This is a genomic window from Pseudarthrobacter defluvii (genome assembly GCF_030816725.1).
GTDB classification, from domain to species: Bacteria; Actinomycetota; Actinomycetes; order Actinomycetales; family Micrococcaceae; genus Arthrobacter; species Arthrobacter defluvii_A.
Genome location: NZ_JAUSYG010000001.1, coordinates 969776 through 1084268, shown reverse-complemented (window position 1 = coordinate 1084268; position 114493 = coordinate 969776). Strand labels below are relative to the sequence as shown.

The following is a 114493-nucleotide window of genomic DNA, read 5'->3' as shown; positions in this document are numbered from 1 at the left end:
CGCGGCGGCGTCCCCTCCGCCTTCGACCGCGTCCTGGCCACCCGGCTGGGCATGGCCGCCATCGACTCCGTGGTGGAAGGCTACTGGGGCACCATGGTGGCCCTCAAGGGAACCGACATCCGGCACGTCGCCTTCGAAGAAGCCCTGGGCCAGCTGAAGACCGTCCCCCAAAACCGGTACGACGAAGCCGCGGTCCTGTTCGGCTAAGCCTCCGGGCCGCCCTAGGCTGGGACCATGACACTCGATCCCGGCTCCGCGGCCATCATCCAGCTGGCGTGGGCACGCCGGCTGGGCCTCGACGACGACGCATTTGGCGACGCACTCGCGTCCGGGAAAAGAATTGTCCGCGCGGACGAATCCTGCCGCACCGTGGAGTTCGTGCGGTTGTTCGGGAGCTCGGCGCTGGTGGGCCCGCAGGGTGTGATCGACGCCGCCACTGACATCCCTGACGAGGAGATGGCCCACCACGTCACGCTCCTGAAATTGACCAGGGACCGCGGCGGCCACGGGCTGGGCGCAGCGGCCCTTTTCTTCGCGGACGACCTGCCAATTCAGCAGCCGTCCGAGGAACTGACGGTCTCCCACGGGAACCCGGAAGCCATCGAACTGGAGGGCCGCTGCCCACCGGACGACGTCAACGAAGTGGGCCTCTCCGACCTGGAAAACCGCTACACCATCGTGCACGAGCTGGACGGCCGGCGCGTCCCCCTGGCCTGCGGCGCCTACGGCGAATGGGAGGGCCTGCTGGCCAACATGGGTGTGCTGGTGGACCCTGAGTGGCGGCGGCGCGGCCTGGGCTCACTGGCGGGGTCCATCGCAGCCCACGAGGCACTCGCCGCCGGGCTGACCCTGCAGTGGCGTGCAGACGTCAGCAACACGGGGTGCCTGGCGCTGGCCCGCAAACTCGGACTCTCAGCCGGCGGAATCCAGACCAGCGTCCACCTTCGCTGACGCCTGGCCCTCCGCGGCACCCCAGTTCTGGACCGGCTTAGGCTTGGCGAAGAACAGGGCCACGGCGGCACCGGCCAGCACTACTGCGGCGGGCAGCAGGATGGACTGGGCCATCGCCGTCGAGAACCCCGCATGAAGGAACTCAGGCAAGGTACCGCCCATGGCCATCCCCTCACCGCCTGAACCTCCCGGGCCGCCGGAGGGAAGTTCGGCCGCAAGCCGCGACTGGATCAGGACGGCGATGGCCGCGCTGCCCAGCACCGCCCCGAACTGGCGGGTGGTGTTGTAGACGCCGGAACCAGCGCCGGCCTGGCGGGGAGGCAGGTTCCGGGTGGCGGTGGTGCTGAGCGGGGCCCAGATGCCTGCGTTGGCAAAGCCCAGGACCGCGCTGGGCAGCAGGAACAGCAGGATGGGCGTGTCGGGCTGCATCAGCAGGCCGTTCCACACCAACGCCACCGCCATCAGGACCAGCCCGGCCGCCGCCAGGTATTTCGGGTTGACCCGGTCCACGATCTTCCCCACGACAGGTGCCATCCCGCCCGAAATAAGGGCCATGGGGACCATGAGGAGTGCTGACTGGGTGGGTGTCAGGCCGCGGACCAGCTGGTAGTAGAAGATCAGCGGCAGGCCGAAGGAAGTCACGGTGAACCCCACCATGGTGATTCCAAGGTTGGCGAGCGAAAAGTTCCGGTCCCGGAACAGCCCCAGCGGCAGCAGCGGCTCACCCTTGTTAAAACGCTGCCACGCCACGAAAGCGGCCAGGACAACAATGCCGGCAATAATCAGGCCCCACACGCTGATGGGCCCGGTGATGGTGCCCCAGTTGTACGTTTCGCCTTCCTGGATGCCGAACACCAGCAGGAACAAGCCCACGGCGCTAAGGATCACACCGGGGATATCGAACCGGTGCGGATGGGTGCTGAGGGCCGGGACGTTGCGCATCGCCAGGATGAAGCCCACGACGCCGATGGGCACGTTGATGAAGAAGATCCACTCCCAGCCAAGCCCGTCCACCAGGACGCCGCCCAGGATAGGGCCTACCAGTGTCGCCATTCCGGCGGTGGCACCCCAAATAGCCATGGCGGAGCCACGGCGGTCGGGCGGGAAGATGCGGGTGATGACCGCCATGGTCTGCGGGGTCATGACGGCAGCGCCAAGGCCCTGGAGCACGCGCGCCAGAATAAGTGTCTCCACGTTCCGGGCAAGACCGCACCACAGGGACGCGAGCGTGAACACCACCAGGCCCAGGAGGTAGAGCTTTTTCGGCCCGAACCTGTCGCCCAGGCGGCCGGTGATGAGCAGCGGGACGGCGTAGGCCAGCAGGTAGGCGCTGGTCACCCAGATCACCGAGTTGATGTCTGCGTTCAGGCCTTCCATGATCCGCGGGTTTGCGACGGACACGATGGTGCTGTCGATCAGGATCATAAAGAATCCGATCACCAGGGACCACAGCGCCGGCCACGGCTTTTCTACGTTTTCCACTCGGTCATCCTTTTGAAGATTTGGCCGTGCCGCGCGGGCACCAAGTAAGGCTAGCCCAGCAGTTCCAGGATCTCCGCCCGGGCAAACATCTGCGCTGCCGCCCGTGCCGACGGGGCACCGGAATCCGGATCCGCTCCGGCGCCCAGCAGGACCCTGGCTACGTCCGTGTAGCCTTTGAACGCCGCTCCGGCCAGGGGCGTCTGCCCCCGGTCATTGGCGGCGTTGGCGTCGGCGCCGTGCTGCAGGAGCAGGGCGACCGTACCGGCATGGCCGTGGTAAGCGGCGAGCATCAGCAGGGAGTCCCCCGCCGAGTTCGTCATGGTGGCGGGAGCCCCGGCGTCGAGGTAGGCGCCCAGCAGCGCGTCGTTTCCTTCACGCGCAGCCTCGAAGAGCGTATGCGCCAAAGCCAGCGCGTCGTCGTCGTGCCCTGCCCCTGCCTCCGTCCCAGCGTCGGCGGGTGTGGTGTTCTCTGTCATCAGCGTGGCCCCCTGAGGAATCCTGTCTGGCGCCCCACAACCTGGCCTGCGTCGGGGGCGACGATGAGTTCCTGGGCGGCCGGATACGGCTCGTCGCCGTCCAGGACCGTCAGTATGTCATCCGGGGCAACGGAGCGCTTTATGACAGCCAGGGCCACGGGGCCCATCTCATAGTGCTGGGCCACGGACGTTACGGTTCCCACTTTCCGTTCCCCTGCCAGGACCGCACTGCCGGCGGCGGGCAAGGTGTGCTGCGACCCGTCCAGTTGCAGGAACACCAGCCGGCGCGGCGGGTGGCCCAGGTTGTGGACGCGGGCGATGGTTTCCTGCCCCTTGTAGCAGCCCTTGGCCAGGTGAACGGCGGTGCGCAGCAGGTCCAGTTCGTGCGGGATGGTCTTGTCATCCGTCTCGGCGCCGATGCGGGGACGCCAGGCAGCGATGCGCAGGGCTTCCGCGGCGAGCACGCCTGCCAGGGCGCGCCCGTCTACGGCATCCTCCAGTTCGGCGGCGGGGATCAGGTATTCGAACCAGGGCCGCTCGATGCCTGGATGGTTTTCCTCCGGGACGGTGGCGTAGGAGTAACCGCCGGCGCCCACGTGCGGCCACGGGTCCTGCCAGGCAAGGTGGCCCGACCATTCGGGGACCGCACGGGTGCTGCCCAGCACGGCCCAGTCCGCGGAGGCGTCGGCGATCTCCACCCGCAGCATGAACTTCATTCGGTTGAGGTACCCGGCCAGCGGCGCGGCCTCGGCGGCTTCCACGATCAGCCAGGTGGTGGCGCCGTCGTCAACCACCCGCGCATCGAAATCAATGCGGCCCTGGACGCTCAGGAGCAGCAGCTCGCTGGACTCCCCCGGTTTCAGGGCGGCCACCTGCTGGGAGGACAGGGTGTTGAGCCAGCTCAGCCGGTCGGGGCCGGTGACGGTAACCACACCGCGGTGGGAAAGGTCGACGACGGCGGTTCCGGCGGCGAGGGCGCGCTGCTCGCGCAACGGCTCGCCGTAGTGGGCAGCAACGCCGGCGTCAGCGCCGGCGGCTTCGACGGCGCCGGGGCGCGACAACAAAGGGCTGGGCGTAGTCATATGTAGTAGAAGTCCTTGGAGGTCAGCGGTATTCCGGGTTTTCGAAATCGAACCTTGTTCCGGCTGCCCATTCGCCCGGGAGGTTTCCGTACGCGGGGTAGCCCCCGGCGTCCTTCAGGATCCGGGCAAGGTGCAGGAGGTTCCAGGTCATGAAGGTGGTGTTCCGGTTGGTGAAGTCCGTGTCCGGGCCGCCCGAGCCTTCATCGAGGTAGCTTGGTCCGGGACCCACGGGCCCGATCCATCCGGCGTCGGCCTGCGGCGGAATGCTGAAGCCGATGTGTTGCAGGCTGTAGAGGACGTTCAAGGCGCAGTGCTTGATCCCGTCCTCGTTTCCCGTGATCAGGCAGCCGCCGGCTTTCGGATAGAACGCCCACTGACCCTTGCTGTTGAGCTCACCGGAGTGGGCGTACAGGCGTTCGATCAGCTTCTTGGTCTGCGAGGAGTTGTCGCCCAGCCAGATGGGCCCGGCCACCACAAGAATGTCCGCTTCCCGGACCGTGGGGTAAAGCTCCGGCCACTCGTCGGTGGCCCAGCCGTACTGGGTCATGTCGGGGTATACGCCGCTGGCGATGTCGTGGTCCACCGTGCGGATCACCGTGGTGCTGACACCCTGCTTTTCCATGATCCGGCGGCTGATGCGGATCAATCCGTCGGTGTTGGAAGTCTGGGGCGACTTTTTGAGGGTGCCATTAAAGAACACAGCCTTGAGGTCGCTGTAATCGGCCCGCCCTCCTGCTGCTCCCCCGGTACGTTCTTCCACGGTGCCGCCTCCCTCTTAGGGGTCAGTAAACCCTCACCTGGTCAGGAAACCCTGTGCAGGAACGCGGAGGCGTGGGCCTCGAGTCCCTTCCCGGCCTCGCCGCCGGAAGCCACGTCCCACCGCCACAACAGGTTGCCGTCCACCAGGCCGAAGATGCGGGTGGCGGCGCTGTAGTCCTTGGAGTGGCTGCCGCGCATCACCATGTCGGTGGTCAGCTGGATCTGCGGACCCTTGATCTGGCCGTAGTACAGCTCGGAGATTCCGCCGGGATGGGAGATGGACACGGAGATGTCGAAGCCGCCGTCCTTGTTGCGCAGCGCCTCCACCTCGTCGGCGCTCTTCAACACCGGCACGATGTCCGCCGGCACCAGGCCGGGACCGCCGTCGGCATCCAACTGCTTGCGCTCCAACGCCCAGAAGCCGGTCTCGACCGTGAGTGGCCGCAGGCGCGTCCCTTCGTCATCGGTCAGCCAGCTTTCGGCACGGTACTGGAGGTACGGCAGGCCGTTGTGGGTGAAGGAGACGTGCTGCAGGAAGTGTTCGGAATCCTCGTCGCCGCTGCCCAGCCGGCCGCGGCCCTCCCACTCACCAATGAGCCAGGAAAGGGGTACGAGTTCAGGGGTCAAGTCTGTAGGAATCTCAATGGGCATTGGTATTACCTCCAGATGCGGCTCGCTCCGGAAAAGGGGCGGCTACTGCTGGCCCTTGAAGAGGCGGTAGACCACAAACCCGGCGAACCAGGCCATGGACAGGCTCGCGATGCCGAGCAGGACAAGGAAGAAGATTTCAAAAGCAAGTACGGACATGGTGCCATCCTAACCCGTTAGTAGATGAGTAGTTTGTCAATGAAGTATGCGAGGGATCCCACAGCCGAAACCGGGGCAAGGCCCATGCTCAGGGCGGCGGGGATGTTCAGCGGGGCGCCGCGGAGCGTGGCAAGCCTGCGGAAGCTGGCCAGGACCGCACCCACCACCACGCCGAAGACGGCTGCAGGCAGGACGGCGATGTCCGACAGGACCAGCCCGGCCAGTGGCCCGGCCAGCCCGGCAAGCACTACTCCCAGCGGCGCCACGATGCTGTCCGGCCAGCGGATGAGCCCGGCAAGCAGGGCCACGGCGGCACTGATCGCTGCCACCAGGAGCATCTCGCGAACGCCGTTGAAACGGGCGCCGGCAATCCAGCCCGCGCCGAGGCAGGAGAGCAGGACGCCCGCGCAGCAGCCAAGGGTGGACTCCAGCCGCTGCGCCTGCCCGGTGCCGCGGATCAGCTGCACCACGAAGACGGCCATCATTCCCAGCGCCACAAAAGTCGGCGTCCAGTCCAGGTACCCCGGGGCCGGGGCCAGGGCGGCGGCCACTGCGGAAGCCGCACCCGGCAGGGCGATGACGGCGGCGAGGGTCTTCTTCGCGGGGATCCGCAGGAAGTGGGGCCAACCGATGCCCACGGCCGCGGCTATGACGATCCCGACGGCGACGAGCGCCTCCGGTGACGCATAAACCCCGGCGATGATGGCGACGAGGCCGGCGATCCCGATGAGGCCGACAACCCAGGAACCCAGCGAACGCACGGGTGCCTGCAGTTCCGCCGTCATGCGGCACCCGGCCTGTGCTTCGTCGGTGCAGTCACTGCGCTGGTTTCCCATCCTGGCGTCGGCCGGAAGGCTGGTCCGCCCCCTCATGGCAGGGCTGGTCCGCCCTGGTCCAATCCTGCCTTATGTGAACCGGATATGTCGCAAAACGTGCCTGTCCATGGCCGGGATCTGTGGCCTGAAAGGGGCTGCCGGGTATACTCAAAGCTCAGCTACGCTCCCTGCTGAGGTGGCTGGCCGCCGGTGTGCTGACGGTCAATAAACCTCCTGCAGGCAGCCAGTACCGGCCGGTGGGAATCCGGTTCAGTCGCCCAAAGATGCGCGGACGGCCCTTGGAGGAACAATGTCGCACATCCTGTTACTGACCAACAGCACTGGTTCTTCGGTGGACATCCTGCCTGCCCTTGAGTTGCTGAACCACAGGGTCCATATCCTCCCCGCCGAGCCCACAGCGCTGCTGGAAACAGACCCCTGCGACGTTGTCCTGCTGGACGCGCGCAAGGACCTGGTGGGCGCCCGTTCCCTCACCCAGCTCCTGAAAGCCACCGGCCTCAGCGCCCCGCTTGTGCTGATCCTGACCGAAGGCGGCATGGCCGCGGTTTCCTCGGCCTGGGCGGTTGACGACATCGTCCTTGATTCAGCCGGCCCCGCCGAGGTGGAGGCACGTATCCGGCTGTCGGTTGCCCGTGCCGTGCCGGAGCAGGAAGACGCCCCGAGCGAGATCCGCGCCGCCGGTGTGGTCATCGACGAGGCAAGCTACACCGCCCGGGTTAATGGGGCGCCGCTGAACCTGACCTTCAAGGAGTTTGAACTCCTCAAGTACCTGGCGCAGCACCCCGGCCGTGTCTTCACCCGCCAGCAGCTGCTCACCGAGGTCTGGGGCTACGACTACTACGGCGGCACCCGCACCGTGGACGTCCACGTCCGGCGCCTGCGGGCCAAGCTCGGCGCGGACCATGAGAACCTGATCAGCACGGTGCGGAACGTTGGCTACCGCCTCACCCTGGTCCGGCAGCAGGAAGACGAGCTCACCGAAGCCTGAGCCGCGGTCCGCATCGACGTATAGCCTTGGCTCATGACTCCAGCGCATCCGCAGAAGTGGCCCGTCCATGTCGTCCGTGGCGGAGTTGACCAGCAACTCCTGAAAGACTGCCGGAATCTCCTGGCCGCCGCGGAGGAATCGGACGGCAATCCGTCCATTTCCGAGCAGACCCTGGTGACCATGCGTGCCGGGGATTCCGCGGAGCACACCCTGATGACCCTGGCGCTGTACGCGCCGGACGAGGACTCCGATCCCGCAACCGCCCAGGACCTGGCAGGTTTCGCCGTGGTGGTCGAAGAGCCGGACGGCGACGGCATCCTGGAAATCGCCGTCCACCCCTCCTACCGGAACCAGGGAGTTGCGGACAGGCTGGTGGGCGCGCTCAAGGAGGTCCGGGGCTTCGACGGGCTGAAGGCGTGGTCCCACGGGAACCACGAGGCCGCCGCCGACCTCGCCGCACGCTACGGGTACGCTCCGGTGCGTGAGCTGTGGAAGATGAGGATGACGACGGCGGGTGCGGACCTGCCCGACGCCGGGCTTCCGGACGGGGTGGCCATCCGCACCTTCGTGCCGGGCAGGGATGAGGATTCCTGGCTGGCAGCCAACCGTGCGGCGTTCGCCCACCACCCGGAACAGGGCAACCTGACAAGGGCCGACCTCGAAGCCCGCATGGCGGAAGACTGGTTCGATCCTGCCGGGTTCTTCCTGGCCGAGGACCGGGACGGCCGGCTGCTGGGCTACCACTGGACCAAAGTCCACCCCCGGCACGGTGCGCACCCGGCCATCGGCGAGGTGTATGTGGTGGGGGTGACCCCGCAGGCGCAGGGCATGGGCCTGGGCAAGGCCCTGACCATCGCAGGCCTCAAACACCTCCGTGACCTGGGGCTGAACGCCGTGATGCTTTACGTCGACGCGGACAACAGCGCGGCAGTGGCCCTCTACCGGCGGCTCGGATTCACCCGGTGGGACATGGACGTCATGTACGGCCCGGCGGCAGGCTGAACCGGGCGGCCATATCAAACGCTGTCACCGGGTAGAACAAGGGCCTTGGGGTCAGTGAATGCTTGTAAGGTTGAAAGGGAACCGCGCGGGGCGGAAGCGCCGGCACCAGAGCGCCAGTAAAAGGAGCAGCCATGAACCCGGAACCCTCCGGAACAGCCACGTCCCAGGATGTTGCGGTGCCTGTCCGGGCGCGCTTCGGCTCCTCAGAGGTACCGGCGTCCAGGGCAACCCAGGACCGCATCGACATCCCGGAGTTCGCGCCGAACCTGCAGCCGGAAGGTGACATCCGGCCGGACCGGTTCCTGGACCGCGAGCTGAGCTGGCTCGCTTTCAATTCCCGCGTGCTGGAGCTCGCCGAGGACCCCACCCTGCACCTGCTGGAGCGCGTCAACTTCCTGTCCATCTTCGCCTCCAACCTGGACGAGTTCTTCATGGTCCGCGTGGCCGGCCTTAAGCGGCGCATCGCTACCGGGCTGGCCGTCCCCTCCCCCGCGGGGCTGAGCCCGGTCGAGGTGCTGGAGAGCATCAGCGAGGAAGCCCACCGGCTCCAGGAACGACACGCCCAGGTGTACGCCGACCAGATCCGGCCCGCCCTGGCGTACGAGCACATTCACCTCATGCAGTGGGAAGAACTGGACGACACCGCCCAGCAGCAGCTCAGCGCCATGTTCGCGGAAAAAGTCTTCCCCATCCTCACTCCCCTTGCCGTTGACCCGGCACACCCCTTCCCTTACATCTCGGGACTGTCGCTGAATCTCGCCGTCGTGGTCAGGAACCCGGTCAGCGACAAGGAACTCTTCGCCCGCGTCAAGGTCCCGGACCAGTTGCCGCGGCTGATCTCCATCGACGGTCCGCGCGCCGGCGCGGTGCCCGGCCGGGTTGCCCGGTTCATTGCGCTTGAGGAAGTCATTGCCGTCCACCTCGACAAGTTGTTCGCGGGCATGGAGGTCCTGGAGCACCACACCTTCCGCGTCACCCGCAACGAGGACGTGGAGGTGGAGGAGGACGACGCCGAGAACCTCCTGCAGGCCCTGGAGAAGGAACTCCTGCGCCGCCGCTTCGGCCCGCCGGTCCGGCTTGAAGTCACCCATGACATCAATCCCAATATCCGCGCGCTCCTGATCCGGGAGCTGGGGGTGGAGGAATCCGAGGTGTACTCGGTGCCGGCTCCGCTGGACCTCCGGGGCCTGGCAGTCATCGCCGGCATCGACCGGGCAGACCTGCATTACCCCAAGCACGTCCCCCACACCTCGCGGTATCTGAACGAGTCCGAAACGTCCAAGGCCGCCAACGTGTTCGCCGCTATGCGCCGCCGGGATATCCTGCTGCACCACCCGTACGACTCGTTTTCCACCTCCGTCCAGGCGTTCCTGGAACAGGCAGCGGCGGACCCCAAGGTCCAGGCCATCAAGCAGACCCTGTACCGCACGTCCGGTGACTCCCCCATTGTTGACGCCCTGATCGACGCTGCCGAGGCCGGCAAGCAGGTCCTGGCCCTGGTGGAGATCAAGGCGCGCTTCGACGAGCAGGCCAACATTTCCTGGGCCCGCAAGCTGGAGCAGGCCGGCGTGCATGTTGTGTACGGCATCGTTGGCCTCAAGACGCACTGCAAGCTTTCGCTGGTGGTCCGCCAGGAAGTGGACGGGCTGCGCCGCTACTGCCACATCGGCACAGGCAACTACCACCCCCGCACCGCGCGGTACTACGAGGACCTGGGCCTGCTGACCGCCAATGAGCAGGTGGGCGAGGACCTCTCCAAGCTGTTCAACCAGCTCTCCGGCTACGCGCCCAAGTCCACCTTCAAACGGCTCCTCGTGGCGCCCCGGTCCGTCCGGTCGGGGCTCATCGACCGGATCGAGACCGAGATCCGCAACGCCCGGGCGGGAGTCCCGGGGCACGTGCAGATCAAGGTGAACTCGATGGTGGACGAGGCCATCATCGATTCGCTGTACCGCGCTTCCCAGGCTGGGGTGCAGGTGGATGTGGTGGTCCGCGGCATCTGCTCGCTCCGCCCGGGGGTTCCCGGCCTGAGCGAGAACATCACCGTCCGTTCCATCCTGGGCAGGTTCCTGGAGCACTCCCGGGTATTCGCCTTCGCCAACGGCGGCGACCCTGTGGCATACATCGGTTCGGCGGACATGATGCACCGGAACCTGGACCGCCGCGTGGAGGCCCTGGTCCAGCTGGCCAGCCCGGACGACATCACCTATGTCCTTGACCTCATGCGCCGTTACATGGCACCCGGGACCTCCAGCTGGCACCTTGACAACGAGGGTCACTGGACACGGCACCACCTGTCCGAGGACGGGAAGCCGCTTGAAGACGTCCAGTCCTGGCTGCTGGCATCCCGGCCGCGGCAGCGCAGCCTGAGCCGGCGATAGGCAGCCGCGTTGTCGAGCGATGCTCTCGTAGCCGACCAGACTGACCACCCGGGGGAACCCGTAGCCGTAACCGCTGCGGGAGGCATCCCCTGGCGCATCAACAAGGACGGCCTGGAGGTCCTGCTGATCCACCGGCCGCGCTATGACGATTGGTCCTGGCCCAAGGGAAAGATCGACGCCGGTGAGACCGTCCCCGAGTGCGCCATCCGTGAGGTCTGGGAGGAAATCGGCCTCCGTGCGCCCCTGGGCATACCACTGCCGCCCATCCACTACCACGTGGCCTCGGGCCTCAAGGTGGTCCACTACTGGGCTGTCAAGGTGAACGGCAACAGCCTGGTGCCGGACGGCAAGGAGGTGGACAGCGTCATGTGGTGCGCCCCGGAAAAGGCCGCCCGCCTGCTGTCCAACCCGTCCGACGTCGTACCTCTTGAATACCTTCGGGACGCGCACGAACGGGGCGCGCTGGACACCTGGCCGCTGCTGGTGCTGCGCCATGCCAAGGCCAAACCGCGTTCGTCCTGGAGCAAGGCGGAGGGCGAGCGTCCGCTGGCGGCCACCGGGACCCGGCAGGCGCAGGCCGTTGGCCGGCTCCTGCAGGCGTGGAAGCCGATGCGCGTGGTGACCAGCCCGTGGCTGCGCTGTGTGGCCACCGTCGCCCCCTACGCCCGGGCCACGGGTGCCAAGGTGAAACTGGCGGAGGGCCTTACCGAGCACAAGCACCAGCGGAGCCCCAAGAAGACGGCGGGCGTCGTTGAGTCGGTCCTGGACAAGCAGCGCCCCGTGGTTGTCTGCACCCACCGGCCGGCTCTGCCAACGGTGCTCAAGCAGCTGGCGGAGCACATGCCATCACACCTTGCCAAGCTGCTGCCCGCCCACGAGCCATACCTGTCCCCGGGTGAGGTGGTGGTCTGCCACGTGGCGGCGGGCGGGAAGAAACGCATTGTGGCGGTGGAGCAGTTCAAGCCCTTTGACGACTAGCCCGTGCCCTCACCGGCTTGACCTGGGGGTTCTACCAGCTTTGACTTAGTGGACGACGCACCGCTCTGGGGGAAAACGTGCAGGCTGCCACATTCGCTGTTGTCAACGATGTACCACCGATGGCCGTTCTATGGCCGTTCCTGCTGGCAGGCGGCGTATACCTCCTTCTTCGCTCAATAATCCGCGGAGCCACGGGCCGGGACGTCATCGTTTCGGCATCCCGCCATGCTCTCTGCACTGGGCTCACTGGATGGATGGCGAGTTCACTGCTGCCGGCCGCCAATGCTGGAATCCTGCCTGTACCGGGCGCGGTGACTTCTCCTGTGAACATCATGCCTGCCCTCGCCTGGCCGGTTCTTGGTTGCCTGGCGGCGCACGTGCTGGGGCAGGTGAGCTACCCCAGGACGCGCTCAAAGCCAGGGCGGCAAGCCGCGAACCAGAGACGAATCCTGGACTTCCTCCCCCGCCGCCTCACCTGGACGGTACTGGCGGTCTTCACAGGGGCCGCAGCGCAAATCGTGTGGACGTCTACCCTGCCGGGCTTCGCCCCTGCCGCGTATGAGTCACGGCCGGATGGCGCGGCCGGCTATGTCACCTTCGGCGGGGAAGGCCGAATTCCCGGCGTCGAGCTGGCAGCGTATCTGGGTGGCTTTTTGGTGGTCCTGGGAGTGGGAACTTTGTTGGTCCTGGCGCTGATCACCCGGCGTGCGCCGCTGGACGGGCTCAGCCCTGAACTCGATCGCCGGCTGCGGACCATTGCCATGAACCGGTTGCTCCGGACGGTGGCCACCGTTGCATCCGGTTTGGCGGCCATCGCCGGAAACCACGCGGCACGCCCTGATCCGGCCTCGGGCGTCAACGGCTGGGTCAACCCAGCCGGGGCCCTGAATCTGGCTGTCCTGTTGGTGATGCTGCTGTGGGCGCCGCCCAGGCTGGCACAGCACCAGCCGCGCCGGTCGGCGGTCCCCAGCACGTCGCAGCCGGCCACCGTCCTGTCGGTGTCGATCGGCGCGGCCACGGGGCTGGCCGCCTTCGCCCCCCTGCCGGCTGCGATCTTCGTCCCTTGGGCCGTCATCGGGCACCCCTCGCTTTTCGTAACGGTGTCTGCCGCAGCGGTCCTGGCGGTTGTGTCGCTGGGAGAACTGTTGTTGCACCACAACCATGGGATGGCGCATAGACCCCGGCGCTGGCCGCGCCGGGCTGTGTCCCCCGCCCTTGCGTGCACGTTCGCCGTGGCCGCAGCCGCCCTGATCGCCGTGGTGGTGGCCGTTGCCTGGTGCCAGGCGCAGCTGGCTGTGCAGCCGTCGTGGCACATGACTGCATGGACAAGTACCGGAATTCTGCTGTTTGCCGCCGTTCCCCTGGTGCTTGCCCGCCGGCGCCGCAGTGTCGAGGGGACAGTCCTCGACGCCTCGCTCCGCGCCGTTACCGTACACCGCGTCGTCCGAACCCTCGCCGCCGCCTTCGCCGCGCAGGCCGGGGCGCTGCTGATGAGCGCAGGACCAAAGCTGTACCGGGCATCGCCGCTGACGCCGGAAGGGTGGGACGGCGCGTGGCAGGTGGCACCCGCCGTCGGGGTTCTTCTGGCCACGGCGGGAGTGGTGATTGCGGTGATCCCGGTCCAAGGCGTGCGCCCGCGCCGGGATGCCACATCCCCGGCAGCCCACGAACCCCAGCCAGTAGACTTGAGGCGTGAGCATCCCAACCCCTTATGAAGACCTCCTGCGCGATGTCCTGGCCACCGGCACCCATAAATCGGACCGCACGGGCACCGGAACCACCAGCGTTTTCGGGCGCCAGATCCGCTTTGACCTGTCCAAAAGCTTCCCGCTGATCACCACCAAGCGGGTCCATTTCAAGTCCGTAGCGGTGGAACTCCTGTGGTTCCTGCGCGGCGAGACCAACATCAAGTGGATGACGGACCAGGGTGTCACCATCTGGAACGAATGGGCGGATGAAGACGGCGACCTGGGCCCGGTCTACGGCGTGCAATGGCGCAGCTGGCCCACCCCTGACGGCGGGCATATCGACCAGATCACCGAACTCATCGAGAACCTCAAGTCGAATCCGGACTCCCGCCGGCACATCGTGTCAGCATGGAATGTCTCGGAGCTCAACGACATGGCGCTCCCGCCCTGCCACGCGTTCTTCCAGTTCTACGTGGCCAACGGCAGGCTCTCCTGCCAGCTCTACCAGCGCTCGGCGGACATGTTCCTCGGCGTTCCCTTCAACATCGCTTCCTACGCGCTGCTCACGTGCATGGTCGCACAGCAGGTGGGGCTCGAACCCGGCGAATTCGTGTGGACCGGCGGCGACGTGCACATTTACGAGAACCACATGGACCAGGTCCTCAAGCAGCTGGAACGCGAGCCGTACGAGTACCCGCAGCTGAAAATCACGCGCAAGCCGGCCTCGATTTTCGACTACACGCTGGAGGACTTCGAAGTGGTGGGCTACCAGCACCACCCCACCATCAAGGCCCCGATCGCCGTATGAGCACCGAAAACTCCACCGACCCACAGTCGTTCACCGAGGAACTGGCCGCATCGAGCACGGGAGTGGGCCTGGTCTGGGCACAGACATCCGACGGCGTGATCGGCAAGGACGGGGACATGCCCTGGCACCTGCCCGAGGACCTCAAGCACTTCACCCGCCTGACCACCGGGCATCCGGTCATCATGGGCCGCAAAACCTGGCTGTCCTTCCCGGACAAGTACCGTCCGCTGCCCGGGCGCACCAACATCGTCATCACCCGGCAGAAAAGCTGGGCCAACACGCCCGAGGCGGAGGGCGCCGTGGTGGTCCCCTCCCTTGATGACGCGCTCCTTGAGTCGCAGTTCGTCGACGGCGGCGAGACCGTCTGGATCCTGGGCGGCGGTGAAGTGTTCCGCCAGTCCACCGAACTCGCCAACGTCGCGGTGGTCACCACCATCGATGTGAAGGCCGACGGCGACACGTTCGCCCCGGAGCTTGGCCCCAGCTGGGAGGCCACCGCCTCCGTCCCGCCGGACGGCTGGCTGACCGCCGCCAACGGCACACGCTACCGATTCACCAAATGGTCACGGACTGAGGGCTAGGAACATGCTGAAGAAACCGGAAACCCTGTTCGTCCTGGGCTTCATGCTGCTGCCCCTGCTGGCGCTCCTGTCCGCCATCGTAGGACTGACCATGATCCTGGGCGGCAACAAGATCGCCGGAGCCATCGTGCTGGTGGTCGTTACACAGCTGTTCACCTTCGGGGCGTTCTTCGCGCTGCGCGCGCGGAAGGCCGCCGTCTTGGAGCAGTCGGACCGGGGTTAGCGGCATAAGGCTGTCCGCATGGGGAGACCGCCCCATCGCGGCCCGCCTGCTCCTGCCTTAGGCTGGTGCACGCAGCACTCTGGGGGCTGCTGGATGAATATTGGGGGGAATCCTGGTGGCAGGAACTTTGTGGGGCGCCGACGTCGAGCAACTGCGGACCCTCGCGCAGCAGTTCCGCAAGACGGCGGACCTGCTGCAGCAGCAGTCGACACAGCTGAGCAGCCAGATCAACAACAACCCGGCCTGGAAGGGCGCTGACGCCCAGCGGTTCCGGTCCGACTGGAACACCAGCCACCGCACACTCCTTCAGCAAACTGTCTCGCGGCTCAAGCAGGAATCAAAGGTGCTCCTCAAGAACGCAGATGAACAGGAGAAGGCCAGCACCAACGGCTCCGCCGCAGGTGGCGGACCCGACACCGGTTCGCCCGCCGGCAGCAACGGCCCCCGCCCGCCAATGCAGGGGCAGGGCAGCAACGATCCATGGGGACCGGACTGGCTGACTGATCCTGATTCCCCGTTCCGCGATGGCTGGGACATCTACGGCCTCACGAAGGCTTTCCCTAACCTGCGGGCGGGCCTGTTCGATATTGGTGCAATGCTGCACAAGTCCCGGATCGGTGATTTCCTGGACCCGGCCGCGTGGAAAGCCTTCGAAAACTCCAACGAGTTCAGCAAGTTTTTCAACCTGTCCAACAACTTATTTGAGGGCAAATTCCATGAAGTTCTAAATGTGGCCAGCACCAGCCAGGCGTTCAAATACCTGGATGGCTTCAGCAAGGGCCTGGGTGCTGTGGGCGTGGGCCTGGACGCGTTGGATGCCTTCAACAATTTCAAAGAGGGCGATATCGACGCCGGCAAGTATTCGTTGTTCAAGGTCGCGGTGGGGGCCGGCTCGTTCGCTCCACCGCCGGTGGGTACGGTCTGCATGGTTGCCAGTGGCGCACTCGCCCTGTACGACAACGTCCCCGTTATCCACGAGGCGGTGGATAACGCCAAAGATAAGATCGTGGAAGGGGCAGAGGCCGTTGGCGGTGCCATCAGCGACGGCGTCGACGCAGTCGGCGACTTTTTCGGCTTCTAAGAACTGAGGAGAACAGTCAGTGACTGAAACAAGCACAGCCAGGGGCACAGCCGCCGGACAAGGTTTCCCCGACGCGATCGGTTTTGGCTTCGCCGAACTGGCACTTCTCTTGAGCCTGCGCCGAGGCCCTGAAGCAGAGGCATCCGCGAAGGCATTGCGGCTGGTGGAAGAACTGGATGATGCCTCCATGCTCGCTGCCGGTGCCTCCTCCTTGGTGGCCCGTGGCGCGGCGACAGCGGAACCCGGTGGTGAACTCTCTGTCGCTGGACCGGTAGCAGCAGTAACCAGCGCTCTGACCGAGGCAGTCAAGCATGTCCAGATTAACCTCCTGACCGTTGACTCCGTGGACAACGTGCTGTCCGTCGAGTCGCCCAAATACCAGATACTCCTGCAGCCCCGCGCGTACCTCAGCTGGTTTGCCATGGCCCAGCGTCCCGATGCCACGCCCGCAGAAGCGAACTTTTACATAATCCGCAAGCACCTTGAAGACCATCCGTCGGGAGGTGCCACCATCCGGCTCCTTCAAGACGATGCGAAGACACAGCTTCTCGTCAAACGCAGCGGGCCGGGGTGGGCAGTCGGGTATGGTGCCACCGACGCTCCCTCCGCACCCATCCAGGAAATTACAGGCCTCACAGACGGCCAGGTCATGGATCACATCCGATCAATCCGACAGGACTAAGGTGCAGAACCGCATTCCGGGCAACAACACGGGCAATGGCTCCAACCGCGACGACCAAGTCCGCGCCGAACACGAAAAGGCGCTGGAGCGCGGGGAAAAGAGAGTCCTGTTCCACACTGTGAACGGTGACTTGTACAGCTATGCGAAGGACGAACTCGGGGTGGTGAGCGCCAGCTCACATCCTCAGGTTAGGTCTGCCTTCGGTTTCCTGGTGTTGGCGGTTGTCTTCGCTGCCGTTGCGGTCGTCTCCATCTGGCTGGTGGCAGGACCTACGAGCAGGGGTCAAGGCCCGTTGTGGGACGCCCTATTCCTGACCGTGTTAGGAGTGGCCGGCGTCCTTTACGCCGTTCGAATGGCGAAGGTGTCTTCAAGGGCAAAACGCTTGCGGGCGGAACGGGGCATCCCTGAACCCAGTGCCCGCCAGTTGGATTGGGATTAGGACCTGCATGGCAACGCGCCGCCGTGACACCAGGGCCTCAGCGCCTGCCGCCGTCGTACCTTCCCAAGCTGCCTCCGGCGTGACGTAACCGACTGCGCCCTCCGGATGCGAAGTCTAAACTGGACGAATGACTACAGCAGCTACCCCCTCCGTCGGCCTGGTCGGATGGCGCGGCATGGTCGGTTCCGTCCTCATGCAGCGCATGCAGGACGAGGGCGACTTCGCCAACATCAACCCGGTGTTCTTCTCCACCTCCAACGCGGGAGGTGCCGCGCCGTCGTTCGCTGACGGCGCCGGCAAGCTCGAGAACGCGTTCGACCTCGACACCCTGGCCAAGCTGCCCATCATCGTCACCGCCCAGGGCGGCGACTACACCAAGCAGGTCCACGGCGACCTGCGCAGCCGCGGCTGGGACGGCCTCTGGATCGACGCCGCCTCCACGCTGCGCATGAACGACGACTCGATCATCGTGCTGGACCCCATCAACCGCGACGTCATCGACAAGGGCCTGGTCAACGGCACCAAGGACTTCATCGGCGGCAACTGCACCGTTTCCTGCATGCTCATGGGCCTGGGCGGCCTGTTCAAGAATGGCCTGGTCGAGTGGGGAACCTCCATGACCTACCAGGCTGCCTCGGGCGGCGGCGCCCGGCACATGCGTGAGCTCCTCAGCCAGTTCGGCACGCTCAACGCCGAGGTCAGCACGGAACTGGACGACCCGGCGTCGGCCATCCTGGACATTGACCGCAAGGTCCTGGCCCACCAGCGCACCGGCATCGACGCCACCCAGTTCGGCGTCCCCCTGGCCGGCTCCCTGATCCCCTGGATCGACGCCGACCTGGGCAACGGGCAGTCCAAGGAAGAGTGGAAGGCCGGCGTTGAGACCAACAAGATCCTGGGCACCTCCGAGGAAAACCACGTGATCATGGACGGCCTCTGCGTCCGGATCGGCGCCATGCGCTCCCACTCCCAGGCCCTCACACTGAAGCTCCGTGAGGACCTGTCCGTGGCCGAGATCGAGAAGCTGCTGGACGAGGACAACCAGTGGGCCAAGGTGGTTCCGAACACCAAGGAAGCCTCCATGGCCGAACTGACCCCGGTTGCCGCGTCCGGCACCCTGGACATCCCGGTGGGCCGCATCCGCAAGATGGAGATGGGCCCCCAGTACATCAGCGCCTTCACTGTGGGCGACCAGCTCCTGTGGGGCGCCGCCGAGCCGCTGCGCCGCATGCTCAACATCGCCACCGGCAACCTGTAGGCCCACAGCTGTTACATGAGCGGCCCTTGCCCGCATAACCGTTGCTGCCCGCCACCGGTTATACGGGCCGGGGCCGCTTTTGCTGTGCCAGAAACGCAAAGAGTCTCTGCTGCAGCTCGCCCGGCCGGTCCAGGGCTTTCCAGTTGATCCTGAAGAAGGTCCACCCCAGCTCCTGCAATGCGTTCTCCCGTCGCCGCTCCGCGAGAAGCACATCTGCCGTCGGCTTGTAGTCCGTGTACTTGGCGGCGCCGTCGAACTCGATGATCACCCGGGACCCGGGGTCCGCGAAATCTGCCCGGAAAAGCCCCTCACGGGTAGGGATTTCTACCTGTGGCTCGAACATACGCAGGCCAAGAGAATGCAACAGCAGCCTTGTCCGTGTCTCCCCTGCGGATTCGGATCGGCCATCCAGGACATTCAACAGGTCCAGGGCCCGCCTGCCTCCACGCGTGACCCCACTATCGTTCAGCAACTGCCGCATGGCCTCCATGGACGCTCCTTTGCGTAGCGCATGGTCACCGATCACCGCAGCGTTGTCCAGGGGCAGGATCCGGGCGCAGTCCAACACCGTTCTTTCGGGACTGGTGGTGAAGATTTCTCGACCGTCGGGCGTCCACAATGAGGCCAGTTCAGCTTGTGTCAGTGGCAGCTTGTGTGTCCGGACATTCTTGGCTGCGCTTGCCCTCGAATTGGAGTAGCTCGTTGTCACGTGCACTGCGGATACGCTGCCGAAGACAAAAAAGCCATGCAGCAGTGCCCCACTCACATGGCTGTATCGGGCCCGGCCATGCGTCGACTCGAAATGCGCCACCAGGTGGAGGTGGTCCCGGTCCCACGGCTTGAGGCTATGCCAATGCATACTGCGGACGTAGGCTCCTCGCCGCAACCGGAGCAGAGCACGGCTCTTCACGGCCGCAGCCACCACACGATCATCCAGCCCCGCAGCCGCCAACTGGCGGGTTGAAGCCACTGCTTGTTCCGGCCATCGATCATCGACCAGGGCTCGCACCTCATCGCGTTTCATGGTTCAAGAATCGACGGCGGACGCCGGCAGCGGCAGCACGGAACGCCGCTATGTGGACGGCGACCGAAACGAGCGGCCCTCCCTCGCAAAACCGTTGCTGCCCGGCACCGGTTATGCGGGGCAGGGCCGCCTATGCGGGACGGAAGCGGGCGTCAGGTGGCCAGGAACGTCCTGTACCGCTGGGCTGCCCGGGCCAGGGCCGCCTGCGCTGCCGGACCAAGCGGGCGGGCTTGGTCAAAGAGCTCGGGTACGACGGCGGCGGCCGGCCCCGTGCCCTGCAGGGCCCAGGTGCCAATCACCTTCCCCGCCGCAACCACCGTCTTCTTGAAAACACCGTTCCCGCCGGGCACGATCAGGTCGGAGTGCTCCGGTGCCAGGACGAGGCTGCGGTCCGTGTAGCCCAGGACAAACTCATCAAAACCGGGCAGCAGGTGGACAGCCCGGCCGCCGGGGAGCCCGGAGTCCACGAGGGCCGCCACATCAGGTGACAGCCAATAGCTGGTCCCCTCAAACTCCACTTCCACCAGCTCGTGCCGGACGTGCCCAAACGCCTGCCGCACCTCGGTCAGCGGCAGCTGTGTCCACCAGGCGAAATCGCGGAGCGTGGCCGGTCCGTGGCTGCGGAAGTACCGGAGCAGAAACTCCGCCATGGCCTGCTCCCGCTCCAGGTTCCGCGATGCCGGAATCCATTCGTCGAACGCGGCGATCAGCTGCTGGTTCCCGGCAAGGGGCCCCAGCACCAGCCACCCGTGCCGGCACAGCGAACCCAGGAGATGGATCCCCCGCTGTCCCTGCGTCGGCTGGCCTCCGGCGTCGAACACCTTGAACAGCCCGGCTCGGCTGATGGGACCGTCGGCCAGGATGCGGTCCAGCGCCAGGTCGCGGGCCTTTTCGACGTCGGACCACGCAATGTCCAGCTGCCGGTGGCGGGCCGCGATGCTCCTGGTGAGCCGCTCGGCTGTGAGGTCCAGCATCCACCGCAAGTCTTCGGGTGCCACCAAATGCAGCGTCCCACGCATGGGCCAGGACCGCACCACAGTCCCGGAATCGATGGCGGCCCGTACATCAGTGATTCCCGCGCCCGGCACGCGGACCCCCACCGCCCACAGGGCCGCCGACAGGTCCTGTGCCTGCATGGCGGTCATCCAGCGGACCAGCTCCGGAGTGGAGGTGGCCACGTTCCCGCCAAGCCGCTGGGACGCCAGCCGAAGCCGTCCCATCATCCTGCCGTCGCGGAGGACACCTACTGCAGCCATGCGCCCATCCTAGGCCCGCCTGCAGCAGGCGGACAGCGGCGCTTTAGAGATCCAGGCCGATCAGCAGGGGCTCAGGGTGCAGCGAAATTCCAAACTGGCGTTCGACGCCGGCGCGCACCTCCCGCGCGACAGCCACCATGTCAGCGGCGCTGGCGGAGCCGCGGTTGGTAATCGCCAGCGTGTGCTTGGTGGACAGGGAAGCGCGGCCGCCGGCCACGCCATCCGGTTCACGGCCGAAGCCCTTGCCGAAGCCTGCCTGGTCTATCAGCCACGCTGCCGACAGTTTCACCAGCCCGTCCTGCCCGGCTGGGTAGCGGGGCGCCGCTTCCGGCAGCTTGTCCGCCACGTCGGCGGGAACAATCGGGTTGGTGAAGAAGGAGCCGGTGGAGTACGTGTCCCGGTCCGCGGCGTCCCACACCATGCCCTTGGAGCCGCGCAGCCGGAGTACCTCCCGGCGGACGTCGTTGGCGTAGGCACGCTTGCCCACTTCCACGCCGAGGACGCGGGCCAGTTCGGCGTACCGGATTGGGGCACTCATCCGCCCCAGCGGCAGCTGGAACTCCACGGTGAGCACCACGTACCGGGGCGAGCCATTGACCGTGGTCTGCTTGAGGATGGAGTCCCGGTAGCCGAACTTCAGCTCGGAGTTGGTGAAAGTCTGAACCGCGTTCCGCTGGCGGTCCCAGGTGCGGACGGCGGCGATGGTCTGGGAGACTTCCGCGCCGTAGGCACCCACGTTCTGCACGGGAGTGGCGCCGGTTGAGCCGGGTATGCCGGACAGAGCCTCTATCCCGGACCAGGCGTGGCGAACCGCGTGCTCCACGAGCTTGTCCCAGTTGTGGCCGGCCTGCACCACCACAGCCACTCCCCCGCAGGAGTCCTCGGCGTTGACCGTGAAGCCCTCGGAGGCGATCCTGACAACGGTCCCGGGGAACCCGTCGTCGGACACCAAAAGGTTGGACCCGCCACTGATGATCAACACCTGTTCCCCGGCGGCATCAGCAGAGCGGACGGCGTCAATGATCTCAGCCTCGGTGCGCGCCTCGATGAATTTTCCGGCGGGGCCGCCGACGGCGGAGGTGGTCAGGGTGGAAAGCAGCGTGGGAGTCACCCGTCAACAATACAAGGGAAAGCTAGTCAGCCTTCCGGGCCACCGGCGACAGCACGAAGCTCACGGCCAGCATCACCATGACGGCCAGGAGTGAATGCAGGATGCCCACGTGCTCGGCCAGCAGGCCCAGCAGCGGCGGCCCGCACAGGAACGCCCCGTAGCCGATGGTGGACACCACCGACACCCTGGCGGCAGCCTTGGCAGGATCATCAGCCGCAGCGGACATGCCCACCGGGAATCCCAGTGATGCACCCAGGCCCCAGGCAACCAGGCCAACGTAGGCCAGCCACGGGACCGGGGCGAAAACAAAAATTCCCAGTCCCGCGACGGCGGCAGCCGCGCACCAGCGCATGACGGGCACCCCGCCCGAACCGATCCAGCAACGGCGTTCCCGCGAACCGGCCAATTGTCATGAACGTGACAAAGAGGCCATAACCGGCAGCCCCCGCTGCATCGCTCTGTCCGTGGCCGTCCGCCAGGGCCAGTGCCACCCAGTCCCCCGCCGCGCCCTCGGCCAGGGCGAGGCCCAGCACCAGGACCCCCAGCAGCAGGGTCCGCCGGTCCCGCCACGCCTGGGCGATCCTGCGCTTGTTGTCCAGGGGCGCCTCTCCCGTGGTTCCGGCAGGAATCACGGGAATGGGGCCCGTCGTGGGGTCCTCGAAGTTGTCCTGCGCGTAGGTTCGCTCCCCCGCGACCGGAGTGATGTCGGCACGGAACCGGGAGGCCGCCGTCGCCACGGACACGGCCACCACCACCCCGGCCGCCGCCAGGTGCCAAAGCACGGGCAGCGAGATTGCCGCAGCAAGGGCACCCAGTCCGGCGCCGGCAACCGTGCCCAGGCTGAACGCGCCGTGGAGCCGCGGCATGATGTGCCGGCCCACCGCCCGTTCCACCGCGGCGCCCTCCACATTGGAGGCCGTGTTCCAGCTGCCGGTCCCCAGGCCGATGATGGCCAGCCCAATGGCCGTCGCCACCGGGCTTGCCAGCACGGTTGTGCCAAAACCGGTGGTGACCAGGCCGGCGCCCACCATGATGCTGCCGGTCCGGATGGTCCGCTTGGACCCCAGCCGGAGCACGATCAGCCCCGACGCGGAGACAGAAGCGAACGAGCCCAGCGTCATGCACAGCAGGATGACCCCCACGTTGCCCGGCGTGAGGTCGAGTGTGTCCCGGATGGCGGGCAGCCGGGAGACCCAGGAGGCAAAGTTGAGGCCGCTGGCGGCGTAGGCCACCACCACCGCGTTCCGCCACGCCGAGACTTGGGCAGCGGTAGCCGCGGTTCCTGCAGGGGTCGTCAAAAGGTGCAGCTCAAGACAGCTTGACGAGGGCCTGGGCCTTCATCAGGACTTTCTGCCCGGCCGCGGTCACGGTGAGGTCCACGCGTGCGGTGCCCGCGTCGGCGTCGAGCTTTCCGATGGTGCCGCTGACCTCGATGGTGGCCCCTGGCTCGTCGGTCCCGGTGGTGTCGGCGACCAGGACAGGCTTGGTGAAGCGGGTCTGGAAATCGACGACGGCGGCGGGGTCGCCCGCCCAGTCAGTCACCAGCTGGACGGCTGAGCCCATGGTGAACATGCCGTGGGCGATCACGCCCGGCAGTTCCACACCGGTAGCGAAGGCCTCGTTCCAGTGGATGGGGTTGAAGTCGCCGGACGCACCGGCGTACTTGACCAGGTCGGTGCGCGTGACCTCGATGGTGCGGCTGCCGATTTCCTGGCCGGCGCTGAGTTCGTCAAAGCTGGGGCTCATGGTTACTGTCCCTCTCCGCGGACCAGAATGGATGACGTGGTGGTGGTGACCTGCTCCCGGGAGCCGCCGTCACCAAGGGCGAAAATCTCCGACCGGGTGGTGATCATGGCACCGCCGCCCATGGCCCGGACCCCGTCCACGTGCAGCTCTGCTACGAGCCGGTCGCCGGCGACGATGGGCCGGTGGTGGGTGAAGCGCTGGTCGGCGTGGACCACGCGGGAGAAGTCGATGCCCGCCTCCGGATCCTGGATGAGCTGGGCATCGGCACGCTGGGCAATGATGATGGCGAAGGTGGGGGGCGCCACCAGGTCGCGGTGACCCAAGGCCTTGGCTGCCTCAGGGTCGAAGTGCGCAGGATGGGTGGCTTTCACGGCGCGGGCAAACTCGCGGATTTTCTCACGGCCAACGTCATACACCTCTGCGGCAGGGTAGCTTCGGCCCTGCAGGTCCGGATTGATAGTCATGGATTCCAGCCTATCGTTGCCCCGCCCTTCTCAAAGCGCCTGCCGCACTGGTATGATGAATTCATCATCTCATCAAACCAGGCGTTCCCGTTCTCCCGGGCCGCCGTCGCGCACAGGAGCGCCGCCTCTGATGCTGTCTTCCGCCCAAGCCCCGCTCTACGAGATCAAAGCAAACCTTTTTAAGGGCCTCGCCCACCCCGCCAGGATACGGATCCTTGAGCTGCTGGCCGCGGCGCCGCAGGAGTCTGCAGGAGTCAGTTACCTGCTGGCAGAGACCGGACTGGAGGCCTCCCACCTCTCCCAGCACCTGGCCACCTTGCGGAAGCACAAGGTGGTGACCTCGGTACGTAGTGCCAATGCGGTGACCTACCAGCTCGCCCACCCTGGGGTGTCACAGCTGCTTGCCATCGCGCGGACCTTCCTCCTGGACAGTCTGGCCGGCTCCAACGAGCAGCTCCGGCTGGCACAGCAGCTGCCCGCGGACCATTTGGCGGGCGGGTCAGCCTCGTGACTGCGAACCCGGTCACCGCCCCCGCCACGGCCACCAGGAGAATCACGCGGTTCCTCCCCTCGCGACACGATTACGCCGGCCTCTCCGCCACCTGGCGCAGTGACCTGATGGCCGGGATCACGGTGGGCATTGTGGCGCTGCCGCTGGCCCTCGCGTTTGGCGTCAGCTCCGGCGTGGGCGCCGAAGCAGGTCTCATCACAGCGATCGTGGCCGGGCTGGTGGCGGCCGTCATGGGTGGGTCCCCGGTACAGGTGTCGGGGCCCACGGGCGCCATGGTGGTGGTGCTGGCACCCGTGGTGGCGGTTCACGGCATTGGCAGCGTTGCCCTCTTATCCCTGATGGCAGGGTTGCTGGTCTGCGCTATCGGCTTCACTGGCCTGGGCCGGGCCGTGGCCTTCATACCCTGGCCCGTGGTGGAAGGCTTCACCCTGGGGATCGCCGCCATCATCTTCCTCCAGCAGGTTCCCCTTGCCACGGGCACGTCCGGCACCCCGGGACACAACACCCTCCTGGCCGCTGCGGAGGCGGCAGCGGGCGCCGCCGCTCCAACGGTCCTGCTGACCCTCGCGCTCGTGGCGGCAGTCGCCGTCGTGATGGTCCTGGTGCAGAAGCTGTTCCGCGCACTGCCGGCCAGCCTGCTTGCGGTACTCCTGGCGACAGCCGCCGCCGAAATCCTGCAGCTGGACGTCCCCCGGATTGGTCCGCTGCCGCATTCCCTTCCGGCACCATCCTTCCCCGCCTTCGACCCCGCGGCGCTTGGCAGCCTGGCGATGCCCGCGGTGGCCGTCGCCTGCCTGGCCGCCATTGAATCCCTGCTCTCGGCGCGGGTGGCCGCCGGGATGGCCGGACCGGACGGCAGGCCAAACGGCGCCTACAGCCCCGACCGTGAGCTGATGGGGCAGGGCCTGGCGTCCATCGCCGCCGGCCTGTTCGGCGGAATGCCCGCCACCGGAGCCATTGCCCGGACCGCGGTCAACGTGCGTTCCGGCGCCAGGACCCGCCTGGCCGCGGCGGTGCACGCCGTCGTGCTGCTGGGCATCACTTACCTGGCGTCCGGAATGGTCAGCCGCATCCCGCTCGCAGCACTGGGCGGGGTCCTGATGGTCACGGCAGTGCGGATGGTTTCGCGGCGCACCGTCACCGCCATCCTGCGTTCCACCCGGGCAGACGCCGCGGTCTTCGTGCTGACGGCGGTCATCACCGTAGCCTTCGACCTCATCGTCGCCATCCAGATCGGCCTTGCCGCGGCGGCCCTCTTCGCACTGCGGAAATTCGCCTCCCTGAGCGGAGTCCAGCGTGAGGAGATCCCCGGTCCCCCGGCCGAAGGAGACGAACACATCGCCGTGTTCCGGCTGGATGGGGCGATGTTCTTCGGGGCCGCCGAACGCATCCTCCAGGAGATCAGCCAGGTCAGGGACGTGCAGGTGGCGATCATCAGGCTGTCCCAGCTGCGGATGCTCGACGCCACGGGTGCCCATGCACTGGTGGAGGTCATTGCCGCCCTGGAACTGCGCGGCATCACGGTCCTGCTCAAGGGCGTCCGGCCGGACCACCTGGCCCTGGTCACGAATGTGGGAGTGATCCGTTCCCTGCGGCACCACAAACACCTGTTCGAGCGCCTTGACGATGCCGTGGAGCACGCCCGCAGCCACGTCCTGCGGAACGCGGCGGCTAGCGCCTGAGGTTCTTGCGGATCGCCTGGCCGCGGACCACGATGCCCACGACATGCAGGACCAACCCCAGCGCGATGAGGGGCAGGGACGCCATGGCCAGTGCCTGATTTCCGCTGGTGTTGCCCACCAGGTTGAGGATGATGCCGACGGCGATCAGTCCCATGGCGCTGAAAACCAGGACTTTGTAGCGGGTTGGCGCGGTGGCCCAGAATTCATTCAGCACCGTCCAAGTCTACCGGCGTGCCCGGCCGTGACGGGCCGTGACGGGTCAGAACAACGCTTCCTGTAGTGCCGGCATGTCGGACGCATAGTCCCCCAGGACGATGGTCCGCGCGGCCAGTTGGGACAGGTTGACCACGAACCCTGCATCCGAGCCGTCCAGCCGGGCCAGGGCGTGCACGCCGCTAAGGGCGGCAATCTCGAAGCCGTGCTGCCCGGTGTCCAAGGGATGCGGGTATGGGTGGCGGGGCTTGTTTCCGCAGAAGGCATTATCCAGATACAGGGCATCAGCATGCGCGGGCCTGGCCCACTGCTCTTCCACAGTGTCAAAACCTTCGACGGCGGTGCGAGCCAGCAACGTGCGCACCTCACCGGCCTCCCGGGCGTTCATGGCGTTCAACGCCGTGGCCGGGAGTGGCTGCAGCAGTGCCTCCGCCTTGGCTGCCGAACGCACCTGCTGCGTCAGGCCGACGTCGGCCGTCACCAGGTCCTCGAGGATCCGCACCACCCGGCCGTCCTGCGCCCGTGCCACATAACGTGCCACCGCTGCGCCCTGCTCCGCCAGCCGGTTCCACTTCCTTGGCCCGGAGGCCGTCCCAACCTTGGTGGCACCACCGGCGAAGGTGGCCACATACAGCCAGTGTTCCTGCATCAGGTAGTCCCGGAGGCCTGGGGTGACCCGTCCGCCCCGGTGGAAGTCGTGCATCAGCCGGAACTCGTCCAGCACAAAGCACCGCTCGCACTGTTTTCCCCGGATAGCCGGGGCTGCAGAGGCACAGAGGATGTGGCTGCGCGAGCCGGCCGACTTCACCCGGGTGTGGCCCAGGCAGAACCTCCCGGGCTCCACCACCTGGAAGCCGAGCCGTTGGCCCCTGCCAAGGCCGATCTCCCTGAATTCCCCCTCCGGTGACTGGAGGCGCAGGACCGCGCCGCCGCCGTCGCCCGCTTCTTTGAAAGTGCTTGCTGCGTCCGCAGCCGGCCCATCCCAAAAGACCCCGTGGACCAGATAGCGGGTATCGGTCAACGGGGTCTCCTGATGTGTCCTGGGTGCTACAGCGCGGGCTGCACCCCGAAGGCTACCGCGAGCTTCATGATCTTCTCGGCACGGCCCAGGCGGGGCAGGTCGGAGCCGTCACGGATGACGCGGCCATTGGCTTCGAAGTCGTTCATGAAGTCGGTGGCCCAGGCGACGTCCGACGGGGTGGGGCTGATGACCTCGTTGATGACCGGGGTCTGGTCGATGGCCAGGCAGAGCTTGCCGGTCATGCCCATCATCACCGTGATGCCGGTCTGCTCGCGCAGGATGGGGTGGTTGGTGCCGACGGTGGGTCCGTCGATGGGGCCCGGCAGGTTGCCGACGCGGCTGGCGACCACGAGCTTGGCGCGCGGGTAGGCCATGGCTTCGGCGGTGGCAGCCATGCCGGTGTCGCGGCGGAAGTCGCCGGAGCCGAAGGCCAGGCGGAACGCGCCCTGGGCCTTGGCGATGTGGTTTGCTTCCTCGATGCCCAGGGCGGATTCCACCAGCGGGATGACGGGGGTCTTGCCGTCCATGCGGTGGAAGCTCTCGGTGACCTGGTCCGCGGATTCGGTCTTGGCGAGCATGACGCCCAGCAGCCCGGGGGTGCCGCGCAGGCCGGCGAGGTCGTCAGCCCAGAACGGGCTGGTGGCGTCGTTGATCCGGACCCAGGCCTTGCCGCCGGCGGTCAGCCAGTCAATGACGTTGTCGCGGGCCTGGTCCTTCTGGGACGGGTCCACCGCATCTTCAATATCCAGGATGATCGAGTCGGCGCGGGACACGGCCGACTGGTCGAAGAGCTCCGGCTTCATGGCATTGACCAGCAGCCAGGAACGGGCGATCTCTGCGGGGATATTGCGTTCCGGCCTAACGGTTTCGGCGGCGATGGTAGACGTCATGCCTTCTACAGTATCCGGCCCGTGAGCGGCACGGTGATGAAAACGGCCCGCTTGTGAGGATCAATACGAACTAAACGGGTTGTGACTGGCGCGGCGGGGTCAGGGGATGTTGCTGCCGCGCGCCGTGACCCAGAGTTTGTACCAGTCGGCACGGGTCAGGGCCTGGGCCACGCGTGCGGCGTCGCCGCAGGCGTGGATCCGGCCGGGATTCACTGTCCCGATGACGGGCGCGATCCCGGTGGGATGCTTCATCAGCCACCCCAGGAGGATGGCCTCACCGGAGGTGCCGTACTGGCCAGCAAGCTCTGCAACAAGTTCCGCAGTCGCCGCCCCGGCGGACGTGGGGCTCTCCGGTTCAGCGCCGGTGTAGGCGCCGCGGGCCAGCGAGCCGTACGCCTGCAAGGTGATGTTGTTGCGGGTGCAGTACTCCAGCGTGCCGTGCGGGAAGCTGTAGTCCAGGTGTTCCGGGTGGTTGACAAGGACCTGGCTTTCCAGCCATGCCCGCTTGAGCAGGCTCATTTCCAGCTGGTTGGCCACCACGGGCGTCTCCAGCCGGTCCTGCAGCAGCTCGATCTGCGCCGCGGACATGTTGGATACGCCCAGCGCCCGGACCTTCCCTTCGGCCATAAGCTGCCCGACGGCGGCAGCCACCTCCGCAGGATCCGCCAGGGGGTCCGGGCGGTGCAGCAGGAGGATGTCCACGTAGTCGGTCCTGAGCCGTTCAAGGCTGCCGTTGACCCGTTCCAGGATGGCGTCCCGGCTCAGGTCATAGTGGGTCTGCAGGCCGCGCTCGTTCAGCCGGATGCCGCACTTGGTCTGCAGCCGGATCCGCTCCCGCAGTCCGGGGGTGGCGGCCAGAACCTCGCCGAACACCGCCTCAGACTTGCCGTTCCGGTAGATGTCTGCGTGGTCGAACAGGGTGATGCCAGCGTCCAGGGCGGCCTGGACGGCAGCAGCGGCCTGGTCCACATGGTGTGTGCCATGTGGCTCCCCAGACCAACTGCCGCCCAGCCCCATGCATCCGTAGATGACTTCCTGCATCAGGCCCGGCCGCTTCTGCGGGACAGTCGCATCAGCGCAGCCATGCGGTGGTGTTGGCCGGCAGCTTGTTGTCCTCCAGCGGGCCGCTGCTGACCAGTACCGTCCCGGCGGGAAGGTCGACGGCGGTGTTCCCAAAGTTGGTCACGGACTGCCAGCCGTTGGGACGCTTGAAGTGCAGCACGTCCGGGTTGCCGTTCTCAACCCACTCGAGGTCCTCGTCCGTGAGCAGTTCCCGGCGGAGCTGCAGGGCCTTGCGGTACAGCTCGAGGCTGGAGCCTTCGGTGCCGTCCTGGGCTTCAACCGCGTACTTGCTGAACCAATCCGGCTGCGGAAGGTGGGAACCGCCGTCGCCGAATCCGAAGGAGGTGCCTTCCACCTTCCAAGGCAGCGGGACGCGGCAGCCGTCGCGGCCCACCTCCACGCCCTTGTTGCGGAAGAAGGACGGGTCCTGCCGTTCCGATTCGGGAATCTCGGCCACTTCCTGCAGGCCCAGTTCCTCCCCCTGGTACAGGTAGGCAGAGCCGGGCACAGCGAGCATCAGCAAGGTGGCGGCGCGGGCGCGGCGTTCGCCGAGCTCAGCGTCCAGCTGGTCCTTGGGTCCGCCGGCGAGCAGCCAGTCCTTGCCGTCCTGGCCCTTGGCGCCGGCCTTTTCCTTGGACACCTGCGGCAGGCCGTAGCGGGTGGCGTGCCGCACCACGTCGTGGTTGGAAAACACCCACGTGGAGGAGGCACCGGTGGCGGCCGCCTCGGCGAGGTTGCGGGTGATGATCTCCTTGTACTCGGCGGCGTCGAAGTCCGCCTGGAGCAGGTCGAAGTTGAACGCCTGGCCCAGTCCCTGCGGGCTGGCATAGCGGGCGCGGCGGGTGGCGTGCACCCAGGCCTCGGCGACGGCGGTGCGCGGCGGGTTGTACTCGTTGAACACCTCGCGCCATTCGGCGTAGATCTCGTGGACTTCGTCGCGGTCCCAGAACGGGTGGGTGCCGTCGTCGAACCCGTCTACACCGGTGTTGGCCGCGCTCAGTTCCAGCTTGGAGAGCAGCGGTTCGGTCAGGTCCTTGGTGAGGGCGTGGGCCACGTCAACGCGGAAGCCGTCCACGCCCCGGTCGGACCAGAAGCGCAATGTCTTGAGGAAGTCGTCGCGGATTTCCCGGTTGGACCAGTTCAGGTCCGGCTGCTCCTTGGCGAAGATGTGCATGTACCACTGGCCAGGGGTGCCGTCCGGTTCGGTGATGCGCTCCCACGCCGGTCCGCCGAACACCGAGTCCCAGTCCGACGGCGGGAACTCGCCTTTGGAGCCCTTGCCGTCACGGAAGATGTAGCGGTCGCGTGCCGGGGAGCCCTTCGGCGAGGCGAGCGCCTCCTTGAACCATTCGTGCCGGTCCGAGGAGTGGTTGGGGACGATGTCGGCGATCAGCTTGATGCCGGCGTCGTGCAGGGCCTTGGCCATCTCGTCGAAATCGGCCAGCGTGCCCAGCTTGGGGTCGACGTCGCGGTAGTCGTCGACGTCGTAGCCGCCGTCCGCGAGCGCTGACGGGTAGAACGGGCTCAGCCAGACGGCGTCGATCCCCAGCGACTTCAGGTACGGCACCTTGGCGGTGATGCCTTTGAGGTCGCCGATACCGTCGCCATTGGAGTCGGCGAAGCTGCGCGGATAGATCTGGTAGACGGAGGCCTGGCGCCACCAGTTGGGGTCGGCCAGACGGTCAGAGTCGGACAGGGTTGCCAGGGTGGCAGTGGTGGACAAGGACTAACCCTCTTCTTCAGTGCGGTCTATATTTATATTGAAACTAAATTTACTTCCTCAAGTATTATCAGGTGATTTGTACAGGAAGGTCAACAGCATGCGTGAACCAGTTCCGGCGACTCCCCAGTTGCTCCGCCGCGTCAGTGCCGGCGCGGTCCTGGAGTTCATGCGGACCACAGCCGCCGTGACGGTCACTGACGTCATGGCAGCCACTGGGTTGACCCGCGCCACCACCATTGCCGTCTGCGAGGACCTGGTCCAGCGGGGCTGGCTCCTGGAGCTGGAGAATCAGCGCGAGTTTGGCGGATACCAGAAGGGCCGCCCGGCGCGCCGGTTCGAGCTCAACGAGCGGGCCGGCGTGGTCCTGGGCATGGACATCGGCTACTCCAAGGTCACCGTGGTGGTTTCAGACCTCCGGGGCAGGACCCTTGGACGGTCCAGCCGTCCGTTCCAGGCCGGCAACGTGGGATCGCGCGAACGCATCGCGTTCATCGATGGCGTGGCCTTGGAGGCACTGCGTTCCGCGGACATGGAGCCCCGGCAGGTGCTGGCAGTTTGCGCGGGCGTGGCCGCACCCGTGGACCGGCACGGGGACGTGGTGGCCACGCAGGAGTTCTGGGGCCTGTTCGACCTCGGGCTGCGGCCGGCCCTCAAGGAGACACGCGGCTGGACCGTCCTGCTGGAGAACGACGCCAACCTTGCCGCCCTCGGCGACCGGTGGCAGGGGGCGGCCGCCGGGATCGACGACGTCGTGGTGATCCTGGCCAGCGAACGTCTGGGCTCCGGCATCGTGGAAGGCGGGCGGCTGGTGCATGGCTCCCGCGGCAGCGCCGGCGAGCTTGCCTACCTGAACCTGGTGGAAGGCGTGGGTGACACGTACGGCATCGCCCACCTGGCCCGGACCTGGGCTGCCGAGGCCCTGGCCACGCCCGTCCCCACTGCCCTCCGGGATTTCTTGCCAGGCCGGGTCGAGGCAGAACAGGTCTTCGCCGCGGCAGCCAAAGGAGACGCCGTGGCGCTGGACATCCTGGACCGCCTGGCGGACAGGATGGCACGGGTTATCGGCACCGTCGCCACCCTGCTCAACCCCGACCTGGTGGTCATCGGCGGCGGCGTGGCCGACTCTGCGGACGTACTCCTCACTCCCATTAGCGAGCGCCTGAAGGAGTTCACGGCCACCCCCGCACGCGTGGCAGTGTCCCCGCTGGGCGATTCGATCGTCACCGTGGGCGCGGTGCGCTGCGCCCTGGACTACGTGGAGAAGCACTCCTTGGACCTGGTGCTCGCAGGGCGCGCCGCTCCGGCTTGAGGGGTTCCTACTCCGGCATGACCATGGTGCGCAGGTCCAGCTGCCGGAGCACCCGGTCTGCCACCTCGGGATCCATGTCCGGCTCATTGCGGGCGGCCACCACTTCCTGCCGGGCTGCGTCCAGTGCGATGGTCTGCACGGCGATGGCCAGCTCGCGTCCACGCTGGCGCTTTTCCGCCAGGGGCTCGTTCCGCAGGCTGCCGTCCGTCAGTTCCGCGTGCAGGCGCTGCATCCTGTCCTTGACCAGCGCCACTTTCTCCGGCGGCAGGTCCGTCATCAGGTCGTGCTGTTTCAGGGCCGCCACCGCGGCCGCCTGGGCCCTGGTGGCCAGCAGCCGGACGGCGTCGCGCTCCGCGGTACCGTCCTCGGAGGCGTTGAGGACCCGCATCAGCCATGGCAGCGTCAGGCCCGGAAGGACCAGCGTGGCAAGCAGCACGGCGCAGGCGATGACCAGCAGGTAGTCCCTGCCGGGGAACGGCGTGCCATCCGCCAGGGTCAGCGGCAGTGCCAGGGCCAGCGCCAGGGTGGCCAGGCCGCGCATGCCGCACCACGTCAGGATGAGAACTTCCTTCAGGGATGTGGGCTGCAGCAGGTTCCTGCGTTTCCTGGCGCCCAGGGCCAGGACGCCCAGCCACAGGAACCGGACCGCGAAGACCAGGACACAGACCACAAGGGACGCCCCGATCATGCCGAAAATTTCCGTTCCCTCATCCCGGATGACATGGCGGATTTCCAGCCCCACCAAACCGAATGCCAGCCCGGTGGCCAGCAGTTCCACCACATCCCAGAAGGCGTTCCGGGTGACCCGCTCGGCAGCATCCTGCGGGCGGGCGTGGCGCTGCATTTCCAGGGCGGTGACTACCACGGCAATGACGCCGGAGGCATGCACCTCCTCCGCCAGGATGTACGCGGCGAACGGCACCACCAGGGTCACGGCACTCCGGGCCACCATGGACGTGACCAGCCGGGTGATGAGCGCGATCAGCCAGCCCATGGCGACGCCGACCACGACGGCAAGCGCCGCTCCCACCAGGAACTGCAGGACGACGTCGGGCCCTATCTTGGTGCCGCCCACGGCAGCCGCCACGGCTGCCTGGAAAATGACGATGGCGGCAGCGTCGTTGAACAGGCCCTCGCTCTGCAGGACGGTGATCAGGCGGCGCGGCATGTGCACGCGGCCTGCCACGGATTCCACGGCCACCGGATCCGGCGGGGCCACCATGGCTCCGAGGGCGATGGCGGCCGGAATTCCGATGCCGGGGATCATCAGCCAGGCGGCGCCGGCCACCACGGCGGTGCTGATCACCACCAGGGCCACGGCCAGCATGATCAGGGTCCGCCACCGGATGCGGAACACGGCCCATGAGCTTCGCTGGGCGGTGGCGAACAGCAGCGGCGGCAGGAAGATGGGCAGGATCAGCTCGGGTTCAATTTCCAGGTCCGGGAAACCCGGTATGAACGTGAGGGCCACCGCCAGGAGGAGCATCAGGACCGGGTACGGCAACCGCAGCCTGTCCCCCAGGCCCACGGCCACCACCGTGGCCAGCAGCAGTCCAACTATCAGTGCGAGCTGGTCCATAAGCCTCTTCCCTGCCGGCGCCTACGGGCGCGGTTCCAGGGCGGCGGCCACCGGCAGGGTGCCGTCGCGGAACTCGATGGTCCGGCCCGCTGTCTGCGGCAGGTCCAGCACCGCCGCTGCCACGATCGCAGTGTTGGCCCGGGACGTCTCCCGGCCCCCTTCCGGCGAGGGGTCGACGTCGATCCGTCCGGTTCCGGGGTTGTCCGTCAGGGCTCCCGGGCCAAGGATGGTCCACGCCAGCCCGGTGCCGCGCAGGTACTCGTCCGCGGCCGCCTTCGCTTCGGCATACGCATAGAAGCTGCTGTCTTCGGGCACCCCGTGGTCCTTGCCGGCACCGAAGTAGGACACCATGACGTACCGGTGCACCCCGGCCTGGGCAGCGGCATCCATGGAGCGGATGGCGGCATCCCTGTCCACGGCGTAGGTGCGCTCCGGGCTGCCGCCCCCCGCGCCGGCGGACCAAACCACGGCGTCATGCCCGGCCAGGGCATCGGCGATCGCCGCCGTCGTGGAATTCTCCACGTCCAGGACCGACGGGGTGGCGCCGGTGGCAGCGACCTCGTCGGCATGGTCCGGGTTCCGGATTAAGGAGGTCACTGAGTGGCCCTCGCCAGTGAGCAGTTCGGACAGGAGGAGGGCCACTTTTCCGTGGCCGCCAATAATGGCAATGCGTGTCATGCACCCATTCTGCCCGCCGGTCGCCCACAAACAGAGCAATATGGCTTTGAACAGGGCCTTTGGGCTCTATTGGGGGTTTCCGGCACCCACCTAGCTTGGGGGCATGGCTGCCGGACCCCATGCGGGGTTAGATGGACCCGCATCAGAAGCAATGTTGAAGCTGGGCCGTTTCTTCACGAGGTGGGACCAGACGGAGGACGGCAGGGCGGTGTTCCGGGAAGGCGGCCGAAAGGGCGACATCTTCTACCGGGACCGCTGGAGCCACGACAAGGTGGTCCGGTCCACGCACGGGGTGAACTGCACCGGTTCGTGCTCTTGGAAGGTGTACGTCAAGGACGGCATCATCACGTGGGAGTCCCAGCAGACGGACTACCCATCTGTCGGGGCGGACAGCCCTGAGTACGAGCCACGGGGCTGCCCTCGCGGGGCAGCCTTTTCCTGGTACACCTACTCCCCCACCCGGGTGCGCTTTCCCTATGCGCGCGGCGTCCTCGTGGAGATGTACCGGGAGGCCAAGGCGCGGCTGGGCGACCCCGTGCTGGCGTTTGCCGAGGTGGCGGCCGATCCCGAGCGGCGGCGCCGCTACCAGCAGGCCCGCGGCAAGGGCGGCCTGGTGCGCGTGTCCTGGCAGGAGGCCATCGAGATTGCCGCCGCGGCCCACGTGAACACCATCAAAACGTACGGCCCGGACCGCTGCGCGGGCTTTTCCCCCATCCCGGCGATGTCCATGGTCTCCCACGCGGTGGGAACCCGCTTCATCCAGCTCATCGGCGGGGTCATGACGTCCTTCTACGACTGGTATGCCGACCTGCCTGTCGCCAGCCCGCAGGTGTTCGGGGACCAGACCGACGTTCCCGAGTCCGGGGACTGGTGGGATGCCCGCTACCTCATGATGTGGGGCTCCAACGTTCCCGTCACACGCACCCCGGACGCCCACTGGATGACCGAGGTCCGGTACCGCGGCACCAAGGTGGTCACCGTCAGCCCGGACTATGCGGACAACACCAAGTTCGCCGATGAATGGCTTCCGGCGCAGGCCGGAACGGACGCCGCACTGGCCATGGCCATGGGCCACGTGATGCTGAAGGAATTCTTCGTGGACCGGCAGGTGCCGTTCTTCACCGACTACGTGAAGCAGTACACGGACCTTCCCTTCCTGGTCAGGCTGGAGAGGACCGACGACGGCGCCCTCACGCCGTCGAAATTCCTCACCGCCCTTGACGTCCCGAGCGAGTCCGTGGCTGAGGATGCCGCGTTCCGCACCGTCCTGTTCGACAAGGCCGCCGGCCGGGCGGCCGTTCCCAACGGGTCCATGGGGTTCCGCTACTCCGCCAGCGGCGAGGGCAAATGGAACCTGGACCTCGAGGGGATCGAGCCTGCCCTGTCCCTCCGGGAAGTGTCCGAACAGAACGCGGAGATCCTGCTCCCCTGCTTTGAGGATGCCGGCGGCGAAGGCAGCATCCTGCGCAGGGGCGTCCCGGTGATGGAGGTGGGCGGCCAGCTGGTGACCACCGTGTTCGACCTCATGCTTGCCCAGTACGGCGTGGGCAGGGACGGCCTGCCCGGAGACTGGGCTGCCGGCTACGACGACGCCGCCACCCCCTACACACCGGCCTGGCAGGAGGAGATCACCAGCGTCCCGGCACAGGCCTGCATCCGGGTGGCCCGGGAATTCGCCCGCAACGCGGAGCAGTCCCAGGGCCGTTCAATGATCATCATGGGCGCCGGCATCTGCCAGTGGTTCCACGGCGACACCACCTACCGGGCGGTGCTGGCGCTGGTGATGCTCACCGGCTGCATGGGCCGCAACGGCGGCGGCTGGGCGCACTACGTGGGCCAGGAAAAGACGCGTCCCGTCACCGGCTGGGTGTCACTGGCCAACGCCCTGGACTGGTCACGGCCGCCGCGGACCATGACCGGCACCAGCTACTGGTACATGCACACGGACCAGTGGCGGCAGGACGGCTATTCGGCGGACGCCCTGAAGTCCCCGCTGTCCACCGGAAAGCTGGACGGCATGCACACGGCGGACGCCATCGCCCAGTCAGCCCGGCTCGGCTGGATGCCCTTCTACCCCCAGTTCGACCGCAACCCCCTCGACGTGGCGGATGAGGCGCAGGCCGCCGTCACCGCCGGCACCGCCGCCGACGCGCCCTCCTACATCGCCGAATCGCTGAAGAACCGCACCCTCAACCCTGCCATCGAGGACGTGGACGCCCCGGCCAACTGGCCCCGGACCCTGGTGCTGTGGCGGTCCAACCTGTTCGGCTCCTCCGCCAAGGGCAACGAGTATTTTCTCCGCAACCTGCTGGGAACGCACAACAACGTCCTGGGACCGGACAGCGCCGAGGAACTCAAGCCCCGGGACGTGGCCTGGCACGACAAGGCGCCCGAGGGAAAGCTGGACCTCTTGGTCTCCGCCGACTTCCGGATGACCTCCACCACGCTGCTTTCCGACGTCGTCTTCCCGGCCGCCACCTGGTACGAAAAGCATGACCTGTCTTCCACGGACATGCACCCGTTCGTGCACGCGTTCAGCCCGGCCATTGACCCGCCCTGGGAAACCAAGACCGACTTTGACACCTTCCACCTGCTCGCCCGGGAATTGTCCAGGCTCGCCGCGACCCACCTGGGCGTCCGGAAGGACCTGGTCAGTGTGCCGCTGATGCATGACACCCCCGGCCAGCTGGCCCAGCCCGGCGGGCGGGTCCGGGACTGGCGGGACCCGGGCATTCCTGCCGTTCCGGGGCAGAATATGCCCGTCTTTTCCGTGGTGGAGCGGGACTATACGGCCATCGCGGACAAGCTCGCCGCCGTCGGGCCGCTCGCTGACAAGCTGGGCTTCACGGTCAAGAACGTCACCTACAAGGTGGCCCAACCGGTTGCGCGGCTCAGCCACGCCAACGGCGTGATGCTGGGCGGGGCGGCGGATGGCCGGCTGGCCATGGACACGGACGCGAAGATGGCCGAGGCGATCCTGGCGTTCTCCGGCACCACCAACGGGGTCCTGTCCGTCCAGGGCTTCAAGGACTTGGAGGTGCGCACCGGCAGGAAGCTCGCGGACCTGGCCGAGGGCTCGGAGGAAAAGTTCATCACGTTTGCCCAGACCCAGGCTGGTCCGGTCCCGGTGATCACGTCCCCGGAATGGTCAGGGTCCGAAACGGGCGGGCGGCGGTACGCCCCGTTCACCATCAACATCGAACGGCTCAAGCCCTTCCACACCCTCACCGGCCGGATGCACTTTTTCCTGGACCACGACTGGATGACGGACATCGGCGAAAACCTGCCCATCTACCGGCCTCCGCTGGACATGCACCGGCTGTTCGGCGAACCGCGGCTGGGTTCTGACGGCGCCATGGAGGTGACCGTCAGGTACCTGACCCCGCATTCCAAGTGGTCCATCCACTCCGAGTACCAGGACAACCTGCTGATGCTCTCGCTGTCCCGCGGCGGGCCCACCGTGTGGATGAGCCCGGCCGATGCCGACGCGATTAAGGTGCGGGACAACGACTGGGTGGAATGCACCAACGTCAACGGCGTCCTGGTGGCCCGCGCCATTGTCAGCCACCGGATGCCGGCTGGAGTGGTTTACGTCCACCACGCCCAGGAGCGCACCATCGACGTCCCGAAGTCGGAGGCCACCGGGCGGCGCGGCGGGATCCACAACTCGGTGACCCGGCTGCTGGTGAAACCGTCGCACCTGGCGGGCGGCTACGCCCAGTTGGCCTACGCGTTCAACTATCTCGGCCCCACCGGAAACCAGCGCGACATGGTGGCCACAGTGCGCCGCCGTTCGCAGGAGGTGCAGTACTGATGCGTGTGATGGCCCAGATGGGCATGGTGATGAACCTGGACAAGTGCATTGGCTGCCACACCTGCTCCGTGACCTGCAAGCAGGCCTGGACCAACCGTGCCGGCATGGAATATGTGTGGTTCAACAATGTGGAGACCCGGCCCGGGCAGGGCTATCCGCGCCGCTACGAGGACCAGGAGCGGTGGTACGGCGGCTGGACCCTGAACCGGCGCGGCAGGCTGGTGCTGAAGGCCGGCGGCAGGGTGAAGAAGCTGTTCGGCATCTTCGCCAGCCCTGTCCAGCCCGAGCTCAAGGACTACTACGAGCCGTGGACCTACGACTACAAGACCCTGGTGGACGCACCCCTGGGTGATGACTTCCCGGTGGCCCGGCCCAAGTCCCTGATCACCGGTGAAGACACCAAGATCACCTGGTCCGCCAACTGGGATGACAACCTGGGCGGCTCCGCGGAGAACGGCGGCCTGGACCCGATCGTGGAAAAGGTCCGGCGCGAGTCCGAGGACAAGATCAAGTTCGCCTACGAGCAGACCTTCATGTTCTACCTGCCCCGGATCTGCGAGCACTGCCTGAACCCCTCCTGCATGGCGTCCTGCCCGTCGGGCGCGATCTACAAGCGGGTGGAGGACGGGATCGTACTGGTGGACCAGGACCGGTGCCGCGGCTGGCGCCAGTGCGTCACCGGCTGCCCGTACAAGAAGATCTACTTCAACCACAAGACCGGCAAGGCCGAGAAGTGCACGTTCTGCTATCCCCGGGTGGAGGTGGGCCTGCCCACCGTCTGCTCCGAGACGTGCGTGGGCCGGCTGCGGTACCTGGGGTTGTTTTTGTACGACGCCGATGCCGTCACCGCGGCCGCGTCCGTCACCGACCCGCAGGACCTTTACGACGCCCAGATGGATGTGCTGCTGGACCCCAACGACCCGCACGTCCAGGCCGAGGCCCGGGCGCAGGGCATCCCGGAGGACTGGCTTGACGCCGCCCGCCGCTCGCCCGTTTACGCCTTGGCCAAGGTCTACAAGGTGGCGCTGCCGCTGCACCCGGAGTACCGCACCATGCCGATGGTCTGGTACGTGCCGCCGCTCTCCCCCGTGGTTGACCTGCTGCGCGACCAGGGCCACGACGGCGAGGACACCGGCAACCTGTTCGGCGCCATCGACGCCCTGCGGATCCCGGTGGAGTATCTTGCCGAACTCTTCACCGCCGGAGACACAGAGCGCGTCACGGCCGTGCTGCGGAAGCTCGCGGCCATGCGTTCCTTCATGCGGGGCATCAGCCTGGGCGAAGACCCGGACGAGGCCATTCCGGAGTCCGTGGGCATGGACGGGCAGGCCATGTATGAGATGTACCGGCTGATGGCCATCGCCAAGTACGACGAGCGGTACGTCATCCCCAAGGCGCACGTGGAGCAGGCCCACGACCTGGAGGAGCTGGGCTGTTCGCTGGATTTCGACGGCGGCCCGGGCATGCAGGATTCGGCACCGTTCGGCGAGGCGAGCGGCAGACCGGTCCCGGTGGCCGTTGACACCTTCCACGCGCTGCGGGACCGGCAGAGTACCGACACCATCGCGGCAGGATCAAGCCTGCACGGCAGGGTGAACCTGCTGAACTGGGATGGCCGCGGCGCACCGCCGGGACTGTTCCCCGACAAGCTTTCCCGGGACAGGGGGCCGGACCCGGACACCCTGGCCGGCGCCGAGGACCAGCCATGAACCGGCCGGCGATGAACCGCCGTGAGCAGGTGGTGTACCTTGCCGCTGCCTGGTGCCTGTCCTACCCGGATGAGGAACTGGTGCACCGGGTTCCCCTGGTCCGGGCCGCGCTGGCCGAGTTTCCGGGCGCCCTGCCGGAGTTCGCCCCGGTACTGGACCTCCTGGAAACTACGCCGCCCATGGAACTGCAGGCCCTGTACGTCCGCGAATTCGACCTGGGCAGGCGGCACGCCCTGCACCTGAGCTACTGGACGGACGGGGACACCCGCCGCCGCGGCGAAGTGCTGGGCCTCTTCAAGGAGGCCTACCGGCACAGCGGTGTCCTGGTGGACCTGGACGGGGAACTTCCGGACTACCTGCCCATGGTGCTGGAATTCGCGGCCCGGGTTGATGGGGCCGCCGGGCGCGAACTGCTGCAGCGCTACCGGGCCAGCCTTGAAATGCTCCGGCTCGGACTCCTGCGGGACAACCTGCCGCACAGCGGGATCCTCGCGGCCATCTGCGCCACGCTGCCGGGAAAGTCACCGCAGGACGAGCAGGAAGTGATGCGCATGGCCGGATACGGACCACCCACCGAAAGCGTGGGGCTCGATCCCTATGACCCGCGGCTGCTGCCCGTCAGGAGGGGCTGACCGTGTGGGCACTCGAGGCGATGCTCGAGACGGAGCCGGGAGCCGCCGTCGTGCTTAACACCTGGGACACCGTCCTGTGGGGCGTCCTGCCCTACGTCATGGCCGTGGTGCTGGTGGGCGGGCTGGTGTGGCGCTACCGGTACGACCAGTTCGGCTGGACCACCAGGTCCTCGCAGCTGTACGAATCCAGGCTCCTGCGGATCGCCTCCCCGCTGTTCCACTTCGGGCTGCTGGCCGTGATCGCCGGGCATTTCTTTGGCCTGGTGATCCCGATGGCCTGGACCGCGGCGGCGGGCATGAGCCAGGAGTTCTACCACTTCAACGCCCTGCTGGTGGGCGGCATCGCCGGCGTGGGGACGCTCGGCGGGATTGCGCTGCTGATTTACCGGCGGCGCACCACGGGGCCGGTGTTCATGGCCACCACCAAGAATGACAAGACCATGTACGTGGTGCTGACCGCTGCCATCGTGTTCGGCCTGTGGACCACGCTGGCCAGCGTCTTCGAAGGCGAACACGGGCACAACTACCGGGAGACGGTGGCGCCGTGGTTCCGGTCGCTTTTCATCTTCCAGCCCGACATCGCGGCAATGGCCGCTGCGCCGTTCTCCTTCCACCTGCACACCCTGGTGGGAATGGCGCTGTTCGTCATCTGGCCGTTCACCCGGCTGGTGCACGCCTTTACCGCGCCCCTGCACTACCTGTTCCGCCCGTACATCGTCTACCGGTCCAGGGACAGGGAGACCAAGGGCAGGGGCTGGTCCGCCGTGGGCACGCCGGACAGGGACACCCGCAACCGCTGACCGGCGGTGCGTTTCGGATGATGTGGTGAGGAGCTGCAAGTGGCGGAAACAACCTCAACGCAGGGCACCGGGAGGGCGCTGAACCTGACGCTGGCGACGGCGGCGTCCGTTGCCGGTTTCTGGGCGTGGAACTCGGTGGCCACGCTGGGCGCCTTCTACACCCAGAACCTCGCCCTGACACCCGCGACCACCGGGATCCTGGTGGCCATGCCGGTGTTCGTCGGATCGCTGGGCCGGATTGTGGTGGGCACGCTGACGGACAAGTATGGCGGCCGGGCCATGTTCACCTTCGTCCTGCTGGCGGCCATCCCTCCCATCCTGCTGGTGTCCGTGGGCGGCCTCCTTAGTTCCTTCGCTCTGGTGCTGGGCGCCGGGCTGCTGCTCGGCGTCGCCGGGACGGTGTTCGCCGTCGGGATCCCGTTCGTCAGTGCCTGGTACGAGCCGGCCCGCCGCGGCTTCGCCACCGGTGTCTTCGGCGCGGGCATGGGCGGGACGGCGCTGGCCGCCTTCCTGAATCCCCGATTGGTTGCCGGGATCGGATACTTTCCCACGCACCTGCTGATCGCCGGTGTCCTGGCCGTGATGGCAGCGCTGGTGTGGTTCCTGATGAAGGAATCGCCGGACTGGGCACCCAACCACGCGCCGGTGCTGCCGAAGCTCATGGATGCCGCCAGGACGGCGGTCACCTGGAAGATGTGCTTCCTGTATGCCGTGGTCTTCGGTGGATTCGTGTCCTTCGCCACCTACCTGCCCACCTACCTCCGGGACGTCTACAGCTTCGACCCTGCCGGCGCCGGCGCCCGGACCGCCGGGTTTGCCCTGGCCGCCGTCCTTGCCCGTCCGGTGGGCGGGGTGCTGGCGGACAGGCTCGGCCCCAAGCCCGTGGTGCTCGTGGCGCTGGCCGCCGTCGCCGTCCTGGGCTGGGTGGTGAACCTGCGGCCCGACGGCGAAGTCCCGGCAGGTGCCACGTTCGTTGCCATGGCTGCCGCGCTGGGCCTGGGGACGGGCGGCGTGTTTGCATGGGTCGGCGTCCTGTCCCCGGCAGGGAAGGTGGGCAGCATCAGCGGCATCGTCAGCGCGGCGGGCGGCCTGGGCGGTTACTTCCCCCCGCTGGTTATGGGCGCAACCTATGACGCCGCGACGCGCAGCTATTCGATCGGGCTGCTACTGCTCGTGGTCACGGCCCTGGTGGCCTTGGTGTTCACCCTCGTCGCGGTCCAGCCCAGGGCCGGGAGGGCGGCGGTTCAGCGGGCGCGGTAGCGCAGGTACACCACACCGTTGCCGAACCGGCGCTCGTCCAGCAGTTCCAGGCTCGCCTCCAGCCCGTCAGGCAGGAAGCGCAGGCCGCCGCCCACGGCCACGGGGTTGATGAACAGCTGGCACTCATCCACCAGCCCGGCTTTGAGGGCGTGCGCCGCCAGGGTGGGGCCGCCGATGCTGATGTTCCTGTCGCTGTTCCTTTTCAGGTCCTGCACCGCTTCCGGGAGAAACTCCCGCTCCAGGCGCGTCCTGGGGGTACCGGCGGTGTCCAGCGACGTGGAGTACACCACTTTGTCCGCTGCCTGCCAGATGCGGGCGTAGTCCTGGATCACCGGGTGGTCATCCTGCGTCCCCATGGTTTCCCAGACGGACATCACTTCGTACATCTGCCGGCCCAGAAGGTAGGTGCCCACGTCCCGCTCCAGGTCGTTGACGAAGGCGTGCACCTCCTCGTCCGGGGCGGACCAGCTGAAGTTGCCGTTCTTGTCAGCCGTGTAGCCGTCCAGGGACATGATTGCGGAGTAGATCAGCTGCGCCATGGGCCCATTCTGCCGGTGGACGTCAGGTCTGGATAGGTGTTTGGCATCGCCTTGAGCATTCCCCGCCTTGTTCGCAGGTCAGAACCTTCAACGCCGTTGATTTGCGAACAGGCCAAGGACCGCCAGCGAAAAGTGGTCCCGGTCAGAGCAGGTTCGCAGTGAGGGTCCTGGCGATGAATGTGCCATAGCGTTCGGCGGACCATCCCCGCTTGACCACCAGGGTCTCGTAGAGTTCGGCGGCGGTGGAGGTGAACATGACGTCGGCAGCTTCGGCCGTGGTGAGTCCGGGCTTGAGGAGCCCCCTGCCCACCAGTTGCCGGGCGTTATGCAGCATCCGCCGGTAACGGGCATCGTCCACGTCACGCAGCAGTGCCGCCATGGAAGCGTCCCCGCTGGCCGCCGCGTCCCTGATGAGAAGGTAGACCGGGGCGCCGATGGGACTGATCTCCGTGGTGAACCGGCCGAACCGCTCCATCAGCCGTACCGGATCCGTTTCCGTCGTCTGGGCCAGATCAGACCTCTGCTCGGCCGGAGGACCGCCCGCACCGAGGAGGCTCTCCTCGTAGATGGCGCGGACCAGCCCCGCCTTGCTGCCGAAGTTCTTGTAGACCGACTCCGCCGATACCCCGGCAGCGCGCGCAATCTCCGCAATGGTTGTCGCGCCGAATCCTTTGGTCAGGAACAGTTCACGGGCGCGGGCACGAACGGTATGCAGCGACTCATCGGCCAGTTGCCGGCGCCGCCGGGCGTCGTAGGCGCGCTTTACGGGCCGCTTTCCGGAGGCATTGACTGGGCTATGCATGCGGTCCTAAACTCCAATCAATACAGCTAACTGTATTGAAATTAATCTAACAGGTCACAGCCTCGCTCCGCGAGGCACCAAGGAGTTTTCCATGGACACGCCAGACGGCGTGGACCGCCTCCCCGACGGCCCTGTGCGCCGAGTGTTTTCCGCAACACAGCGGCGCGACCTCGATGCCATGATGGCCGAGTTCGCCGACGACTACGTCAATATCACCCCCAACCACCCCGCCCGCAGCTTCACCGGAAGCGCGCAGGTGCGGAAGAACTGGTCCGCACTGTTCGCAGGGATCCCTGACCTCACCGTGACAGTGCTGGACTCGGCAACCGGCCCCGGCACCGGCACTGGCACTGGAGGCAAGGTCTGGGTTGAATGGGGCTCGCGTGGAACCCGCCTGGACGGCAGCGCTGTAGAACAGGCCGGCGTCGCCATCTTCAGCCTCCGCAACGACCGGATCGCGGGTGTGAGATTCTACCTGGAGCCTGTCGACAGGGACACGACGGACGTGAATGCCGCCGTCCAGGCCGTCACCGGAGCAGGAACGGAAGGAGCACGGCCATGATCCTCTTGGTCGGGGCCACGGGCGACCTGGGTGGCCGGGTGGCCCGGCTTCTGCGTGACTCCGGGCAGGGTGTCCGCTGCCTGGTCCGGCCCACCACTGACAATTCGCCGCTCCGGGCGATTGGCGCGGAGATTGTGCCCGGCGACCTCACCGAACCGGCCACGCTGCTGCCCGCGTGCGAGGGCGTCGAAACGGTGATCGCCACGGCAACAGCAATCACCCGCCGGTTTGCGGGGACCAGTTCCGCGACCATCCGGGACGTCGATGAGGTGGGCATGAAGCATCTTGTTGATGCCGCGGAGACCGCCGGCGTGCAGCGCTTTGTCTACCTGTCCTTTCCGATCGGCAGCGCCAGCCTGGGGACCCCGCTGGAACAGGCCAAGCTCGCCATTGAGCGGCGCCTGGCCAACTCGCCCATGCGGGCCGTGGTGGTCCGCTCCGACGGCTTGCAGGAGATCCAACTCAGCCGCGCCGCACGGTTCGACCTCGCAGCGGGAAAGGCAGCCGTCATCGGCAGGGGCGATAACCCCCGCCGGCTGGTGTCCACTGAGGATATTGCCGCCCTCCTCTCCGCTGTGGCGGTGGAAACCGATCCGCCGGCGCAGATCGACGTGGGCGGACCTGAGCCGCTGACCAAAAAGGAGATTATTGAGCTGGCAGGAGAACTGGTCCACCACCGCATGAAAGTGCAGCGCATGCCGCGCCCCGTGGCGCGGCTGGCCACCCTCATGTTGAAAAGCAGAAACGACGCCATGGCTTCTGCGCTGGGGGCCGGGCTGTCCTCAGATATCGAGGAGGCCACCTGGGACGACAAGCCCCTCCGCCAGCGGGGGATCAAGCCAAAGTCCGTCAGCGACTTCCTGAAGGAGCAGGCGCAGGCATTGGCCGGCCGCTGACGGCGCGCTCACGCCCGCCGGGACACCAGGAACTGCTGCCCCAGGGTCCACAAATTGGAGACCGTCCAGTAAACCAGGACTCCGATGGGGAAGAACACCCCGCCCGCGCCGAAGACCAGCGGCAGGACATAGAGGAGGACCTTCTGCTGGCGCATGAAGGGACTCTCACTGTCCTGCCCGGCCATGGTCCGTGCCGCCACAAGTTTCTGGGTGAGGAACTGGCAGACAATCATCACCAGGATCATCACGACGGCGAGCGCGGCCACGGCGGTGGAGTCGCCGCCGCCGTGCAGCAGGGAAGCGGACAGCGGCGCCCCGAAGATGCTGGACGAGTCGAACTGGACCACCTGGTCGTGGCCCAATGCCCCGATGCCCACGCCCTGCCTCGATGCGCTGGAGATCCCGGACAGCACCTGGAACAGGGCCAGGAAGAACGGCGCCTGGATCAGCAGCGGCAGGCAGGCGGAAAACGGGTTGGTGCCGTGCTTTTTGTACAGGGCCATCTGTTCCTGGGCCATGGCCTGCCGGGACGCCTGGTCCGTCCGGCCCTTGTACCTGTCCTGGAGTTCCCTGAGGTCGGGCTGCAGCAGCCGCATCCTGCGCTGGGCCCGGACCTGTGCCAGGAAGACCGGGATCAGCGCGGCGCGGATGACCAGCACCAGCCCGATGATGGACAGGGCCCAGGTCCAGCCGCCTGCCGCCCGCATGCCTGCCGCGCTGAGCCCGTCATGGAAAGCCACCAGGATGACGGACACCAGCCACCGGAACGGCTCCATCACCGCCGCCAGAAAGTCCACCAAATCCCCCGTCCTCAGTTGCTGCAAAGCTACTGGGTATCCGGGAAACAGGAAAGCCCCGGAATCTCGGGGATTCCGGCGGCTTTGCCTGTAGCGGTGGGGGGTGCGCCAAAACTGAACCGTCTATTCATCAGATTAACGCCGGTGTTCGGTGCGTCCCGTAAGGGATCCTTTAGCGGGCGGTGCAGTCAACCAGCCTTAGCCTGAGGGCGTCAACAAAAACGGGGCTATTCCCCTCAGGTTGCTGTGGACTGGCTGGTGTCGGCGTGGTCGGTGGTCAGCGGGGTTGGCTTGAAACCTTTGACGATCAGCCAGATGCCTAGGGACAGTTCGAACACGGCGACGGGCAGTGCGGCAAGAACGGCGATCGGGGACACCGCGCCGTAGGCGCCGAAGTAGATTGCGATGTCAGAGGCCAGGAGCAGCGGGGCGCCGATGAATGCGATGATCGGCAGGATCCGGGGCACCAGGGCGGAGCGGTAGAGTACGTAGCCCAGGAGCAGGTCGCAGGCCACGGGCATCAGGCTTTGGGAGAGCAGGAATGTCCAGTTGTAGGTTGCCATGAGGCTATGACTGACTGTGACGAGCGAGGCGGAGTCCGTCCCGGCGGTCCCGGCAACGTCGTTCCGCAGGGTGAGGATCGTGAGCAGGCTGACGACGCTGACGAAAATGAGGCAGGTTTCCACGAGTCGAGCGGCCACGAACCCCAGGGCCGCGGTTTGGCTGACCCGCTTGGCCACCGGATAGAGCACCACGGCGGTGCCGATGCCGGCCAGACCGACAATGACCTCGGACAGGGCGCCCCACTGCACCCCGGCGGTGCTGCCGGCTCCCAGGACGAAAGCACCTGCGTCATCCTTCACCGCTTTGTAGAGGGCGAGGGTGGGGATGGAGACGAACGTGAGCACGTACAGGATGCCGGCGGCCAGGGAGATCCGCCTCGTCGGGTGCATGCCGCGCCGCGGGATGGGTGCTTTGATCGGCGGAGTGATGTGGGTGTTGGCGGCCATGGCGTGCTCCTTGGAAGGTGGATGGATCATTGGGTGCGTTGTGCCGGGCGGCAGGGATGGAACCGCATCGGATTTCTTGGCGGTAGATCCCGGCCGGGCCGGGTGGGCTGTCCGCGGTGGTGGTTCGTTCTCTCCCAGATCGAGGTGGAACGGTGGGTAGAAACCGGCGGCGGTTTGTCTGCTCGTTTCCGGAGGGGCGGACAGTGCAAGGGCTGTTAGGGCGTTACGGCGTATGGCTTGAGTCGCCCTCGAGGTGAGGGGGGAGTTGAAGCCCTTGGCGATCAACCAGACCGGCAAGAGCACGACCTCGAAGAGTCCGCCGGGGAGCAGTATCAACTGTCCCGGTCCGGCATTCATGTCAACAACGCCGAGGAGGTCAAGGAGGACGCCCAGAGAGAGCAGAAGGTATCCGAAGAGGCCAGTGACAGCGATGGGTCGCGGAACCAGCCGGGAGACGTAGAGCAGGTAGCACAGGACCAGACCGCCGAGGCCCGTTGGAATGTAGACCCAGAGCATCTGGTTGGGGACTACGTGCAGCTGGGTCAAGAGGTAGATACCGCCCACGGTCGAGACGATGAACTCGACGATCCTCAGGATCGGGTACCAAAGGGCCAGTTCCCTGTTGACCGTTTTCAGGACCGGATACATCAGCAGCCCGATGCCGACCACGGCAAGGCCTGAACACAGCATGAGCAGCACGCCGATCGTTGGCGGTGCCGTTGCGGTACCGCCGTCCCCGAAGCTTTGTATCAAAGAATTTCCGATCACCGCAGTGATCATCTGAACGACAAACAAGGCCCCTACGATGATTGCGACCATCCTTCGCGACATGGCATTTACTTCCCTTTGATTGGTTGACCCGGAGATCGATTGGTTATTCCGGGGATTCGGCGTGCGCCGGTCTTTATCGCGATCAGGGTATTAGTGAGGGCGAGGCGCCCCGCTGGAGCGGTCTGGAGGGCGCGGCGCAGACGTGTTCAGCCTGATGCTCGCGGTGTTGTCCAGGATTGGATCCTGTGGCGTGCTGCCGTCGACGGACTCGTTCCCGGTCGTTCTGGAGAACCCAATCGGTGGACCATCGATCGTGACTGCTCGCTCTGGGGCATGGATAGAGGCGAGATCGACTCCTTCTGTGCCGCTGACCTTTACCGCAGCTACCTTGAGTCGGGTCAGGAGGGCCGTGTTCATTGCTTGGAAGCCCGCCTCGGTCCTCTGCAGGAGTTTCCCGGTGAAGGGGATGAGGGCTCCGGAAAAGGTCTCTGCTTGCACCAGGCGGGTGCGGCCTTGTTCGAGCGGAATAAGTGTGAATGAGTGCCGGCCGTCGAAGAGTCCGGGGATGCCCATGGTTCCGAGCCACTCCAGGCGCTGATCGGGCTGGACAATAGTGACCCGCGGCTTGAACGTCATCGCTCTGCCCCCTGCCGGGGCGATGCGCACCTGGAGACGTTCTCCGACCGCGAGGACCCCGGACATGGAGGTAATGAAGGGGTTCCAGCTTGCCATCGATGCTGTGTCTATCAGTTGTTTCCAGACCACCGACGGTTCTGCCGGAAAGTCAATCCTTGCCTCTATGTGTTCCATGGCTACTCCTGGACGGTGCTGTTAGTGAGCTGGTTCAGGTTCGGATGAGAGCCCGGCAGCTGTGGTGCGGGGCGTCTTCACGCCGCGGATGAGTAGATAGGCCAACAGCGAGACGTCGCAAATGATGTCCGGCAGGATGAAGATGGCAGCTGATGTGTCCGCTAATGAGGGGGCGAGGAACCGTGTCAGGGCGTCGATGACGTAGCAAACGGTGGCGAGCATGAGCACGAATGAAAGCCATGGCGCGCGACGTACTCCGGGCGTTGGGTACCGGCGTCATGGGATGACCGGTGCGGGCATCATTGGGGCGTCGTCAGAGGCGATAGCGGATGGTGGTGGTTCACTGCTGCCCAGGTCGAGGCGCAGCGGCGGGTATTGGTCGGTCATCAGCGCTGCGTAGGCGGTCACGCGGAACACCCAGCGGTTCATGCCCATGAGGAGGTCGAACACCCCGCGGGGGTAGCGGCCGGCAAACAGCAGGACGAGACCGGCGATGCAGACCAGCAGGCCGATCAGTCCGCTGCCGTAGGCCCAGGCGTTGCCATCGCGCACCTGGTTATAGCCGGCGAAGGCGGCTCCGGTGAACACACCAATGATCAGGTAATGCGGGAGCGCGAGCAGCCACCATTTCACCAGCACGAGTCCGCGGGAAAGCGACTGCGGGTATTCAACGGACAGCCGTGCCGGATAGCCCGGATCGTCGGCCAGCGTGAACGGCGGATAGACGTCGGTGCCCAGGGCGCTGTAGGAATAGAAGCTGACCCGCCACGTCCAGCGCAGCACGCCGACGTTGAAGTCAAAAATTGCACGCGGATACCTTCCGGTGATCAGGATTGCGAAGAACGCCACCACCGAGAGCACCAGGAAAGCGATCCACAGGAAGAACAGAACAATGATGTGCGGGATGATCAGCAGCCATTTGACGAGCCACAGCCAACGGCTCAGCTTTGGGGATTGCCCGCCGTCGAGAGCGAGCGGGTATGAAGTTTGTTGTCCCATGAGAAGCCCTTCCTTGAGCTGTAAACGCTTGCCCATTCGGGGCGTTGGCGTTACAGCGGCGGGCGGGGTCTCTCCAGTTCGGCCAGGTCCGCGAGTCTGTCGGCGGTAGGAGATTCTGCGCCGATACCTGCTACGGTAGGCCGTTATGCCGGACAGGTCAATGGATACATGTCTTTATTGACAGTATAATTGGAGGCATGGCTGAATGGAGTTTCCTGACTAATCACCTGCACGCGCTCTACTGCGTCGCGCGCCACCCCGGGATTCGCATACGTGAGATCGCCGAAAGCGTGGGGGTCCAAGAGCGGGCGGCGCACCGTATCGTTTCGGATCTGGTCGAGGGCGGTTACTTGACCCGCCGTCGGGTCGGGAGCCGCAACTTCTATGAGCTGCATCCGAACCAGCCGATCCGACGGGAAGGTCTGGACGAGGTCGCGGTCGGTGAGATCCTCGACGTACTCCTCAGACGGGAGTAAGAAGCGGCCCACACCGAACGCCTGCCTACAACGCGTCCCGTTGGACGGCAGCGTTCCTCAACTGCGGACTGATCTCTTTGTGGCGTCATTCTGTGATCACGTTATTTTGCACCGGCGCCCGTAAGCCGGTCCTTCAGCGTACATAGGGGAGGCAACAGACAAACCCGGGTGTGACTTCAGCGATAAATGGCTGCTTTTTCGCAGCGCTATTTGGCACACACCCGCAAGGGGAAATCTGAACGCGTGTGATTTCTGAACAACCCTGGATGCGTGCTCGTTCCTCATGCTGTTACCGCGCTCCGATGCAGCAAGCTGCAGCGGAGGCGGTCAGAATCGATGGGCACGGACAGATGGTCCTTTTCGATTCGCTGTCCGCGCTGCGGGGCTTACCCGGTTCTGACGCGCGGTTTTTTAGGCGGTCAGTTTACGAGGATTTCCCTGACTGGTATTCCCCGGCGTGCGGCCGGGTACCGGCAGCGGCAAGTGCATCAGAAAGCCGCATGGCGTCCAGTAGCAGCATGCTGTCGGCCGGCGGCGCGCTGCCGGCCTCGCTGGTGCAGATAACCAGTGCAGCGGTGACCTCCGCGATCAACTCCGGGTCACGACTGCGCCGGTACTCCTGCGCGAGGTCTCCTGTGTCTTCAAGTTCTCCGGCGACGAAGATCGCGACCTCGGTCCTGTGTGCCATCTCAAATTTCATCAGCACGGATGAGACCATGTTCTTCACGGTCTTTTCGGCCAGAAACATTTCCTGTCCGATCTGGCTGTTGGTCAACCCTCGGGCAACCCTGACCGCTACCTTCATTTCCTGCTTTGAGAGCATCCCGAACCGTCCGTTGGGCCCGTTCTTCCCGTCGGCCTGGATGGGAGCCAGGATGCCGGTCTGGAAACGACGGCTGTAAGCGGTGTACCCACGCATTGCGCGCCGGATCAGCCTGAGCAGCTCCTGGTTGTCATCCTGTTGGGACAAGCACCCCCAGGCACCGGCCAAGATAGCCCCAATCAGCACCGCTTCGTCGGTTTCACCTGTCATCAGCACACATCGAATGGTGGCATCAGCAGCTGCGATTGTCCGACACAGCCCGTCACCGGAACCATCGGGAAGATCATCATCAATGATGGCCAAGTCCGGACGTAGCGCAGGGATCCGCCGGGTCGCCTGGCGCACAGACGCGGACTCCCCGGAAACGCTGAAGCCGTCAGCCTCCAGCAATCCCCGCAGACCCTGCCTGACGAGCTCTTCGCCACTCACGATGTACACGCTCCGAGAGGAGGACGCCCACCCGGGGCTAGCATCAGCCGCCATATTCGTTTCCGTTCATCCGCCCCTGAAACCCTGATGGCGTTTGCTGGTTTCCTGCTGCCAATCTGGCCCCACCCTGAAAAGGAGAACAGATACCCAATCCCCTATATATGGGTATCTGTTGAAAACACGAACGAAAATGCAGCCTCACTTACGAGGCTAGCCCTATATGCAGGTTCCCGACACCCCAACGCTTAGTAAAACCTGACGCATGCCGGATTCCAGCGCAGGATTCCCGACCACATCGTTTTGCCGAGTTCAGACCGTCGGGACCCAGGTCACCGATACGACGCCGGCTGGAGGATTCCATATGCTGCGTTCGTTCGACCCACCAACCTTCGTAACTGCGAAGATGGGGGTGTGCGTGCCGGGCCGCTGAATGACGTCTCCGCCCGGCACGCACGCGGGGCCGGGCCGGCTCCTTACCGATAGTTTTACCCGTCCGGGCGCAGTGCCCCAGCGGAAAGATATGCCCGTCAAGCTTCTACTCCTGGTGATGACATTGACCTGACGAAGCAGAACGACCCCCTCCGCGGCCGCTACCCGCCTCGGTCCGCGCTCATAAGTCCCGCACGGGAGGCCAGGGTTTGCGGCGGCGGAAGGACCAGAACGCGAAGGAGGCGGCCTGGGCTCTAGCTCTCGGCGATGTGGACGATGCTCTCGGTGTCCTCCTGGTGTGCCGGGGTGTCGGCGAGGCCTTCGGGTGTGAGATCGAGGTCTTCGATGCTGATCGGGGACGTGTCAGCGGCGGTTGCGTGGTTGCTGTTTATCTTGGTTGTCATACCTGTGATTGCTGGGTTTGTGGTGGCGCTCAGGGGGTTACTTCCATTTGGAATTCACAGCGGCAACGCAGAACCCTGGTCGCAAGGTAGGCGGCCAGGGAATCCCCGGCGCCAGCTGGTCCTGGCCGGGGAAGGTCCCCGCCATCGTTTCGACATGGGTACGCGGGAGGTCTCAAGGGTTCTCCGCGGTGGAAGTAGGGACCGTCGCGGCGACCCAGCTCCTGTAATGGTACTGGCGGGGCCGGGAAGGCAGCGAGGTCTTCGCTGGTGGTCTCGAACAGGCGGGACACCCCGCAGCCGGAGCAGCCGAAAGCGGCGGGGCTGGCCGGCTGCGGGCCGGGAACGGCCGGGGATTCACCATTCAGGTGGATGTCGGTATCACATACCTCGCACCGGGGCCGTTTACCGTGTGGCTGCTTCCCGTCCCCGCGCGTGTAACTGTTGGACGTTGTGGTCATGACCGGTGATTACACCACGGCCTGGTAGCTGGTGAGGATGTAGTCCGCTGCGGCCGGGCCCTTCATCCGAAGGCGCTGGCCCGGGCTTAGGCGCTGGTCGATCGCTGCCCAGAAGGCCTGCTCGGGGTGGGGTTTCTGCCGGGACAAAAGGCACCAGCTGGTATACAGACCGTAAAGGGTGTCCGCGTCCAGCGTCGTCTCGGACTCCGGATCAACGTAGGTGGCTTCCTGAAGGAACTGGTCAAACTGTGAATGTGCCACGATGGCTCCGTTCACTACGGTGCTGTTCTCCGCCGTGGGCTACAGCGGCATAAAACCCAATGCCCTGCACAAGACACTGGGCGGAAGTGCCGGACCCTGACTCAAGTCTTCGGGCCGGCGAGAAAGGTGACCGGACAAAAATCTGGTCCCCTGACTGAAACCATACCGGCAAGCTCTCTACAGTGTAGACTGTAGGTGTAGTCAAGTAGGAAAGCAAGTGCCTAGCCGTGAACGCGCCGGCCCCGATGTAACCGGCAGGACGGATCGTTATGCCTTCCCGCAAGAACCCCCGCAGTGGGCCCGAATCCGGAAAAACGCGCCTCAGCAGGGACCTCGTGCTCGCCACCGCCCTAGAACTGGTGGACTCAGAAGGTCTGAACGCATTGAGCATGCGCCGGCTGGGGCAGGAGCTGGGATACGACCCCATGAGTCTTTACCGCCATGCCACCAGCCGGGACGACCTGCTGGACGGCATCACCGAACTGGTGATCAGCGAAGTGGCCGTTCTTACCGATGCCCCGGACTGGCATGCCGGGCTGCGCCGGATCGCCCACGACCTTCGGCTCCTTGCCCTCCGCCACCCCAACGTCGTGCCGCTGCTGGTCACCCGACCGCTGTCGACCCCCCTTGGTCTGCGCCCGCTCGGGGTCTTGCGGCCCCTCGAACAGATACTGGCGCTGCTGATAAAAGCCGGCTTCGCACCGGCAGATGCACTCCACGTCTACCGCGCCTACTACGGATTCCTCTTCGGGCACATCCTCAACGAACTCCAGGAACTCGTTGTGGATGCGGAAGAGAACGAGGCCACCCTCCGCCTCGAACTGCGCCGCTTGCCGGCAAAGGAGTTTCCCCACCTCCGGGCCCTGGGCCCGGTCCTTGCCGACTATGACGGGGCGGCAGAGCTGGACCACGGACTGAACATCCTGCTCACCGGACTCACCACCCAACTGGCCGTCGAAGGACGGGGCCAACCCGACACCGTCGAACGGTGAGCCAAGCAAACGAGGCCCAAATCGTCAGCGCTGCATCTTCACGTGCTGCATTCTCGATCACGGCTGCGACCGCCGCCGCATGGTTATCCCGCCTGGCTGTCGGCTGAGGCTCCAGAATCGCACGTGCCCGCCAGTAGGACCACCCCCGGCGCGACATCTTGTCTGGCTGCCCCCCCGACCCAGAGGACCTACAGCCTTTGACAAGGGCGGGAGCCCCCTTAAGGGGAGCCCGCTTAAAGTGAGACTTTTCCTTATCCTGCGGAAACCTTGACCGCGTCTTGAGTCGCAGAAGCAACACTAGGACGGCCCGTGCAGTCGAGTTGCGGGCGAAACCTGTTCTGATTTCCGCTGCCCCCTGCGGTGGAAATCAGAAAGGTCGGCGCGTCCCCGGTGTGGGCATGCCCGCACCGGGTATTGCCCAGTGACGGCCACTCGCCGGCTGATTGACGTGCAACACACGATCCGCAGCGTGTCCCATCCTCCCGCAAGCCGCCTTTTTCAGTAACAACCCAGTGTCTTGAAATAGAAAGGGTTATGAGACCAGAGCAGCACCAACGGATAAGGCTTGCGGCAGGTGGTTGTTTCTGCCTGCCGTCGAGGGGCAATCCCTGCGCTTGCCTGCGATCGGTCGTCCCTGTCGGTGACCGCTCACCCTGTCTGGATGACGCAGGAGCAGGAGTGTCAGATCTCTAACCGATGAAGAGCCCGGTCCAACGATCGTTGGTCTTATCGGTACACGGTGACGGGGCCGGGCGGTTCGATGAATACAACGCTCCCGCCCCGTCACCTACAACTCAATCTGCCTCGTAGCGCTCCAGGATCTTCTGCATCTGAGTGATCTCTTCCTGCTGCGAGCTAACAATCTGGTCGCACAGTTCCACAATTTCCGGGTCAGTGATGTCCGATTCCTGACAGACCAGGATGGCGCGGGAGTGGTGAGGGATCATCGACTTCAGGAACTGCTCGTTGCCGACGAAGGTTTCCGTCCGCCCCAGCGCGAATACCCCGGCGAAGAGCACAGCAAACCCGACCAGCATGGCGATGTTTGCTTTCGTGTTCTTAAACATCGCCCACATGCCAACGATCATGACGATTGCCATCGCTGCGACCATGAGCAACGCCATCCAAAAGTTGCTGAGGTTGAAGTAGAAGTGATCGATTGATCGGACCATCGACATCGACAACACCCACATCAGCCCGAGGATGACACCGAACTTCACATACATCTTGGCCGAACCGCCCTGATGGGAGTGCGCCTGTCCGTTCGGGGCGTGGTTCCCTCCGGATGGCATTTCCTGCTGGCCCTGTTCAGAGTGCTTCTGATCGTGCCCTCGTTCATTGTGGCTACCGGCGTCGCTTTCTGCATTCATGAGGTGCTCCTTGAACTCTTTCGCAGAAGGGCTCTAGCCGAATGAGGACAGCAGATCCGCGCAGGCCTGTTCGCATCTGCGGCAGGCTTCTGCGCAGATCCGGCAGTGCTCGTGCATGCCCGCGTGCTGTTCGCATTCATCCGCACAGGCCTTGCACACAGTCCGGCACGCCTCCAGTACGGCACGGGTGATGTTGGCGTCGTAGCCGGTGTGGCGGGAAAGGACATTGCCGGTAGTCGCGCAAATATCGGCGCAATCCCGGTTGGTGCGGATGCACTTGGTCAGTTCCGCGACCATGTCCTCACTCAGGCAGGCGTCCGCGCAGGCCGTACAGGTCTGCGCGCACTCAAAACAGGCCTCGATGCAGGCTGCCAGCTTCTCCTGGTCAACGCCGCCGAGGTCCTTCGGGTAAGTCTCAAGCATTCGGGCTACGTGGTGTGTCATTGGTTTCTCCTCATTCGGGTGCAATTGATGTGCGTCAGCCACACGTGGCTTAACCGTCTGGGATCCCGGGGACGATGACGGCTTCAAGGCCACGACAAGGGACCGATGACAGCCCCCGGGCAGCGGAGGCTTACGTTCGGCTGATCGAGAGGGCAGTCAGCGATGGAGCGAGATGGTCGCGTTTTTCCAGCGCTGCGTTAGATATCCCGGCAGGAAGATGGGAGCCGGTGACAGAACTAAGCTCTCCCCGTGCAGCGGGGACGGCAGTGCTTTTCTCGGTGGGGAACGCCCTTTGTGCCTCAGTGATCCCAACCGGGGTGCTGCCTTGATGCTGACAACAGGTTCGCCAGGGCGAAGGCGTGTGCTGGCCAACCATGCCTGGAGAACCGCTATCCGCGGCATGGTCGGCTTGTTCCAGGGTGACCGCCGAAGTGCCGGTTGTTTTGACAGGCGATGGGTGCTTCATGTTCAGGCACAAGCCTGCGGACGCCGAAGTTGTGAAGGCAACCAGCAGTGAAAGGGTCAGAACTATCTGCACCACCATTCGGATGGCGGTGGCAGTTCTGCCTCGTGCTTGTCGTGAAATCGCGACGCCTTCCACTTTTGCTGCAGTTCCCGATCCACCCTAGTAAATAGTAAGCAGGCTGACCAGTCATCCCCCACCAATCCCTAAGCTCTCCCGAATTACTCTTGGGCAGGCTGAGGGGGCTCCTGACCGCCCGCAGCCGCAACAGGCAGCACTGCCCGCCCTGTCACTCGTGGAGGGCCTCCAGCGGCCCCAGAAGGGGTGAGGGGGCAGCTAATGAGCGAAGGGTGGGAGTGAGTAGCCATTTTGTAGCCACCACCCAGAGAATGGCTACGATTCCGAGGGAATGCAGGAGAATCCCTACCTGCCAAGCATTTTCGTTAGAGCAACGAAAAACCCCCGGAATCTCGCGGATTCCGGGGGTTTTACTTTGTAGCGGTGGGGAGGCTCGATCTCCCGACCTCACGATTATGAGTCGTGTTTACCTTGTACTAGTCAGCGTTTGGGCCGTCAGTGGTCACTGTTGGTCATGGATATTCGCCAAAAGGTCAACACTTTCCCGCCCCGTTCCCGCCCCGGACATTTCGAACCGTCCGTGTCCCCCGGCGCTTTTTGTATGGCCGTCTCGCTCAGCCTGAATCAATCCAGTCGGGCGCAAATGCCACAGGTCTTGCTTCAAATTCGATCCGGCGCTCTTTCCGCGTCCTCTGGCGCATGACTACCTGCCTTCACCGAGGTATCGCCTCGGCGCTGACCTGTAATTAGCTGTCACGGTGACCTTTGCCCTTCAGCGTATGGCCGTATGGCGTTCGCGTGCGGGCCGGTTCAGTTCCTGCCCACATGCGGTTCGGCAGGTCCGGCGGAACGTTCGTGGCTTGATCGGCTGATATGAAGAAGCACGCGGTTGAGGCGTCCGGAAGGCCGCTGCCTCCACGACTCCTGCCTTGAAATCCACACCCATCTCCGTTCTCAAGCCCAGCCCCGCATGGTGACGCGCTTGGACCAGAGGCGAAGTACTGTTGTTCACATGCCACCGACCGGAGATATCGTGGCGTAGGTTCCTTTGCAGGCGTCGATGGATTATCGCAAGGCTGGAGAGGACTGGAAGACCGGCTGCGCGAGGCGCCATGGGGGTGTCCCGCATGGCGGCTTCAGGGGGAAGATGGCTAAGCGGGATAACACATTGGTTCTGTCTTACGACAAGACTTCTTGCGATCGTTGTGGAGCCCCAACGCGTGTCATCGCGCAGCCGTGCACGGAGTGTGGGCGACGTCCTGCTGCTGAGGAAGTGAATGGCGCCGTCAATGACCGGCGCAGGATCGTGGACGGAATCAGAGCCGCACTTTCTGGTGATGACGTGCACCACGACGGATCACCGCTGGAACTTCCGACCGTTCCTTTGGAGCATCTCGACGACTACGTCGAGAACGCACTAGAGCCCATCCTCAGGTCCTTCGCAGAAGTAGCCCGGCAATCGCGAACTGCCGCGAAAATCGCCACCCTCAAGCAACTGGCTCGCCACCACCTCGACATGATTGCAGCCGCCGAGAACATCCCCCTTCGGCGTCCCTCCGTGGGGCGGTTGCAGTACCTCAAGAGACAGGCAGCGGACTTAGGGGCGGTAATCAACTTGTACCTAGAGGTCCTAGCGGCTCCAAACATGCATGAGGCCCAGAACTACGCTCGTCAAGCCCAAAGTCATATCGACGCCATGGCGTCGCGGCGTGAGGTTCAGAACAAAATTCAATCGGCAGTCCAAGAAATCAGCTCTGCTGACTTCTTGGATGGCGGCGGAATCGACCTTTTTCGGGCTCTCAGCGTTCGACACGGCGGACTGTCTGTAGCTGAATTGGAGCATCGAGGACGTACTGAATTCTCAGAACTGTCAGGCCGCGAGCCACAGGTCGGAACCGGGCTTTCGTACCTTACGTGCGATCTGTTTTCGGAGGCGAACTTCGACAGGGATCGATTCAAGCAAGTAGTCAAGAGGACCGCTCAGTTGTCCAAAGTCAACGCAGAGACACTCGATTCGTTGGCTGAAGATGCTGCCCTTCTGTCTGATCTCCATGAAGCCAGACTTAGGGCCGTGCAAGCATGGGTTCGATTTCAGAGGACCGTCTCAGGACGGATCACTACGCCTGCTCTCGTCAGAGAAGTCTTAGCCCTTTACAGCGAGCTGTTCGAACAGGTCGGAATTCCGGTCATGGGCTCAGTGCTGTTGCTTTCGGGGCAGAAGACTATGCCGTACGCCAAAATGAGAATACAGAACGCGACGGCGATTGCAGACAACCTATCCAAGAGCCCCGCCCTGAATGGTTTGGTCGAAGGGCTGGACATTAATCTTCGCAACGCGACGGCACATGGACATAGTTACACGGTCACCGAGGACTCGCTCTGTATCCGGCTGAAAAGCTATCAGGGAGCCATGGCTTTCGATGTACTGACGGACAAGATGATGGCGCTAATGGAGAGCTTCACCGCCATCCAGCTCGTCCTTGACGATGAATTGTCCTCCCGTGGTCAGGACGGTCATCAGGTCCGAGACCTTGAGCTTTTTGGCTTTTCCGTCTCTGAGGTAGTCCGACTCCTGCTGACCGCCCTTGACGTCACAGTGCACTCCACTGTTGACGATGACGAGCTTTGGACGATCGCGATAGGCAAGACGGAGAGGAGCAAGTTCACATTAGCGAAGGTCATCAGCAACGTGCTGCCCTCGACTGCTAAAACGTTGGTCCTCCAGTACGAACGTGATGCCAAAGTCCACCGACTGACCGTCGAAGCCCCGGTGCTCGCAGGCGTGTCAGCACATCAACTTAACGATCCAGTAAAGTTCCTCCAAGCTGCGGGATCAGTACGAGTCGATGGCGCCCCGGTGCTCGACCCGCCAGCAAGAAGACGCTTCATATCCCACCACCTTTCGAAAATCTTGCTATCCGGCGACATCGGTATCGTCGGCCAACTTCGTGACCTCCGCGATGCCACTCGCGCATGGTCTGACCCGGAAGTGGGCGACGCGATCAACGACACCATCAGGTGGCTAAGAGGCGTTCCGCCCCGAGCAGGAGTGCAGAACTACCGGCATCTACTGACGCGCAAACTCGATGATTGGGCTCGTAGGGGCGATTTCAACCTGCCCTAGCACAGCGCAATTTGGTCCAGATTCCGTCCCTCACAGGCTATTGTTTGGTGCCGCTGACTGCATGACGGCTATTGCGACGACGATCCCTACGATCATGCTGATCCCGGCTTAGGGTCACGTCGCGACTGATTGGATAAACACCTCTGGGCAGCGGGAACGGATGGTGGAAGGTGAGCGCAAAACGTTTGACGAGTGGGCCTTCTTGCCTAGGTGTCCGATATACGGCTAGGTTCCCAGCACTGTCCGGCAGGACCATTGCCGGGCACCCGCGCGTAATTCCTAAGAGTCATCGACAAGTTTCTCGTCCTGCCCACTCACCCTAGGCCGCCGTGATTTGTCCATCGCTGTAATGAACGCGCCCTCAATTCGGGTTGCTTTGGGGGCAAAGCGTGCCCGCGCGTTCGGCCCCTCGGCTTCCCTCCGAATGAGCTTCGAAGACTCGTGAGCGGCGGGACCCGGCCCGTTGGCCGCTTGTCGCTTTCTAGCTGCCGAAATCTGCCGCCCACGACTGCTCAGGCATATCTTTCCGAGCCATAGGCCTTTGAAAGTCCCTGAAAGCACAGCTCAACATTGGTGCACTTCCATTAGCTCAAAACGCCCTTTAAATTCCTTGATACTGTCTAGAAATAGTCCCCCTTTACTAGAGGGCGAAAGAAATTGCAATGATTGAATACAAACGGCGCCAATGAACCTGCATCCCGCAGGTGATCGCCACTATCCCAAGCGAAAGAGACGACGGATTTGATGGGCTCGATAAAGACAATTACTGATGCGCAATTTGACTATGCCCTAAGCGTCTTGCGACGGCGGGGATACCAAACGGTCTTTATGGACTCCACATTCACAGACTTCGGACTGGACCCGGAAGACTGCCACGGTCCCGTAGCGACGTGGCTCCGCGAACTGAATTCACGGCAAGCAACCTATCTGATCAGTTGGCTTCAAGCCCTGCCAGACTCAGACTTCGAGACCCCCGTCAGGCCACGACTTCCGCGCGTCCGCCTGCAAACTACTAGTCATTCAGAGACTGGCTTGGGAGAAGGGAAGCCCTCATGACGACTTCCACTTTCAGCCTGCGACCGGCCTCCTCCCACCTTGGCGGCAAGACGGAGCATGATTGGCTTTCTCAAGTCACGCCGTCCCATCTAAGAAAGCTTTCGGTGTGGGCAGTCGCCACAGGGATGGACTTGTTCCTTGACCTTCTTGAGAGCGGGGTACTCGATCAACGGAAGGACGACGCGGCAACGGCACATGCTGCGTTCAAGACAGTATGGAATGGCTACACGAACGAACAGCGAGGGCAATACGAATACGAACTACGACTGGTCGAGGAATTCGGGCACGAGCACAGAAACTCCTATGACGACCAATTCGAAAGTGCAGGCGATTGGGATAAATTCGTAGAGTTTCAGCGCACTACTTCTGTCGCTGAACGAGAGTATTACAGTTCACTCGGAAAGAAAACACGATCAGAAATTGTGGGTTCTCACCGAAGCTATGACGGAGCCACTGGCCCCTCCGTGAAGGGTTCGCTTCCCAGTGCTGGCGCGGAAAAAGATGCCCTCGAAACCAGCGCAAACAGTATTAAAGGGAATAGTTACAAGAGAAAAGAAGCAGGGCAGATGAGCTGCTTCGGCGTCGGGTGTGGCAATCTCCCTGCATCGTCCATCTCGCACTTGGAGCCAGCGACCACCTACTTCACCCATTCGGAAGCTAACGACGACATGGAGGATTCCGATAGACCCGCGCTGACGGAAGAGTCCAAAAAGCGAATCGTTGAGCGGTTTTCGTCGGAAGCCATGAAGAGCATGCAGGGCTTGTACGGTCGATTGGACCTGACGGCCATCATTGATGCCCAGTACCTCGTGACACTGAAATATAGCGACTCGCTGGCTGACACTCTGACCAACGCCATGATGGCGCGCCACCTTCAAGCACTCGCCGATGACTACGAGGCAGCTTGGGGGCACACACTTCTCGCGCTCTGGAAGAAGGAGTTCGCACCTGCCCAACACGGCACACGTAAGGGCAGCGTCGATAGGAAAAACAACATGGACTTCGGCAACGCCCACTTGCACCTGTGGATGGCTGCGCCACCCTCTGGGCGGTCCGCCTACGGTCGTCGCTCTCCACACCGTGCAGAATTCGGAGGCTGGGTGTGGGCGAAGTGGTTGGAGAGATCATGGCAGAGAATAACTCAGCAGCAGACGCCCCGAACAAAGTTCACATGGCTCCCCTCGCCGGAAGAAGTCAACGAACACTGGTGCGACGAACCTAAGGACGCAATTAACAAGATGGTGGCCTATTTCAAGAAAACAGGGAAAGGCACCATAAGGAAGAGATTCCAGAATCGCGTCCCAGCTAACTGGCTGGCCCGTGGAGAGCATGGAACTAAGTTCTATGGATATCTGGGGTTACGTAGTCAGCAAGCCGCTTAGAAGGGCTCACAGCGACTGTATTACGAGCTGCAAGCACGGATAAGTGGAGCCCACGAATGTGGATTCGCCTCGCGACGCCGCCCGAGGGCATTCAACGCCGCTACCTTCATGTCGAGAGTGGATGACGTTACACACCGCAGAGGCGACTCCTCGACGAGAACACTATGACCATCTCCCATTAAGGGGCGAACATGAACTACACGGAAAGAGCGGGCCACCTGAAGGGGCTCGGCGACGAAACCCGTCTGCGGATCGTCGAACTACTCGCCCAACACAAAGAACTCAGCGTCGCGGATATTACTTACGAACTGGGCTTACCCCAACCGACGGTAAGCAAGCACCTGAAAATTCTAAGGGACTTCAATGTAGTCGAATTTCGCAAGGACACCGTTAGAAGGTTCTACCACCTCAACCGTCATAGCATCCTCGAACTCCAACGGTTTGCTGCAACGCTCAAGCTATAGTCACGAACGAAGGCCGACACTATCGAGGACCTCAAGGACAAGGTGGGCTAACCCATTTCGGCTCCGACTTCACGGGGAGCTGCCAATCACGGACGCCTTGCTCTTGTACGCTCAAGTTCGACCGAATTGTCACCGGCCTAGTTTATTATTCCTGAATGAATACGCCCCATGGTGCAACGCATGTCCTCTATGCAGTCGCGCGTGATCCTTACTCCATGGGCATCGTTATCGCGCCTCGGACTCAAGCCGACGCGTTACCGCTGAAGCGCCTTCCCTTCTTTTGTTCACGCCTCGCTGGTGGTTGTGGGGCGACCCTCACGCTAGCCGCCGGACCTGTGCGAATACCCCACTTTCGACATCTGCCCAAATCTGCTTGCGCCCTCCGAGATGCGGATCGGGCAAGAGACAACTACACGCATGTCGCGATCCAACTCGCATTGCTTAAGTGGATAAATGCAGTTCCGGGTTTTGGTTGCACCATGGAAGAACGCGTTGAAGGTGGGAGGACCGACCTGTACGTCGCTGGTCCCGGCACGCGTGTCAGCCTCGAAGTCCAGCGTTCAGACATCAGCCCGTTCGACGTGAACAGGAGAACTGCGCTCTACAGCCGGAAGGCGACAGCCGTGAATTGGCTCTACGAGGTTGACACCATCCAAGCTTGCCGTCAGGAGCTTAAGGACGCGGGGCTCTGCCTGAGAGTCAGCATCGATGCCGAATTGACCGAGTGCTCTCTCGGTGTCACTTACTCGACGGGAGAAGGCGGAAAGACAACCACTATTTGGAGCCCTCTGAGCGAATGGTGGATCAATGCAGGAGGGCTGGGTTCGCCGCATCTCGCACTGGCGCGGAAAGCAGTGACTGACTGGCGGCGAGAAGCCGCAGCGACTGCGGAAGTAAGGCGGGTTGCTGCCGCTCTCGCCAAAGAAAAGAAGTTAGCGCAACAGAAGCTTGCAGCGGAGTACCGTCGTCTGCATCGTCAATGGGAGACCGGGCAACGAGCTAGAGGTCAGACGCTGAAGGAGTGGGCGACTCAAGAGGTTCGGATCATCGACGCCAAAACGCGGCATGCAAACTCTCGCCAAGGTTATGGGCGAGACGTTTGGAGTCCTTCAATGCAAGGTTCGCAAGAAGACGTGGCTTGGGCGCGCAACATACGCGATAAAGTCCGCTCGATTGTCGAACGGAACTACGATGCAGGCTTCCTCAGCGCAGAGTATGGTGCTGGACTGACGTATTGGTTAGCCGCGAAGACTGAAGCAGGATGGTGGATAGGCGCCCAGCTAGGCGAGCATGAAGCCTACACGGCTGTCATCAAGATGTACGACTTGATACTTGATACGAGTGGCCGAAGTGGCGCGAGACTCGTGCAGCCGGAACACTCCTTCGACGCGAGACACCATCCGGTCTAAGCAGATTGAGTTTCGCCTTGCGCGCTTTCTACCTGTGGACCCATCGGACAACTTCCTGCCGAATACACCAAGTACCGACGCCGCAGAGTACTGGTCCGCCGCTCTCACGAAGGGTGTGAACAACCAGTTGGATTGCGCGGCCCTGCATGCCATGACTATCACGCACGGACTATCCAAGCAACATTCTGATTGCGCCGCCTGCGGCGTCCTAATACATTTGAATGAGCACCCCTGCTCGAATTCCCAGCGCTTCGCCAAGCACCGGCTCCACCCCCCATATGCTGCCAGCAGCCTTCATCTCCCCGGCCCTCTTTGTTCATAATGCATTGCTTGCCGTACCACGCCCACCCTTCGCGTAGGTAACAGGCAAAAGGAAATAGGCGATAACTCATTGTTAGTAAACATCGGCGTCAGCTCCGGCTGCTGATTGCTAACAGGTACAGCTAGGTCAGCAGTCAGTCGAGCGTCTCCCTGAGGAATGCCACTTGGATGTACCTTTAGGCAGACGATCAATAGCAGACTTTAAGCCCTTCTATGCCGTGCTGGTCTTTCCTTCCCACCTTTTTCATCGTGTTGCTTCTCAAGCCAAACCGATCAGGCGCAGGGGACTCTGCATACAAATTGAGGAGACGCGGGGTACACGAGTGCATAGACCAACTCAAGAATGCGCCTTGAATATCAGTGAGAGAAGTTGCGTAGACGACGTCACGTATTAGCGAGCTGAATTTTGCAGACCGCTACTAACTTTCCCTACGCTAACTCTGATACTGGTAGCGGGCGGACGCTGCGCTAGGCACCGGTGCGGCGGCGGGCGTGGTCTTTCCACCAGATAGATGTTTAAATTCAAGTCAGTTGACATTCAAAAGGAGGCGCAGTGCAGGAGCCAGAGCGAGCGGTGGCAACGCTACCGATCACGGACCGCAGCCTCGCAAGTATTGAGGCTCTCCGTCCAACGTTGCAGTCCATGAGGTGGGCACTCAAAGCCCAGCTCCACGCAGCCGGTTGGCAGTCAGTTCCGTTAACGGACATCAAAGGCAAGATGTACTTCGTTGGTTCGATCGCTCACCTCGTCGTTATGCACCGACCCACAGGTATAGACGGTGTTCTCGTTGGTGGCGCTGAGGACGGTGCGCAGTTCCCCGTCGAAGGTTCGACTCCCGCTTTGACGGTAGGCATGGTCTCCGGCACGGACCCCGATGACTATTACGGCTGCGACTGCTATTCATGCGACTCGTGCGACACTCCGGACGAAACCGAAGCGTGGACCTGTTGGCGGCTGGCCGGTCTAATCCACAACGCTGATGACGGCTGGCGCTGGGCTTACACTTCTGCCGCGTCCTATGGCATCGAGCGACAAGAACAGCGCCTCCATGATCTCGGTACTGCGCACTCAGCGAGGACCTGCAGCCTGTGCAAGCTGGAGAACTGGATGCGGAAGACGAGCAAGGCAAGACTGCCTAGGACGATCACTTCAGCCGACGCCACGCTCCACGTTGAAGGTGCTCCGCACGCTACAACCTTTTGTACTGGCTGTGCCGCTGGACTGGAAATGAGGAGCATATGTTAGGGCCATTCTTTGACCGGGATGGAAACGGCATTGGTGCCGAGCGTTGGCAGCAGTTGGTCAGTGAACCGAACTATTCCGATGTCGCTCGTGACAGATTCCCGATGCTTGGCGTCGTCGTTAAGACTCGCTGGATCGGACATGACCGTGACGATCTCATACCTGAACGCATCTTTCTGACTACTGCGCGAGGTGACAGCGGCGTCGCTGACATCGCGACGGCAACCGAAGCAGAGGCACTCACAATTCACGGGGGTTTGTGCGCGCGGTACCGCGAACAGGAAGCCCTCCTTGGCTCCGGCGGTTCACCTCTCCTCACAGACGGAGTGCTATGACAGCGAGCTAGCCGAGCTTGTGCTGAGTGGTGGTGGGCTGAAGGGTGCCAGTGCAAAGCAGGTCCGCGCCATCCTTGAAAAATTGCAGACGCTCGCAGTGGTTATCGAACATCGGTCACTTCCCAGCGCACAATTTAGCGATGCCACCGATGAACCTTGCGTTTTTTATTTCCGTGCCGAAGGCAGGGAGAACAGCGCTGCATTGTTTTTTGAGTCGCACTTATCGGCGAGTCCATAAAGTTAGTTCGCGAAGCCATGGCAGCACATGCCGTCATAACTAGTGCCACCGGTCCCCAGCGTGCAGGCGCTAGCCCCAGTCCATGACGGCGTGTGCAATACCTCCCACCCGCTTCTCAGACATACATAAAGCCGCCCAGCAGCCCCAATAAGAGTCACTGAGCGGCTGTCGCCCGTTCGGGAATTTAAAGTCGCTTAGAACGCATTTTTTGATAACCGGCAAAAGCGCCAAGGCCAACTAAGCCGACGCCAGCAAAGATGAGGATGGGCACTGCATTGAACCCGCCAGCATCATTAGCTACGCTGCTCGCCTTGATCACGGCATCGCTCTTCGGCGAGGACGACAGCGATGGTGTTGCGCTGCTGCTCGGGCTACTGCTGATTGCCTCGTTGCTCGCCTGAGCTTCAGTGGCCACTGCATCCACCGCTGGCTCCTCTGCCGGAGTCACGGTCGAGGATGCTTCACCCTCGACGGGGGCAGGGTTTTGAACGCCCGGCGCCTGAGCCTGTACCGCGGCAACGTAATCCGGAGCGTAGGCAGTAGGAGCCGCTGGAGTCACATAAGGCTGTGGGGCAGGAGCTGCGGGAGCGGGAGCAACGTACACCGGAGCAGGTGCCTGACCTACTGGAGCCTTATAAGGCTGTTGAACGGGCGCTGGTGCAACGTACACGGGCGATGGAGACTGATGAACGGGAGCTGGTTGCTGAACAGGAGCTTGCGGGACATACGGAGCCGGTGCAGGAGCTGCTGGAACGGGACCGTGATAAACCGTGCAGCCCTGCGTGGGAGACGGATTGGTGCAGGTAGGACCCGGAGGCGGCGTAGGAGCCGAAGGAGCAGGCGGCGGAGTCCAGCCGATCATGCCATCTCCACCCGTTGATCCGACGCCCGGTGTTTCAGCAGCCATAGCTACCCCAGCACTACCGACAGATATAAGCAGCGCCATTCCTAGCGCTGCAATTGCCTTTCTCATTCGTACCCACCTTCGATAAGTCTTCGCTGCTATTCGAATACAGATACTAATCAATAATGTTGACGATTAACAGGGGTAGCCGTGAAAGCTTTCGAAGCACAATATCGAGGGACCTGCCCCCGACTGCGAAGAACTTATCCATCCGAGGCAACTTATTCGCTGTAGCTGAGGCAACTTATTCGCTGTAGCTATGGACAGTACATGCACGATGACTGCAATGACGCAATCTCGTTGCCTGAGGAGACATCGGTCATCTGCACTGTTTGCAATATGACCAAGCTCTGCTGGTGTGAGGACCGAGCATGAAGCTCGAATTCAAGTTCTCCATCAACTTCACGGGACGATAAAATCCTATTGGTAGCTGAGAGCGACGAGAAGGCACCTCAGGGCGACGTTTATTCAACTCACGAAGTCGCACCCGCTCATTCCGATCCAGAGCTTGTGACGGGCTTCCAGCGGTCCACCTGTTAATTGCTTATGAGGTCCAAATGCTGGTCCTGACCACTCCAGACCCGATCAGGGGCTGCAATTGCCCCGAGGATCACTTCAAAAGCGGGCAAAGCACCTTGAAGACGGGTCACTTCTTACTGGTTTTATCAGGCCCCGCACTGACACCATCGTTGCGTGATCGCTTGGGGTCGTCGGTTAGTTCGTAGTCCGAGTCAATCTGCTTCAAATACCTTCGGATTCGCACCCGCTCCTTCCGGGATACTCGGTTGCCTAGGTCCATGCGCATGCGGTACTTCAATGCGCTAACCAAGTTCATCTTGTGAGCACCATACTCACCCATTAACCCGGCGGTCCTAGTTTCAGGATGATCTTTCATTTGCATAAGTAGGGTGTCTTGCCAGATGAGCACATTATCGATTTCTTCTGCCAGAATGAGGATTTCCTCAGGAGCAGCCAAAGAGAGCTTCGATAAGATAATTTTTCTCTCGTGGCTGGAATCGCTGGTTTCAAGGCCTGCAACTTGGTCAAGGAACTCCGTGTACAGGGCCAACTTCTGATCCCTGAACCAGCGCTCCCGCTCGTGCCGCCTGCCCCACATCGCGCCGAGATAAGCGCTCAGAATGGAAACGAGAACCGCAACCGCGCCCGCGATGATCGCTCCGTAGAGTCCGTCTTCCATGGGGCAGACCCTATATCAATGCGCAACCTGCATCCCGTAGGGAACACCGAGACTCGGAAGGCTCTGCGCTAACAACTTAGGAGGCTGATGTGGCTGAATCTTACCCAGCAGCACTCAAAGAAGAAGCGCTGAAGTTATGCCTGACGATGAGAGTCACTGAATTTGCTAAGCAGCTCCAAGACCCTGTCGCTCTAACTGTATCTGGTGCCATTACCCGTGTGACGGCGCTGCCGGTAGTCGATGAGATACTCAAGCGCTTTGCGCCGTGGCTTGCCAGCGAGCCAAAAGACTAGGCCGTACGGTAGTAGCACCCGATTCAGAACGGATGTTTCCGAACGATAGGCCCCCAGCTTGTTCCCTCACGGGTTTAGGCTGGGGGCCTATCGGCGGTTGAGGCCCGAATTTCCACATCGGTCCGGTCAAATTCGCTGCGCTTCACGGAAGGAACTCGGATGCCATCCCGAACTGTCCACTCGTCGGGTATGACCTCCCAGCGCAAGGTCATGGTGCTCCGCCAGACGACATCCCGCACTTCACCGTAATAATCCAAGGTCACTCGGTCTACACCGGCGAGCCAGTCATCAATAATTGCGGCGGCTAAGAAGTACGCGATTCCGTCGTACCTGTGCTGCGTTCCCCGGTCGATGGATCGCCCTTGTATCTCCTCTACGGGCTGGCTGCCCGTCGTTCCATCGCGGAGCACCCAATGCAAGGTACCGCCCCTGATTGCATGGGGTGACAGGTTCTCGATTTTGATGACCACCCGCATGCGTTCCAGATTTAAAGGAGAAGGATTGACGAGAACGCTGATTACAGGAATTGGCTTACTTGCCAAGGCTAAGGCTCTGGTCGCGTCTTTGGCGGTGCGGCGGCTTTCACGGGCCGCTCCGAGTGAGGCAATAGCGGCGAGAGCACCAGCCATGGCTGCGATAGCTCCCGAGACAGCGGCAATGGTATTGGCGTCGAGCTTGAAGTCTCGGATGAGCCAGTAACCCACGACGAGGGCGACAAGTGTGAAGAGTGTCCAAAAAATAAAAGTGGCATGTCCTCGGATCGTCTCCAAGATCGACTTCATTGCCTCAGCATATGGGCATCTTGCTGGAGGTCACGGAAGCGGCAGGTCACAGTTTGCTCTGTCACGGTGCCGTCCTTCAAGTTATCGTCGCTAAGAGTGGAACTTAGTTGTACGGCAGGTCAACGTACACGCTCATCACCGCTGACGCACCCCGACACCGTGCATCGGAGTAGGCTGATAGACATCCACTAATTTAGAAAAGCGGATGCGTAAAAATGAACCCCCTGTTTACCCATCACGGGTAGGCAGGGGGTTTTTTTTGCGTTAGGAACCTACGACCTACTCTGCTTCGAGATAGTCTTGCGGCACGCGTTGTATCTTCTCAGTCCCATCAGGCATTACGTGATAGGCGGGCGACGTTAGAACTGGTACCTCGGTGATCGTGCCGACATCTCCCTCTTTGATCAAGCCATAGTCCTTGATTGCTCGCACACGCTCCCCCTGAGCGAACTTCAACTCATCTGGGTACCACAATTTCTTTCCGGATTTATGAGTATAGGGACGGTCAGTGCGGTGCCCCTTGTCATCCACGGGGAAACCCTTGGCGTTGATGCGTGTCATGGTTCGACTCCTTGTCGCTTGTCGGGAAAACCTAGAAAAGCATGCCCGGACGCCAGCGCGAGCCGGTCCACTCAACGTTGCAGGTCTCACTGTCCGAGGTCATTTGCTTCGTCGCACCGCTGAAGTACTCGTACTTGGTGATGACGCGGTAACCGCGCGTCGCCATCTTTGTACTGGTGGAGCTGATGATGTGGAGCTGCTGATGAATTGAGTTCTGCTTGCGAACGCTCTCCTCGCAATAGCTAATCGCGGAGGTACTCGTCGCCGCCGCACTCATCGCGGCTTCCTGCGAAGCCCCCTCCTTGGACGCGTTGCAACTGCTGATCTGCATCCATGCCGCGAAGATCACGCTAATCGCAATGATGCGTGCCCAGACCATCCGCGTGCCAAAAAGACTTCCCCCAGTGTTCCCCATGGGGACAATCTAGTCTGTACCCTCGCGTCTGAGGCGGCCCCGACCGACATTACTTTCATACAATGGATCGGTTTCGCACTCGCCGTGCTGGGAACCGGCGGTGCGGTGGCGGCAGTGCCCAGTAAGCAGAAGTCTGCGGATCGGGCATAGGCTTGTACCATCTACTGATTCAGACAGCAGATGTTCCCAAAAGACCCCACCTTGGCTTCGTGCTGAGGTGGGGTCTTTTGTCGTTCAAGAGCTAGGGCCGCACCTTGCAAACCGTTCCAACGCCGGTATATTTAGCCAATGGCGGAGCATAGAGCAGCCACGAGTATTTGGAGACGACCACTTCCTCGATGGTTACTGAACGCCGCGTTCTACGCCGCCCTCGGATGGGGATCGATTGGACTTATCCAGTCGCTCGGCCCTTTCAATGAGGTGCAGACCTTTGATTTGAAAAATCCGGAGAACGTCGATAAGTACTTTGGAAAGGGAATCACGGTAATCGTCGGACCAATCAGCGATCGGCATGCAAAGGTCGCGGTTGACCTCACACTATTCCCTCTACCCAATTCCGGCGAAAGGGCAAATCTTTCAATATACATCACGAGCGACGTTCAAGATGGCTTCACTTTCAGCGACATGGAATTGTCGGCAAATTCTTTAAGATCAAGCGACATATCCCCGCTATCATGCGAAGGACATGGCGAAGCCCCTTCACTGCCAGCCTCTTCTCCACCAACAACGTCTACTGCCGCTCCACAGCGACCACTCACCTTCGGAGTGAAGGCCAACCCACTTGTCGGAAATGAAAAACCGTTGGCTGCGACGACGGTGAATGGTAGCGAGAAGTACAGTTCTGTATCCATCTACTGCGACGCGACTGAGCTGGCGAAAGCTCAAGGAACAGCGTCCGAGGTGACTTACACCCTTCCACCAACCTTTGTCTTGGGTGCCCCTACTTCCGACACAGATGCGGCTGATATTCAATTTGAAATTGAAAGATCGCCCTTCGATGCGATCGTGACGAACTCTCGTCCCCCAGACGCCACTACGCTCTCTGATTACAAATGGAAAACAGACCCATACGCAATAGAGCCTCTAATCGTTTCGGTAACGGACCCCGATCTTCGCAATGCACGCGAACGATCCGTATTTCTCTGGGGCCTTTTCGCTGGAGTAGCGGCTGCGTTTTTCGTCGCAGCGATCCAAGAGGTTGTAAATAGGGCGGGGAGGAGATCGCACCAAAGCCCAAGGGGCAAGCCAGAGCCAGACGTGGGTGGCTAAAACCTCCAGATTCGTGTCATGCGACTCCCCTTGTTGATGTTTGTGCAGATCAGAACCGGATTCCCGAGCGCCAGTCCGACCCGGCCCATTGCAGGTTGCAGGTCTCGCTATCCGACGCCATTCGCAGGGTTGCACCATTCAGAACTCGTACAGATGCACATCATCAACTCCACGAGCACCAAGATGGAAACGCGCGATTATCGCGTCGTTGTCCGGTTTGGAGACCTGTGCTGCCTCTACGGGCAGCACGAGAGGCGTTTCACTGGCTGACGCGCCGGCTTTGGCATCAGCGGCGTTGTTGGCTTTCACGTTCGAGACGATGACCAGAACGATCAGCAGTACGACGACGATCCCGAAGAGCATCAGGCAGCCGGAGAAGGACCCTTTTTCTTTGCGGGCTGTTCAGCGACCGCTCCCCCATTTTGAGTCATGCGCTGATCCTATCCAGCCAAGCGATCAGCCCCCGTCTGCGACGCCCTCTTGCTGAGCATGATGCCGACGAAACGACGCAAGTGCTCCCAGCCTTCCCATGATTCACCGGCAGCACGATCACGAATCAGCTTCAGTGTTCCAGTACTGGCCGTGGGGTGACCAGCGATGCGACCTAGAGCATGTGCCGAATCAGTGTGTTCCGCTAACCATGACAGTTGGTCTTCGGACACAGCGGGTCGAGAGATCAGTGCCAGAGTGACCTCATGATGGAGACCGGGGACCATCAGGGCATCGAGGACTCCGGGAGTGATATTAGTCCTCGTTGCCGCAATGACCTGATCCTGCCAGAGGTCAGACCGAGCTAGCTAGCTCCACTTCTGTGTGTAGGAGCGGGAACGGTCACTTGGTGGGGTGGTAGGGAACGGCATGCCCGATTTCCTCTCGGACGCGAAGCCATTCATTAAGGCGAGGCTCGACCTGTTCCGGAGGCACAAGGTGGATGAGCTGGGGTGCACCAAAGAGTTTCGGGCCGGTCGCGGATATCTCTTCTAGTCCTTTGAGCGCTGGTGGCACACGTTCGTCCCGTAGTTGCAGCAGTGCGCAATCCATGCTGAACAGGTCGAGAAAGAGGTCCCCGAAGTGCAAAGTCCCGCCTGCGGGGTGGAAGGCCCTCAATGCTTGCAGGACTGGACCGTCCAGACCGGGAGCGTCCGCATGCTCAAACCATCGCGGCTGATGTGCCAATCGATGAAGGATGCGCGGCCTGCGAGGACCAGCGTGTCCAACCCCTCGTCAAAGTGTTCGAAGGCGTTCCTGATTTCCCTAACCTTGAGCACCGGGAAGTCGTCGTCGAGCTGGAGGAGTTCGTTCAGCCGTAGCGATCGTTCTTTGAGCCGTTTCTGCCGGTGCGCTCGGGTTGCCTCAGGATGTCGGAACGCGGCTCCCGGCTGGAGCATTCGCTGAATCACGATACAGGCGAAAAGGCATGCTTGGAGGTCGCCCCAAACCATCGCGTCGTGGGTGTCGGTCTCGGGACGCATCGCCCTCAGCCATGCCCGCGTCAGGTACCGGCTGGCGATCTCTGCTTGCCGCCCCAGTTCATCAACGTAGACGGCAAGCTGAAGCGCTTCCGTTATTTCAGCAGTCGCCCCCGACACTGACCTTATGTTGCTCATGAGTCCACACTAGGTTGCCTTCGGCATCTGCTCCCACAAGGCAAGGTCCATTAGCTCTTCTAAGTTGAATCTCTGCATCTTGTCAACCATATTGATACGCCTCTTTCCGACGTACTCAAAACCCCGGAATCTAGGGTTTTCCCTTTCATAAGGGATACATTTACGTATGAAAGGGAACAACGGGCTAACCATCCGGCTCCATTTTGCTCCCGGCGATGCGCATCGAGTCGGGGATTATCCTGTTCCTCATTGGTAAGACCGAAGGCAGCCTATGGGATAGCAGGCTCTTTGCTGGCAAATTCTGCTGCTGTACCGTCCGCTAACCGCAATAAGTCAGCAGCAAGCATGAAGGACCAAATCACACACTGTTCCGCCTCGGCGGTAGTGACATCACCATGAACTCCCTTGCTGGCCATTGAGTCCAAATTCGTGATGCGCTTTCCGTAGCTGGCTAGCGCGTCGCCCATGACTTTCCCTTGGAGTTGCTTGCCAAGCTTTTCCTTTGCGAACTGGATGAGTCTGTTGCGGTAGGCATCATCATCCATGACACGACTTACCTTGTCGTCGCCAACGATGGTTTCGCCTGTAGCTGGATACAACGCGTCTGCGAGGTCCCTGATCATGCGCCTTGTGCTGGTCAAAGCCTGAGATAGGTCCTCAGGTGTTCCGGCAGCCAGCCTAGCTTCAGCCGCTGTGAACTTCTCCAGAGCGGCTGGAGCATGCTCGGCTAGGGCACTACGGACGTACTCCAGCCCGCGTTCGAACACACTGCTCGATGGTTTGCCAGTATGCAGGTTTGCTTCAACTAGAACGAGGTAACTATGCACGTCTTGACGGATGCGTTCGAGAATTTCCGTATGGTGCTGGATCATCGAGAGCAGCTTCGCTTGCCCTTGGTCTGCCGCCTTGGCCGCCTCGAAGGCGTAGTAGGTTGATCCCTTGTCCTGCACAGAGTCTTCATCGTAAACGCTTTGAATTCGCGCAAGGTTGATGTCCAGTTGGGACACCGGGACGACATCGATGTTGTCCCCCTTGCCTACCTTTCGTCCTAGTCGATACGCCTCGAATGCCTTGAGGACCTGCTCCTGAGCACCTTCAACACCCAGCAGCGTCATGAGGTTGTTGTTGATGCTTTCTATGGTGGGGTCCGTCTTAACAGCCCCTGCCTGCACGTCGAGCAATTCTATTTGGAAGCGGTACTGCGCCGTGTAGTCCTTCCTCAGGGAGGCTATCCGTGCCGCCTGTCGAACGAGTGAGGCGACCGACTGCCCCGGAGTGTCGAAGTTGTCCAGCGCGCTGCTTACTAGCTTGGCAATGTGATCCTGCATGTGGTCCTCCCTCGGCGTTGCTCCGTGAGAACCATACACGTCCCGATCCTTCAGTTGTGCCACAGAGTCAGCACGCCTCATCGGTAAGATTGTTTCCCATGATCGAGAACGAATTCAGCCTGTTTGATATACCTGAGACTGCTACACCTAGGTCACCATCAGTACTGCCGGACTTGCCTATACGGGATGATCAAGTTCAGGAGATTCGTGCTGCCTTCGACGAGGCTGGGATTGTCGAGCAGACTGCTCGGAAGTCACTGATTGAATCAGTAAGCATGCGTGAGGTCGCGTCCCTCCGCGACCTTCGTGCTGTAGAAGCACGCCGGATTGTTCAGCGGATCAAGGACACGACTAAGCCGAAGGCGACGGGTTCAAGCTGGGATACCCGTGAAGAAGATACGTGGATCGATAAACTATGAAATAACGAGGTTCTGCGCGATGGATAAGACCCTCTGGATGTGACCATTGAGGTGATCCAGAGGGTCTCCTCGTTCGGTATGTCAGACCTCAAATACCTTCATGACTTCGTCACCGTAATCATTGATAACCTTGACGGCGATCTTGCCTGTTTCAGCTCTGTTGAACGGACGAGAAATTGTCGAATACAGAGAATCCCAAGCCTCGGCATTGATCTCAGCTTTGAGGGTGTTTCTGAGCTTCTTAAGGGGATCACCCCCGCCGGTGAAATAGCAGTGGCGTACGAAGAAAGACTCTTCGTTGTAGTTAGTGTCGATCATCCAGAGGGCGACTTTGTCCGTGCCACCGGAACGAACCTCGCCCGTTGTTGGGTCGAAGACATCAATGCCCTTTAGATGGACGGTTACGACATCGACATCATGGATGACCTCAATATCAGGTTCCCCGAAAACTGTGAAGAGGTTCCCAGCGCCAGTCTTCTTCAAGTCCGCTCCCATCAGCAGATCGGAATTCATGCGGACAAAAAGGACATTGACTTTGCCTAGCTTCCTCTGGCCCGCAACTTCTGCAAAGCCTGCCGAAGAAGCGTCTACCGTCACCCCGTCGTCGTGCGTAACGTTGGTAGCACGAGGATCGAATGCAAAACCTAGCACGCAGAGCACGTCGATATCGTCCGCTTCTATGGCTTCCCGTGCCGCCTTCTTGATAAAGGTAGGCGAAACCGTCCCATATTGAGGACCAATAGCTAGCCCTATCCTGCTTTCGCCCGTCGTTTCAGTACTGGTCGCGACTGCTTGCATAAAGGTTCCGGGATACATATCGAGTGACGAAAAGACAAGCCGCTCCGCTTTTCTACCGTTTTGAATACCTGCCTTGAACAGATTGTCGAGGATCGATTGCTCAAACGGTGTATCGTCAACCAAACTTGCAGAGGCCTGACGCCCACTGGAGGAGGGCTTGGACTGCTGCTTTGATCCCTCCTCGAAAGTCAGAGAACGATGCGGTGTAAGGGACTCCACCGTAAATGGTCCGCTTACTCGAACCTTGCGCTTGTCCTCAAAGGGATCATCGACGAGAACTTCAAAATCTGCATGCCGCCGAATGATGGCGTCGATGTCCTTCCTCTCCATGCCTTCCTTGACGTCAGGGTTATTGGCGATCGCGCGCAGCGTAATATGTGGTATCCGCTTGTACACGAAGCCATGACGCACGTTGTTGGTGACTGGGCCGGAGGCAGAAGGCTTTCCGGACAGCGCCATTTCCTTCTTCCGCCCGTCCATCGAATCAGACATCAAGTAATACGGAAACTTGGCTCCCATCAAACGCTGCCGAGCCAGCGCGAGGGCGACGCGCGAGGTGTCAATAGTTATCCATCGCCGCCCCCACTGCTCTGCCACGAACGCGGATGTTCCAGAACCGCACGTAGGGTCGAGTATCAAATCACCGGGGTCGGTGCTCATAAGCATGCACCGCTCGATTATCGTCGTCGCAGTCTCCACGACGTAATTCTTGTCGCGTGCGCCTCCGATGTCAGACCAGACCTCGGTGTATGGAAAGGCGGGAAAGTCATCAAGGTAGCGGACATATGCAGGCATGTTGCGCCCTGCTGCCACACGCCCGGCGGCTAACAGGCGGCGCATGCCTTCTTCATTGGTCTTCCATCGAGCCTGCATGCTTGGGCGAAAGACTTTGCCCTCAACCTCGACGGGGAACCACGACGCCGCTCCTTCGCCTTTCTCTCGACCCATGCTTTGGCTCGTGAGATTATCGTGCCGGAAAAGTCTGGCTCCCTCGGGTATGAGGCTCATGTCTTGGCGCTCAGGCGCGGTTAAGCTCCTCCGTTCTCCGCTTGGCAGTTCAACTCGGGTGTACATTCCGGCACCGTCGCCACCGCCGATTTTCTTACGAAAAAGCTGACGATGCTTGACGATTTCCTTATTTTTGGCAAACCAATGGACATAGTCCACGGTTCCGCCGATGAAGTCACCCGTGGCGCTGCTCGTCTTCGACACGACGATAGTTGAAATCCAATTCTCGGCCCCGAAAACCTCGTCCATGAGGTTGCGTACGAGATGCACGTTCTCGTCACCGATTTGGACGAATACGCTTCCGCTATTGGCCAGCAAATCTCGGGCCGTAATCAGCCTGTCGCGTAAATACGCGAGATAGGAGTGAATGCCCAGCTCCCAAGTGTCCCGGAAGGCTTTTACTTGTTCGGCTTCCCGAACTGTGTCGCTAAGTTTGCCGTCGGACACGTCACGCTGCCGGGCGGAGACCTGCCAGTTGGAGCCGAACTTGATCCCGTACGGCGGGTCGATATAGACCATCTGCACCTGGCCACGAAGGTTTTCTCGCTCTGCGAGTGACCCCATAACCTGCAATGAGTCGCCCAATATCATCCTGTTGGACCAATTGGCGTCGTGGTGGTAGAAATCGACGGCGGAATACTCATCTAGTCCATCGAACATTTCGAATAGGACACCGTCGGGCTCACCTTCACCCTCAAGGGCCGTCTTCCGAAGGTTCTCGATCAGGACTCTAGGATCGATCTTTTCCTGTATGTAGATGGGAGGAGCGTCCACGACTAGCCCGGATGAATCCTGCTCGTCTTTGCCCTTCCAGACCAACTGGGGGTCGAGGGAAGTGTCGCGCGGGTATACCAATGTTTTGGGCTGCTCCATCTCCTCCGTGACGAAATGATGAGCATCGGCTGTGGGAATATTTGTCCGCTTATCAGCGTGATGAACGGACTCGACTGGCGTCGGGGCAAGTGTGGTCTTACGCGGAGGCATTTATATTCTCGCTATCTACAGTTTTCAAGAGTTCCACAATTGCTTCGTCAATGGCCGAAGCTACGTCCACCATGCTCTCGACTTCCAAGTAGGCCCATTTGCCAAAGCCGCGATGATTGTTGACACCAGCGCACCAAGAGAAACGCGCCGTGTCGGCCTTGGCTTTGGTAGGTCCCGGTGACTTTTGTCCACCAGACACTTCAATGATCAGCGTCTTGTCCACTTCGTCCCCATCTTTTCTTCGAAGTCTCACGAGGAAATCGGGAACGTAGTCGTGGGAGCGGCCTTTATGGACGTAGGGGATAGAAAAGCCGAGGTGGTCATTTTTAACGTAAGAGTGGACGTCTGGGTGAAGCTCCAGTTCAAGTGACACGATTTGCTCCCAAGTATTCCCGTCCCTCCCGTCGAGAACGACATGTGAAACGTGGGATTTCACGGTCTCGATGGCTGGTTTACGGCTCATGAAATAAACTTCGTTCGTCGAGCCAGTTGACTGTGTGCTCCTCAGAACGGGCATTACATGTTCCGTGCGGGCCTCTTCTGACTGGATCGTCAGGGACGTTACAAATGCCTCACAGGCTGCACTCACTCGCTCAGTCGAAAGCATCAGGTGGCCGATCGACAGCCCGTCACGCAACTCGATGGCAGCCGCCAGCCATTGGCGCATCATGTCAACGAGCCGTGGAAACAACCAAGGTTTAATGTCCTCCCCGATCGGCGTGAAGTGTGTCTTGAGGACGCGACCCGACAGCTCGTAAACAACTCGCTGGAAACGGACTTGGGCAGGATCAATCTGCACCTGACGCTCCCCCGCACCGATGATTCCGTACGTATCAGTCCACGTCGGAATCTCATCCTTACTGACGACAAACTTGCTGACCTTATTGGGATCAATACGTATCTCGGCATCGGGAATTTCTACGCGGTAGCCACTAACGTGAGGAAAATCAATTGCGAGATGCTTCCGGTCTTCAAGTGCAGCGATTTCGAGGGCAGGCGGCTTAGGAAGCTGCTCGACGATCGTTTTGTCGGTTGGGATGAATGCGAACGGGATGCCGTAGACGTTTGCATACTCCGGCTCGAACTTGCCGTCGTCACCCACGACGTAGTTGCGGCGCCGGAGTCCACGCCCCACTACTTGCTCACACAGAAGCTGGGAACGGAAAGGCCGGATGCCCAGTATGTGGCTCACCGTGTTTGCATCCCAACCCTCGGTGAGCATGGACACCGAGACGACGCAGCGAATCTCAGCCCCCAACTTGTCTTTTTTCCCGACTGTGTTCATAACCTCGCGCAAGATATCTTCATCCGAAATTTTTGAGACATCCGCTCCGGCATGACGTGTTGCCCACTCCCGTTTGAACGTTTCGATCTCTGAGGATGCGGCCAGACGAAAGTCAGCGCTAAGTATCTCGCCGGACTCCAGCGTCTTGGAATCAACTAAGATGCTGCGTGGTTGCCGAAGGGGGCGTCCCATCTCAGAGTTGCGAAACAGCTCAAGGTTTCCCGCACTCTTCTCAAACAAGACTCCATCTTCCGACGACTCGTAGACACCGCCAATCCAGTCGTAGACAAGTTTTGAAACGACAGTATTAGGACATACAACGATGAAAACGGGTGGCGGCTCCCCGTGGTCCTTGAGATGCTCCTCCCAGTGCTGAAAGGACACCTCGTAGGAGCGATACAGACTTCTAAGCGCGCCTTCAACCGCCGTAGGAGGAACCCAGTTACGACTGTCGGCAGGAGCACCGCGGTTGGTTTTGGGAAGCGGTGGAGTGATGTGGTCCCAGAGGTTTAGGTACGTCACCATTTCGCTTGTGGAGTCATCATCAACTGGCGTTCTCGGAATCTTCACTACGCCCGACTCGATCGCATCCATCAGTGAGAAATCCGAGACCGTCCATGGAAACAGAAAACCCTCGTTATAACCGCTCCCGGACAAGAAGAAAGGAGTCGCTGACAGGTCAACGACCTGTTTCACGCCAACTTTTTTCGCGATGGCTTGTAGTCCCTTGAACCAGACTCGGGCCTCGGCATTGGCTTCTTCTGCCTGTTTCTTTGCTTCCTTGGCCTCCGCCGACAGCTTCTTACCCTCAGGCTCTCCGGTTATTGCTTTGTCCTGATAGCAGTGGTGCGCCTCATCGTTGAAGATCATTATCTCGGAATGACCCCTACCCCCGGAGAAGTCCCTCAGCACGCGCGAGACCATCATTTCGGGGGTTTCCTTGAACGGGTCCTGACCAGAGTTTCCTGCCCTGAGGATTTTTCTTGTGTTGGCGGAGATGCCCTTGATCTCTTTGACGTCACGCAACATAAAAGCGTGATAGTTATGGATGACTATCTCTGCATTATTGATGCCCTGTTTCAGGTCGGCAGGAATGAGATCACGGGCGGTGTAGTAGTCTTCGCTGTCGGAAGGCATGAGCACACGCAGTCGATCTCGAATCGTCACACCGGGTGCAACAAGCAAGAATCGCTTAGTAAATCTGGCGTCGTTTTTCTGGCCGTACACCTTGTTTAACGTTTGCCAAGCGATCAGCATCGCCATGACGACCGTCTTGCCCGATCCTGTCGCCATCTTGAGCGCGACTCTGGGCAGACCCGAGTTGTAGTCGGCATTCTCCTGCTTGAGGCGGATGCGCCAGTCCGTGTAACCGTGGCGTCCCGATATTTCCGTGAGAAAAATAGCTGTCTCCGCTGCTTCGCGCTGGCCGAACAGCACTCGGTTACTTCGGTCCGGATTCGACCAGTGCCAGAGCAGTTTCTTAGTCACTGGGGTCGCGTGCTCAAAGTTGAATTGACGCCACCGTGCTACCTCGTTGCGCAACTCGTTCACGAGGATATTGCGTTCCATTCGCTCACCAGTTGTGTCGAAGTCGAACGCTTCCTGCACACTGTCAGCGGCGCCTACGGTGCCACCCTTACGGCTGGCTGCGATTGGTATGAAAGACTCGCTCGCTCGACGTCCATCCCGTATCTCACCCGTGGGACCGTTGGGGCCTAACACGTAGTGACGGGACGGCGGATCATAGGGGTTATTGAGAATCGGTTCGTCGATGACACCCTGCAATGCGGCTCCCACGTTTGGCTATGTAGCTAAATACTCGTCATAACGGTAGCGGAAGTTCAGCATCTTCCTGCCCTTAGCACCGCCGAACAGGTGTCGTCCCGGTGGGAACTGCCGTACACGAAACTAACCCTTCCCCGGTTGGGCAACAACCGCACTTCGGAACCGCGCATGGCAGCCGCTGAGGGCAAGCAGAGTGTGCGTGCTCTGCGCTCAAGGAAAACCGGAGGAGCTGAGCCAGTTCTGCTTCCATTCAGCGATTGAAACCTACGCTATGGTCCTAGTTATGACCGACCACTCCGCGCCCCAGATCGGGCCCCGTTTCGTGAGCCTTCAGCAAGTCGCCGACGAGTTGTCTGTCGGACAGCCGACAATCAGGGAATTGCTGAGATCGGGGGAGCTAAGGGGTATTCAAGTAGGTGGCCGTGGCGTTTGGCGGATTGAACGCAAAGAGATTGAGGCCTACATTCAGCGTGCTTATGAAACATCCGTTGAATCAGCCAAAGCCCTGCCCACCGAGAACATGCAGCAGGATACTTAAGCGGTCTTCCTTTGAAAATTTGTTTCCTAGGGAAGTAGTGAAGGACAGTGCAAGTGCTACGACGGATTCCACAGTGCGTCGTTCAAAGATGCAAGCACCCCAACCTGATGCAGATCAACTTTGTGGTACTGAGCTAGCACGGTGGTAGGCGAGATGCTCCTTATCGATGGGATGCCGTGGATGGACATGAAGAGCGCCAATGCGGGTCTGGAAGGCGAAAACTGAGCCGTCGTCGTCAATGGTCAGCGCATGTCCATCAAACTGCTTGTGGCAATTTGGGCATAGGCACAGGAGGTTCGACGGCACGTCTGGACCTCGATGTGGTGCTCCAAGAGGCCTGATGTGTGCCGCCTCTGAGTATGTCCCAGCCGCCGTTCGAAGCTGCGTACGGCACACTTGGCAGGTGTCCGCGTAGAGCCTCTTCACTGCCTCCGCGACGCTATAGTCACGTACGATTCTGCTACTCAACGAGTCGCGGCGTTCCGGCTCCTCGGCGCCACCCGTCAAGACGGCGATAGAAGAAACCAGTCCAGCTTCGGTTTGACCAGTAAGGGATTTGAGTTGATAGACGAGGATTTTGAATCCGTCTCGCAGCGCCCAATCCCAGTGAACGACTACGTAGAGTCCCACGTACAAATAGCTGCTGTCTCGGCGATTTTTAGTCAACACCGACTTCTTCACGAGAACTCTGACTGGACGTTCCAACTCGTAATTGCGTACCAACCCAAGGTTGCCCCGAATGAGTTGTTGGTCTGCGATATGAAGCCGCGTGGTTGGGTCCTGTCCCCCGAAACCCGTGTAAGTTATCAAGTCGCCATCAAAGGCGTCGTCCGAATACCCGTCGGAGAGGCAAATTGCGTCAACTCCCTCAGCCCCGCCGGAAATGCCAGCCTGTGTTTGTCGATGAACACCAGCCAGAAACGCCGCCCTGCGGTTTTCGAACTCCTGTGGGGCTTCGTACCCGACGATATCTCCATAAATGATTCGGTCTCGTGTGCTCGTTGACATCACTGCCACCTCCGCTAATTCTTTCGCGCGACGCCTGCCAGCCTCTGATATGCGCCAAAGGCTGTTTGGGGAGTCAGAAATCCAACCGCGCGATCGCAAATACTTTTTGGTGGCACCAACCCGTATTTTCCAGTTCTCACGTGGGCGACGATTAACTTGCTCACTGCTCGGTACCTCGTGATCAACACTGTTCAGGAGGAACCCGTACCCCGCCTCCAATTGCAGGAAAAGCTGCTCAGTGGACAACTCTCCGCTCTTTTGGCGCGACAGGAGAGTGAGAATGCGCTCACCGTGGATATCGCTGTTAGTTCGCTTCATTGCCGAGAAGCACAGTTGGAGCGCCTTTTAGACGCATATGTTCTTTGGACAGAGGCGGCCCTATGAAATGCATTAGTTTTTGTGCGCAATCCACAATTGGAGAACGTGTGGCGCCCGTGGCGGGTACTTTACTAATCACGACAGCGATGCTATCGCCCGCTGCAAAGCTTGATACGTCCACCTAGGGTCGATCTCCATCCGTTCTCCAGCCGGTAGCTCACTGGCAGCACCGGGTAGGAACACTTTCGGCCCCTCCCCTCCCATCTCTCTCGCTATCACCAAAGTCGCTGTCGGGAAGGAATCAACGACGGTCCTGTGCACTGCTCGCGGAGGCAGTTTGTATGTCTCTCCTGCTACGACCTTTCTCCTGCCGCGCTCGTCCAGCGCCCACCTACCGGCGAGACGAATTGTCGTGTTGCGGCCACTCCCGTACTGGATTTGGTAGGCGCCGTACTGCCCGTCATCCGTTTGTCGAGGCTCCAGATAGGTGTCAGTCAGTCCGCCCGTGAGCACCGCGCTATTGAGCTCCCAAGTGTGGTCGTGAAGGCTTCCAAGTTCGTCTGCCCATTGTCGAGTTTCCTGTGTCCACAGATGCAGCCGCGTCCGAAATGAAGTGCCTAGAACAGAGGTCAGCTCTAGGTGAGCAAAACCAAGGGGATGTTCCGTAGCCTGTACCTGCGGAAGGGCTTCTGCTACCTCTATAAGGATGCTTCTGGCCAGCGCACTGTTAATGCCGACGTTGTCGAAGATTCCTTGTACCCCTGAGGCCGTGAACTCAAGCATCGACGCAAAATGCCTTCCTGTAGATGTCTTCAAAATTAAGGTCCTCTGCACGTGCGAATCCCGACAGCAGAGATGTGGGCTGCTCTTCACCGACGATGACCTCGTACCCTTCAAGAACGGCACGAGCAGACTCTGCCGTCATGTCCTTTGGTCGTGGTATACGGCGATCGTCAAAGTTGGAACGAAGGACGGCATGGCCATGGGCAGCGCTTTCGAACTCGTCCTTGATGCTCTTGTAAAAAAAACTATCGTGCCTCGCCATCAGTGCAGGCGCCGTCTGTGACGCCACCGTAGCTAATAGCATTGATGACCCCATATCGATCCGCATTGGACTGTAGGTGCGAAGAAGCACTATGTCTTCATTGATGCGAGAATGCGAGGCATGAACTCGGGCAGACAGGATGCACGCGAGTAAATCAGTTTGGATAGCTCTTGGGTCCGATTCATTGTCACGGATGTCAGCCGGGTCGCGCTGTTGACTTCGGTAAGACGCATAGCGCGCACATAAGTGCTTATCCCTAGGGTCAAGTATCTGAATGGAAACGGGCTGCGGAACTTTTCGCTCAGCTAAAGCAGGCAACACTGTGCGGCTGAACCAACGCCCAGAGCCTCCCCGAAACCACCACCCAGAAGTGCTACTCAGTTCGGCAACCAAAAGAGTGTTGATTTCTCCGCTCGGCACCTGCCTAAGTTCCGCTTCTTCCACTAACTGCGCGATCTGCCCTAGGAGCAGGTCATGGCGATCATCTCGTAGCCGCTCTTCCTTGTCGCGAATACGGCGCAGACGGGAGGCTCCATACACGCTGAGCAGAAAGGTCGATAATCCGAAAAGGAAGACCTCGTCGGGAACGTCTGCTGGTAGCTCGAACGGCGTGAAGAGGTCCATCAATGCGACACCAACACCCACGACTCCTGCGAGGCCGGTGACAGCACCCGCCGGGTCTGCCTTCGCAAGGGCTATAGTCTCTGCCACAAACCCCTTGTTGCTCAAATGTATCTTCCTGCCTCAACTGTTCCCTGTGTATTTACCACACTGTTGCCCTTCACCCGGATCGGGTAGGCGCCTCGTGAATCCTATAGGACGCTGCCGCCTGCGGGGTCTCAGCCTGACAGCTACTGATGTTGGCCGACAGCGTGAATATGACGACGACCCCGAGCATGAATGCCCTCGTCTTCTTGGTACCGGACAGACTTTGCTCCAGTTGTTGCCACCGGTGTAACCCGTCATTAGGTCGCGATCACCATGAAGCTGCTGCGCTCAGTCCACCGGTTCTGCTGGGACTTCTTTTGAACCTCTCAGCGACTCGCCAAAGTTCTTCCCGCCATGGAATTGACTCTGAAATCATGCGGCATCGGCTTCCTGTGATTTCAAATAGCGATAGACAGTTGCGACGCCGATCTCCAGCTCTTCCGCAATCTTTGCCACGCTGACGCCCTCGCTTCGACGCTGATCGACAATTCCTTCTTTCTCAGAATCCAGAGCCTTAGGGCGGCCACCAATGCGACCTCGCGCACGAGCGGAAGCCAGCCCGAGACGTGTTCTGTCCGCATTTAGTGACTTCTCGAATTCCGCCATTGCCCCCATGACGTGGAAGGTCAGCCTGCCGCTAGGTGAATTCGTATCTATCGAGTCGCTTAGGGACCGGAAGTTGGCCTCCTTCTCATGAAGCAGGTTGATCACAGTGACGAGGTGGTGCAGTGATCGTCCAAGCCTGTCGAGTTTTAGGACGACGAGGGTGTCACCGTCTCGGATGTAGTCCAAGCACTTTTGGAGTTCCGGACGATCGTCACGAACGCCGGACATCTTCTCTTGGTAAATCTTCTTACACCCAGCAGCCTTCAACGCGTCGAGCTGTGAGTTGAGTGACTGGTCTGCCGTCGAGACCCGTGCGTATCCGATGAGTGACATGCCAAAATACTATCAATAACGCTGTTTCTTAGCTATTGATAGAAATCAGCATTTGAGAGAATTTTGAGAGAGAAATTTGGGGCAGTTCGCGAACCTACCAAAATCCTTCGTTTTTGAGACAGCACGGCCTAACGTCGCTTCAGGTAAAACTCCCAAATTGAAGTTGCGATGACAGGCGGACCGGTCGTGTTGGTGCGAGGACCCAATCTCAGCCGTAGGGCATACGCGATGAACAGTGGGCTTACACATATTGCGTAGAGGCTGCGGGTGCCATGCCTCCCGAAAACTTGTAGCAGGACGCCTAGGCTTCTCCCCCTAAAATCGCTCACATCGGCTCGGGTTCAGGGATTGCTTGTTGTGAAAATCTCATGCGCATTTAGATTCCCACACATGTGACATGGATTGCCGCGAGTAGGCACGGAAACAATGCTAATTACTACGGGGCAGCTCGCGAGACTTTGCGGAGGCAGGGTTTGCTCAACCTAGAGAACTAGCAGCGCAAAGGACAATGAACGCGAACCTGATTTCCCTATGAGAGAACACACTTATATCGCGTCAGGGCACTTGCTAAATTTTATACATGAGCGCTTCGTGCACTCACGGGTCATATATCGAATAAAAACAAAAGCATGGGCGCAGGACGCATAGTTCCTGTTTATAAAAATAAAAAGTTAACTACAAGAACAGCCACAGACCTGCAGAAATCCTGAAGGGGATACTTGTGTCTAATGTAGTTAAACTCCGTTACTCCGCGTCGGCTGATCGCTTGCTCTCACTTGCCGAGACTGCCCAAATTCTGGGAATATCACCCAACAGCGCTCGTGGTCTCCGTAAGAGGGGCAACTTCCCGCCTGCAACAAGGGTTGGCAGAAACCTCCGTTGGACGCGCGCCAACATCGACTCATGGATTGCGTCCAATACGGAGGTCACCAAATGAAGAACGAGAAATTTGCCGAGGCGTCAGCCACCGTCATCGATCTTATGGGGAATGCAAAGTTCAAAAAGCGGTTGATTCAGTCCGAGCCGCGTTCATCCGCTGCCGCCCAGATGGATGGTGTCGCCGTGCGCCACGCGCCTTCGTCGAACCCAGAACGGGTTGAGGATGAGAAGCGGATGTCGGGCAAGCGTCCTGCAAGGACAGACCCAAAAGGCAACGTGTTGCCTGCTGGCATACGGTACGTAGAAAACCGGCCCAAGCTGCCCTATCGTGTGGAACAGGAACTCCAGCAGGTAAACGGCTCGTGGCGTTCTACGTCCAAGAGCTATCCCACGCTTGCGGCTGCGAAAAAGGGACTAGCGAACCTTAAACTCGACATCGCACAGGGCAATCCTCCTCCCGGCCAGCGGGCTAAGACATCTCTCGCGGACTTCCAGAAGGAAGCGCAGGGATCGGTTCTTAAGGCAGGCCGTACCCCCAACACGGTGCGGGACTACGACCGTGCGTGGAGAATTCGTATTTTGCCCGATCTCGGAAATTTCAGGCTGGGAGACATTAGCCCGGACGTTGTTGAGGAGGCCATACAGAATTGGTTGGAAAGCGCGACACCCTCAACCGTTTGCAGCGCACTGGCTTACCTATCTCAACTTCTGGATAAGGCTGTGGCACAGAACCGGATCGGCAAGAATCCCGTTCGAGGTGTGGAACGTCCAAAATCAACTACTACTACCAACGTTGGAGAACGCGCGCTGACGGGCGGACAGCAAGCCGACCTACTACGCATCATGCAAGGACAAGACCCTGCATATGACTGGTTTATTCAAACTTTGCTCCATACCGGCCTACGCTTCAATGAAGCAACCGCGTTGAGAGTTACCGATGTGAACCTATCGGCGGGAGTTTTGGCGGTCAACCGCGCATACTTTCTCGATGAAAACGGAGAACTTAAGCTTGGTCAGACGAAGGGGAAAAAGTGCAGGACGGCACCGATCCCCGACTCCTTGCGAGCCGCCTTACAAGCGGCGATGCAGGGAAAAGCACCAAGTGAGCAGCTCCTAACAACGCCCGCAGGCTCAACCATCCGTGGAAGCAATTTGCGGCGGTCTCTAAACTGGGACGCGATCCGAAAGTCGATCGGAAAGCCCGGTATGTGCTTCCATGATCTCAGGCACACGGCTGCCTCAAACATGCTGACCATGGGCGTCCCACTGCACGATGTGCGGGCTATTCTTGGCCACTCGGATGTGGCGACAACGAACGCATATTCGGGAAGCCACTTTGACTATGCTTCAAGAGCAGCGGAGCGCATTAATGACCATTGGAAGGTAATTCTTCCTTAGGCCGCCAGTTCGAGGGCCGCAATAGTAGCCCCTGAAACCACCGCCCGCACCTCTCACCCAGTTGGGAGAGGTGCGAGCGGTGGTCAACAAGAGGGAATGAAAAAATTTACCTAAGAGAAAACACTATTCTGCGGTGCTCCGACGCCGAACACCCGATGACGCAAGCATCCGCTCAACCACTGCGTTCGTACGCTCCTTGTTGCCCCTCAGGCCCGGTACGTCTCCGATGAGCGAACCAGCAGCAGGCTTGATTACGTAGTCAGGTCGAGGAGCGATTCCACGGGCGCGCAATGTGGCGTTCTTCATGTCCTTCAGACCGATCTTCACTTTCGAGATGTGCTTCATCGTCTGCTCCTCCCTTTTCACCTATTGTACGTGTCCTACTGACATCCGATGTTAAGCAGCGCTCAAAAGTCCCTACGCCCCATCTTCCTGCGGAGGTCTGAAGCGAAGTATAGGAGCAGAAGGAAAGCGGCGCTTTGAATGCAAGTGGCAACCACCCATGCAATTGCCCAGACTTCCGCAGTCACGGGCACTGCGGCGAGAGCAGCCATGATGAGCAACACTAGTGCGGTTCCAAGCAAAGCCAACCGCAAGGGCCCTTGCACTTTCGCGACCAAAGTGTGTTCTGTTGTGCGGCTGAACCACGACAGCAGCAAGGCGGGACCGATGAGCAGGATGGAAGCTGATGGGGACGGTATGACCACCTCCCGCAGGAGAACCTCAGAATTAGCGCGAATCAGCCACGTTGCGCAGACAACGAGAGTGACCATCACAATGCTGACTTTTGCGAACCTATAAAGCCCCTGCTTCGCGGGAACTACCCAAACCCACAGTTCGCCCTTCAAAAACCTTGCATTCGGACGAACCGTGACGTGGCCTGACGTTCTTTGTAACCAGCCCTCCGGTTCGTCAGTAGCGAGACCCTCCTGAAGGTCCCCTTCAAATATGGTTCCTTCGAGAGTGAGCCGCTCAAGAACCACGCCGTCAGGTAGTTCCACCTCAATGTGCTGGCTAGCAGCAAACCCCATGTCGGGTACTTGGAGACGGAAGACAACGCGCTTGCTCTGGCCCCGAGAATGTCTGGGAGCGTCCTGATCTACCGAATACTTCAGAATGGTGCGAGTTTCGACGCGCTCGGCATCAATTTCGACCATGAACAGGAACTGCTGGCCCAACTGCTTTGCAATGCTGGTGAAGGCCGACAGTTCCAAGGACTCGTCTTCACTGAGCGGGGAACGCCTATGCTCCCCCCGCTCCAGCAGGGCTTCAAGCCTCTTTGAGATGCTCAGAGCGTCCGGGCCCCCGTCAGACTCTACTAGCTCGCCCAATACCGTCTGAATGGCGCCCCACACCCTGTCCTCGCGAACCCAGCGCGGCGTCAGTGCACTCAGGAACTCGAACGCGTAGCGACTGTTCAGTGGAGTGTCCAAAACCGCCATGGACTTCCCTGTCCAGTCTTCCGTATCCAAGTGCCGGAGGGGAACTTTCTCCATGAGAGCGAGGGGAACTGCCATTTGACCACCCGGACGCGCCAGACGAAGGTCCGCAGGAACTGTCACATCGAGTGAAACGTGAAGACGAGTAGTGCCATCACCGCTTAAGCGCAAAGCGTCCACGCGCCTATGGACCCAAGACTGAGACCCAATCAGCAGCGAAACCAACTTCTGCCCGTCAGACGGTTCTTCGTTGTAGCTGTGGGCGTCGCCCCGGAACTGACCGGCATCACTGGTCAAGAAGCCGGAGTCATCGGGATGCCCCTCACACATGTCGATTTGTCGCACGAATACACTCTGGCACCGCTCCTGCCCCGCAGGTGGCAACAACACTTCTTAGTATTGGAAAGCCAGATTTCGGCCCACGATGGGGGACAACTGCTGAGATTTCCCGCCCCATTTCCCGCCCCGGAGCTGCTAAGTGCCTTTGCGCTGCTAGCTTACTAAACAAGAAAGCCCCCGGAATCTCGGGGATTCCGGGGGCTTATCTATGTAGCGGTGGGGAGGCTCGATCTCCCGACCTCACGATTATGAGTCGTGCGCTCTAACCAACTGAGCTACACCGCCACGAATGAGAAAAACCTGTGTCAAGCCGGTCAAAACCGCCTTGACACAGGCCCTCATTCAGAGCCCCCCACCGGAATCGATCCGGTGACCTCGTTCTTACCAAGAACGCGCTCTACCACTGAGCTAGGGGGGCAACGAGTAAATACTCTACCGGAAGATTTTCACACCAACAAATCGGCGTCCGGGGGCGGCAGCAGGGCCCTGCGGCAGGGAGTATTCCACCGCCCCCACACCAGGTTTTCCGCGGATTTCCGGGGCTGGAGGAGGCACGAAAGGCACAAGGGCGACGGCGGAAAGCACCTTCACGAGGCCCAGCGCCTCCTTGCCAACGGCAGAATGTGTCCAGCCCCACACCCGCACCATCGGTTAAACACCGATGGGCCGGCTCGAAAGCCGGCCCATCGCCGTCGTCAATTGCTCAACGTGCGGAAGTGTTTACCACTTGCCCTTGCGGTTGAAGTCGCGGTGTCCGCTCTCGCCGCCGCTGCGGGGCTTGCGGGAGCCGTCGCCGTGGCCGCCGAAGCGGGAGTCGCCGGACTGGCCGCGGTCGCTGAAGGAACGCTCGGAGCGGTCGCTGTAGGAACGTCCGCCGCGATCAGCCGAGGACCGCTCGCCGTCGTTCTTCCGGAATTCCTTCTTGAACCCGCCGTTGCCCTTGAAGTTGCCGCCGCGGTTGCCCTGGTAGGCGCCGCGGTCGCCCGAGGGCTTGCGGCCGTTGTCCAGCTCGAGGTGGATCAGCTCGCCGCCGATCCGGGTGCGGGACAGCGCCCGCAGCTGCTCGGGGCTCAGGTCCGCGGGCAGCTCCACGAGGGAGTGGTCGGAGCGGATGTCAATGCCGCCGATCTGGGCCGAGGAGATGCCGCCCTCGTTGGCAATGGCACCCACGATGGAACCCGGCATGACGCGCTGGCGGCGTCCGACGGCGATCCGGTAGGTGGCGTTGCCCTCGGTGAGCGTACGGGTCGGGCCACGGGAGCCGAAGCCGTCCTTGGAGCGCTCACGCTTCTGGTACTCGGGAGCCGCGGGCAGTTCCTTGACCAGGAGCGGCTGTCCACCCTGGGCCATGACGGCCAGTGCTGCAGCGATTTCTGCTGCCGGCACCTTGTGCTCTTCCTCGTAGGAAGCGATGAGGTCGCGGAACATCGAGACGTCCTCGGACTCAAGGGTCTCAGTGATGCGCTCGGCGAATTTGCCCAGGCGCAGGGTGTTCACGGTCTCGGCCGTGGGCAGGTGCATCTGCTCCACCGGCTGGCGGGTGGCCTTCTCGATGGAACGCAGCAGGTACTTCTCCCGCGGCGTCATGAACAGGATGGCGTCGCCGGAACGCCCTGCACGGCCCGTGCGGCCGATGCGGTGCACGTAGGACTCGGTGTCGTGCGGGATGTCGTAGTTGATCACGTGGCTGATGCGCTCAACGTCCAGGCCGCGGGCGGCGACGTCGGTGGCCACCAGGATGTCGATCCGGCCTTCCTTCAGCGCATCCACCGTGCGTTCGCGCTGCTGCTGCGGGATGTCACCGTTGATGGCTGCGGCCTGGAAGCCACGGGCCTTGAGCTTGTCAGCCAGGTCCTCGGTGGCCATCTTGGTGCGCACGAAGGCGATGACGCCGTCGAACTCTTCCACCTCAAGGATGCGGGTCATGGCGTCCAGCTTGTGCGGGCCCATGACCTGCAGGTACCGCTGGCGCGTGTTGGCGCCGGTGGTGGTCTTGGACTTCACCGAGATCTCGGCGGGGTCGTTCAGGTACTGCTTGGACATCCGGCGGATCTGGCTCGGCATGGTGGCCGAGAACAGCGCCACCTGGCGCTCCGAAGGGGTCTGCTGGAAGATCTGCTCAACATCCTCGGCGAAGCCCATGCGCAGCATTTCGTCAGCCTCGTCCAGCACCAGGTACTGCAGCTCGGACAGGTCCAGGGAACCCTTCGAGATGTGGTCGATCACGCGGCCGGGGGTACCCACAACCACCTGGGCGCCGCGGCGCAGGCCGGCGAGCTGGGGACCGTAGGCCGAGCCGCCGTAGACGGGCAGTACGGTGAAATCGTCAATGTGCTTGGCGTAGGAGGTGAACGCCTCGGCCACCTGGAGGGCCAGCTCGCGGGTGGGGGCCAGGACCAGGGCCTGGGTCTTGCGGGACGGGCCGTTGAGGTCGTGGAGTTCGGCCAGGCGGGACAGTGCCGGCACTGCGAATGCTGCAGTCTTGCCGGTACCGGTCTGTGCCAGGCCAACAACGTCGCGGCCTTCGAGCAGCAGCGGGATGGTGGCTGCCTGGATGGGGGACGGCTTTTCGTACCCGACATCCTGCAGGGCGGCCAGGACGCGGCCGTCGATGCCGAGATCGGCAAACTTTACGCCGTCTTCCTCTTCCTCAACCTTGGCGGAGGGGGCTTCCGTGGCAGGAGCTTCGGCAACTTCCGTGGCGGGCTCGGTTGCGGGTGCAGCGGCCTCGGTAAATTCGACGGCGGCGGTTTCAGCAGTTGCCGATGCGGTGGTTTCGTTCTGGTTTTCGGGCATAGAGAGTTGTTCCTCATCCATAGGGGGCCAGGCGGCACTACCCAGGTGAGCGGAGCCGCAGTACACGTGCCGATGGTGCCGGGCAAACGTTGACCGGCCGGTCACAGAAGTCCGGCGCTTTCGCAATCCCATGGCAGGACTTCGCGCTGCATCTCTTGGCTGCTATCCCAGCAGTCTGTACAGCGTTTTCTTTAGCCGGCTCTCCCTATGAAAATGCCCGCATCGCTTGCGCGGGCCCCAACACTTGCCAGTCCTGCCTCAAAAATTGGGCAGGAATAAGGGATTTCCGGAGTGGGGGATGTTTCAAGTGTAGGGCACGAAGGTGCCGTTGGGTAATTAAACGGCCGACGACGGCGGTGAGCTTGCGCACACAGCCCACCGTACAGCCTCGTGAGGGGACCGGTGCTACCGTCCCAGCCGCCGCAGCAGCACCTCAAACCGGGTGTGGTACTCGTCCTGGAGCCGGATCTCGCCGTCGGCCTCTGCACCGCGCAGGGCCTTAACAAGCTCCGCATCCGGCGCACTGAACCACTTGCCGATGGTGACGCCATGGCGCGGGACGAACGTGCGCTCGATGGTGTCGCCTGCCTGGATGCTGCCGGTGCGGAGGACGCGAAGGTAGGTCCCCACCCGCCCTTCCTCGGCGAACCGCTTCACCCACTGCGGTTCCTTCATCCGGCGCTGGAACGTGGCGCAGGGCGTGCGGGGGGACGTGACCTCAAGCTCGACGCCGGACCCCACCTTCCAGCGCTCCCCTATGACCGCGTGCGTTGCCTCGATGCCGGAGACGCGCAGGTTCTCACCGAAGACGCCCGGCGGAAGCTCGCGCCCCAGGGCAGCGGACCAGTAGTCGGCGTCGGCCTGTGAATAGGCGTAGACGGCCTGGTCCTCCCCACCGTGGTGCGCCCTGTTGGCCTGGATGTCCCCGCGCAGGCCCAGCTTGTGCACCTTCACCGGACCATCCGCGGGCCGCTTGTCGATGGCGGTAACTCCCACGCTGGAAGCATCCCCCAGAAGCTGGTGGACGCGGCAGACGGCAAGGACAGAACCTGATTCCATGGCATCAGTCTAGGGTTCTCCGGTATGGCGCCCGCTCCCCCGCCGCGCGTGGGCACTTCTCCCCTGCTTCTGTGAGCCTTCCTGCTCGCAGGGCGCACCGGCAGGGGCTACGCTGATTCGAGACTTGCATTTGGGGGTGCAGCGCTGCGCCCAAATCGCGTGAACAACTGAGGGGGACGCCGTGGACTCGAACCAGAAAGACCCGAAAGAGGAACCGCAGACCGGTCCCCTGGGTGGTGCCGGCGGCACCCGTGGCAGCAACGGCGCGGGCAGCACTGCCAAGCCGCCGCCCTGGCAGGTGCCCAAACCGGAGCTGCGGCCGGAGCTCCTCAATGACCCTGTCACCCCCGTGGACCCGTTTGCACGCGAACGGGAAAAGCAGCTCACTGATGCAGCGGCACGGAAGAAGCGTTCCCAGCGGCGGACCGTGGTGGTGGGCCTGGGTGTCACCGCCCTGCTGGCCGGCACCATCACGGCCGTGGTGGCCAGCAACGAGGACGACCCCGAATACGCACAGGTGTGCTTCAACGAGGAAACCGGCGAGCGCGTGGCGGACACCAGTTGCAACAGTTCCGCCGGCCGCAGCGGCGGCATCTACGCCTGGTACTTCTACTCCCGGGGGGCAAGCGTTCCGTCCATCGGCCAGAACCGGTCCACCGCCCCCAACTACACGCGGACCATTCCCAGCGGGGCCAAGGCCTCCACCGGTTACAGCAGCAAGGGCGGCACGGTCAGCCGCGGCGGTTTCGGATCAAGCGCCAAGAGCGGCTCAAGTGGCGGCGGCAAGGTATCGGGAGGCTGACGGATGAAACGGTTGTTGTCTGAGCCCCGGCCCGACTGGAAGCAGAAGATTGAAGAGCAGGGGCTGGTCTTCTCCACCACCACCATGGATGACGGGCGCCGCATCGAGTACTGGAACGAGTCGGCATACTACGAGTTCACCATGGACGAAGTCGAGACCCTCGAAGTGGCGGCCGAGGACATGCACCGGATGTGCCTGGAGGCCGCAAAATTCCTCGCCACCGGGGCCATGGGCAGCATCGGCATCGGACCCCAGGCCCTGGAACTGGCAGCCGAGTCCCTGCAGGCCGGCGACGTGGACGTCTACGGCCGGTTCGACTTCATCTATGACGGCCAGGGTGGCCCGGCCAAGATGCTCGAATACAACGCCGACACCCCCACCGGGCTCATCGAGGCCGCCGTCGCCCAATGGTTCTGGCTGCAGGACGTCCACCCGGGAAAGGACCAGTGGAACGGCATCCACGAGGCCCTGATCCGGCAATGGAAAAAGTTCCAGTACCGCACGGGCATGAGCACCCTTCACGTTGCCCATTCGGAAGTGGAGGAATCCGGCGAGGACTGGATGACCGCCGCCTACATGCGCGACGTCGCCAGCCAGGCCGGGTGGACCACCATCGGCATCAACATGTCCGATATCGGCTGGGACCCCAACCTGAACCGCTTCGTGGACCTTGACAACTTTCTGATCAGCACCATCTTCAAGCTCTACCCCTGGGAGCTGATGATGAAGGAGGAGTTCGGCCCGCGGCTGCTGGAGCGCGCCCACAGCCCGCGCTGGGTGGAACCGGCCTGGAAGATGCTGCTCTCCAACAAGGCCCTCCTCGCGGCACTGTGGCATCTCTACCCCAACCACCCCAACCTGCTTCCGGCCTACCTCACGGACCCGGGGCCGCTGAAGGAATGGGTGGCCAAGCCCCTGCACGGCCGCGAGGGCGACAACATCCGCATCCACGCTGACGGCATCAGGCTCGAGCAGCCCGGCGGGTACGGCCGCGAGGGCTGGTGCTACCAGCAGTACCACCCCCTCCCCGACTTCGACGGCAACCGTCCGGTCCTGGGCCTCTGGGTGGTGGACGGCGAGTCCGTGGGCTGCGGCATCCGGGAATCGGACGGGCCGGTCACGGACTACTTCTGCCGCTTTGTGCCCAACACCATTGACGCGCCGGCTCCGCTTTCCGCGGTGGCCGCCTCCAGCAAGGCAGGAATCACGCTATGAACCAGGTGACAGCATGAGTACAGACATGACGACGGCGGGAGCCCCCGGAGGCGGGGCCGGCACCCCGGTGCCGGGCAAGGGACTCCGGGCCGGGATCCTGGACCTGGGCGACTCGGTGATGCTGGGGCTGGCCTCCACCGCCCCGGTGTACTCGCTTGCCGCCACCCTTGGCCTGATCGTGGCGGTCAACGGCAACTACACGCCCCTGATTCTCCTGCTGGGCTTCATCCCGGTCCTGTTTATCGCCTATGCCTTCCGCGAGCTCAACAGTGCCATCCCGGACTGCGGCACCACCTTCACCTGGTCCCGGCAGGCGTTCGGCCCCTGGGCGGGATGGCTGGGCGGCTGGGGCGTGGCGCTCGCCGGGATCGTGGTGCTGGCCAACCTGGCGCAGGTGGCCGGGCAGTACCTGTGGCTGCTGGTGGGCGACGGGTCGCTGGCGCAGAACAAACTGCTGGTCACCGGAAGCGGCCTGCTGTTCATCGTGCTGATGACCCTGGTGAACTACCGTGGGATCCGGTTGGGCGAACACGTCCAGCGCGTCCTGACGTATGTCCAGTACATTGCGCTGGGCATCTTCGCGCTGGCCATCGTCATGCGGATCGTGGGCGGGGCGCCGGAAGGCCAAGCCTTCGACTTTGAGTGGTTCAACCCGGTGGGAGCCTTCACCGATCCCGGTGCCGTGGTGCACGGAGCCCTCCTGGCCCTGTTCATCTACTGGGGCTGGGACACCTGCCTGGCGGTCAACGAGGAAACCGAGGACCCGTCCAGGACCCCCGGCCGCGGCGCCGTCATCTCGGCCTTCGTGTTGGTAGCGATCTATGTTTCCGTGGCGCTGCTGGTGATGATGTATGCCACCGTGGGGTCCGAGGGCATCGGCCTGGGCAATGAGGCCAACCAGGACGACGTGTTCCTGGCCATGAAGGATGTGGTGCTGGGGCCGTGGGGCTGGCTGATCGTCGTCGCGGTCCTCGCCTCCGTCCTGTCCTCCACGCAGACCACCATCCTGCCCACCGCACGCGGCACGCTCTCCATGGGCATCCACGGCGCCCTGCCCGCCAAGTTCGCCGAGGTGCACCCCCGCAACCAGACCCCGGGTTTTTCCACCAAGGTGATGGGTGCCGCCGCGGCCGCCTACTACGTGGCCATGAGCTTCCTGAGTGAAAACCTGCTGTCGGACTCCATCAGCGCCATCAGCCTTTTCATTGCGTTCTACTACGCCCTGACCGGCTTCGCCTGCTTCTGGTACTTCCGCGGGACGCTCCGGGACTCGGCCCGCAACCTCTGGTTCCGCGGCATCCTGCCCCTGGCCGGTGCCCTCCTCCTGACCGCCGCGTTCTTCGTCTCCGCGGTGCAGATGTGGGACCCGGCGTATGGCGACACCCAGATCTTCGGGGTTGGCGGGGCCTTCGTGAGCGGTGTGGTGCTGCTGGCCCTGGGCGTGGTGCTGGCCGCCGTCTGCCGGTTCCTGCCCGCCACGCGCGGCTACTTCGTGGTCAAGAAATGACCCGTGAGGCCATGCCGGCAGGCCCGTCCGACATCCTGGACCTCGATTCCCTGCTCTCGGCGGAGGAACTGGAGCTCCGGCAGAAGGTCCGGGACTTCACCTGCCAGCGGATCAAGCCGGACATCGCCCGCTGGTACGAGGACGCCGTCTTTCCCCTGGACCTGGCGCCGGAACTGGGCGAGCTGGGTGTGCTGGGCATGCACCTGGAGGGCTATGGCTGCCCGGGCCGCTCCGCCGTCGAATACGGCCTCGCGGCAATGGAACTGGAAGCCGGCGACTCCGGGATCCGCACCTTCGTGTCCGTCCAGGGCTCGCTGGCCATGACCGCCATCCACACCTGGGGCTCCGAGGAGCAGAAGCAGGAGTGGCTGCCGCGCATGGCGGCGGGTGAGGTTATTGGCTGCTTCGCCCTGACCGAGCCCACTGCCGGTTCGGACCCCGCCTCCATGGCCACCTTTGCGCAGCAGGACGGCAGCGGTGACGACGCCGGCTGGGTACTTAACGGTGCCAAGCGCTGGATCGGCCTGGCATCGGTGGCCGGCGTCATGGTGGTGTGGGCCATGACGGATGACGGCGTCCGCGGCTTCCTGGTCCCCGCCGGAACCCCCGGCGTGACCGCCACCCCCATCAAACAAAAGCTGTCCATGCGCGCCTCCGTCCAGTGCGACGTGGAGTTCGACGACGTCCGGCTGGGTCCCGAGGCCCTGTTGCCGGGGGCGCAGGGGCTGCGCGGCCCGTTCACCTGCCTCAATGAGGCCCGGTACGGGATCGCCTGGGGTGCCATGGGCGCGGCGCGGGATTCCTACGAGTCGGCGCTGGCGTACTCGCAGGACCGGCTGCAGTTCGGCAAGCCGCTGGCCGGCTACCAGCTCACGCAGGAGAAGCTGGTGAACATGCTCGTGGAGATCCAAAAGGGCACGCTGCTGGCACTGCACCTGGGCCGGCTCAAGGACGCGGGAACCATCCGGCCGGAGCAGATCTCGCTGGGCAAGTTGAATAACGTCCGCGAGGCCATCGCCGTGGCACGGGAGGCCCGGTCCATCCTGGGCGGCAACGGCATCACCACCGACTACTCACCGCTGCGGCATGCCGCGAACCTGGAATCGGTGCGGACCTATGAAGGCACCGACGAGGTCCACACTCTGATCCTGGGCCGCCACATCACCGGCCTGAACGCCTTCCACTGAGCGCCGATTAGCGGCGTTGGGACGCAGCGCTCAGGCGGAGAAGCCGCCGTCGGCCTTGATCAGCTGGCCCGAGATCCAGCGGCCGGCCGGCGAGAGCAGGAACGCCACGGTCCCGGCGACATCTGCGGGGGTGCCCAGGCGGCCGGTGGGCTGCTGTGCCGTGAGCTCCCCGCGGACCTCTTGGGTCATCCAGCCCGTATCCACCGGCCCCGGGTTCAGCACGTTCGCCGAGATTCCCTGCGGCCCCAATTCGCGGGCGGCGGCAATCACGATGCGGTCCAGGGCCCCCTTCGAGGCGCCGTACGGCAGGTTGAACGCTGTGTGGTCACTGGTCAGCGCAACGATCGCGCCGCCGTCGTCCGTTGCCTGCCGGGCGAAGGCGGCAATCAGCTGCCAGCTGGCGCGGGTGTTCACGGCGAAGTGCCGGTCAAAGGATTCAACGGTGGTGTCCAGGACGCCCGAATCCACCGATTCCGCGTGGCTGAGCACCAGACCCCTCAGCGGTCCGGCCAGCTGTACGGACTCCGTAACGAGGCGGTCCGGCACGCCCGGGTCCTGCAGGTCGGCTGAGAGGACGTGGACCTTGGCGCCGATGGCTTCCAGTTCGGCGGTGAGGCGGACCACGTCCTCCGGTTCACTCCCCCACGGCATGCGGGCGTCGTAGTCGGCCCAGTAGGACAGGACCAGGTCCCAGCCGTCGGCGGCGAGCTGCCGGGCGATTCCGGCGCCGATGCCGGCCAGCCGCCCTACTCCGGTGACCAGGGCAACGGGGCGGGCGGGGACGGGCGCAGGGGTTTCCATCCGACCAGCCTAGCGGGGGCGGGTGCCCGCACTGTTTAGGTCCGCAGTGTTCAGGCGGCCGCGGGCTCCGCTTTTCCTGCCTTTGTTTCCGCTCCACCTTTGTGCCGGCGGATGGTGGCGCTGATGACCGCGGCGATGGTGCACATGGCCGCCGCTCCCAGCCAGGCGTACGTGTAGTGTCCGGTGGCATCACGCAGGGCGCCGGCGGCGATGGCGGCCGCGGCAGCCCCGAGTTGGTGGGCGGCGAAAACCCAGCCGAAGACCACGCTGCCGTCCGCCCCGAACGTCTCCCGGCAGATGGCGGCGGTGGGCGGGACGGTGGCCACCCAGTCCAGGCCGTAGATCACCACGAACACGATCATGCTGGGCTGCACTTCGGCATTCAGCAGCAGCGGGAGCACCAGCAGGCCGATGCCGCGGAACTGGTAGTAGACGGCCAGCAGGATGCGGGGGTTGAAGCGGTCCGTCAGCCAGCCGGAGGCGATGGTTCCGATGATGTCGAAAATCCCGACGACGGCGAGCAGCCCTGCGGCGGTGGTTTCCGGCATGCCGTGGTCATGGGCGGAGGGAATGAAGTGGGTGCCGATCAGCCCGTTGGTGGTGGCACCGCAGATGGCAAAACCGGCGGCGAGCGCCCAGAAGGTCCGGACCTTGCTGGCCCGGCGGAGTACCTGCAGGGCACGGATGGCGGCATTGGTGCGCGGCCCGGTTTCCGGCACCGCTGCGGCCGCCGGCGCCGTTGCGGCTTCCGGTTTGGAGGCTTCAGCGCCGGCGGGTTCCGCGCCATAGGGCAGGACACCGACGTCGGAGGGAGAGTTTTTGAGGAACTTCAACACCAGCGGGACCACGGCCAGGGCTCCGGCGGCGATCAGCAGGGATGCCTGCCGCCACCCTGGGTCCTGGGCGAGCAGCGCGATGAAGGGCAGGAACACCAGTTGCCCGGCGGCACTGCCGGCGGTGAGGATGCCGATCACCAGTCCCCTGCTCCTGGTGAACCATGTGTTGGCGATGGTGGCGGCGAAGACCAGGGCCATCGAGCCCGTACCGAGGCCGATCAGCAGCCCCCATGTCAGAAGGATCTGCCACGACTGGTTCACCAGCACGGTCAGCGCACTGCCCATGCCGATGAGGACCAGCGCCGTTGCCGTGACCGCGCGGACACCGAACCGTTCCATCAAAGCCGCGGCGAACGGCGCAGTCAGGCCGAAGAGCACCAGGTTGATGCTGACGGCTGCGGACAACACTGTGGTGGACCAGCCGAACTCCTGTTGGAGCGGGACCATGAGGACACCCGGAGCCGCCCGGAATCCGGCGGCACCCACCAGGGCAAGGAACGCCACGGCTGCCACCGTCCACGCAGGATGCAGCCGGCGGCGGGGACCCCGCGGCCCAGCAGGTGCAGCATCGACGGGAATGCCGGCCGCTTCGTCGGGCAGCGTGCTCATGCGGGCGTTCCTCTCCGGGATGCGGTGGACAACGGGATGGGCTGCTCGGACCTGGACCGGCTGTGCCAGCTGGTGTTCGCCCCGGTCAGCCTTTCCCCGCATTCGGTGCAGGTATCGGCGGAGGTGGTGGGGTTTCCGCAGCTGGAGTGGATGACGTAGAGGTGCGCCTGCTCCGAGGGTGCGGGCAGGTGCTTCTCCGCCCAGATGGTGACGGCGTTCAGCACCGGTAGCGCGTCCTCACCCATGGGAGTCAGGACGTACTCCTGGCGGGTGCGTCCGCCGTCGTCGTATGCCTTTTTCTCCAGCAGCCCGGATTCCACCAGGCCTGCCAGGCGCTTGGTGAGGACGGAGTCCGCCACCTCCAGGCGGCTCTTCATCGCGTCAAAGCGCCCGTTCCCGAAGAAGACCTCGCGGAGCACCAGGACGGACCAGGGGTCGCCCAGGATGTCCAGGCCGCGGGCGATGCTGCAGGTGCGCTGGGACCAGTCGGATCGAAGAGGCATACCGGAAACGCTAGCTGACTCTCTTCAAGAAAGCCAGAGGTTTCGCCTACTGCTAGGGGATGTTGGAGAACGCCTGGTCCAGGTCCGCGATCAGGTCCTCCGCGTCCTCGATGCCGCAGGAGAGGCGGAGTAGGTTGACCGGGACGGCCAGTTCAGTGCCCTTGACCGAAGCGTGGGTCATCTCGGAGGGGTAGTTCATGAGCGACTCGATGCCGCCCAGGGACTCGGCCAAGGTAAACACGGAGGTGGATTCCGCCACCTTTCGGGCGGCAGCTTCACCGCCCTTGAACTGCACCGAAACCATGCCGCCGAACTTCCGCATCTGCGACTTGGCCAGCTCGTGGCCCGGGTGGGTGGGCAGTCCCGGGTAGAGGACGGCCTCCACCTCGGGGCGCTCCAGCAGCCACTCGGCCACGGCCTGGCCGTTCTCGCTGTGCCGGTCCATCCGGACGCCGAGGGTTTTGAGTCCGCGCGTGGTCAGGAAGGCGTCCATGGGCCCGGACACGGCGCCCACGGCGAACTGGACGAAGCCGATCTTCTCCGCCAGCTCAGCGTCGTTGACCACCACGGCGCCGCCCACCACATCCGAGTGTCCGCCGATGTACTTTGTGGTGGAGTGGACCACAATGTCGGCACCCAGGGCGAGCGGATTCTGGAGGTAGGGGGACGCGAAGGTGTTGTCGACGACAAGGAGGGCCCCGGCGTTGTGCGCGATGTCGGCGAGCGCCACGATGTCGGTGATCTTCATCAGCGGGTTGGACGGCGTCTCCACCCACACGAACCGGGTCTTGTGCGCAGCCACCGCACGGCGGACCCTGTCCAGGTTGGCCATGTCAACCGGGGTATTGCCGATCCCCCAGTCCCCCAGGACCCGGCTGATCAGCCGGTAGGTACCGCCGTACGCGTCGTTGCCCAGCACGATGTGGTCCCCGGGGCGGGTCAGCGCGCGGATGAGGGCGTCCTCGGCGGCAAGCCCGGAGCTGAAGCTGTAGGCGTGGCTGCCCAGTTCCAGCGCAGCGAGCTGTTCCTGCAGGGCATCGCGGGTGGGGTTGCCGCCGCGGCCGTACTCGTAGCCGCTGCGCAGCCCGCCGATGCCGTCCTGGGCGTAGGTGGAGCTGAAATGCAGCGGCGGCACCACTGCTCCGGTGCGGGGTTCGAAGGCCTGTCCGGCGTGGACGGCGCGGGTGTTGAACCCTTGGTTTTCAGAGGCAGGCATGGGTGCTCCTTTACGGGTAACGCAGATCAGTTGCTGAGGTAGGCCAGCAGGTCGTGGCGGGTGAGGATGCCCACGGGGGCTCCCACGAACGTGACCATCAGGGTGTCAGTGTCAGAGAGCAGCTCCCTGGCCGCGGAGATGGTTTCCAGTGATCCGATGACGGGGAGCTTGGGTCCCATGTGCTCGGAAATCTTGTCCGTCAGCTTGGCTTCGCCGCGGAACAGCTTGGCGGTCAGGGTGCGCTCGTCCACGGCGCCCAGGACCTCGCCCATGACCACCGGCGGTTCCTGGGACAGGACCGGGATGTGGCTGACGCCGAACTCGTTCATGATGTTGATGACGTCGCGGACCGACTCGTTGGGGTGGATGTGCACCAGGTCCGGCAGCTCGCCGTTCTTGGACTTGATGACCTCGCCCACGGAGGTTTCCTCGCCGCCGGAGAGGAACCCGTAGGAACGCATCCACTGGTCGTTGAAGATCTTGGCCAGGTAGCCGCGGCCGGAGTCGGGCAGGATAACCACGACGACGGCACTTTCCGGCAGGTCCTTCGCGGCCTGCAGGGCGGCTACTACAGCCATGCCGGAGGAACCGCCCACCAGCAGCCCCTCTTCCCGTGCCAGGCGGCGGGTCATGGCAAAGGAGTCGGCATCAGTGACGGCGATGACGTCGTCCGGGATTGTCTTGTCGTAGTTCGCCGGCCACATGTCCTCGCCGACGCCCTCAACGAAATACGGCCGTCCGGTGCCGCCTGAGTAGACCGAGCCTGCCGGGTCCGCGCCGATGATCCGGACCAGCCCGCCGTCGGACTCCCCCCGGTCAGCCGAAACCTCCTTGAGGTACCTGCCCGTGCCGGTGATGGTGCCGCCCGTGCCGGCGCCGATGACGACGTGGGTGACCTTGCCGTCGGTGTCCCGCCAAATCTCCGGGCCGGTGGTCTTATAGTGGCTGCCCGGCGCCGCCGGGTTGGAGAACTGGTCCGGTTTGAAGGCGCCCGGGGTCTCGCGGGTGATCCGGTCCGAGACGCCGTAGTAGCTTTGCGGGCTGTCCGGCGGGACGGACGTGGGCGTGACCACCACCTCGGCGCCGTAAGCCTGCAGCACGGCGCGCTTGTCCTCGCCCACTTTGTCCGGGACCACGAAGACGCACTTGTAGCCCTTCTGCTGCGCCACCAGGGCCAGGCCCACCCCGGTGTTGCCGGACGTAGGCTCGACGATGGTGCCGCCGGGCTTCAGCTTGCCGTCGCGTTCGGCGTCCTCGATCATCTGCGCCGCGATGCGGTCCTTGATGGACCCACCAGGGTTCAGGTACTCCAGCTTGACCAGGACGGTGGCTTTGATGCCTTCGGTCACGTGGTTGAGCTTGATGAGCGGGGTATTGCCGATGAGGTCCAGGACGGACTGGGCGTACTTCATAGGTACAAAGCTACCGCTTCCTGTGCGCCCTTCCCTGCCCGGGGTGCGAGGATAGCCCGGTGAAGCAGTTCGCATGGCCCAAGGCCGCCCGGAGCTACCTGCTGCCCGGCGCAACACTGGCCGCAGGCGCGGCCACCCTGGGGTTGGGCCTTCTTCCCCTGCCTGCATTCGGGGAACTGACCGCCCGCACCCTGCCCATCCTCGCCTTTGTGCTTGCCATGTCCCTGGTCACCGAACTGGTGGACGAGGCTGGGCTGTTCCGGGTGGTGACGGACCGGCTTGCCGCCCTGGGCCGCGGACGGGTCTTCCTGCTGTGGCTCCTGGTGGTGGCAGTGGCCGCGGTGTCCACGGTGTTCCTGTCCCTGGATACGACGGCGGTGCTGGTGACGCCCGTGGTGGTACTGCTGGCGGTCCATGCCCGGATCCCGCCGCTGCCGTTCGCGCTGACCAGCATCTGGCTGGCCAATACGGCCTCCCTGCTGCTGCCCGTCTCCAACCTGACCAACCTCCTGGCCCAGGACCGGCTGGGGCTAAGCCCGTGGCGCTTCGCAGGGCTGGTCTGGGCACCCGCCCTGGTTGGCCTGCTGGTCCCCCTTGCCCTGCTCTGGCTGGCGTTCCGCCGGGACCTGAGCGGAACCTATGGGCCGCAGCCCGCCCACCCCGTCAAGGACCGCACCCTGCTGAAGACCGCAGCCGTCACGCTCCTGGTCCTGCTGCCCGCGCTGGTGTCCGGACTGCCGGTCCAGTACCCGGCGCTCGCCGCGGCAGTCGTCCTCCTGGCGGTCTTCCTCCGGCGCAGGCCCTCCGTGCTTCGGTGGTCCATGGTTCCGTGGCGGCCGCTGATGCTGACGGTGGGGCTGTTCATGCTGATGGAGGCCCTGCATGCGCATGGCCTTACCACGCTGCTGGCGGGTGTAGCCAGCACCGGGGACAGCCTGCCCGCGCTCCTGCAGTTGGCAGGGCTGGGCGTCGGTGCGGCCAACGCTGTCAACAACCTTCCCGCCTACCTGGCACTGGAGCCGGTGGCAGGATCGCCGGTGCGGCTGGCCGCCCTGCTCATCGGGGTGAACCTTGGCCCGCTGGTCACCCCGTGGGCGTCGCTGGCCACACTCCTGTGGCATGAGCGGCTCCGGGTACTGAACGTGCCCATCAAGTGGGGCGGGTTTGCCGCGGCGGGACTGGTGGCTGTTGCCCTGACCGTCCCGCTGGCCGTCCTGGCGCTGTGGGCGGTGTCCGGGATGCCTTGAGCGGGCCTGGAATCAGCTGCCCGCACCCTGACCTTCCGCAGCAGGAAGGTTCTCCCACAGGCCCAGGATGTTGCCCTCGGGATCCTTGAAGTACGCCGTGTAGCCCATTCCGGGAATCTCGTTCTTGGGCATGACCACCGTGCCGCCGAGCTCCTCGACGCTCTTGAGCGTTGCGTTGATGTCCCGCACATCAACAGTGATGACCGGGGTGGTGATCTGCCCTTCTCTGGCCATCATTCCCCCATTGATGGCACCTGCGGCTGCCGGCTGGCCGTCGTCGTCCATTTCGGTGGTGATGACCATGCTGTAGTCCATCCCGGGCACCGGTTCTATCCGCCAGCCCAACGCCTCCTGGTAGAACTTCCTGGCCCGCTTCTGATTGTCCGCGGGGATCTCGAAATGCACTACTCCGCCCATGGTTGCCCTCCGTGTTCCTGTGGTTCGCGGCTGAACGGCCGCCTGGTGCAGGCTCCCGGTCTGCCACACGCGGTGATCCTAATCCGGGGCCGGGAAGCGGCAGAAGGGCCGATGGTCCCGCCGCTGTCAGTGGTCCGTGGGACGATGGAAGGCATGACCATCGCAGAGGCACCACCCCGGCTGGCAGCCGCCGCGGACGTCTCCCTGCGGTGGTATCCGGAGTCCCCCTACAGTCTTTCCCGCACCCTGGCCCCGTTGCTGCGCGGCAACAGCGATCCATCCTTCAGCGTCCAGGGGGACGTCATTTGGAACGCCTTTACGACGCCGGACGGTCCAGCGACCATGCGCCTCGCCCCCGCATGCGGGGGCGCAGCAGGCGGGCCGCTCGTGGATGTCCAGGCCTGGGGCCCCGGCGCCTCGGCCGCCGTGCAGGCAGCGCCGCGGCTGTTGGGCGCCGACGACGACTGGCGGGGTTTCGACGACCCCTCCTTCCATGCCACGCTGCCCCGCATGGTCCGGGAAGCACGGCGGCGCAGCCTGGCAGTGCGGCTGCCGTCCAGCGGCCGCATGGTGGACCAACTGGTGCCGATCATCCTGGAACAGAAGGTGACGGTGATCGAGGCGCGGCGGGCCTACCGCTACCTGGTGCACCGCTATGGAACGCCCGCCCCCGCGGCCGGAACCTCCACTCCGGCCGGCCTGGTGGTGCCGCCCACGGCACCGCAGTGGCTGCAGATTCCCAGCTGGGAGTGGCACAAGGCAGGCGTGGGACCCCAGCGCTCGGCCACGGTCATGCGGGCGTTGCGCTCCGCCGTCGCGCTTGAACGCCTTGCAACCCTGCCGGCCGTCCAGGCGGCGGAGAAGATGCAGGTGATCCCCGGCATCGGTGTCTGGACGGCTGCCGAGGTGGTGCAGCGCACCCATGGCTGCCCGGACTCGATTTCGGTGGGCGACTATCACCTGGCGGCCTACGTGGGCGCGGCGCTGACCGGGCGCCGGACGGACGACGCCGGGATGCTCCGGCTGCTGGAACCCTGGCGCGGGCACCGGCAGCGCGTGGTCCGGATGATCCAAAGCACCGGGTTCCGCAAGCCCACCTTCGGCCCCAGGATGACCATCCAGGACCACCGCGGGCATTGAGCTGCGGGGCATCCCGGCCTGCCATCGTCCTGGGCGCCGCTATCTCCCGGCAACGTCACAGCAGCCTCCCAGGAGTCCCGGCCCGCCTACAAAACCGTTGCGCAAGCGCAAATAATAGGTGAGACTGGCAGTACTGGCCTTCTGCTTGAGGAGAGACGATGCGGGCATTGACAGTTACTCCCGGGGAACAAAATTCACTCAAACTGCGGGATGTTCCTGAGCCGGAGTCCGGCGAGGGCGGGGTGCTCGTGGAGGCGCTGGCCGTGGGCCTCTGCGGAACCGACGGCGAAATCATCGCTGCAGAGTATGGGGAAGCACCCCCGGGCCAGGACTATCTGGTGCTTGGCCACGAAAACCTGGGCAGGGTGCTGGATGCTCCCTCCGGTTCCGGCCTGGCCGCCGGTGACCTGGTGGTGGGCATAGTCCGCAGGCCGGACCCTGAACCGTGCAAAGCCTGTGCCGCCGGGGAATGGGACATGTGCCTCAACGGGAACTACACGGAGCACGGGATCAAAGGCCTGCACGGTTTTGCGCGGGAACGCTGGCGGGCGGACGCCGAGGCGATGGTGAAACTGGACTCCGGCCTGGAGGACGTGGGTGTCCTGCTGGAGCCCACCACCATCGTGGCCAAGGCGTGGGAGCAGATCAACCGGATCGGGCAGCGGGCATTTTTTGACCCCCACACCGCCGTCGTGACCGGCGCCGGACCCGTTGGCTTGCTCGCAGCGCTGCTGGGAGTCCAGCAAGGGCTGGACGTGCACGTTTTCGACATCGTCACGGACGGCCCCAAACCGCAGCTTGTCCATGACCTGGGTGCCACCTACCACAGCGAACCCCTGCCGGAGTCAGGCATCAAGCCCAACGTCCTGGTTGAATGCACCGGGGTCACGCCGGTGGTCCTGGATGCCCTCAAGTGCCGGGCCCAGGACGCCGTCACCTGCCTGACCGGGGTTTCCGGAACCGGGAAACAGACAAAGGTGGATGTGGGCGCACTCAACCGCGAGGAGGTGCTCATGAACGGCGTAGTGTTCGGCAGCGTCAACGCGAACCGCCGCCACTACGACGCCGGCGCGCAGGCGTTGGCCGCCGCGGACCAGGACTGGCTCCGCCGCCTCATCAGCCGCCGGCTTCCGTTGGAAAGCTTCGCGGACGCATTCAAACACCAGCCCGACGACGTCAAGGTGGTCCTGGACGTCAAGGCAGGAACTGACGACGGGAACGAACGGCAATGAGCCCCCGCGGCGAAACCCAGGGAGGCGACGCGGCAAACCTGCCCTCGGGGCGGCAATACGAAATCGTCTTCGGCCGCCAGAGCGCCGCCCTCACTGAAGTGGGCGCAGCCCTGCGCGAATACCGCCAGGACGGCCGGAACCTGCTGGACGGGTACGGTCCTGAGGACATGTGCACGGGCGCGCGGGGGCAGTCGCTGATTCCGTGGCCCAACCGGATCAAGGGCGGCAGCTACCAGTGGGAGGGCGCGCCCCTCCAGCTCGACCTGAGCGAGCCGGACAAGGGCGGTGCAATCCACGGGCTGACCCGCTGGCGGAACTGGACTGTCCTGCACCAAGCCGCGGACGCCATCTCCTTCACCTACACCCTGCACGCCTGCCAGGGCTGGCCCTGGGTGCTTGACTGCCGGCTGGATTACCAGCTTGGCCCGGACGGATTAAGCGTACGCACCACGGCCGTTAACCGAAGCCCGGAGCCCTGCCCCTACGGCACGGGGGCGCATCCCTACCTCAGCCTTGGGCTGGCGGGAGCGCATGGACGGGGCCTGGATCCGGACGGCAAGGACGGTGGCCAGGCCCTGGGCGGCGGAGCGATCGACGGCGGCCTGGTGCAGGTGCCCGGCCGCACCTTCCTGCCGGTCGATGAGCGGGGCATCCCCACGGGACACGAGCGGGTGGACGGCACCAGGTATGACTTGAAGGAGCTTCAGCAGCTGGGCGGCCGCCACATCGACGTCGCCTACACGGACCTGGTGCGGGACGCCGACGGGAGGGCACGCGTGAAACTGGTTCGGCCCGACCGCTCTGCCGGGGTGGAGCTCTGGGTTGACGAGGCATACCCGTACCTGGAAATCTTCACCGGCGACACCCTGCCGCAGCCTGGCCGGCGCCGCACCGGACTGGGCGTGGAGCCCATGACCTGCGCACCTGACGCCTTCAACTCCGGCGAAGGACTGATCACCCTCCAACCCGGAGAGTCCCACACCGCACTCTGGGGCATCAACCCCAACCCGCAGCTCTGATGCCCTGCCTTTCCCGCATGGAACGGCTCCACGACCACACCCGCGTTGGGAACCTGTTTGGCCACGCGGCGCTTGAGGCGAAGGGAGGATGGGTACGGTCAGCAGGTGGACCCGGTGTACCGGTTTGAGCCTGCGGACTGCGCGTGCGGACCCGCGCCGGGCCCGCTGAAGCATATCCGCCGCCCGACCCGCCCCGGGGTGGGCACAACTGACTGGAGGGCTCCATGAGCATCAACGAACGCAACGCGGACCCGGCTGCCGCAGGGCCTCTGCATGTGGGCCCCACTGCCGCTGAAATCACGGCCCAGGATTCCACCGCCCAGGAGGTACTCGACCGGGACGCCATCACCCAGGACGCCATTGCCGATGACCCGTCCGTCGCGGACCCCATGGCGGACGAGAAGGTGCGGCTCCAGCTGGCCATCTTCGAGGTCACCCGGGACGCTGATGGCCGGAGCCTCAGCGAAATCCAGGAGATGCTGCGCGCGGCCTTTGCCCGGCGCGGCGTCGAGACGCCCCCCGGCACCTGGCTGGAGTCGGTGGCGTCCTCAGCGTTCTACGGCGAGCCCTACATCGTGAACCTTCCCGCGGCGGTCATCGCGGACACGATCGTGCCGGCCCCGAAGCAGGAGGTCCGGGAGCGGCTCGCCGCCCACCGGGAGCTGCAGCAGGAGAAACTTCCCGCCGGGATTTTCCCCTCCGAGGACGAATGGAACATTCCGGGCACCGAGGCCACCGGCGGAAGCACCCGCACCCTTTCCCTGCCGCGGTGGGAAAGCGGCGCCGTCCTGGCCCTGGCGGCACTGGCAGCGGTTGCAGTTGCCGCCGTTGTGGCCATCCGGGCCGGCGCCGGCGGCCGCCGCACCGTGCGCCTGAAGGCCCAGCCCGCCGTGCCCGTGCAGGTCCAGCAGGGCGGGCGCCTAAAGGCCCAGCCGGGCGACCGCTTCCTCGCGCATCTGGACCTTCCGGATCTTCCCTGACACCGTCATGGGGAAACTTTCCCGGACCTCCACGTAGCGCGGGATCTTGTAGTGCGCCAGCTTTCCGCGGCAGAACTCCGCAAGGGAGCCGGCGTCCAGCGGTCCGGCCCCCGGTTTGAGGATGATGCAGGCCATCAGTTCCTCGCCGTACCGGGGATCCGGGACACCGATCACCTGTACGTCCTGGATGTCCGGGTGGGTGTACAGGAATTCCTCGATCTCGCGCGGGTAGATGTTCTCGCCGCCCCGGATCACCATGTCCTTGATCCGGCCTTCCACCACCACGTAGCCGTCCTGGTCCATGCGGGCCAGGTCGCCGGTATGCATCCAGCCGTCAGCGTCGATCGCCTCGGCCGTCTTATCCGGCTGGTTCCAGTACCCCGCCATCACGGCGTAGCCGCGGGTGCACAGTTCGCCGATCTGCCCGCGTTCCAGTTCCTCCCCGGTGGCAGGGTCCACGATCCTGCTTTCCAGCTGCGGCATGGTCCGGCCCACCGTCTCCGTACGCTGCTGCAGCGTGTCCCCCTTGCGGGTCATCGTGGACACCGGTGACGTCTCGGTCATGCCGTAGCAAATGGCCACGTCCACCATGTTCATCTCCGCGATCACCCGGTTCATCACCTCGATGGGGCACAGCGACCCTGCCATCACGCCCGTGCGGAGCGTCGAAAGGTCGTAAGTTCCAAAATCGGGCAGGGCCAGCTCGGCGATGAACATGGTGGGCACGCCGTACAGCGACGTCCCCTCAAAGTCCTGGACGGCCTCGAGCGCCGCGGAGGGCGAGAACCCGCGCCCCGGGATGATCGTGGCCGCGCCGTGGCTGAGGGCGTTCAGGTTGCCGATCACCATCCCGAAGCAGTGGTAGAACGGCACGGGAATGACCACCCGGTCCCGTTCCGTGTAGCCCAGCAGCTCGCCGATGGCGTAGCCGTTGTTCAAAATGTTGTGGTGCGTCAGGGTCGCGCCCTTGGGGAACCCCGTGGTGCCGGAGGTGTACTGCAGGTTGATGGGGTCGTGCGGGGAAAGCTCCCCCATGCGGGCCAACAGGACAGAATGGCCCACGGCGTCCGCCCGGGTGAGCAGCTCACCGTACGTGAGTTCCGCGTCGCTTTGCGGGCTGCCGGCCTTCAGGGCGTCCAGGCCGTGATCCGGGAGGAAGACGAGTTCCCGCAGGTCCGGGCAGGTGAGGAGGGCCTGCCGGGCCATGGCCACGTAGTCGCTGGTGTTGTCCGACGGCGCCGTGACCAGCATGCGCATGCCGTTCTGCTTGACCACGAACTCGAGTTCGTGGCTGCGGTACGCCGGGTTGACGTTCACCAGGATGGCACCCACCTTCGCGGTGGCGTACTGCAGCAGCGTCCACTCGGCGCAGTTGGGGCTCCAGATGCCCACCCTCTCCCCCTTGGCGACACCCAAGGCTAGGAGCGCGCGTGCCAGCCGGTCGACGTCGTCGTTCATCTTGGTGTAGCTCCAGCGGCGCGCATCACCGCCGGGCACGGGCGCAGCTTCGATCAAGGCGTCATGGAGGGGAAACTGCGCGGCGACGCGCTCAAAGTTGGCGCCGATGGTTTCCTCCAGGAGCGGGACGTCAGTGTCCCCGGCTGTGTAAGCACGCATGGTGGCACGCTACCAACAGGATCACGGCAGGAGAAGGACGACAGGCAGGGAAACGGGCGCAACAGGACCGAAGGGCCGGGCGGCGCCCGGTATTGTGAAATCCATGAGTGCACCCATTGACCTGATAGCAACGTTCATCCCCAACGACGGCGAGTTCCACCGCGTCAAGCTGGCCCTGGAAATCGCGATCGATGAGGTGGTGAAGGAGCCAGGCTGCATCCAGTACGAGCTGACCGAAGCCACCGAGCAAAAGCTGGTCCTAACCGAGCAGTGGGCCTCCGAGGAAGACCTGGACAGGCACTCCAAGGGCACCGCCGTGCAGGACCTGAACGAATCGCTGAGCGCGCTGCTGGCCGAACCCGTCAAGGTGGAGCGCGTCTGACGCAGCCGGTTAAAGCAAGAATGCGGGACCTCCCACCGGAGGTCCCGCATTTTGTTTTAACGAGTCTTAGAAGTCGGGGATCTGCGTGCCGTCCTGGGTGCCGCCCTGTGATCCGGCGGGTTTGCCGGCCGCGGCTGCTGCTTCCTCACGCTGCTTGGCGACGTGGGCGTGGACCTCGTCCATGTCCAGCGCCTTCACGGCGTCCACTACCTGTTCCAGCTGCTGCGCGTTCAGGGCACCGGGCTGTGAGAACACCAGGACCTTTTCGCGGAAGGCCATCAGCGTGGGGATGGAGGTGATGCCTGCTTCCGCGGCGAGCTGCTGCTCCGCTTCGGTGTCCACCTTGGTGAAGAGGACGTCGGGGTGCTTCTCGGAAACGGTTGAGTAGGTGGGGCCGAACTGCTTGCAGGGGCCGCACCATTCTGCCCAGAAATCGACCAGGACAATGTCGTTGCCTTCGATCGTAGATGCGAACTGTTCACCTGTGATGTCAAGGGTAGCCATGTGTCCACGGTACGCGCCCGGTTCCTCCCTGTCGCGCCTGTTCGCTCCCCGCGTCATTGGGAATAACAGGGAGTCCGACGCCGGCTCCGGGCTTTAAGCGCGGGCGTCCCAGAGGTGCGGGGCAGGCGTGCGGCTGCCGGGGAGGGCGCTGGAGGCGCGCCATTCGTGGATCCACTCGGGGAGCACGAGGTCCGCGGGTGCGGCGCCGAACTCCGCGAGGATGTCCTCCTGGCTCACCGGGCCTGCCTTGGTGACCAGCCGGGTGGCGATGTAGGCACGCGCGTAAATCTCGCCGCCGGACACCATGCGCTGCTCAAAGAAGATCGCCTTGGCGTCCAGCCCGATGATGCGGCTCTCGATGGTGTATTCCTGCCACAGCTTCAGTGACTTGCGGAAGGAAATGGTCTCCGCGGACACCACCGGGCTCCAGCCGCGGCGGCGCATCCGCTGCCAGACGCCGCTGCGGACCATGAGGTCGAACCGGCCCAGGTCCATGAGGGACAGGTACATGCCGTTGTTGACGTGCATGGCGATGTCGATGTCCGTGGGCAGGACCCGCAGCGGCAGGGACGATGCCTCCCACACCGTGAGCGGCGGGCGCCGGGACGAACGGAACAGCATGAGGAGGGTTCTCAGGAGCAGGTGCATGCGTCAATGCTACCCGTCAGTAACATGCCGCCGCCTGCTGGCGCCGCGCCATCCGCCGTAGGATTTCCTGCATGACGCAGCAACGCTACCGGGCCCTGGCGGAGTGGCCCCTGATGGCCACCGCGCTCCTGTTCCTGGCCGCGTACGCCTGGCAGGTCATCGGCCGCATTGAGGGCAGCGGGGCTGACTGGCTTGAGTCCGTCATGTGGGTGACGTGGTGCATCTTCGTCCTGGACTACGCGGCGAACCTGTGGCTGGCGGAGGACCGCCGGCAGTGGTTCGTCCGGAACCTGCACGAGCTGGTGATTGTGGCGCTGCCGTTCTTCCGGCCCCTGCGCCTGCTGCGCCTGGTGACGTTGCTCTCCGTGCTGCACCGCACCGTGGGCGAAACGCTGCGCGGCCGGGTGGTCACGTATGTTGCGGCGTCCGCGGCGCTGCTGGTCTTCGTCGGGGCGCTGGCGGTGCTGGACGTGGAGCAGTGGGCGCCCGATGCCAAGATCACCACGTTCGGCGACGCCCTGTGGTGGGCCACCGCCACCATCACCACCGTGGGCTACGGGGACATGTATCCGGTGACACCCATCGGCCGCCTGGTGGCAACGGCGCTGATGATGAGCGGCATCGCCGTACTGGGCGTGGTCACGGCCTCCATCGCGTCCTGGCTGGTCCAAAGGGTTGAGGACACCGCGGAATCGGTGGCAGAGGCCGTGGAGGAACCGGTCCGGGTTGAGGTTGCGGAACTGGTGGCGGAGATCGCCTTGCTGCGGCGGGAGATCGCGGAACTGCGGGAACACCGGCCGCTGTAATGGCAAGTACCGGACCTCGCGCGGTTGAGTAGCAGGTCCCGGGCGGGCGAGTACCGGCCCGGAAAAGACGGGTAATTCCTACTGGTGCCCGGCCCTGGCGTAATTCCTAGACTCAGGATTCCTAGGACCAACACGCACTGGCAGGTCCCCCGGATGGCTTCCGGGAGCTCCTGCTGTCACGCGGAGCTCCGCATTTTCTGGGTGTGCGGATGCCTCCAACCTGTACCGCCAGTGGTTCCGGCGTTCGCCGGGGCCGGCGGCGCAATGACATCTCGATCCGTCCAGTCCGGACCTGCACCCGCATGGCCCGGACAGGACCGACATCTGATGGGCAACCCATGAACAAGCCATTCCTCCCCTCCCCCGACGGCACCAGCAGAAGCTTCGCCACCGACGAACCGCGCACGGAACTCAGTGCCGGCCATCCGGGCATCAGCAACAAGTTGTGGGCCGGCATGGCCACGGCGGCAGTCGTGGCCGCCGTAGGTGTGGGCGCCCTGGCCGCACCGCCAGCTTCCGTTGATGGAGGTGCGTCTGCGGCGGCCCAGGTTGCGGAGTCAGCCCCTCCGCCGTCGCCCAGCGCCGCAGCCGAACCGGGTGACGCGGCCGGGCCCGGTGCCGCAGCAGTGCCCGCAGTCGCGGCACAGCCGGAAGCTCCCGCGACAGAGGCGCCCCCAGCCCCGCCAGTGGAACCTGCTCCCGCTCCGGCCCCGGAACCTGAGGCGGCACCCGCCCCTGAACCTGCTGGCGACTCCAACCTGTACACGGTGGTCCCGGGAGACACCGTGGGAGCGATCGCGGCCGCCCACGGCGTGGACATGGATGCCATGCTCGCCGCCAACGGGCTCAGCGCCTACAGCGTCATCTACCCGGGCGAGACGCTCCTGTTGACGGGACCGCCCATCGCGGTTGCCGTACCTGCACCTGTTCCGGTTCCCGC

106 protein-coding genes, 2 tRNA genes and 1 pseudogene (2 of these 109 cut by a window edge) are annotated in these 114493 nt (G+C 63.3%); 49 read left to right on the top strand and 60 right to left on the bottom strand.

Annotated elements, in window-relative coordinates; translation table 11 throughout:
• Positions 1-207 carry the end of an ATP-dependent 6-phosphofructokinase gene (locus QF031_RS05050; RefSeq protein WP_307424963.1) on the top strand. 819 nt of this gene lie to the left of the window's left edge, so the window shows 207 of its 1026 coding nt (coding positions 820-1026); its start codon lies off the left edge, out of view; it ends in the stop codon at positions 205-207.
• Between the two features lie 27 nt (positions 208-234).
• Positions 235-951, top strand: a complete 717-nt coding sequence (locus tag QF031_RS05045) for a GNAT family N-acetyltransferase (RefSeq protein ID WP_307424961.1) — start codon at positions 235-237, stop codon at positions 949-951.
• Here the strand turns inward: QF031_RS05045 and QF031_RS05040 are convergent.
• The 6 genes from QF031_RS05040 to QF031_RS05015 all read right to left on the bottom strand — a co-directional run bounded on the left by QF031_RS05040 (position 913) and on the right by QF031_RS05015 (position 6342).
• The gene (locus tag QF031_RS05040) at positions 913-2433 is read right to left on the bottom strand and encodes a DHA2 family efflux MFS transporter permease subunit (protein ID WP_307424958.1); all 1521 of its coding nucleotides are present in this window, start codon (positions 2431-2433) and stop codon (positions 913-915) included. The genes QF031_RS05045 and QF031_RS05040 overlap by 39 nt on opposite strands.
• 50 nt (positions 2434-2483) lie before the next feature.
• The gene (locus tag QF031_RS05035) at positions 2484-2909 is read right to left on the bottom strand and encodes an ankyrin repeat domain-containing protein (protein ID WP_307424955.1); all 426 of its coding nucleotides are present in this window, start codon (positions 2907-2909) and stop codon (positions 2484-2486) included.
• Entirely contained in the window at positions 2909-3991 is a 1083-nt protein-coding gene (gene ygfZ, locus QF031_RS05030) for a CAF17-like 4Fe-4S cluster assembly/insertion protein YgfZ (RefSeq protein WP_307424952.1), read from the bottom strand. The genes QF031_RS05035 and ygfZ overlap by 1 nt, the downstream gene beginning before the upstream one ends.
• A 22-nt stretch (positions 3992-4013) precedes the next feature.
• Positions 4014-4751, bottom strand: coding sequence for a flavodoxin family protein (locus QF031_RS05025; RefSeq protein WP_307424948.1), 738 nt, complete (start codon positions 4749-4751; stop codon positions 4014-4016).
• Between the two features lie 41 nt (positions 4752-4792).
• The gene (locus tag QF031_RS05020; RefSeq protein WP_307424945.1) at positions 4793-5401 is read right to left on the bottom strand and encodes an FABP family protein; all 609 of its coding nucleotides are present in this window, start codon (positions 5399-5401) and stop codon (positions 4793-4795) included.
• A gap of 173 nt (positions 5402-5574) precedes the next feature.
• Entirely contained in the window at positions 5575-6342 is a 768-nt protein-coding gene (locus tag QF031_RS05015) for a permease (RefSeq protein WP_307433141.1), read from the bottom strand.
• Positions 6343-6682: 340 nt separating this feature from the next.
• Between QF031_RS05015 and QF031_RS05010 the strand changes: the two genes are divergently transcribed.
• From QF031_RS05010 to asd, 12 genes are all read left to right on the top strand, one after another.
• Positions 6683-7381, top strand: coding sequence for a winged helix-turn-helix transcriptional regulator (locus QF031_RS05010; protein WP_307424942.1), 699 nt, complete (start codon positions 6683-6685; stop codon positions 7379-7381).
• 33 nt (positions 7382-7414) lie between these two features.
• On the top strand, positions 7415-8383 hold the full coding sequence (mshD, locus tag QF031_RS05005) for a mycothiol synthase (protein WP_307424939.1): 969 nt from the start codon (positions 7415-7417) through the stop codon (positions 8381-8383).
• Between the two features lie 131 nt (positions 8384-8514).
• Entirely contained in the window at positions 8515-10764 is a 2250-nt protein-coding gene (locus QF031_RS05000) for an RNA degradosome polyphosphate kinase (RefSeq protein ID WP_307424936.1), read from the top strand.
• A 9-nt stretch (positions 10765-10773) separates the two neighbouring features.
• Positions 10774-11742, top strand: coding sequence for an NUDIX hydrolase (locus tag QF031_RS04995; RefSeq protein ID WP_307424932.1), 969 nt, complete (start codon positions 10774-10776; stop codon positions 11740-11742).
• Between the two features lie 311 nt (positions 11743-12053).
• Positions 12054-13457, top strand: coding sequence for a hypothetical protein (locus tag QF031_RS04990; protein WP_307424930.1), 1404 nt, complete (start codon positions 12054-12056; stop codon positions 13455-13457).
• Positions 13435-14238 carry a thymidylate synthase gene (locus tag QF031_RS04985; protein ID WP_307424927.1) on the top strand — a complete coding sequence of 268 codons (804 nt, stop codon included), beginning with the start codon at positions 13435-13437 and terminating at the stop codon, positions 14236-14238. Before QF031_RS04990 ends, QF031_RS04985 begins: the two co-directional genes overlap by 23 nt.
• Positions 14235-14819, top strand: a complete 585-nt coding sequence (locus QF031_RS04980) for a dihydrofolate reductase (protein WP_307424925.1) — start codon at positions 14235-14237, stop codon at positions 14817-14819. The genes QF031_RS04985 and QF031_RS04980 overlap by 4 nt, the downstream gene beginning before the upstream one ends.
• A 4-nt stretch (positions 14820-14823) precedes the next feature.
• A complete protein-coding gene (locus QF031_RS04975; RefSeq protein WP_307424922.1) occupies positions 14824-15042 on the top strand; it encodes an NF038396 family protein in 219 nt (72 codons plus the stop codon).
• 115 nt (positions 15043-15157) lie between these two features.
• Positions 15158-16123: a hypothetical protein gene (locus QF031_RS04970; protein WP_307424920.1), complete on the top strand. Its 966-nt coding sequence runs from the start codon at positions 15158-15160 to the stop codon at positions 16121-16123.
• 19 nt (positions 16124-16142) lie between these two features.
• Positions 16143-16805 carry a hypothetical protein gene (locus QF031_RS04965; protein ID WP_307424917.1) on the top strand — a complete coding sequence of 221 codons (663 nt, stop codon included), beginning with the start codon at positions 16143-16145 and terminating at the stop codon, positions 16803-16805.
• Position 16806: 1 nt separating this feature from the next.
• Positions 16807-17244, top strand: a complete 438-nt coding sequence (locus QF031_RS04960; RefSeq protein WP_307424914.1) for a hypothetical protein — start codon at positions 16807-16809, stop codon at positions 17242-17244.
• A 127-nt stretch (positions 17245-17371) separates the two neighbouring features.
• Complete coding sequence (gene asd / locus QF031_RS04955) at positions 17372-18502, top strand: aspartate-semialdehyde dehydrogenase (protein WP_307424911.1); 1131 nt, start codon at positions 17372-17374, stop codon at positions 18500-18502.
• A 58-nt stretch (positions 18503-18560) separates the two neighbouring features.
• Here the strand turns inward: asd and QF031_RS04950 are convergent, their stop codons facing one another.
• The 6 genes and pseudogenes from QF031_RS04950 to QF031_RS04925 all read right to left on the bottom strand — a co-directional run bounded on the left by QF031_RS04950 (position 18561) and on the right by QF031_RS04925 (position 24103).
• Positions 18561-19526 (bottom strand): type IV toxin-antitoxin system AbiEi family antitoxin domain-containing protein, encoded by a 966-nt coding sequence (locus QF031_RS04950; protein WP_307424909.1) that lies wholly within the window; start codon positions 19524-19526, stop codon positions 18561-18563.
• A gap of 152 nt (positions 19527-19678) precedes the next feature.
• Entirely contained in the window at positions 19679-20782 is a 1104-nt protein-coding gene (locus tag QF031_RS04945; RefSeq protein ID WP_307424906.1) for a winged helix DNA-binding domain-containing protein, read from the bottom strand.
• A gap of 43 nt (positions 20783-20825) precedes the next feature.
• Positions 20826-21893 (bottom strand): UDP-N-acetylmuramate dehydrogenase, encoded by a 1068-nt coding sequence (locus QF031_RS04940; RefSeq protein ID WP_307424904.1) that lies wholly within the window; start codon positions 21891-21893, stop codon positions 20826-20828.
• 22 nt (positions 21894-21915) lie between these two features.
• Positions 21916-23191 (bottom strand): annotated as a pseudogene (locus tag QF031_RS04935) (MFS transporter).
• Positions 23192-23201: 10 nt separating this feature from the next.
• Positions 23202-23639 carry a MaoC family dehydratase gene (locus tag QF031_RS04930; RefSeq protein ID WP_307424900.1) on the bottom strand — a complete coding sequence of 146 codons (438 nt, stop codon included), beginning with the start codon at positions 23637-23639 and terminating at the stop codon, positions 23202-23204.
• 2 nt (positions 23640-23641) lie between these two features.
• Complete coding sequence (locus QF031_RS04925) at positions 23642-24103, bottom strand: FAS1-like dehydratase domain-containing protein (RefSeq protein ID WP_307424897.1); 462 nt, start codon at positions 24101-24103, stop codon at positions 23642-23644.
• 130 nt (positions 24104-24233) lie between these two features.
• On the opposite strand from QF031_RS04925, the gene QF031_RS04920 reads away from it, so the two are divergent.
• Both QF031_RS04920 and QF031_RS04915 read left to right on the top strand, forming a co-directional pair.
• Positions 24234-24614, top strand: coding sequence for an ArsR/SmtB family transcription factor (locus QF031_RS04920; RefSeq protein WP_307424894.1), 381 nt, complete (start codon positions 24234-24236; stop codon positions 24612-24614).
• Entirely contained in the window at positions 24611-26296 is a 1686-nt protein-coding gene (locus QF031_RS04915; RefSeq protein WP_307424892.1) for a SulP family inorganic anion transporter, read from the top strand. The genes QF031_RS04920 and QF031_RS04915 overlap by 4 nt, the downstream gene beginning before the upstream one ends.
• Here the strand turns inward: QF031_RS04915 and QF031_RS04910 are convergent.
• The 5 genes from QF031_RS04910 to QF031_RS04890 form a co-directional block, all read right to left on the bottom strand.
• Entirely contained in the window at positions 26286-26510 is a 225-nt protein-coding gene (locus QF031_RS04910; RefSeq protein ID WP_307424888.1) for a DUF3188 domain-containing protein, read from the bottom strand. The two genes, QF031_RS04915 and QF031_RS04910, sit on opposite strands and share 11 nt — an antisense overlap.
• Positions 26511-26555: 45 nt before the next feature.
• Positions 26556-27530, bottom strand: coding sequence for a DUF2797 domain-containing protein (locus QF031_RS04905; RefSeq protein ID WP_307424885.1), 975 nt, complete (start codon positions 27528-27530; stop codon positions 26556-26558).
• A 26-nt stretch (positions 27531-27556) separates the two neighbouring features.
• A complete protein-coding gene (locus QF031_RS04900) occupies positions 27557-28420 on the bottom strand; it encodes an HpcH/HpaI aldolase/citrate lyase family protein (RefSeq protein WP_307424882.1) in 864 nt (287 codons plus the stop codon).
• A 99-nt stretch (positions 28421-28519) separates the two neighbouring features.
• Positions 28520-29461: an aldo/keto reductase gene (locus QF031_RS04895; RefSeq protein ID WP_307424881.1), complete on the bottom strand. Its 942-nt coding sequence runs from the start codon at positions 29459-29461 to the stop codon at positions 28520-28522.
• 31 nt (positions 29462-29492) lie between these two features.
• Positions 29493-31205: a glycoside hydrolase family 13 protein gene (locus QF031_RS04890; protein WP_307424879.1), complete on the bottom strand. Its 1713-nt coding sequence runs from the start codon at positions 31203-31205 to the stop codon at positions 29493-29495.
• Between the two features lie 97 nt (positions 31206-31302).
• Between QF031_RS04890 and QF031_RS04885 the strand changes: the two genes are divergently transcribed.
• Positions 31303-32514 carry an ROK family protein gene (locus QF031_RS04885; protein ID WP_307424876.1) on the top strand — a complete coding sequence of 404 codons (1212 nt, stop codon included), beginning with the start codon at positions 31303-31305 and terminating at the stop codon, positions 32512-32514.
• A gap of 7 nt (positions 32515-32521) precedes the next feature.
• On the opposite strand, the gene QF031_RS04880 is transcribed toward QF031_RS04885, so the two are convergent.
• Positions 32522-34093, bottom strand: a complete 1572-nt coding sequence (locus QF031_RS04880; protein ID WP_307424873.1) for a Na+/H+ antiporter — start codon at positions 34091-34093, stop codon at positions 32522-32524.
• Between the two features lie 21 nt (positions 34094-34114).
• Complete coding sequence (locus QF031_RS04875) at positions 34115-34771, bottom strand: SDR family oxidoreductase (protein ID WP_307424870.1); 657 nt, start codon at positions 34769-34771, stop codon at positions 34115-34117.
• Between the two features lie 103 nt (positions 34772-34874).
• Between QF031_RS04875 and QF031_RS04870 the strand changes: the two genes are divergently transcribed.
• Genes QF031_RS04870 through QF031_RS04850 form a run of 5 tightly spaced genes read left to right on the top strand, consistent with a single transcriptional unit; the run spans position 34875 to position 42986 of the window.
• A complete protein-coding gene (locus QF031_RS04870; RefSeq protein ID WP_307424867.1) occupies positions 34875-38585 on the top strand; it encodes a nitrate reductase subunit alpha in 3711 nt (1236 codons plus the stop codon).
• Positions 38585-40294 (top strand): nitrate reductase subunit beta, encoded by a 1710-nt coding sequence (gene narH / locus QF031_RS04865; RefSeq protein WP_307424864.1) that lies wholly within the window; start codon positions 38585-38587, stop codon positions 40292-40294. The genes QF031_RS04870 and narH overlap by 1 nt, the downstream gene beginning before the upstream one ends.
• 11 nt (positions 40295-40305) lie before the next feature.
• A complete protein-coding gene (gene narJ / locus QF031_RS04860) occupies positions 40306-40926 on the top strand; it encodes a nitrate reductase molybdenum cofactor assembly chaperone (protein ID WP_307433138.1) in 621 nt (206 codons plus the stop codon).
• 20 nt (positions 40927-40946) lie between these two features.
• Positions 40947-41726, top strand: coding sequence for a respiratory nitrate reductase subunit gamma (narI, locus tag QF031_RS04855; protein WP_307433135.1), 780 nt, complete (start codon positions 40947-40949; stop codon positions 41724-41726).
• Positions 41727-41765: 39 nt separating this feature from the next.
• The gene (locus QF031_RS04850) at positions 41766-42986 is read left to right on the top strand and encodes an MFS transporter (RefSeq protein ID WP_307424861.1); all 1221 of its coding nucleotides are present in this window, start codon (positions 41766-41768) and stop codon (positions 42984-42986) included.
• Here QF031_RS04850 and QF031_RS04845 read toward each other — a convergent pair.
• Positions 42971-43525: a dihydrofolate reductase family protein gene (locus tag QF031_RS04845; protein WP_307424858.1), complete on the bottom strand. Its 555-nt coding sequence runs from the start codon at positions 43523-43525 to the stop codon at positions 42971-42973. The genes QF031_RS04850 and QF031_RS04845 overlap by 16 nt on opposite strands.
• A gap of 142 nt (positions 43526-43667) precedes the next feature.
• Positions 43668-44327, bottom strand: a complete 660-nt coding sequence (locus tag QF031_RS04840; RefSeq protein ID WP_307424856.1) for a TetR/AcrR family transcriptional regulator — start codon at positions 44325-44327, stop codon at positions 43668-43670.
• Positions 44328-44418: 91 nt separating this feature from the next.
• Between QF031_RS04840 and QF031_RS04835 the strand changes: the two genes are divergently transcribed.
• Both QF031_RS04835 and QF031_RS04830 read left to right on the top strand, forming a co-directional pair.
• Complete coding sequence (locus QF031_RS04835) at positions 44419-44889, top strand: nuclear transport factor 2 family protein (protein ID WP_307424853.1); 471 nt, start codon at positions 44419-44421, stop codon at positions 44887-44889.
• A complete protein-coding gene (locus QF031_RS04830; protein WP_307424850.1) occupies positions 44886-45785 on the top strand; it encodes an SDR family oxidoreductase in 900 nt (299 codons plus the stop codon). Before QF031_RS04835 ends, QF031_RS04830 begins: the two co-directional genes overlap by 4 nt.
• Before the next feature lie 8 nt (positions 45786-45793).
• On the opposite strand, the gene yidC is transcribed toward QF031_RS04830, so the two are convergent.
• From yidC to QF031_RS04805, 5 genes are all read right to left on the bottom strand, one after another.
• Positions 45794-46582, bottom strand: coding sequence for a membrane protein insertase YidC (gene yidC / locus QF031_RS04825; protein WP_307424847.1), 789 nt, complete (start codon positions 46580-46582; stop codon positions 45794-45796).
• Between the two features lie 236 nt (positions 46583-46818).
• Entirely contained in the window at positions 46819-48411 is a 1593-nt protein-coding gene (locus QF031_RS04820) for a DUF4386 domain-containing protein (RefSeq protein ID WP_307424843.1), read from the bottom strand.
• Positions 48412-48513: 102 nt separating this feature from the next.
• A complete protein-coding gene (locus tag QF031_RS04815; protein ID WP_307424840.1) occupies positions 48514-49173 on the bottom strand; it encodes an SRPBCC domain-containing protein in 660 nt (219 codons plus the stop codon).
• Between the two features lie 21 nt (positions 49174-49194).
• Positions 49195-49395: a hypothetical protein gene (locus tag QF031_RS04810; protein WP_307424838.1), complete on the bottom strand. Its 201-nt coding sequence runs from the start codon at positions 49393-49395 to the stop codon at positions 49195-49197.
• A gap of 54 nt (positions 49396-49449) precedes the next feature.
• Entirely contained in the window at positions 49450-50208 is a 759-nt protein-coding gene (locus tag QF031_RS04805) for a DUF4389 domain-containing protein (RefSeq protein WP_307424836.1), read from the bottom strand.
• Between the two features lie 161 nt (positions 50209-50369).
• On the opposite strand from QF031_RS04805, the gene QF031_RS04800 reads away from it, so the two are divergent.
• Positions 50370-50648, top strand: coding sequence for a helix-turn-helix transcriptional regulator (locus QF031_RS04800; RefSeq protein ID WP_307424833.1), 279 nt, complete (start codon positions 50370-50372; stop codon positions 50646-50648).
• 424 nt (positions 50649-51072) lie between these two features.
• On the opposite strand, the gene QF031_RS04795 is transcribed toward QF031_RS04800, so the two are convergent.
• From QF031_RS04795 to QF031_RS04785, 3 genes are all read right to left on the bottom strand, one after another.
• Entirely contained in the window at positions 51073-51909 is an 837-nt protein-coding gene (locus tag QF031_RS04795) for a response regulator (RefSeq protein ID WP_307424830.1), read from the bottom strand.
• A 674-nt stretch (positions 51910-52583) separates the two neighbouring features.
• Entirely contained in the window at positions 52584-52733 is a 150-nt protein-coding gene (locus tag QF031_RS04790) for a hypothetical protein (protein WP_307424826.1), read from the bottom strand.
• A 467-nt stretch (positions 52734-53200) separates the two neighbouring features.
• Positions 53201-53452, bottom strand: coding sequence for a hypothetical protein (locus QF031_RS04785; RefSeq protein ID WP_307424823.1), 252 nt, complete (start codon positions 53450-53452; stop codon positions 53201-53203).
• A gap of 269 nt (positions 53453-53721) precedes the next feature.
• On the opposite strand from QF031_RS04785, the gene QF031_RS04780 reads away from it, so the two are divergent.
• A complete protein-coding gene (locus tag QF031_RS04780; protein ID WP_307424820.1) occupies positions 53722-54444 on the top strand; it encodes a TetR/AcrR family transcriptional regulator C-terminal domain-containing protein in 723 nt (240 codons plus the stop codon).
• A gap of 794 nt (positions 54445-55238) precedes the next feature.
• Here QF031_RS04780 and QF031_RS04775 read toward each other — a convergent pair.
• Positions 55239-55814, bottom strand: a complete 576-nt coding sequence (locus tag QF031_RS04775; RefSeq protein WP_307424817.1) for a DUF305 domain-containing protein — start codon at positions 55812-55814, stop codon at positions 55239-55241.
• Positions 55815-55847: 33 nt separating this feature from the next.
• Entirely contained in the window at positions 55848-56258 is a 411-nt protein-coding gene (locus QF031_RS04770) for a four-helix bundle copper-binding protein (protein WP_307424814.1), read from the bottom strand.
• A 1847-nt stretch (positions 56259-58105) separates the two neighbouring features.
• Here QF031_RS04770 and QF031_RS04765 point away from each other — a divergent pair.
• From QF031_RS04765 to QF031_RS04745, 5 genes are all read left to right on the top strand, one after another.
• Positions 58106-59923 carry a hypothetical protein gene (locus tag QF031_RS04765; RefSeq protein WP_307424810.1) on the top strand — a complete coding sequence of 606 codons (1818 nt, stop codon included), beginning with the start codon at positions 58106-58108 and terminating at the stop codon, positions 59921-59923.
• Between the two features lie 1052 nt (positions 59924-60975).
• On the top strand, positions 60976-62361 hold the full coding sequence (locus tag QF031_RS04760; RefSeq protein WP_307424807.1) for a hypothetical protein: 1386 nt from the start codon (positions 60976-60978) through the stop codon (positions 62359-62361).
• A 191-nt stretch (positions 62362-62552) separates the two neighbouring features.
• Positions 62553-62825 (top strand): ArsR/SmtB family transcription factor, encoded by a 273-nt coding sequence (locus tag QF031_RS04755; RefSeq protein WP_307424805.1) that lies wholly within the window; start codon positions 62553-62555, stop codon positions 62823-62825.
• 155 nt (positions 62826-62980) lie between these two features.
• On the top strand, positions 62981-64234 hold the full coding sequence (locus QF031_RS04750) for a competence protein CoiA family protein (protein ID WP_307424802.1): 1254 nt from the start codon (positions 62981-62983) through the stop codon (positions 64232-64234).
• Between the two features lie 1855 nt (positions 64235-66089).
• Entirely contained in the window at positions 66090-66371 is a 282-nt protein-coding gene (locus QF031_RS04745) for a hypothetical protein (protein ID WP_307424799.1), read from the top strand.
• Positions 66372-66555: 184 nt separating this feature from the next.
• On the opposite strand, the gene QF031_RS04740 is transcribed toward QF031_RS04745, so the two are convergent.
• Complete coding sequence (locus QF031_RS04740; RefSeq protein WP_307424795.1) at positions 66556-66795, bottom strand: hypothetical protein; 240 nt, start codon at positions 66793-66795, stop codon at positions 66556-66558.
• A gap of 1126 nt (positions 66796-67921) precedes the next feature.
• Positions 67922-68473 carry a hypothetical protein gene (locus QF031_RS04735; RefSeq protein WP_307424792.1) on the bottom strand — a complete coding sequence of 184 codons (552 nt, stop codon included), beginning with the start codon at positions 68471-68473 and terminating at the stop codon, positions 67922-67924.
• Between the two features lie 89 nt (positions 68474-68562).
• On the opposite strand from QF031_RS04735, the gene QF031_RS04730 reads away from it, so the two are divergent.
• Complete coding sequence (locus QF031_RS04730) at positions 68563-68766, top strand: hypothetical protein (RefSeq protein WP_307424789.1); 204 nt, start codon at positions 68563-68565, stop codon at positions 68764-68766.
• Between the two features lie 74 nt (positions 68767-68840).
• On the opposite strand, the gene QF031_RS04725 is transcribed toward QF031_RS04730, so the two are convergent.
• From QF031_RS04725 to QF031_RS04715, 3 genes are all read right to left on the bottom strand, one after another.
• Complete coding sequence (locus QF031_RS04725) at positions 68841-69548, bottom strand: hypothetical protein (protein WP_307424786.1); 708 nt, start codon at positions 69546-69548, stop codon at positions 68841-68843.
• Between the two features lie 279 nt (positions 69549-69827).
• Positions 69828-70109, bottom strand: coding sequence for a hypothetical protein (locus tag QF031_RS04720; protein WP_307424782.1), 282 nt, complete (start codon positions 70107-70109; stop codon positions 69828-69830).
• Between the two features lie 31 nt (positions 70110-70140).
• The gene (locus tag QF031_RS04715) at positions 70141-70524 is read right to left on the bottom strand and encodes a hypothetical protein (protein WP_307424779.1); all 384 of its coding nucleotides are present in this window, start codon (positions 70522-70524) and stop codon (positions 70141-70143) included.
• Positions 70525-70812: 288 nt separating this feature from the next.
• Here QF031_RS04715 and QF031_RS04710 point away from each other — a divergent pair, with 288 nt between their 5' ends.
• Positions 70813-71793 carry a hypothetical protein gene (locus QF031_RS04710; RefSeq protein ID WP_307424776.1) on the top strand — a complete coding sequence of 327 codons (981 nt, stop codon included), beginning with the start codon at positions 70813-70815 and terminating at the stop codon, positions 71791-71793.
• Positions 71794-71931: 138 nt separating this feature from the next.
• On the opposite strand, the gene QF031_RS04705 is transcribed toward QF031_RS04710, so the two are convergent.
• The 3 genes from QF031_RS04705 to QF031_RS04695 all read right to left on the bottom strand — a co-directional run bounded on the left by QF031_RS04705 (position 71932) and on the right by QF031_RS04695 (position 74728).
• Entirely contained in the window at positions 71932-72156 is a 225-nt protein-coding gene (locus tag QF031_RS04705; RefSeq protein WP_307424773.1) for a hypothetical protein, read from the bottom strand.
• A gap of 740 nt (positions 72157-72896) precedes the next feature.
• Positions 72897-73400, bottom strand: coding sequence for a hypothetical protein (locus QF031_RS04700; protein ID WP_307424770.1), 504 nt, complete (start codon positions 73398-73400; stop codon positions 72897-72899).
• 269 nt (positions 73401-73669) lie between these two features.
• Positions 73670-74728: a hypothetical protein gene (locus QF031_RS04695; RefSeq protein WP_307424767.1), complete on the bottom strand. Its 1059-nt coding sequence runs from the start codon at positions 74726-74728 to the stop codon at positions 73670-73672.
• Between the two features lie 98 nt (positions 74729-74826).
• Between QF031_RS04695 and QF031_RS04690 the strand changes: the two genes are divergently transcribed.
• Entirely contained in the window at positions 74827-75147 is a 321-nt protein-coding gene (locus QF031_RS04690; protein WP_307424763.1) for a hypothetical protein, read from the top strand.
• An 81-nt stretch (positions 75148-75228) separates the two neighbouring features.
• On the opposite strand, the gene QF031_RS04685 is transcribed toward QF031_RS04690, so the two are convergent.
• Entirely contained in the window at positions 75229-77826 is a 2598-nt protein-coding gene (locus QF031_RS04685) for a site-specific DNA-methyltransferase (protein WP_307424761.1), read from the bottom strand.
• Between the two features lie 97 nt (positions 77827-77923).
• Positions 77924-81019, bottom strand: coding sequence for a BPTD_3080 family restriction endonuclease (locus QF031_RS04680; protein WP_307424759.1), 3096 nt, complete (start codon positions 81017-81019; stop codon positions 77924-77926).
• Between the two features lie 259 nt (positions 81020-81278).
• Here QF031_RS04680 and QF031_RS04675 point away from each other — a divergent pair, with 259 nt between their 5' ends.
• Positions 81279-81545 (top strand): helix-turn-helix domain-containing protein, encoded by a 267-nt coding sequence (locus QF031_RS04675; RefSeq protein WP_307433132.1) that lies wholly within the window; start codon positions 81279-81281, stop codon positions 81543-81545.
• Between the two features lie 114 nt (positions 81546-81659).
• Here QF031_RS04675 and QF031_RS04670 read toward each other — a convergent pair whose 3' ends face one another.
• From QF031_RS04670 to QF031_RS04655, 4 genes are all read right to left on the bottom strand, one after another.
• Complete coding sequence (locus QF031_RS04670; protein ID WP_307424755.1) at positions 81660-82871, bottom strand: YDG/SRA domain-containing protein; 1212 nt, start codon at positions 82869-82871, stop codon at positions 81660-81662.
• Between the two features lie 135 nt (positions 82872-83006).
• Complete coding sequence (locus QF031_RS04665; RefSeq protein ID WP_307424752.1) at positions 83007-83654, bottom strand: hypothetical protein; 648 nt, start codon at positions 83652-83654, stop codon at positions 83007-83009.
• Positions 83647-84645: a hypothetical protein gene (locus QF031_RS04660; protein ID WP_307424750.1), complete on the bottom strand. Its 999-nt coding sequence runs from the start codon at positions 84643-84645 to the stop codon at positions 83647-83649. Before QF031_RS04660 ends, QF031_RS04665 begins: the two co-directional genes overlap by 8 nt.
• 351 nt (positions 84646-84996) lie before the next feature.
• Positions 84997-85563 carry a recombinase family protein gene (locus tag QF031_RS04655; protein ID WP_307424747.1) on the bottom strand — a complete coding sequence of 189 codons (567 nt, stop codon included), beginning with the start codon at positions 85561-85563 and terminating at the stop codon, positions 84997-84999.
• Between the two features lie 721 nt (positions 85564-86284).
• On the opposite strand from QF031_RS04655, the gene QF031_RS21430 reads away from it, so the two are divergent.
• Entirely contained in the window at positions 86285-86500 is a 216-nt protein-coding gene (locus QF031_RS21430) for a helix-turn-helix transcriptional regulator (RefSeq protein ID WP_370874487.1), read from the top strand.
• Positions 86497-87840, top strand: coding sequence for a tyrosine-type recombinase/integrase (locus tag QF031_RS04650; protein WP_307424744.1), 1344 nt, complete (start codon positions 86497-86499; stop codon positions 87838-87840). Before QF031_RS21430 ends, QF031_RS04650 begins: the two co-directional genes overlap by 4 nt.
• A 123-nt stretch (positions 87841-87963) precedes the next feature.
• Here the strand turns inward: QF031_RS04650 and QF031_RS04645 are convergent, their stop codons facing one another.
• The 6 genes from QF031_RS04645 to QF031_RS04620 form a co-directional block, all read right to left on the bottom strand.
• Complete coding sequence (locus QF031_RS04645) at positions 87964-88185, bottom strand: hypothetical protein (RefSeq protein ID WP_307424739.1); 222 nt, start codon at positions 88183-88185, stop codon at positions 87964-87966.
• 62 nt (positions 88186-88247) lie between these two features.
• The gene (locus tag QF031_RS04640; protein WP_307424735.1) at positions 88248-89624 is read right to left on the bottom strand and encodes a hypothetical protein; all 1377 of its coding nucleotides are present in this window, start codon (positions 89622-89624) and stop codon (positions 88248-88250) included.
• A 205-nt stretch (positions 89625-89829) separates the two neighbouring features.
• Positions 89830-89903 (bottom strand) — tRNA-Met (locus QF031_RS04635).
• A 61-nt stretch (positions 89904-89964) separates the two neighbouring features.
• Positions 89965-90036: transfer RNA gene (locus tag QF031_RS04630), tRNA-Thr, on the bottom strand.
• Between the two features lie 302 nt (positions 90037-90338).
• The gene (locus tag QF031_RS04625; RefSeq protein WP_307424733.1) at positions 90339-92414 is read right to left on the bottom strand and encodes a DEAD/DEAH box helicase; all 2076 of its coding nucleotides are present in this window, start codon (positions 92412-92414) and stop codon (positions 90339-90341) included.
• 405 nt (positions 92415-92819) lie between these two features.
• A complete protein-coding gene (locus QF031_RS04620; protein WP_307424731.1) occupies positions 92820-93473 on the bottom strand; it encodes an MOSC domain-containing protein in 654 nt (217 codons plus the stop codon).
• Between the two features lie 181 nt (positions 93474-93654).
• Here QF031_RS04620 and QF031_RS04615 point away from each other — a divergent pair, with 181 nt between their 5' ends.
• Genes QF031_RS04615 through QF031_RS04600 form a run of 4 tightly spaced genes read left to right on the top strand, consistent with a single transcriptional unit; the run spans position 93655 to position 98184 of the window.
• Positions 93655-94275 (top strand): Tat pathway signal protein, encoded by a 621-nt coding sequence (locus tag QF031_RS04615; protein WP_370874486.1) that lies wholly within the window; start codon positions 93655-93657, stop codon positions 94273-94275.
• 3 nt (positions 94276-94278) lie between these two features.
• Positions 94279-95490: a glutathionylspermidine synthase family protein gene (locus QF031_RS04610; protein ID WP_307424728.1), complete on the top strand. Its 1212-nt coding sequence runs from the start codon at positions 94279-94281 to the stop codon at positions 95488-95490.
• A 13-nt stretch (positions 95491-95503) separates the two neighbouring features.
• Positions 95504-96997, top strand: a complete 1494-nt coding sequence (locus QF031_RS04605; RefSeq protein ID WP_307424725.1) for an APC family permease — start codon at positions 95504-95506, stop codon at positions 96995-96997.
• Positions 96994-98184 carry an acyl-CoA dehydrogenase family protein gene (locus QF031_RS04600; protein ID WP_307424721.1) on the top strand — a complete coding sequence of 397 codons (1191 nt, stop codon included), beginning with the start codon at positions 96994-96996 and terminating at the stop codon, positions 98182-98184. The genes QF031_RS04605 and QF031_RS04600 overlap by 4 nt, the downstream gene beginning before the upstream one ends.
• 30 nt (positions 98185-98214) lie before the next feature.
• Here QF031_RS04600 and QF031_RS04595 read toward each other — a convergent pair whose 3' ends face one another.
• From QF031_RS04595 to QF031_RS04575, 5 genes are read right to left on the bottom strand one after another with little or no spacing between them, the layout of a single operon-like run.
• Positions 98215-98985 (bottom strand): SDR family oxidoreductase, encoded by a 771-nt coding sequence (locus QF031_RS04595; RefSeq protein WP_307424718.1) that lies wholly within the window; start codon positions 98983-98985, stop codon positions 98215-98217.
• A 50-nt stretch (positions 98986-99035) separates the two neighbouring features.
• On the bottom strand, positions 99036-100430 hold the full coding sequence (locus tag QF031_RS04590; protein ID WP_307424714.1) for an MFS transporter: 1395 nt from the start codon (positions 100428-100430) through the stop codon (positions 99036-99038).
• Complete coding sequence (locus tag QF031_RS04585) at positions 100427-100933, bottom strand: winged helix-turn-helix transcriptional regulator (RefSeq protein ID WP_307424711.1); 507 nt, start codon at positions 100931-100933, stop codon at positions 100427-100429. Before QF031_RS04585 ends, QF031_RS04590 begins: the two co-directional genes overlap by 4 nt.
• A 52-nt stretch (positions 100934-100985) precedes the next feature.
• A complete protein-coding gene (locus tag QF031_RS04580) occupies positions 100986-102149 on the bottom strand; it encodes a cystathionine gamma-synthase (protein WP_307424708.1) in 1164 nt (387 codons plus the stop codon).
• 26 nt (positions 102150-102175) lie between these two features.
• Positions 102176-103561 (bottom strand): cystathionine beta-synthase, encoded by a 1386-nt coding sequence (locus tag QF031_RS04575; protein WP_307424705.1) that lies wholly within the window; start codon positions 103559-103561, stop codon positions 102176-102178.
• Between the two features lie 59 nt (positions 103562-103620).
• Between QF031_RS04575 and QF031_RS04570 the strand changes: the two genes are divergently transcribed.
• Positions 103621-104808, top strand: coding sequence for an SLC13 family permease (locus QF031_RS04570; protein ID WP_307424701.1), 1188 nt, complete (start codon positions 103621-103623; stop codon positions 104806-104808).
• Positions 104809-104820: 12 nt separating this feature from the next.
• Here QF031_RS04570 and QF031_RS04565 read toward each other — a convergent pair whose 3' ends face one another.
• On the bottom strand, positions 104821-105225 hold the full coding sequence (locus QF031_RS04565) for a VOC family protein (protein ID WP_307424698.1): 405 nt from the start codon (positions 105223-105225) through the stop codon (positions 104821-104823).
• A 153-nt stretch (positions 105226-105378) separates the two neighbouring features.
• Between QF031_RS04565 and QF031_RS04560 the strand changes: the two genes are divergently transcribed.
• The 4 genes from QF031_RS04560 (at position 105379) to QF031_RS04545 (ending at position 109596) form a co-directional block, all read left to right on the top strand.
• Complete coding sequence (locus QF031_RS04560) at positions 105379-106365, top strand: DNA-3-methyladenine glycosylase family protein (protein ID WP_307424695.1); 987 nt, start codon at positions 105379-105381, stop codon at positions 106363-106365.
• A 158-nt stretch (positions 106366-106523) separates the two neighbouring features.
• Positions 106524-107597, top strand: coding sequence for a glucose 1-dehydrogenase (locus QF031_RS04555; RefSeq protein WP_307424692.1), 1074 nt, complete (start codon positions 106524-106526; stop codon positions 107595-107597).
• Positions 107594-108616: an aldose 1-epimerase family protein gene (locus tag QF031_RS04550; protein WP_307424688.1), complete on the top strand. Its 1023-nt coding sequence runs from the start codon at positions 107594-107596 to the stop codon at positions 108614-108616. The genes QF031_RS04555 and QF031_RS04550 overlap by 4 nt, the downstream gene beginning before the upstream one ends.
• A 224-nt stretch (positions 108617-108840) precedes the next feature.
• Positions 108841-109596 carry a hypothetical protein gene (locus tag QF031_RS04545; protein ID WP_307424685.1) on the top strand — a complete coding sequence of 252 codons (756 nt, stop codon included), beginning with the start codon at positions 108841-108843 and terminating at the stop codon, positions 109594-109596.
• Here the strand turns inward: QF031_RS04545 and QF031_RS04540 are convergent.
• Entirely contained in the window at positions 109537-111213 is a 1677-nt protein-coding gene (locus QF031_RS04540; protein WP_307424682.1) for an AMP-binding protein, read from the bottom strand. The two genes, QF031_RS04545 and QF031_RS04540, sit on opposite strands and share 60 nt — an antisense overlap.
• Positions 111214-111316: 103 nt before the next feature.
• Here QF031_RS04540 and QF031_RS04535 point away from each other — a divergent pair, with 103 nt between their 5' ends.
• Entirely contained in the window at positions 111317-111595 is a 279-nt protein-coding gene (locus QF031_RS04535; protein ID WP_307424679.1) for a putative quinol monooxygenase, read from the top strand.
• Between the two features lie 66 nt (positions 111596-111661).
• Here QF031_RS04535 and QF031_RS04530 read toward each other — a convergent pair whose 3' ends face one another.
• Together QF031_RS04530 and QF031_RS04525 are read right to left on the bottom strand one after the other, a co-directional pair.
• Positions 111662-112099 carry a thioredoxin family protein gene (locus QF031_RS04530; protein ID WP_307424677.1) on the bottom strand — a complete coding sequence of 146 codons (438 nt, stop codon included), beginning with the start codon at positions 112097-112099 and terminating at the stop codon, positions 111662-111664.
• Positions 112100-112192: 93 nt separating this feature from the next.
• Positions 112193-112747: an acyl-CoA thioesterase gene (locus QF031_RS04525; protein ID WP_307424674.1), complete on the bottom strand. Its 555-nt coding sequence runs from the start codon at positions 112745-112747 to the stop codon at positions 112193-112195.
• Positions 112748-112818: 71 nt separating this feature from the next.
• On the opposite strand from QF031_RS04525, the gene QF031_RS04520 reads away from it, so the two are divergent.
• Together QF031_RS04520 and QF031_RS04515 are read left to right on the top strand one after the other, a co-directional pair.
• Positions 112819-113553, top strand: coding sequence for a potassium channel family protein (locus QF031_RS04520; RefSeq protein ID WP_307424671.1), 735 nt, complete (start codon positions 112819-112821; stop codon positions 113551-113553).
• A 338-nt stretch (positions 113554-113891) separates the two neighbouring features.
• Positions 113892-114493 carry the 5' portion of a LysM peptidoglycan-binding domain-containing protein gene (locus QF031_RS04515; RefSeq protein WP_307424669.1) on the top strand. Its footprint extends 403 nt past the window's final position, so 602 of the gene's 1005 nt are visible here — the first part of the coding sequence; its start codon is at positions 113892-113894; its stop codon lies off the right edge, out of view.

Bases quoted from the DNA above. Each gene is read 5' to 3' on its own strand.
- QF031_RS04550 (WP_307424688.1), top strand. From the start codon at position 107,594: ATGAGCCCCCGCGGCGAAACCCAGGGAGGCGACGCGGCAAACCTGCCC.
- QF031_RS04705 (WP_307424773.1), bottom strand. From the start codon at position 72,156: ATGCTCTTCGGGATCGTCGTCGTACTGCTGATCGTTCTGGTCATCGTC.
- QF031_RS04920 (WP_307424894.1), top strand. From the start codon at position 24,234: ATGCTGTCTTCCGCCCAAGCCCCGCTCTACGAGATCAAAGCAAACCTT.
- QF031_RS04590 (WP_307424714.1), bottom strand. From the start codon at position 100,430: ATGAGCACGCTGCCCGACGAAGCGGCCGGCATTCCCGTCGATGCTGCA.
- QF031_RS04595 (WP_307424718.1), bottom strand. From the start codon at position 98,985: ATGGAAACCCCTGCGCCCGTCCCCGCCCGCCCCGTTGCCCTGGTCACC.
- QF031_RS04715 (WP_307424779.1), bottom strand. From the start codon at position 70,524: ATGGGGAACACTGGGGGAAGTCTTTTTGGCACGCGGATGGTCTGGGCA.
- ygfZ (WP_307424952.1), bottom strand. From the start codon at position 3,991: ATGACTACGCCCAGCCCTTTGTTGTCGCGCCCCGGCGCCGTCGAAGCC.
- QF031_RS04555 (WP_307424692.1), top strand. From the start codon at position 106,524: ATGCGGGCATTGACAGTTACTCCCGGGGAACAAAATTCACTCAAACTG.
- QF031_RS04645 (WP_307424739.1), bottom strand. From the start codon at position 88,185: ATGAAGCACATCTCGAAAGTGAAGATCGGTCTGAAGGACATGAAGAAC.
- QF031_RS04685 (WP_307424761.1), bottom strand. From the start codon at position 77,826: ATGGAGCAGCCCAAAACATTGGTATACCCGCGCGACACTTCCCTCGAC.
- QF031_RS04835 (WP_307424853.1), top strand. From the start codon at position 44,419: ATGGACACGCCAGACGGCGTGGACCGCCTCCCCGACGGCCCTGTGCGC.
- QF031_RS04540 (WP_307424682.1), bottom strand. From the start codon at position 111,213: ATGCGTGCTTACACAGCCGGGGACACTGACGTCCCGCTCCTGGAGGAA.
- narH (WP_307424864.1), top strand. From the start codon at position 38,585: ATGCGTGTGATGGCCCAGATGGGCATGGTGATGAACCTGGACAAGTGC.
- QF031_RS05010 (WP_307424942.1), top strand. From the start codon at position 6,683: ATGTCGCACATCCTGTTACTGACCAACAGCACTGGTTCTTCGGTGGAC.
- QF031_RS04925 (WP_307424897.1), bottom strand. From the start codon at position 24,103: ATGACTATCAATCCGGACCTGCAGGGCCGAAGCTACCCTGCCGCAGAG.
- narJ (WP_307433138.1), top strand. From the start codon at position 40,306: ATGAACCGCCGTGAGCAGGTGGTGTACCTTGCCGCTGCCTGGTGCCTG.
- QF031_RS04710 (WP_307424776.1), top strand. From the start codon at position 70,813: ATGGCGGAGCATAGAGCAGCCACGAGTATTTGGAGACGACCACTTCCT.
- QF031_RS04755 (WP_307424805.1), top strand. From the start codon at position 62,553: ATGAACTACACGGAAAGAGCGGGCCACCTGAAGGGGCTCGGCGACGAA.
- QF031_RS04950 (WP_307424909.1), bottom strand. From the start codon at position 19,526: ATGAAACGCGATGAGGTGCGAGCCCTGGTCGATGATCGATGGCCGGAA.
- QF031_RS04790 (WP_307424826.1), bottom strand. From the start codon at position 52,733: ATGACAACCAAGATAAACAGCAACCACGCAACCGCCGCTGACACGTCC.
- QF031_RS04665 (WP_307424752.1), bottom strand. From the start codon at position 83,654: ATGCTTGAGTTCACGGCCTCAGGGGTACAAGGAATCTTCGACAACGTC.
- QF031_RS04900 (WP_307424882.1), bottom strand. From the start codon at position 28,420: ATGACGTCTACCATCGCCGCCGAAACCGTTAGGCCGGAACGCAATATC.
- QF031_RS04690 (WP_307424763.1), top strand. From the start codon at position 74,827: ATGATCGAGAACGAATTCAGCCTGTTTGATATACCTGAGACTGCTACA.
- QF031_RS04655 (WP_307424747.1), bottom strand. From the start codon at position 85,563: ATGTCACTCATCGGATACGCACGGGTCTCGACGGCAGACCAGTCACTC.
- QF031_RS04650 (WP_307424744.1), top strand. From the start codon at position 86,497: ATGAAGAACGAGAAATTTGCCGAGGCGTCAGCCACCGTCATCGATCTT.
- QF031_RS04840 (WP_307424856.1), bottom strand. From the start codon at position 44,327: ATGCATAGCCCAGTCAATGCCTCCGGAAAGCGGCCCGTAAAGCGCGCC.
- QF031_RS05015 (WP_307433141.1), bottom strand. From the start codon at position 6,342: ATGACGGCGGAACTGCAGGCACCCGTGCGTTCGCTGGGTTCCTGGGTT.
- QF031_RS04720 (WP_307424782.1), bottom strand. From the start codon at position 70,109: ATGACACGCATCAACGCCAAGGGTTTCCCCGTGGATGACAAGGGGCAC.
- QF031_RS04735 (WP_307424792.1), bottom strand. From the start codon at position 68,473: ATGGAAGACGGACTCTACGGAGCGATCATCGCGGGCGCGGTTGCGGTT.
- QF031_RS04980 (WP_307424925.1), top strand. From the start codon at position 14,235: ATGAGCACCGAAAACTCCACCGACCCACAGTCGTTCACCGAGGAACTG.
- QF031_RS04535 (WP_307424679.1), top strand. From the start codon at position 111,317: ATGAGTGCACCCATTGACCTGATAGCAACGTTCATCCCCAACGACGGC.
- QF031_RS04625 (WP_307424733.1), bottom strand. From the start codon at position 92,414: ATGCCCGAAAACCAGAACGAAACCACCGCATCGGCAACTGCTGAAACC.
- QF031_RS04780 (WP_307424820.1), top strand. From the start codon at position 53,722: ATGCCTTCCCGCAAGAACCCCCGCAGTGGGCCCGAATCCGGAAAAACG.
- QF031_RS04600 (WP_307424721.1), top strand. From the start codon at position 96,994: ATGACCCGTGAGGCCATGCCGGCAGGCCCGTCCGACATCCTGGACCTC.
- QF031_RS04975 (WP_307424922.1), top strand. From the start codon at position 14,824: ATGCTGAAGAAACCGGAAACCCTGTTCGTCCTGGGCTTCATGCTGCTG.
- QF031_RS04585 (WP_307424711.1), bottom strand. From the start codon at position 100,933: ATGCCTCTTCGATCCGACTGGTCCCAGCGCACCTGCAGCATCGCCCGC.
- QF031_RS04770 (WP_307424814.1), bottom strand. From the start codon at position 56,258: ATGACACACCACGTAGCCCGAATGCTTGAGACTTACCCGAAGGACCTC.
- QF031_RS04520 (WP_307424671.1), top strand. From the start codon at position 112,819: ATGACGCAGCAACGCTACCGGGCCCTGGCGGAGTGGCCCCTGATGGCC.
- QF031_RS04700 (WP_307424770.1), bottom strand. From the start codon at position 73,400: ATGAGCAACATAAGGTCAGTGTCGGGGGCGACTGCTGAAATAACGGAA.
- QF031_RS04610 (WP_307424728.1), top strand. From the start codon at position 94,279: ATGAAACGGTTGTTGTCTGAGCCCCGGCCCGACTGGAAGCAGAAGATT.
- QF031_RS04530 (WP_307424677.1), bottom strand. From the start codon at position 112,099: ATGGCTACCCTTGACATCACAGGTGAACAGTTCGCATCTACGATCGAA.
- QF031_RS05000 (WP_307424936.1), top strand. From the start codon at position 8,515: ATGAACCCGGAACCCTCCGGAACAGCCACGTCCCAGGATGTTGCGGTG.
- QF031_RS04525 (WP_307424674.1), bottom strand. From the start codon at position 112,747: ATGCACCTGCTCCTGAGAACCCTCCTCATGCTGTTCCGTTCGTCCCGG.
- QF031_RS04800 (WP_307424833.1), top strand. From the start codon at position 50,370: ATGGCTGAATGGAGTTTCCTGACTAATCACCTGCACGCGCTCTACTGC.
- QF031_RS04760 (WP_307424807.1), top strand. From the start codon at position 60,976: ATGACGACTTCCACTTTCAGCCTGCGACCGGCCTCCTCCCACCTTGGC.
- QF031_RS04575 (WP_307424705.1), bottom strand. From the start codon at position 103,561: ATGAAGTACGCCCAGTCCGTCCTGGACCTCATCGGCAATACCCCGCTC.
- QF031_RS05045 (WP_307424961.1), top strand. From the start codon at position 235: ATGACACTCGATCCCGGCTCCGCGGCCATCATCCAGCTGGCGTGGGCA.
- mshD (WP_307424939.1), top strand. From the start codon at position 7,415: ATGACTCCAGCGCATCCGCAGAAGTGGCCCGTCCATGTCGTCCGTGGC.
- QF031_RS04560 (WP_307424695.1), top strand. From the start codon at position 105,379: ATGACCATCGCAGAGGCACCACCCCGGCTGGCAGCCGCCGCGGACGTC.
- QF031_RS04895 (WP_307424881.1), bottom strand. From the start codon at position 29,461: ATGCAGGAAGTCATCTACGGATGCATGGGGCTGGGCGGCAGTTGGTCT.
- narI (WP_307433135.1), top strand. From the start codon at position 40,947: ATGCTCGAGACGGAGCCGGGAGCCGCCGTCGTGCTTAACACCTGGGAC.
- QF031_RS04775 (WP_307424817.1), bottom strand. From the start codon at position 55,814: ATGAATGCAGAAAGCGACGCCGGTAGCCACAATGAACGAGGGCACGAT.
- QF031_RS04930 (WP_307424900.1), bottom strand. From the start codon at position 23,639: ATGAGCCCCAGCTTTGACGAACTCAGCGCCGGCCAGGAAATCGGCAGC.
- QF031_RS04945 (WP_307424906.1), bottom strand. From the start codon at position 20,782: ATGGCTGCAGTAGGTGTCCTCCGCGACGGCAGGATGATGGGACGGCTT.
- QF031_RS04725 (WP_307424786.1), bottom strand. From the start codon at position 69,548: ATGAAGTCGATCTTGGAGACGATCCGAGGACATGCCACTTTTATTTTT.
- QF031_RS04805 (WP_307424836.1), bottom strand. From the start codon at position 50,208: ATGGGCAAGCGTTTACAGCTCAAGGAAGGGCTTCTCATGGGACAACAA.
- QF031_RS04670 (WP_307424755.1), bottom strand. From the start codon at position 82,871: ATGAAGCGAACTAACAGCGATATCCACGGTGAGCGCATTCTCACTCTC.
- QF031_RS04880 (WP_307424873.1), bottom strand. From the start codon at position 34,093: ATGGACCAGCTCGCACTGATAGTTGGACTGCTGCTGGCCACGGTGGTG.
- QF031_RS05020 (WP_307424945.1), bottom strand. From the start codon at position 5,401: ATGCCCATTGAGATTCCTACAGACTTGACCCCTGAACTCGTACCCCTT.
- QF031_RS04750 (WP_307424802.1), top strand. From the start codon at position 62,981: ATGAATACGCCCCATGGTGCAACGCATGTCCTCTATGCAGTCGCGCGT.
- QF031_RS04815 (WP_307424840.1), bottom strand. From the start codon at position 49,173: ATGGAACACATAGAGGCAAGGATTGACTTTCCGGCAGAACCGTCGGTG.
- QF031_RS04675 (WP_307433132.1), top strand. From the start codon at position 81,279: ATGGTCCTAGTTATGACCGACCACTCCGCGCCCCAGATCGGGCCCCGT.
- QF031_RS04695 (WP_307424767.1), bottom strand. From the start codon at position 74,728: ATGCAGGATCACATTGCCAAGCTAGTAAGCAGCGCGCTGGACAACTTC.
- QF031_RS04845 (WP_307424858.1), bottom strand. From the start codon at position 43,525: ATGGCGCAGCTGATCTACTCCGCAATCATGTCCCTGGACGGCTACACG.
- QF031_RS04565 (WP_307424698.1), bottom strand. From the start codon at position 105,225: ATGGGCGGAGTAGTGCATTTCGAGATCCCCGCGGACAATCAGAAGCGG.
- QF031_RS05035 (WP_307424955.1), bottom strand. From the start codon at position 2,909: ATGACAGAGAACACCACACCCGCCGACGCTGGGACGGAGGCAGGGGCA.
- QF031_RS04810 (WP_307424838.1), bottom strand. From the start codon at position 49,395: ATGCTCGCCACCGTTTGCTACGTCATCGACGCCCTGACACGGTTCCTC.
- QF031_RS04820 (WP_307424843.1), bottom strand. From the start codon at position 48,411: ATGGTCGCAATCATCGTAGGGGCCTTGTTTGTCGTTCAGATGATCACT.
- QF031_RS04545 (WP_307424685.1), top strand. From the start codon at position 108,841: ATGAGCATCAACGAACGCAACGCGGACCCGGCTGCCGCAGGGCCTCTG.
- QF031_RS04620 (WP_307424731.1), bottom strand. From the start codon at position 93,473: ATGGAATCAGGTTCTGTCCTTGCCGTCTGCCGCGTCCACCAGCTTCTG.
- QF031_RS04870 (WP_307424867.1), top strand. From the start codon at position 34,875: ATGGCTGCCGGACCCCATGCGGGGTTAGATGGACCCGCATCAGAAGCA.
- QF031_RS04580 (WP_307424708.1), bottom strand. From the start codon at position 102,149: ATGCCTGCCTCTGAAAACCAAGGGTTCAACACCCGCGCCGTCCACGCC.
- QF031_RS04830 (WP_307424850.1), top strand. From the start codon at position 44,886: ATGATCCTCTTGGTCGGGGCCACGGGCGACCTGGGTGGCCGGGTGGCC.
- QF031_RS04875 (WP_307424870.1), bottom strand. From the start codon at position 34,771: ATGACACGCATTGCCATTATTGGCGGCCACGGAAAAGTGGCCCTCCTC.
- asd (WP_307424911.1), top strand. From the start codon at position 17,372: ATGACTACAGCAGCTACCCCCTCCGTCGGCCTGGTCGGATGGCGCGGC.
- QF031_RS04885 (WP_307424876.1), top strand. From the start codon at position 31,303: ATGCGTGAACCAGTTCCGGCGACTCCCCAGTTGCTCCGCCGCGTCAGT.
- QF031_RS04605 (WP_307424725.1), top strand. From the start codon at position 95,504: ATGAGTACAGACATGACGACGGCGGGAGCCCCCGGAGGCGGGGCCGGC.